This is a genomic window from Micromonospora peucetia (assembly GCF_900091625.1).
GTDB classification, from domain to species: domain Bacteria; phylum Actinomycetota; class Actinomycetes; order Mycobacteriales; family Micromonosporaceae; genus Micromonospora; species Micromonospora peucetia.
On record NZ_FMIC01000002.1, the window covers coordinates 4,620,343 to 4,735,685 of the forward strand.

General features: G+C 71.5%; 87 protein-coding genes and 1 pseudogene (2 of these 88 only partly in view). 55 read left to right on the plus strand and 33 right to left on the minus strand.

What is annotated here, in order from left to right:
• From GA0070608_RS21260 to GA0070608_RS21280, 5 genes are all read left to right on the plus strand, one after another.
• Positions 1-610, plus strand: partial view of an aliphatic sulfonate ABC transporter substrate-binding protein gene (locus GA0070608_RS21260; RefSeq protein WP_091630300.1) — the 3' portion only. The gene continues 395 nt to the left of window position 1, outside the view; only the last 610 of its 1,005 coding nucleotides appear in the window; the start codon falls outside the window, past its left edge; the stop codon is at positions 608-610.
• Positions 611-639: 29 nt separating this feature from the next.
• Positions 640-2,052 (plus strand): sulfatase family protein, encoded by a 1,413-nt coding sequence (locus GA0070608_RS21265; protein WP_218107546.1) that lies wholly within the window; start codon positions 640-642, stop codon positions 2,050-2,052.
• The gene (locus GA0070608_RS21270) at positions 2,022-2,447 is read left to right on the plus strand and encodes a YidH family protein (RefSeq protein ID WP_218107547.1); all 426 of its coding nucleotides are present in this window, start codon (positions 2,022-2,024) and stop codon (positions 2,445-2,447) included. The genes GA0070608_RS21265 and GA0070608_RS21270 overlap by 31 nt, the downstream gene beginning before the upstream one ends.
• Positions 2,447-2,764, plus strand: a complete 318-nt coding sequence (locus GA0070608_RS21275; RefSeq protein WP_091630301.1) for a DUF202 domain-containing protein — start codon at positions 2,447-2,449, stop codon at positions 2,762-2,764. Before GA0070608_RS21270 ends, GA0070608_RS21275 begins: the two co-directional genes overlap by 1 nt.
• 141 nt (positions 2,765-2,905) lie before the next feature.
• Positions 2,906-3,982, plus strand: a complete 1,077-nt coding sequence (locus GA0070608_RS21280) for a S66 peptidase family protein (RefSeq protein WP_091630302.1) — start codon at positions 2,906-2,908, stop codon at positions 3,980-3,982.
• A gap of 57 nt (positions 3,983-4,039) precedes the next feature.
• Here GA0070608_RS21280 and GA0070608_RS21285 read toward each other — a convergent pair whose 3' ends face one another.
• Positions 4,040-5,029, minus strand: a complete 990-nt coding sequence (locus GA0070608_RS21285) for a helix-turn-helix transcriptional regulator (protein WP_281186139.1) — start codon at positions 5,027-5,029, stop codon at positions 4,040-4,042.
• Positions 5,030-5,155: 126 nt separating this feature from the next.
• Between GA0070608_RS21285 and GA0070608_RS21290 the strand changes: the two genes are divergently transcribed.
• The 5 genes from GA0070608_RS21290 (at position 5,156) to GA0070608_RS21310 (ending at position 10,420) form a co-directional block, all read left to right on the plus strand.
• Positions 5,156-6,013 carry an aldo/keto reductase gene (locus GA0070608_RS21290; protein ID WP_245715867.1) on the plus strand — a complete coding sequence of 286 codons (858 nt, stop codon included), beginning with the start codon at positions 5,156-5,158 and terminating at the stop codon, positions 6,011-6,013.
• A gap of 124 nt (positions 6,014-6,137) precedes the next feature.
• Positions 6,138-6,830 (plus strand): flavodoxin, encoded by a 693-nt coding sequence (locus GA0070608_RS21295; protein ID WP_091630304.1) that lies wholly within the window; start codon positions 6,138-6,140, stop codon positions 6,828-6,830.
• 204 nt (positions 6,831-7,034) lie between these two features.
• A complete protein-coding gene (locus GA0070608_RS21300) occupies positions 7,035-8,321 on the plus strand; it encodes an MFS transporter (protein ID WP_091630305.1) in 1,287 nt (428 codons plus the stop codon).
• A 170-nt stretch (positions 8,322-8,491) separates the two neighbouring features.
• Positions 8,492-9,193: a DivIVA domain-containing protein gene (locus tag GA0070608_RS21305; protein WP_091630306.1), complete on the plus strand. Its 702-nt coding sequence runs from the start codon at positions 8,492-8,494 to the stop codon at positions 9,191-9,193.
• 468 nt (positions 9,194-9,661) lie between these two features.
• Complete coding sequence (locus GA0070608_RS21310) at positions 9,662-10,420, plus strand: DivIVA domain-containing protein (RefSeq protein ID WP_091630307.1); 759 nt, start codon at positions 9,662-9,664, stop codon at positions 10,418-10,420.
• An 84-nt stretch (positions 10,421-10,504) separates the two neighbouring features.
• Here GA0070608_RS21310 and GA0070608_RS33075 read toward each other — a convergent pair whose 3' ends face one another.
• Entirely contained in the window at positions 10,505-10,753 is a 249-nt protein-coding gene (locus GA0070608_RS33075) for a hypothetical protein (protein ID WP_091630308.1), read from the minus strand.
• A 227-nt stretch (positions 10,754-10,980) separates the two neighbouring features.
• Positions 10,981-11,835: a hypothetical protein gene (locus tag GA0070608_RS21320; protein WP_141719522.1), complete on the minus strand. Its 855-nt coding sequence runs from the start codon at positions 11,833-11,835 to the stop codon at positions 10,981-10,983.
• 192 nt (positions 11,836-12,027) lie between these two features.
• Here GA0070608_RS21320 and GA0070608_RS21325 point away from each other — a divergent pair, with 192 nt between their 5' ends.
• Positions 12,028-14,883: an AfsR/SARP family transcriptional regulator gene (locus tag GA0070608_RS21325; RefSeq protein WP_091630310.1), complete on the plus strand. Its 2,856-nt coding sequence runs from the start codon at positions 12,028-12,030 to the stop codon at positions 14,881-14,883.
• A 257-nt stretch (positions 14,884-15,140) separates the two neighbouring features.
• Positions 15,141-15,770: a hypothetical protein gene (locus tag GA0070608_RS21330; RefSeq protein ID WP_091630311.1), complete on the plus strand. Its 630-nt coding sequence runs from the start codon at positions 15,141-15,143 to the stop codon at positions 15,768-15,770.
• A gap of 90 nt (positions 15,771-15,860) precedes the next feature.
• Here the strand turns inward: GA0070608_RS21330 and GA0070608_RS21335 are convergent, their stop codons facing one another.
• The 3 genes from GA0070608_RS21335 to GA0070608_RS21345 all read right to left on the minus strand — a co-directional run bounded on the left by GA0070608_RS21335 (position 15,861) and on the right by GA0070608_RS21345 (position 22,018).
• Entirely contained in the window at positions 15,861-17,588 is a 1,728-nt protein-coding gene (locus GA0070608_RS21335) for a right-handed parallel beta-helix repeat-containing protein (RefSeq protein ID WP_091630312.1), read from the minus strand.
• Between the two features lie 24 nt (positions 17,589-17,612).
• Positions 17,613-18,167 (minus strand): peptide deformylase, encoded by a 555-nt coding sequence (gene def / locus GA0070608_RS21340; protein WP_091635708.1) that lies wholly within the window; start codon positions 18,165-18,167, stop codon positions 17,613-17,615.
• A gap of 299 nt (positions 18,168-18,466) precedes the next feature.
• A complete protein-coding gene (locus GA0070608_RS21345) occupies positions 18,467-22,018 on the minus strand; it encodes an NACHT N-terminal Helical domain 1-containing protein (RefSeq protein WP_091630313.1) in 3,552 nt (1,183 codons plus the stop codon).
• Positions 22,019-22,216: 198 nt separating this feature from the next.
• On the opposite strand from GA0070608_RS21345, the gene crcB reads away from it, so the two are divergent.
• The 7 genes from crcB (at position 22,217) to GA0070608_RS33565 (ending at position 36,350) form a co-directional block, all read left to right on the plus strand.
• The gene (gene crcB, locus GA0070608_RS21350) at positions 22,217-22,615 is read left to right on the plus strand and encodes a fluoride efflux transporter CrcB (protein WP_176733786.1); all 399 of its coding nucleotides are present in this window, start codon (positions 22,217-22,219) and stop codon (positions 22,613-22,615) included.
• Positions 22,616-22,620: 5 nt separating this feature from the next.
• On the plus strand, positions 22,621-23,010 hold the full coding sequence (locus GA0070608_RS21355) for a fluoride efflux transporter FluC (RefSeq protein WP_176733787.1): 390 nt from the start codon (positions 22,621-22,623) through the stop codon (positions 23,008-23,010).
• 529 nt (positions 23,011-23,539) lie between these two features.
• A complete protein-coding gene (locus GA0070608_RS21360; protein WP_091630316.1) occupies positions 23,540-24,397 on the plus strand; it encodes a DUF4132 domain-containing protein in 858 nt (285 codons plus the stop codon).
• On the plus strand, positions 24,394-29,469 hold the full coding sequence (locus GA0070608_RS21365; RefSeq protein WP_218107549.1) for a hypothetical protein: 5,076 nt from the start codon (positions 24,394-24,396) through the stop codon (positions 29,467-29,469). Before GA0070608_RS21360 ends, GA0070608_RS21365 begins: the two co-directional genes overlap by 4 nt.
• A 49-nt stretch (positions 29,470-29,518) precedes the next feature.
• A complete protein-coding gene (locus GA0070608_RS21370; protein WP_176733788.1) occupies positions 29,519-30,709 on the plus strand; it encodes an ATP-binding protein in 1,191 nt (396 codons plus the stop codon).
• Positions 30,706-34,428, plus strand: a complete 3,723-nt coding sequence (locus tag GA0070608_RS33560; protein WP_245715868.1) for a vWA domain-containing protein — start codon at positions 30,706-30,708, stop codon at positions 34,426-34,428. Before GA0070608_RS21370 ends, GA0070608_RS33560 begins: the two co-directional genes overlap by 4 nt.
• Complete coding sequence (locus GA0070608_RS33565; RefSeq protein WP_245715869.1) at positions 34,425-36,350, plus strand: hypothetical protein; 1,926 nt, start codon at positions 34,425-34,427, stop codon at positions 36,348-36,350. The genes GA0070608_RS33560 and GA0070608_RS33565 overlap by 4 nt, the downstream gene beginning before the upstream one ends.
• A gap of 257 nt (positions 36,351-36,607) precedes the next feature.
• Here the strand turns inward: GA0070608_RS33565 and GA0070608_RS33570 are convergent.
• Positions 36,608-37,807 (minus strand): annotated as a pseudogene (locus GA0070608_RS33570) (PEP/pyruvate-binding domain-containing protein); the annotation flags it as partial.
• A 170-nt stretch (positions 37,808-37,977) separates the two neighbouring features.
• Between GA0070608_RS33570 and GA0070608_RS21390 the strand changes: the two are divergent.
• Positions 37,978-38,640, plus strand: a complete 663-nt coding sequence (locus GA0070608_RS21390) for a transcriptional regulator (protein WP_245715870.1) — start codon at positions 37,978-37,980, stop codon at positions 38,638-38,640.
• Between the two features lie 425 nt (positions 38,641-39,065).
• Here GA0070608_RS21390 and GA0070608_RS21400 read toward each other — a convergent pair whose 3' ends face one another.
• Positions 39,066-41,294 carry a proprotein convertase P-domain-containing protein gene (locus tag GA0070608_RS21400; RefSeq protein WP_091630319.1) on the minus strand — a complete coding sequence of 743 codons (2,229 nt, stop codon included), beginning with the start codon at positions 41,292-41,294 and terminating at the stop codon, positions 39,066-39,068.
• A gap of 302 nt (positions 41,295-41,596) precedes the next feature.
• Positions 41,597-42,550, minus strand: a complete 954-nt coding sequence (locus GA0070608_RS21405) for a helix-turn-helix domain-containing protein (protein WP_091630320.1) — start codon at positions 42,548-42,550, stop codon at positions 41,597-41,599.
• A 351-nt stretch (positions 42,551-42,901) separates the two neighbouring features.
• On the opposite strand from GA0070608_RS21405, the gene GA0070608_RS21410 reads away from it, so the two are divergent.
• Positions 42,902-46,546: a S8 family serine peptidase gene (locus GA0070608_RS21410; protein WP_218107551.1), complete on the plus strand. Its 3,645-nt coding sequence runs from the start codon at positions 42,902-42,904 to the stop codon at positions 46,544-46,546.
• Positions 46,547-46,611: 65 nt separating this feature from the next.
• Here the strand turns inward: GA0070608_RS21410 and GA0070608_RS21415 are convergent, their stop codons facing one another.
• The 3 genes from GA0070608_RS21415 to GA0070608_RS21425 all read right to left on the minus strand — a co-directional run bounded on the left by GA0070608_RS21415 (position 46,612) and on the right by GA0070608_RS21425 (position 51,587).
• Positions 46,612-46,923, minus strand: coding sequence for a hypothetical protein (locus GA0070608_RS21415; RefSeq protein ID WP_091630322.1), 312 nt, complete (start codon positions 46,921-46,923; stop codon positions 46,612-46,614).
• Between the two features lie 464 nt (positions 46,924-47,387).
• Entirely contained in the window at positions 47,388-50,627 is a 3,240-nt protein-coding gene (locus tag GA0070608_RS21420) for a DUF4132 domain-containing protein (protein WP_141719523.1), read from the minus strand.
• Positions 50,628-50,789: 162 nt separating this feature from the next.
• Positions 50,790-51,587 carry a siderophore-interacting protein gene (locus tag GA0070608_RS21425; protein ID WP_091630324.1) on the minus strand — a complete coding sequence of 266 codons (798 nt, stop codon included), beginning with the start codon at positions 51,585-51,587 and terminating at the stop codon, positions 50,790-50,792.
• 193 nt (positions 51,588-51,780) lie between these two features.
• Between GA0070608_RS21425 and GA0070608_RS21430 the strand changes: the two genes are divergently transcribed.
• The 6 genes from GA0070608_RS21430 to GA0070608_RS21455 all read left to right on the plus strand — a co-directional run bounded on the left by GA0070608_RS21430 (position 51,781) and on the right by GA0070608_RS21455 (position 59,384).
• Positions 51,781-52,809: an iron-siderophore ABC transporter substrate-binding protein gene (locus GA0070608_RS21430; RefSeq protein WP_176733789.1), complete on the plus strand. Its 1,029-nt coding sequence runs from the start codon at positions 51,781-51,783 to the stop codon at positions 52,807-52,809.
• Complete coding sequence (locus GA0070608_RS21435; protein ID WP_091630326.1) at positions 52,806-53,849, plus strand: FecCD family ABC transporter permease; 1,044 nt, start codon at positions 52,806-52,808, stop codon at positions 53,847-53,849. The genes GA0070608_RS21430 and GA0070608_RS21435 overlap by 4 nt, the downstream gene beginning before the upstream one ends.
• The gene (locus GA0070608_RS21440; RefSeq protein ID WP_091630327.1) at positions 53,846-54,880 is read left to right on the plus strand and encodes a FecCD family ABC transporter permease; all 1,035 of its coding nucleotides are present in this window, start codon (positions 53,846-53,848) and stop codon (positions 54,878-54,880) included. The genes GA0070608_RS21435 and GA0070608_RS21440 overlap by 4 nt, the downstream gene beginning before the upstream one ends.
• Positions 54,877-55,710, plus strand: coding sequence for an ABC transporter ATP-binding protein (locus GA0070608_RS21445; protein WP_091630328.1), 834 nt, complete (start codon positions 54,877-54,879; stop codon positions 55,708-55,710). The genes GA0070608_RS21440 and GA0070608_RS21445 overlap by 4 nt, the downstream gene beginning before the upstream one ends.
• 138 nt (positions 55,711-55,848) lie before the next feature.
• The gene (locus GA0070608_RS21450; protein WP_091630329.1) at positions 55,849-57,555 is read left to right on the plus strand and encodes an ABC transporter transmembrane domain-containing protein; all 1,707 of its coding nucleotides are present in this window, start codon (positions 55,849-55,851) and stop codon (positions 57,553-57,555) included.
• A complete protein-coding gene (locus GA0070608_RS21455; RefSeq protein WP_245715871.1) occupies positions 57,552-59,384 on the plus strand; it encodes an ABC transporter ATP-binding protein in 1,833 nt (610 codons plus the stop codon). Before GA0070608_RS21450 ends, GA0070608_RS21455 begins: the two co-directional genes overlap by 4 nt.
• Before the next feature lie 81 nt (positions 59,385-59,465).
• Here GA0070608_RS21455 and GA0070608_RS21460 read toward each other — a convergent pair whose 3' ends face one another.
• Positions 59,466-61,022 carry an MFS transporter gene (locus GA0070608_RS21460; protein ID WP_091630330.1) on the minus strand — a complete coding sequence of 519 codons (1,557 nt, stop codon included), beginning with the start codon at positions 61,020-61,022 and terminating at the stop codon, positions 59,466-59,468.
• Between the two features lie 108 nt (positions 61,023-61,130).
• On the opposite strand from GA0070608_RS21460, the gene GA0070608_RS21465 reads away from it, so the two are divergent.
• Positions 61,131-61,703, plus strand: a complete 573-nt coding sequence (locus tag GA0070608_RS21465) for a TetR/AcrR family transcriptional regulator (RefSeq protein WP_176733790.1) — start codon at positions 61,131-61,133, stop codon at positions 61,701-61,703.
• Positions 61,704-61,731: 28 nt separating this feature from the next.
• Here GA0070608_RS21465 and GA0070608_RS21470 read toward each other — a convergent pair whose 3' ends face one another.
• The 3 genes from GA0070608_RS21470 to GA0070608_RS21480 are packed head-to-tail and all read right to left on the minus strand — an operon-like array spanning position 61,732 to position 64,495.
• On the minus strand, positions 61,732-62,337 hold the full coding sequence (locus GA0070608_RS21470; protein ID WP_091630332.1) for a hypothetical protein: 606 nt from the start codon (positions 62,335-62,337) through the stop codon (positions 61,732-61,734).
• Positions 62,334-63,695: a hypothetical protein gene (locus GA0070608_RS21475; RefSeq protein WP_091630333.1), complete on the minus strand. Its 1,362-nt coding sequence runs from the start codon at positions 63,693-63,695 to the stop codon at positions 62,334-62,336. Before GA0070608_RS21475 ends, GA0070608_RS21470 begins: the two co-directional genes overlap by 4 nt.
• A complete protein-coding gene (locus GA0070608_RS21480) occupies positions 63,692-64,495 on the minus strand; it encodes an ABC transporter ATP-binding protein (protein ID WP_091630334.1) in 804 nt (267 codons plus the stop codon). Before GA0070608_RS21480 ends, GA0070608_RS21475 begins: the two co-directional genes overlap by 4 nt.
• A gap of 273 nt (positions 64,496-64,768) precedes the next feature.
• On the opposite strand from GA0070608_RS21480, the gene GA0070608_RS21485 reads away from it, so the two are divergent.
• Together GA0070608_RS21485 and GA0070608_RS21490 are read left to right on the plus strand one after the other, a co-directional pair.
• Positions 64,769-65,296: an RNA polymerase sigma factor gene (locus GA0070608_RS21485; RefSeq protein ID WP_245715872.1), complete on the plus strand. Its 528-nt coding sequence runs from the start codon at positions 64,769-64,771 to the stop codon at positions 65,294-65,296.
• The gene (locus GA0070608_RS21490) at positions 65,293-66,093 is read left to right on the plus strand and encodes an anti-sigma factor (RefSeq protein WP_091630336.1); all 801 of its coding nucleotides are present in this window, start codon (positions 65,293-65,295) and stop codon (positions 66,091-66,093) included. Before GA0070608_RS21485 ends, GA0070608_RS21490 begins: the two co-directional genes overlap by 4 nt.
• Before the next feature lie 39 nt (positions 66,094-66,132).
• On the opposite strand, the gene GA0070608_RS21495 is transcribed toward GA0070608_RS21490, so the two are convergent.
• Positions 66,133-66,540 carry a RidA family protein gene (locus tag GA0070608_RS21495; RefSeq protein ID WP_091630337.1) on the minus strand — a complete coding sequence of 136 codons (408 nt, stop codon included), beginning with the start codon at positions 66,538-66,540 and terminating at the stop codon, positions 66,133-66,135.
• A 75-nt stretch (positions 66,541-66,615) separates the two neighbouring features.
• On the opposite strand from GA0070608_RS21495, the gene GA0070608_RS21500 reads away from it, so the two are divergent.
• From GA0070608_RS21500 to GA0070608_RS21515, 4 genes are all read left to right on the plus strand, one after another.
• On the plus strand, positions 66,616-67,239 hold the full coding sequence (locus GA0070608_RS21500) for a TetR/AcrR family transcriptional regulator (protein ID WP_091630338.1): 624 nt from the start codon (positions 66,616-66,618) through the stop codon (positions 67,237-67,239).
• Positions 67,240-67,332: 93 nt separating this feature from the next.
• Entirely contained in the window at positions 67,333-68,037 is a 705-nt protein-coding gene (locus tag GA0070608_RS21505) for a chalcone isomerase family protein (RefSeq protein ID WP_091630339.1), read from the plus strand.
• 100 nt (positions 68,038-68,137) lie between these two features.
• Positions 68,138-69,505, plus strand: coding sequence for an MFS transporter (locus GA0070608_RS21510; RefSeq protein WP_091635730.1), 1,368 nt, complete (start codon positions 68,138-68,140; stop codon positions 69,503-69,505).
• Positions 69,502-71,259, plus strand: coding sequence for a glycoside hydrolase family 2 protein (locus GA0070608_RS21515; RefSeq protein ID WP_091630340.1), 1,758 nt, complete (start codon positions 69,502-69,504; stop codon positions 71,257-71,259). Before GA0070608_RS21510 ends, GA0070608_RS21515 begins: the two co-directional genes overlap by 4 nt.
• 29 nt (positions 71,260-71,288) lie before the next feature.
• On the opposite strand, the gene GA0070608_RS21520 is transcribed toward GA0070608_RS21515, so the two are convergent.
• The gene (locus tag GA0070608_RS21520) at positions 71,289-72,275 is read right to left on the minus strand and encodes a DUF2804 domain-containing protein (protein ID WP_091630341.1); all 987 of its coding nucleotides are present in this window, start codon (positions 72,273-72,275) and stop codon (positions 71,289-71,291) included.
• Between the two features lie 264 nt (positions 72,276-72,539).
• On the opposite strand from GA0070608_RS21520, the gene GA0070608_RS21525 reads away from it, so the two are divergent.
• Complete coding sequence (locus tag GA0070608_RS21525) at positions 72,540-73,892, plus strand: phytase (protein ID WP_091630342.1); 1,353 nt, start codon at positions 72,540-72,542, stop codon at positions 73,890-73,892.
• Positions 73,893-73,950: 58 nt separating this feature from the next.
• On the opposite strand, the gene GA0070608_RS21530 is transcribed toward GA0070608_RS21525, so the two are convergent.
• Positions 73,951-74,691 carry a GntR family transcriptional regulator gene (locus GA0070608_RS21530; protein WP_091630343.1) on the minus strand — a complete coding sequence of 247 codons (741 nt, stop codon included), beginning with the start codon at positions 74,689-74,691 and terminating at the stop codon, positions 73,951-73,953.
• 171 nt (positions 74,692-74,862) lie between these two features.
• Between GA0070608_RS21530 and GA0070608_RS21535 the strand changes: the two genes are divergently transcribed.
• From GA0070608_RS21535 to GA0070608_RS21605, 15 genes are all read left to right on the plus strand, one after another.
• Complete coding sequence (locus GA0070608_RS21535; protein WP_091630344.1) at positions 74,863-75,906, plus strand: Gfo/Idh/MocA family protein; 1,044 nt, start codon at positions 74,863-74,865, stop codon at positions 75,904-75,906.
• Entirely contained in the window at positions 75,903-76,772 is an 870-nt protein-coding gene (locus tag GA0070608_RS21540) for a TIM barrel protein (protein WP_091630345.1), read from the plus strand. Before GA0070608_RS21535 ends, GA0070608_RS21540 begins: the two co-directional genes overlap by 4 nt.
• Positions 76,769-77,722: a 5-dehydro-2-deoxygluconokinase gene (iolC, locus tag GA0070608_RS21545; RefSeq protein ID WP_091630346.1), complete on the plus strand. Its 954-nt coding sequence runs from the start codon at positions 76,769-76,771 to the stop codon at positions 77,720-77,722. The genes GA0070608_RS21540 and iolC overlap by 4 nt, the downstream gene beginning before the upstream one ends.
• Positions 77,715-78,584: a Cgl0159 family (beta/alpha)8-fold protein gene (locus GA0070608_RS21550; RefSeq protein ID WP_091630347.1), complete on the plus strand. Its 870-nt coding sequence runs from the start codon at positions 77,715-77,717 to the stop codon at positions 78,582-78,584. The genes iolC and GA0070608_RS21550 overlap by 8 nt, the downstream gene beginning before the upstream one ends.
• Before the next feature lie 14 nt (positions 78,585-78,598).
• Positions 78,599-79,441: a 5-deoxy-glucuronate isomerase gene (gene iolB / locus GA0070608_RS21555; RefSeq protein WP_281186140.1), complete on the plus strand. Its 843-nt coding sequence runs from the start codon at positions 78,599-78,601 to the stop codon at positions 79,439-79,441.
• Complete coding sequence (gene iolD, locus GA0070608_RS21560; protein WP_091630348.1) at positions 79,438-81,315, plus strand: 3D-(3,5/4)-trihydroxycyclohexane-1,2-dione acylhydrolase (decyclizing); 1,878 nt, start codon at positions 79,438-79,440, stop codon at positions 81,313-81,315. Before iolB ends, iolD begins: the two co-directional genes overlap by 4 nt.
• Positions 81,312-82,271: an inorganic phosphate transporter gene (locus GA0070608_RS21565; RefSeq protein ID WP_218107552.1), complete on the plus strand. Its 960-nt coding sequence runs from the start codon at positions 81,312-81,314 to the stop codon at positions 82,269-82,271. Before iolD ends, GA0070608_RS21565 begins: the two co-directional genes overlap by 4 nt.
• Complete coding sequence (locus GA0070608_RS21570) at positions 82,268-82,921, plus strand: DUF47 domain-containing protein (protein ID WP_218107553.1); 654 nt, start codon at positions 82,268-82,270, stop codon at positions 82,919-82,921. The genes GA0070608_RS21565 and GA0070608_RS21570 overlap by 4 nt, the downstream gene beginning before the upstream one ends.
• A 139-nt stretch (positions 82,922-83,060) precedes the next feature.
• Positions 83,061-84,263 carry an ABC transporter substrate-binding protein gene (locus GA0070608_RS21575; protein WP_218107554.1) on the plus strand — a complete coding sequence of 401 codons (1,203 nt, stop codon included), beginning with the start codon at positions 83,061-83,063 and terminating at the stop codon, positions 84,261-84,263.
• Between the two features lie 83 nt (positions 84,264-84,346).
• The gene (locus GA0070608_RS21580; RefSeq protein WP_091630350.1) at positions 84,347-86,197 is read left to right on the plus strand and encodes an ABC transporter permease; all 1,851 of its coding nucleotides are present in this window, start codon (positions 84,347-84,349) and stop codon (positions 86,195-86,197) included.
• A gap of 2 nt (positions 86,198-86,199) precedes the next feature.
• Positions 86,200-87,375 (plus strand): ABC transporter ATP-binding protein, encoded by a 1,176-nt coding sequence (locus tag GA0070608_RS21585; protein ID WP_091630351.1) that lies wholly within the window; start codon positions 86,200-86,202, stop codon positions 87,373-87,375.
• Positions 87,372-88,160 (plus strand): HAD family hydrolase, encoded by a 789-nt coding sequence (locus tag GA0070608_RS21590; RefSeq protein ID WP_218107555.1) that lies wholly within the window; start codon positions 87,372-87,374, stop codon positions 88,158-88,160. The genes GA0070608_RS21585 and GA0070608_RS21590 overlap by 4 nt, the downstream gene beginning before the upstream one ends.
• On the plus strand, positions 88,157-89,002 hold the full coding sequence (locus GA0070608_RS21595; protein ID WP_218107556.1) for an inositol monophosphatase family protein: 846 nt from the start codon (positions 88,157-88,159) through the stop codon (positions 89,000-89,002). The genes GA0070608_RS21590 and GA0070608_RS21595 overlap by 4 nt, the downstream gene beginning before the upstream one ends.
• Positions 88,999-89,862 (plus strand): Cof-type HAD-IIB family hydrolase, encoded by an 864-nt coding sequence (locus GA0070608_RS21600; protein ID WP_091630352.1) that lies wholly within the window; start codon positions 88,999-89,001, stop codon positions 89,860-89,862. The genes GA0070608_RS21595 and GA0070608_RS21600 overlap by 4 nt, the downstream gene beginning before the upstream one ends.
• Before the next feature lie 56 nt (positions 89,863-89,918).
• On the plus strand, positions 89,919-91,403 hold the full coding sequence (locus GA0070608_RS21605) for a CoA-acylating methylmalonate-semialdehyde dehydrogenase (RefSeq protein ID WP_091630353.1): 1,485 nt from the start codon (positions 89,919-89,921) through the stop codon (positions 91,401-91,403).
• Between the two features lie 38 nt (positions 91,404-91,441).
• Here GA0070608_RS21605 and GA0070608_RS21610 read toward each other — a convergent pair whose 3' ends face one another.
• Entirely contained in the window at positions 91,442-92,680 is a 1,239-nt protein-coding gene (locus tag GA0070608_RS21610; protein ID WP_091630354.1) for an MFS transporter, read from the minus strand.
• Between the two features lie 64 nt (positions 92,681-92,744).
• Between GA0070608_RS21610 and GA0070608_RS21615 the strand changes: the two genes are divergently transcribed.
• Complete coding sequence (locus GA0070608_RS21615) at positions 92,745-93,737, plus strand: ArsR/SmtB family transcription factor (protein WP_091635751.1); 993 nt, start codon at positions 92,745-92,747, stop codon at positions 93,735-93,737.
• 74 nt (positions 93,738-93,811) lie between these two features.
• On the opposite strand, the gene GA0070608_RS21620 is transcribed toward GA0070608_RS21615, so the two are convergent.
• Together GA0070608_RS21620 and GA0070608_RS21625 are read right to left on the minus strand one after the other, a co-directional pair.
• Positions 93,812-94,177: an MmcQ/YjbR family DNA-binding protein gene (locus GA0070608_RS21620; protein WP_091630355.1), complete on the minus strand. Its 366-nt coding sequence runs from the start codon at positions 94,175-94,177 to the stop codon at positions 93,812-93,814.
• A gap of 308 nt (positions 94,178-94,485) precedes the next feature.
• Positions 94,486-95,538 carry a S1 family peptidase gene (locus GA0070608_RS21625; RefSeq protein WP_091630356.1) on the minus strand — a complete coding sequence of 351 codons (1,053 nt, stop codon included), beginning with the start codon at positions 95,536-95,538 and terminating at the stop codon, positions 94,486-94,488.
• Between the two features lie 430 nt (positions 95,539-95,968).
• On the opposite strand from GA0070608_RS21625, the gene GA0070608_RS21630 reads away from it, so the two are divergent.
• Together GA0070608_RS21630 and GA0070608_RS32750 are read left to right on the plus strand one after the other, a co-directional pair.
• Entirely contained in the window at positions 95,969-96,475 is a 507-nt protein-coding gene (locus GA0070608_RS21630) for a hypothetical protein (protein WP_091630357.1), read from the plus strand.
• Positions 96,476-96,499: 24 nt separating this feature from the next.
• Positions 96,500-96,676, plus strand: coding sequence for a hypothetical protein (locus GA0070608_RS32750; protein WP_176733791.1), 177 nt, complete (start codon positions 96,500-96,502; stop codon positions 96,674-96,676).
• Between the two features lie 124 nt (positions 96,677-96,800).
• Here GA0070608_RS32750 and GA0070608_RS21635 read toward each other — a convergent pair whose 3' ends face one another.
• Positions 96,801-98,048, minus strand: coding sequence for an MFS transporter (locus tag GA0070608_RS21635; protein ID WP_245715874.1), 1,248 nt, complete (start codon positions 98,046-98,048; stop codon positions 96,801-96,803).
• Between the two features lie 127 nt (positions 98,049-98,175).
• Between GA0070608_RS21635 and GA0070608_RS21640 the strand changes: the two genes are divergently transcribed.
• Entirely contained in the window at positions 98,176-99,117 is a 942-nt protein-coding gene (locus GA0070608_RS21640; RefSeq protein WP_091635755.1) for a LysR family transcriptional regulator, read from the plus strand.
• A gap of 72 nt (positions 99,118-99,189) precedes the next feature.
• Here the strand turns inward: GA0070608_RS21640 and GA0070608_RS21645 are convergent, their stop codons facing one another.
• The 6 genes from GA0070608_RS21645 to GA0070608_RS21670 all read right to left on the minus strand — a co-directional run bounded on the left by GA0070608_RS21645 (position 99,190) and on the right by GA0070608_RS21670 (position 104,286).
• Entirely contained in the window at positions 99,190-100,497 is a 1,308-nt protein-coding gene (locus GA0070608_RS21645) for an SDR family oxidoreductase (RefSeq protein WP_176733792.1), read from the minus strand.
• 61 nt (positions 100,498-100,558) lie between these two features.
• Positions 100,559-102,112, minus strand: coding sequence for a long-chain-fatty-acid--CoA ligase (locus GA0070608_RS21650; protein ID WP_091630360.1), 1,554 nt, complete (start codon positions 102,110-102,112; stop codon positions 100,559-100,561).
• Positions 102,109-102,360 (minus strand): acyl carrier protein, encoded by a 252-nt coding sequence (locus GA0070608_RS21655; RefSeq protein WP_091630361.1) that lies wholly within the window; start codon positions 102,358-102,360, stop codon positions 102,109-102,111. The genes GA0070608_RS21650 and GA0070608_RS21655 overlap by 4 nt, the downstream gene beginning before the upstream one ends.
• Before the next feature lie 2 nt (positions 102,361-102,362).
• The gene (locus GA0070608_RS21660) at positions 102,363-102,635 is read right to left on the minus strand and encodes an acyl carrier protein (RefSeq protein ID WP_091630362.1); all 273 of its coding nucleotides are present in this window, start codon (positions 102,633-102,635) and stop codon (positions 102,363-102,365) included.
• Complete coding sequence (locus tag GA0070608_RS21665) at positions 102,632-103,648, minus strand: hypothetical protein (protein ID WP_141719524.1); 1,017 nt, start codon at positions 103,646-103,648, stop codon at positions 102,632-102,634. The genes GA0070608_RS21660 and GA0070608_RS21665 overlap by 4 nt, the downstream gene beginning before the upstream one ends.
• Positions 103,645-104,286, minus strand: coding sequence for a hypothetical protein (locus GA0070608_RS21670; RefSeq protein WP_091630364.1), 642 nt, complete (start codon positions 104,284-104,286; stop codon positions 103,645-103,647). Before GA0070608_RS21670 ends, GA0070608_RS21665 begins: the two co-directional genes overlap by 4 nt.
• A 275-nt stretch (positions 104,287-104,561) precedes the next feature.
• Between GA0070608_RS21670 and GA0070608_RS21675 the strand changes: the two genes are divergently transcribed.
• Positions 104,562-105,617 (plus strand): FAD-dependent monooxygenase, encoded by a 1,056-nt coding sequence (locus tag GA0070608_RS21675; protein ID WP_176733793.1) that lies wholly within the window; start codon positions 104,562-104,564, stop codon positions 105,615-105,617.
• Between the two features lie 8 nt (positions 105,618-105,625).
• On the opposite strand, the gene GA0070608_RS21680 is transcribed toward GA0070608_RS21675, so the two are convergent.
• The 4 genes from GA0070608_RS21680 to GA0070608_RS21695 all read right to left on the minus strand — a co-directional run.
• Positions 105,626-106,501, minus strand: a complete 876-nt coding sequence (locus GA0070608_RS21680) for a TauD/TfdA dioxygenase family protein (protein ID WP_091630366.1) — start codon at positions 106,499-106,501, stop codon at positions 105,626-105,628.
• A gap of 23 nt (positions 106,502-106,524) precedes the next feature.
• The gene (locus GA0070608_RS21685; protein WP_176733794.1) at positions 106,525-107,220 is read right to left on the minus strand and encodes a hypothetical protein; all 696 of its coding nucleotides are present in this window, start codon (positions 107,218-107,220) and stop codon (positions 106,525-106,527) included.
• A complete protein-coding gene (locus GA0070608_RS21690) occupies positions 107,165-108,250 on the minus strand; it encodes a GSCFA domain-containing protein (RefSeq protein ID WP_091630367.1) in 1,086 nt (361 codons plus the stop codon). The genes GA0070608_RS21685 and GA0070608_RS21690 overlap by 56 nt, the downstream gene beginning before the upstream one ends.
• A gap of 70 nt (positions 108,251-108,320) precedes the next feature.
• A protein-coding gene (locus tag GA0070608_RS21695) for a non-ribosomal peptide synthetase (protein ID WP_091630368.1) crosses the window boundary here: on the minus strand, positions 108,321-115,343 show its 3' portion. Its footprint extends 2,196 nt past the window's final position; 7,023 of the gene's 9,219 nt are visible here — the last part of the coding sequence; the start codon falls outside the window, past its right edge — the gene reads right to left on this strand; its stop codon occupies positions 108,321-108,323.

Sequence of the window (115,343 nt, forward strand, 5' to 3'; positions counted from 1 at the left end):
CATCGCCGCGCTCAAGGGCAAGAAGATCGGCGTGCCGGAGGGTACCTCCGGCGACATGATCGTGCGGCTGGCGCTGCGGCGCGCCGGGCTCTCCATCGACGACGTCCAGAAGGTCGCGATGGACGCCAGTACGGTGGTCACCGCCTTCGGTTCCGGCCAGATCGACGCGGCCGGCATCTGGTACCCGCTGATCGGCACGATCAAGAAGCGGGTGCCGGACCTGACGGAGCTGGCCAAGAACGAGGACTTCTACCCGGACATCAGCTTCCCGTCCGCCTACGTCGGGCGCAACGACGTGGTGACCGGCAAGCCGGAACTGGTGAAGAAGGTGCTCGCGGTACTGCGTGCCGCCAACGACGAGCGGGCGGCCGACGTGGAGGGGGCGGTCGCGCTCACCGCGAAGTTCCTCAAGTCTGCACCGGTCGACCAGTTGCGCGCCGAAGCCACCAACGCCCGGTTCCTGCCGTCGGCCGAACTCGCCGCCAAGTCCACCGACGGCACCGTCGCGGGCTGGCTCAACGGCCTCAACGGCCTCTTCAAGGACCTCGGCAAGCTGCCGGACGTGGTCGACCCGAACACCTACTACGACGCCGCCGCGTACGCGTCCTGAGCACCAGTCGTTTCAGAAAGGATCAACCCGTGCGGCCCAACATCGTCTTCATCATGGCCGACGACCACGCCGCGCACGCGGTCGGCGCCTACGGAAGCAAGATCAACCAGACACCGCACATCGACCGCATCGCGACCGGCGGTGCGCTGCTGGAGAACTGTTTCTGCACCAACTCGCTCTGCGCGCCCAGTCGGGCCACCATCCTCACCGGCACCTACAACCACGTCAACGGCGTGCAGACGTTGTCGACCGAGTTCGACAACCGGCAGCTCGTCTTCCCGGAGCTGCTGCGCCGGGCCGGCTACCAGACGGCGTTGGTCGGCAAGTGGCACCTCGGGCACGGCCCGGAGCACGACCCCCGCGGCTTCGACTACTGGGAGGTCGTGCCGGGCCAGGGCCGCTACCGCGATCCGGTCTTCATCGGCATGGACGGCACCGAGCGGGTCCGCCCGGGCTACTGCACCAACATCATCACCGACCTGGCCGTCGACTGGCTCGACCAGCGCGACCCGCAGCGCCCCTTCTGCCTGCTGGTGCACCACAAGGCGCCGCACCGCAACTGGGAACCCGACGACAAGCACCGTGACCTGTACGTCGACGACGTGGCCGTGCCGGGCTCGTTCGACGACGACCACTCCGGGCACGCCGCCGCGGCCCGGGCCGCACGGATGCGGGTGGACCGGGACCTGACGGCTGACGACATCAAGGAGATGCTGCCGCCGCACCTGGATCCGGACGAGGCCGCGCTCTGGACCTATCAGCGGTACATCAAGGACTATCTACGCTGCGTCGCCGGGGTCGACGACAACGTCGGCCGCCTGCTCGACTACCTCGACGAACACGGGCTGACCGACGACACCATCGTCGTCTACACGTCGGACCAGGGTTTCTTCCTGGGTGACCACGGCTGGTACGACAAGCGGTTCATGTACGAGGAGTCGCTGCGGATGCCATTCCTGATCCGCTACCCGGCGGAGATCCCGGCCGGCTCCGCCAGCAACGCCCTCGCCATGAACGTCGACTTCGCCCAGACGTTCCTCGACTACGCCGACGTGCCGGCCGACCCCCGCATGCAGGGACGCTCACTGCGGTCGCTGCTGCGCGGCGAGGACGTCGGCGACTGGCGGCAGTCGGTGTACTACCGCTACTGGGAGCACGACGACGACGAACACCACGTGTGGGCGCACTACGGCGTACGTACCCACGACCACAAGCTGGTCTACTACTACGCCGACGGGCTCGGCCTGCCCGGCACCTCCGCCACGGCCCAGGAGCCGGAGTGGGAGCTGTTCGACCTGCGGGCCGACCCGTGGGAGATGCGCAGCGTCTACGACGACCCGGCGTACGCCCAGATCCGGGTGGCGCTAATCGAGGAGTTGGCCCGCGTCCAGCGGGAGTGTGGGGACACCCCGTGGCAGCCCTCGGTGCCGGTCGCCGGGTGACGGACGAGGCACCTTCCACGTCGGTCGGCCCGGGCGAGCGGCCGGGACCAGCCGATCCGCGCTGGCCGCGCCGGGTCTACGGGGTGGGCACGGAGCCGGACCCGCGGTTCACCCTCGCCAACGAACGCACGTTCCTCGCCTGGCTGCGGACCGCCCTGGGGCTGATGGTGGCCGCCGCGGCGGTCAGGGCCTTCGGCACGGACGGCTCGCGGTGGACGGCGGCCGTGCTGGCGGTGCTGGCCGTCGGGGTGGCTGCCGAGGCGTTCCCCCGGTGGAGCCGCAACGAGCGCGCACTGCGGCAGCAGTTGCCGTTGCCGTCCACCCCCGTCGCGGTCGTCTCGGCGGTGGGGGTGGTCGCGGCCGGCGTGACGATCGCCGTCGTCGTGTCGATCTGATGGAGCCGCAGCTCGCCGACCGGGGGGCACAGGCCGAACGCACCCTGCTCGCGTGGCTGCGTACCGCGATGGCGACGGCCACCGTGCTGGTCGCCGTCGGCCGTGAGCTGGTGCCGCGTCATCCGTTCGCCGGAGGGCTCGTGCTGGCCTGCGCTCCGGTCGCCGTCGCGATGGCCGTCCTGGCCAAACGCCGGTATCGCGCCGTCCGGCTGCCCACCCACCTCGGCCGCCCGGGAGGTGCCGTTCTGCTGGCCGCCGGCAGCGCACTGGTCGTGGCGGGCGGGTTAGCGGTCCTCGCCTACGTCGTCGCCCGATAGTCGCCGTGTTGTAGGGCCGTCGCAGCGGAGGTGTCCTCGTCCAGACACGCAGATCGCTTGCGGGCGATCGTTAGCATTGATGTCGCTGGATGGATTGCCCGGGTCGGAATGCCGGTCCCGGCACGACGGGGGAGGACGCCGATGCGAGATTCTGACGAGGGCGTGGCCACTACGGGTCCCGGCGCCGCGGCCCTGTCCCGGCGGCACGTGCTGCACGCCGGGGCAGCGGCGGCGGCCGGTGGTGCGCTGCTGATCGGCGCCGCCGGGGCGGTTCAGGCGGCGCCGCGCGGTGGGCGGCCTCCGGTCCGGGCCCGTGCCCTGGTCCCCGGTGACCGGGTTCGGGTGGTGTCGCCGGGCAGCACCCCGGACCCCGCCCTGATGGACCGTGGCATCGAGATCCTCCGTGGCTGGGGGCTGAAGGTGGAACTGGGCCAGCACGTCTTCACCCGGTACGGCTACCTGGCCGGCACCGACGCGCAGCGGCTGGCCGACGTGAACGCCGCGTTCGCCGACCCGGGTGTGCGGGCTGTCTTCGCCGCCCGTGGCGGCTACGGCACCCAGCGGATCGTGGACCGGATGAACGTGTCCGCCCTGCGTCGCGACCCGAAGGTGGTGGTCGGGTTCAGTGACATCACCAGCATCCACGGTCGACTGTGGCGCGAGGCCGGCCTGGTCAGCTTCTACGGCCCGATGGTCAACTGGACGGACAGCCGGACCGGTCCGGACTCGGCCGAGGCGCTGCGCCGGGCGGTCATGACCACCACGCCGATCACCATCAACCGGGATCCGGCCGAGACCGCCGCCTCGGTCATGGTGCCGGGTCGGGCGACCGGCCGGCTGCTCGGCGGGTGCCTGACCCTTATCTCGACCTCGCTGGGCGCCGGGGACGCACCGGACTTCGACGGCGCCATCCTGTTCTTCGAGGACGTGGACGAGGCTCCGTACAACTACGACAGCATGTTGACCGAACTGCGCCGGGTGGGCGTGCTTGGCCGGGTTGCCGGGGTGGTGGTCGGTCAGGTCACCAACAGCGTCGCCGAGCCCGGCGAGTGGGACGCCGTGGCCGTACTCAGGGATCGTCTCTGCGACCTCGGCGTCCCGGTGCTTGGCGGGCTCCGTCTCGGGCACGGCAACGGCCAGCTCACCATCCCGCTCGGCGCCCGGGCCGCAATCGACGCCGAGGCCGGGACGCTGACCGTGGAGGCCGGCGTCCGGTAGCCGGACCCGCTTACCGCCGGCCGTCAGGATGACGGGTCAGGTAGCCGCGTCCCGGTCTCACGGGGTGTCGACACCGGGGTCCTGCGGCAAGCGGCTACCGGGGTGTGCCGTGCCTCGGCCTGATCCTGTGGTTCGGCCGGAGGCTTCTGGGGTGCACCAGGTGGACAGGAAGGCGAGGGCTTGCGCGGTGGGGCCGGTGGGTTCGAAGGTGTAGGTGACGATGGTCAGGTCCGGATCGCCGGGTAGCTGGAGGGCTTCGCCGGTGAGTTCGAGGTCGCCCGCGATCGCGTGGTGCATCGTCTTGGTGGCGGTGTGGTGCAGCCTCACGTTGTGAGTGGCCCACCAGGTACGAAAGTGCGCGCTGCGGGTGCTGAGTTCGCCGATCAGATCGGTGAGGCCGCGGTCGTAGGGGGTGCGTCCGGCTTGGGTGCGTAAGGCGGCGACGCAGTCTGCGGCTACGGTCTCCCACTCGCGGTAGAAGTCCTGCGAGCGGAGGTCGAGGAAGAGGTGGCGGGCGAGGTTGAAGGTGGCACCCGTGCCCACGGCGTCCGCGTAAAGCGCGTGACCGAGTCGATTCATGGCCAAAACGTCGAGACATCCGTTGCGGGCGTACGCGGGGGCGTTGATGGTGTCGAGGATGCGCTGTACTCCCTGACGGACGATCGTCCGGCTTGTCGGGCGTCGGGGCGGGCGGCCTGTGACCGCACGTCCGATGGCGTTGGCGGTGTCGGCCAGGTTGAACAGGTGTGTGCGCTCGGCCTCGTCGAGCTGCAGAGCCCGGAACAGGGCTTCGAGCACCGAATGGGAGACGCCGGCCAGGTTGCCGCGTTCGAGACGGGTGTAGTAGTCGGTGCTGATTCCGGCGAGCATCGCGACCTCTTCGCGGCGCAGTCCCTTGACCCGTCGCTTGCCGCCGAAGAACGGCACCCCCGCCTGCTCGGGGGTCAGCCGCTCCCGGCGGGTGATGAGGAAGTCGCGAACCTCGTCCCGGTTGTCCACGTCCTCGACCGTACGACGCCCGTGCGGCAGGCAGGGAGGGTCTGGCATTACCGGGCAGGACCGTCACTGCCTGCCGCGCGGGAAATCAGGTTTCGTGGAGTCAGCGGAAGGAACTGACCGACTACCGGCCCACCCGGGCTGGCAGAGCCCACTGAACCTGCGGAGGAAGTCATCGTGGCACCACAGAACCGACTGATCACGCTCAACAACGGCGTCCAGATGCCGATTCTCGGCTTCGGCGTCTTCCAGGTCCCCGAAGACCAGACCGAGCAGGTTGTCACGGACGCTCTCGCCGCCGGCTACCGGTCCATCGACACCGCCGCCTCGTACGGCAACGAGGAAGCCGTTGGCCGCGCGATCAAGGGCAGCGGAATCCCGCGCGAGGAGTTGTTCATCACCACCAAGATGTGGATCCAACACACCGGCGAGGACACCGCCAAGCGCGAATTCGACAATTCTCTGCGGCGCCTGGGCCTGGACTACCTCGACCTGTACCTCATTCACCAGCCCCTCGGGGACTATTACAGTTCCTGGCGGGCTATGCAGAAGCTGTACGGCGAAAGTCTGATCAAAGCGATCGGGGTTTCCAACTTCTACCCCGACCGGCTCGTCGATTTGATCCAGCACAACGACGTTACCCCGGCCGTGAACCAGATCGAGACGCACCCGTTCTTCCAGCGCCAAGCCGACCAGCAGCTCATGCGCGAACACGGTGTACAGATCGAGTCCTGGGGTCCGTTCGCCGAGGGCAGGAACGACCTGTTCACCAACCCCGTCCTGGCCGAGATCGGCAGTGCGCACGGCAAGTCCGTCGCCCAGGTCGTCCTGCGGTGGCTCACCCAGCGTGATGTCGTGGTCATTCCGAAGTCCGTACGTCCCGACCGCATGGCCGAGAACCTCGACATCTTCGACTTCGACCTCACCGACGACGAGATGACCCGTGTCGCGGCCCTGGACACGGGCGCGACCGTCTTCTTCGATCACCACGACCCCGCGATGGTCGAGTGGCTCGGCGGGCGCCGCGTCGACTGACGCGCCAGCCCGTTGAGGGCACCGCCGTGGTGCGAAAGCGGTCGCCCGACGCCGCGCCTGGCTACTGGCCGAGGGCGACCCGCCCCCTTGATGAACACCGACGACCAACGTGGAAGTGGATGACATGCAGGACTCGCCACTGGCGACACGACGACGGTCGCTGCTGCAACTGGCCGGTCTGGTGACGGTGAGCGCCGTGGCCGGGAGCAACCTCGCCGGCTGCGTGGCCGGTACGTCCGGCCAAACGACCGCGAGCCCCGCGCCTCGCGGCTCGGCCACATCCAGCGGGCGTCCCAGAGTGCTGCTGGCGTACTTCTCCCGCGCCGGCTGGAACTATCACTACGGAGGCCGCACCCACCTGCGGACTGGAAACACCGAAGTGCTCGCCGTCATGATCAGCAGGCTCATCGAATGCGACGTCCACCGCATCGAAGCAGCCGAGCCCTACTCCGACGACTACCAGGACACCGTCGAGCGCAACGTGCGAGAGCAGAGCACCGACGCGCGTCCCGTGATCGCCGACCCACTTGCGTCCATCGACCAGTACGAGATCGTCCTGCTGGCCAGCGGGATCTGGAACGTCCGCGCACCCATGATCATGTCAAGGTTCGCCGACAGCTACGACTTCGCCGGCAAGACCGTCCACCCGGTTACCACCCACGCCATGAGCGGGCTGGGCACCACCGAACGCGACTACGCGGCCACCTGCCGCGGTGCTGTCATCGCCGACGGACTCGCCGTACGCGGCGAAGAAGTCAACGATGCCCGTCCCGCGGTGGAAACCTGGCTGCGGCAGAACGGCCTGCTCAACCCGTGACCACGCACCAGGGCATCCCGGCGCTCCTGGCGGCTGTCCGGGGTCGATGAGGTCGCGTTGAGCGGTGACGGGCTGTACCGCGAACATTGACGAAGCGATCCCATCTCCCTAAGTTGAGCCGGTAGCACTCAACTTTGAGTGATGGGGCGTTCGGTGTCCTGCGCGGAGGCCTCGCGCCAGCCGGACAACGCTGCTGGAGGTTCGATGAGTGGCAGCTCGCACGTCCTACGGGACCGCAACGGGGCCGCCTACCTGGGTGCGGTGGTCGTCTCCGGATTCGGTACCAGCGCGATGATGCTGGTCGCCGGGATCTGGGTGATGACACTGACGAAATCGACCAGCCTGGCCGCCCTGGTGACCTTCCTGGTGTGGGCGCCGACCCTGGTCGGGCCGGTGATCGGGGCCGTGGTCGACAAGGTTCGCCAGCGCCGCCTCGTCCTCATCGTGTCGAACCTGGTGATGGCCGTTCTGCTGCTTTCGCTGCTGCTGGTCCGCTCTGCCGACCAGGTCTGGCTCTTGTTCGTGGTCATGTTCCTCTACGGCATCAGCTTCGTCGCGTCGGACGCGGCCGAGACGGCGATTCTGCCGTCCGCCATCCCTGACAACCTGCTCGCCGATGTCAACGGACTCCGGATGTCGGCCTCCGAAGGCATGAAGCTCGTCGCGCCGCTGGCCGGAGCGGGACTGTTCAGCCTCCTGGGCGGCTCCGCAGTGGCGGCGCTCGATGCCGCCACGTTCGTGCTGGCCGCGTACCTGTGTGCGCTGATCCGACCCCGGCCCGGGCTCCCGGTGACCACCGGGGCGGAGTCCGACCACACTGAGGGTTGGCTGCGTGGGCTCGTCGAGAGCACCCGCCTGCTCTGGCACCATGCCGCGCTGCGCCGGCTGGTGCTGGTCGGCTCGGTGACGATGTTCGTCGCCGGTGTCGGCGGTGCCACGGTGTTCGCCATCGTCGACCAGGGCCTGCACCGGGCTCCGGCCCTCGTCGGCGTGCTCGCCGCGGTTCAGGGCGGTGGTGCCGTGGTAGGTGGCCTGCTTGCGGGGCCGCTGATGAAACGGCTGAGCGCGCGCCTCTTCGTGGCCATGGCGGTCGTGCTGTTCGCGGTCGGCGTGCTGATGCGGGCCACCCCGTCGCTGTCTCCGGTGGTGGTGGCGAGCTTTCTCGGCGGTCTCAGCCTGCCGTGGGTGCTCGTCGTCGTGGCCACCTCGGTGCAGCGCGACATCCCGTCGGCCTATCTCGGGCGGGTGGCGGCAACCGTCCACATGCTCACGTTCGCTCCGAACGCTCTCGGTCAGGCGCTCGGCGCCGGCCTGCTCGTCTTCGTCGGCTACCGGATGATCCTCCTCGTGGCCGGCGCCATTGCTCTGCTGGCCGTCCTCGGCTGTCTCTGGCGGTTCCCCGTCGACCGGAAGCAGGCCGGTGAAGAGGCCGGACGCGCGGACGAGCAGGTTCCGGCGCGCCCCACCGCAGAGAGTGTGGACGCGCCCTGACGGCCCGCAGTTTGCAGACGCGGGGGTGGACCATCGCTGCTATATGATGCGCGATGGCACTCGCGCTCGTTGCGCATCCGACGGTGACGGGGTTACTGCATCCGCAGCACGGTAGAGCGAACCCTGGCTCGACGGGCGATGTCGCTCAGCGACCGATCCAAGGAGTTCCTATGCCCCTGACGCCGGCCGACATTCACAACATGGCCTTCAAGAAGCCCTCGCTCGGCAAGCGGGGGTACGACGAGGAAGAGGTGGATGCCTTCCTCGACGAGGTCGAACGTGAGATCCAGCGGCTCGCGGACGACAACAGCGCTCTGCGGGCGCAGGTCGAGACCGGTGTCGGCGCGCACGACCGGCTCGGCCCGGAGTTGCAGGAACTGCGGGCGCAGTTGGACCGGTCGCAAAGAGAGCGGGCGGCCGCTGAGCAGGCCGCGCAGGACGCGCAGCGACAGTTGGAGTCGGCGCGCGCTCAGGCCAGGGAGGACGCACCCGATGAGGGAAGCAGGGGCCTGCCGGTACTCATGATGGCGCAACGCACCGCCGATGAGTATCTGAGCAAGGCGCGTCTGGAAGCCGATGAACTGCTGTCGGGAACCCGTGCGAAGATTGAAAGAATGGTTCAGGAGGCGCAGGCCAAGGCGCAGAAAACAGAGACGCAGGCCGTTGGTCGCCACAAGGAGGCGATCGAGGGCCTCGACGTCAGTCTGACGGAGGCACAGCGGCACATCATCACTCTCACTCATTTTGCGCAGGATTACCGCAGGCGCCTACAGGAGCATCTGTCGAGTCTGATGAACGACATGGATGGTGCCGGCATCAGGGACAAGCACATCCCCGACGAGCTGCCGGCCCAGCTCAGCTCCGAAAACTGAGGGTGCTCGCCGAGCCTGCGGGTGGTCGCTTCGGCCCGCCCGACAGTGGCGGATTCTGGCGTGCGAGCGGGTGACCTCGTAAAGCCGGTCCCGGCGGCGATCTTCTGTCACGTGCGAGGGCGTCCGCACCCCGGCGCGCCACCCGCTTCCGTCAGCCGTACGCCGCCTCCCGCGACACCCGAGGCCGCGCCGCGATCTCACACACCGACACCGACCCACCCTGCGGGAACCACCCGGTCGCCCGTCCCCACGTGGACAGCCCACCACCATCGGGATACCTCATGGCACCCATCCACCCGAAGCCACGCCAGCAAGCACATCCACATCGGACGAGCCTGACCTTTCATGATCTGTAATGAAGGCCACTCGTAACGGCGACATTGTTGATGCGCTGCGTCCATCCGCACCGGCTGAGGTACTCTGTCTCGCGCTACGCCGTGCACGCGGGGCGAACTTCAGGGAGCCAAGATGCCATTAACTCCGGCCGACATCCATAACGTCGCTTTCAAGAAGCCGCCGATCGGCAAAAGGGGCTACGACGAGGAGGAAGTCGACGCCTTCCTCGATGGGATCGAACATGAAATCATTCGATTGATCGAGGAAAATGAATCACTGCGTCGAAGGTCCGTGCATGGCCCATCCGCCCATGAGGGGGACAGCCTCAGCGCAGCCGGCTACGCCGAGCTATCGGAACTGCGGTCGAGGCTCCAGCGGGTGATGAGCGAGAAGGCGGACACCGAACGGGTTCGGGATCTGCTGCAGGATGATCTGGAGCGTGCCCGTGCGCAGGCTGCGTCTCGCACCGAGGGGGGCGCACAGGACGGTCAGGTGACCCGTGTGCTCGAGATGGCGCAGCAGACGGCGGACGGCCACATCGCGGACGCCCGCCGCGAGGCTGACAAGCTGGTCGGGAGCGCCCTGGGGCAGGCACAGTCGCTGGTGGACGAGGCGCAGGCGAACGCCGGGAAGACCGAGGATACGGCCCTCCAGCGCTACCGCGACGCGATCCGTACGTTGGAGAACGAGCGCGACGCTCTACAGCGGCGGGTGGAAGAACTCACCGGCTTCGGGCGCGACTACCAGGAGCGCCTGCGAGTCGAGGTGACGCACCGGATGCACAACATGAAGGACATCCCCAAGCTCGGCCCGGCCCCGGTGTTCGACGAGAGCGCCTGGCTTCGCCATCGGCGTCCGGGTCGGCAGAACGTGAGTGGTGACGCCCGCTGAGCAATACGTGTTGGGCGGGGGCGCGGTCTCGCTCACCCTGCGCTCTTCGCGCGTGATCACGCACGGCTCGTGTTGTTCGACTGGCTACACAACCCTCTCGCCGGCCTGCGTGACGGGTTCCTGCCCCCGCCCGACCTCGACCTCGTCGAACCGGTCGGATTCGATGATGGCCGCGGCGGCTGCCTTGCCGATGTCGTCGACTGCGAGGGAGCGCCGGGTCCCGGGCTTCAGCACAGTCACCAGGCCGCCCTCGGTGCTGTACGCCCGCGCCCGCGAACTGGCCGACGTAGCCGACTCTCGCGCCGCGCTGCCGAAGTGGCTGAGCTCCGTCACCGCGTACGCCGCAACTGTCCGAGGACTGGATCGCGCTGACCCGCGACAGAGTTGCCGCCCCCGACGTGGCGCTCGGTGAGCTGCGCCGAGGCGCAGCTCACCGAGGAGGGCGAACCACTGGTGCGCCGCGAATGACGGTGCGTTGGCACCGGGCGTGACCGGCACCGACCTGCTCACGCCCTTCGCCGCGCGGCGCCGACAGCTGTGGCAGACGCCGCGCGGCGCGGTCAGCTGCCGCAGACGCCGTACCCGCTCAGGCTCCACGTGCCGGCGAAGCCGTCGGCGTCCTCGTCCGCTCGTACGCGCAGGGTGGTGCCGGCGGTGATGTTGAGCGCGCTGAGCAGCACCTGCCCATTGCCGGCGTTGATGTCCGCTCCGATGCTGTAGAGCGCCTTGCCGGCCGGGCAGGTCTTCAGGTGGGTGGTGGCGGGGTCACTCGCGCTGGTTCCCGTAACCACGATCCGCTCCAACCCGGCGGGCGCGGTGGCGCAGACCGCGAACGAGGTGGCGCTCCAGCCGGTCGGTGCCGTGCCCTGGACCGCGACCGCCCGGACGGTCACCGACGTCAGGTCGAACGACGGCACCACCTGGTCGAGCACAACGTCACCCTGGCCGCCGTTGATCCGTCCGCCCATCCCGATGACCTTCTTCGTCCCGCAGCTCGCGGTGACGAACTCCGTGCCGGCGGCCCCGGTCGTCGCGACGACCTGGTAACCGGCCGGTGGGGTGGCGCACTGGCCGATGGCCTGGAGCCCCCACTCGCCGGTGAAGTTCGTCGGGCCGACCTCCCGCATGGTCGTGAAGAAGCCACTGCCGTTCGCCAGTGGTTCCAGGCGGTCCAGCCCGACCCTGCCCTGCGCACTCGACCCGGCGGTGAGGAACCCGCCTCCGCCGGTGACGACCTTGCCGGCTGGGCACGGCGCGAGCGCCGACTTGTCCTGGCTGCTGTCGGCGGCCGTCCCGACGACGGTCTCCAGCCCGGCGGGAGCTGCCGCTGCCGGGGTCGCCCAGCCCATCGCGGCCAGCACCGTAGCCGCTCCGAAGGCTGCCGTCAGCAGGCCGCTTCTCGTGTTCGCTCGCATGTCGATCTCCCTGTCCGCTGCTGGCCGGCGCTGGTGCCGGCCGTTGCTCCCACCGCAGGATCTTGGCCGGTCGGTCTGGAGAAGCCTGGGCGCCGAGCTTTGTCGTCCGCTATCCGACCGCTTGCCGTAAGCCGCCCCGTCCGATCCGTCCATAGAATTCGATCGTCAGGTCACGACCGGTAAGGGAACGTCATGCGGTGGTCCGTCCTCGGTCCGGTCCAGGTCGCTGTCCGGGATCGGGTCCTTCCCATCGGGCGGCCCCAGCAACGCGCGGTGCTCGCGCTGCTGCTGCTCGACGCCGACCGGCTGGTCTCCGTCGATCACCTCGTGGCGGCGCTCTGGGCGGACGACCCGCCCGCCAGCGCCCGGACCCAGGTGCAGGTGGGTGTCTGCCGCATCAGGACGGCACTACGGGCCGAGGGAGCGGCTGACCTGTTGGTCACGCAGGGCAGCGGATACCGGCTCGCGGTGCACGGATCGGCGCTGGACCTGACCGAGTTCGAGATGGCAGTCGAGAAGGCCCGCATCGAGGAGGCGGCCGGAAGGCCGGATGAGGCGGCGCGGCTGCTGCGCAGCGGCCTGACGTTGTGGCGTGGGCCGGCGCTGAGCGGCGCCGCCGGGGCATTCGTCGCCACCGCAGCGGCGGGCCTGGACGAGCGACGCCTGGCCGCCCACGAACGGCTGGCCGCTGTGGAGCTCGGCCTCGGCCGCTTCGCCGAGGTCGCGCAGACCCTGCGCCCGTTGGTGACCGACCATCCCCTGCGGGAGACGTTGGTGGCCGGTTACCTGCTCGCCCTCGCCGGTGGGGGCCAGCAGGCGGCCGCGCTGCGCCTCTTCGAGGCGACCCGGATCCGACTCGTCGAGGAGTTGGGAGTGGAACCGGGACCCGAGCTGGCCGCTGCCCACCTGCGGGTGCTACGTGGGACACCGCTGGCCCTGCCGGCCGCCCCGGCGGTCGTCACGTCGCCGCCCGCGCCCGCGCCGGTGGGACCGCCACCCGCGCAGCTCCCCGCTGATCCCGCCTGGTTCACGGGCCGGACGGCGGCGCTTCGCGAGCTGGACGCTCTGTTGCCCGCCGACCCCACCGGCGCCGGGACCGCCCAGGCGGTGGTCATCTCCGCCATCGCCGGTACGGCCGGGGTGGGCAAGACCACCCTGGCGGTGCACTGGGCGCGCCGAGTCGCAGCCCACTATCCGGACGGTCAGCTCTACGTCAACCTGCGCGGGTTCGACCTGGACGGCCGGGCCGTGACACCAGGAGAGGCACTCCGCGGTTTCCTGGACGCGCTGCACGTACCGCCCCAGCGGGTGCCCACTGACGTGGCCGGGCAGGCGGCCCTGCTCCGGACTCTGCTGGCCAACCGGCGGGTGCTGATGCTGCTCGACAACGCCCGCGACGACGCGCAGGTCCGGCCCCTGCTGCCGGGAGCGCCGGGCAGCCTGGTCGTGGTGACCAGTCGCAACCGGCTCACCGGGCTGGTCGTGAGCGACGGGGCCCATCCGGTGACTGTGGACCTGCTGTCTCCCCAGGAGTCCCGGGACCTGCTGACCCGCCGGCTCGGCCCGGTCCGTGCCGCTGTCGAGGCGGCGGCCGTCGACGAGGTTGTGCGCTGCTGCGCCGGCCTTCCCCTGGCGTTGGCCATTGTGGCGGCCCGAGCCGTGCACCACCGGGAGATGCCGCTGGCCGGCCTGGCCGCGGAACTGCGCCATACCCGCCCGGACCGTCTGGCGGCGCTGGAGACCGGCGACCCCGCGACGGACGTACGGGCGGTCTTCTCCTGGTCCTACCGAGTGTTGGACGCCGCATCCGCCCGACTCTTCCGGCTCCTCGGGCTGCACCCCGGTCCCGACGTCGCGCGGCCGGCGGTGGCCAGCCTGGCGGGCCTACCGCAGGCTCAGGTCGAGCCGCTACTGACCGGGCTGGTCCGGGCGCACCTGCTGACCGAGTGGAGCCCCGGGCGGTACGCCATGCACGACCTGCTCCGCTGCTATGCCTCTGAACTCTGTCAGCGGGGCGAACCAGACGCCGAGCGCGGGGCGGCCCGACGGCGGATGCTCGACCACTACCTGCATGCGACGTACGCGGCGGACCACCTCCTCGACCCGTACCGACTGGCCCGTCCGGCGGCGTTGCCGCAGCCGGAACCGGGGGTGACGGTGGGCGACCGTCCAGACCACGCCTGGGCGATCGACTGGTTCGCCGCCGAGCGCCACGTCCTGCTCGCCGCCGTGGAGCAGGCTGCGGGCACCGGTCTGGACCAGCATGCCTGGATGCTGGCAGCCGCCCTCACCACGTACCTCGACCGCAGTGGGCACTGGCTCGAACTGGCCGCCGCACACCGGACCGCGCTGGCGGCTGCGCGTCGTTGCGATGACCTGTCCGGGCAGGCCACGGCGCACCGAGGGCTGGCGATCACGTGTACCTGGCTCGGCGACCACCCGGCCGCCCGCGGGCACTACAAACGGGTGCTCGAGCTCTACCGCGAGATCGGTGACGACACCGGCCAGGCACACACTCACCTGGGGGTGAGCTGGGTGTTGGCCCGACAGGGCAGGCACCGGGCGGCGCTCGAAGAGACACGGCGGGCCCTCTGCCTCTACTGGGCCACCGGCGACCAGGTCGGGCAGGCCAAGGCCCTCAACAACCTTGGCTGGCTGCACGCCCGGGTCGGCGAGCACGGGCCGGCGCTGCGCTGCTGCCGGTCCGCACTGCGCCTGCACGAGCGGACCGGCGACCGGCACGGCGCGGCCCTGACCTGGGACAGTCTCGGCTACGTCCACCACGGGCGTGGCGAACACGCGCAGGCCGCGGACTGTTACCGCAGAGCCCTCGCGCTGCACCGGGAACTCGGCGACCGGTACGACGAGGCGGAGGTGCTGGACAACCTCGGCGACAGCCGACGCGCCGCCGGTGACCTCGCCGGCGCGCGCTCGGCGTGGCGCGAGGCGCTCGTGATCTTCGACGACCTACGTCATCCCGACGCCGACCGACCCAGGTCGAAACTGGCCACCACCGCGCGGCCGGAACGGCACGCCAAGGTGCGCTGACAGCCAACGGAATATCTCGGCTGGGCTGGGAGGACTTCTCGTGCACTCACCGGACCGGCGTTCGTGACTTCACAGGAGCCTGGCCAGAGGCCCGTCACTGTCTTGTCCATCCCGCCCGGCTGGTGCGCGCCGCCCTGTCTGATGAGGACGAGGACGGTCATCACCACCATTGCACAGGTTTACGTCTGTTGCTGGGCGCGCCTACCTTGGGTTCCAGCCGCCCCACACCCAGCCGGTGGCCCCCCGAAGGAGTGGTCATGTCCGTTCGAGCCCTGCGCCGCCCCGCCGCCGTCGCCCTGGTCGTCGTGCTCGCGGCCAGCGGCTGCACGTCCGCGACGAGTTCCACGGAGTCCACCGCGTCGACGACGGTGACCGAGGCTCCCGATGACGCGGCTTCGGCACCGGGCGCCGTCGCGACGACCAACGCTCGCGGTGGCTCCGGCACCGCGACGACCAGTGCCCCCGGTGGCTCCAACACCGGGCCGACTGGCGGTGGCTCGAAGGGCGGTGGCTCGACCGGCGGCGGCACCGGCAGCAGCGGCAGTCAGTCCGGGACGAAGTCGAGCGGTCCCACCATCGCCTACTTCCGGGTCGCCCACAAGCCGTCCTGCCCGGCCGGGACCAACATCAACCCGATCGCCGGGACCCCGGTCCTCGTCGAGTGGAAGGCCAGCAACGTCGACTCCGTCGCCCTTTCGATCGACGGCCCCGGCGTGTACGCCGACGACTACCCGGCGGCCGGCAGCGAGGCTTTCAACTTTCCCTGTTCCGGCGGCGGGGGCGACATCCAGAAGCACACGTACCTGCTGACGGTCCGCAACGCCCACGGCACGCAGACGAGGACCCTCGTGGTGAGCGCCCGGGTGCACGACATCCCGGTGGTGTGACCAGCACCTCCTGATCGGCTCCGAGGGTGGATCCGAGGTGGCCACTGGGGGAGAGAATGAGGCTGAGCGTCTGGTCGTAGGTCGCGAAGATCACCGGCGTGGGTGTAGCAGCCCTGCCCGGGCCTGGAGGGTTGCCGTTGCGGCCTCCAGTTCGTCCTCGTCGGTGAACGTGGTGTTGCCCTGGTACGTGACCCCTGGGGGTGGGTCCGCGGCGCCGATGGGGTCGGCGTCCCAGAAGTTGTTCCGATAGACCACGTTCTCCAGCGGCGGCGAGACGGTCAGGACGGAGGTGCTGTCCGCGCGGAGGACGATGTTCTCCTCGACGGTGACCCACGTCGCGCCGTAGTCGGTGTAGAGCCCGAAGTTGTACGGCGTGCGGGTGTCGGTGATGAGGTTGCCTCTGATCACCGCGCCGTTGTCGGATGAGCTGCCCTGGGGTCCGGACAGGTAGACGCCACCCCCGTCAGCCAGTACGCCCATGGTGCGGGCGGTGAGGTTGTGCAGGATGCGGGTCCGCTCGCCTGGCCCGGCGACAATGCCACAGTGCGGCACGTCGGTGACCTCGTTGTGCGCGACCGTGCAGCTACGGGTATCCGTGATCGCGATGCCGGGGGAGCCGGAGTACTCCAGTCCGATGTGGTGGACGCGGTTGTCCTCGATCAGGACCGCGGTGGCATCGGTGACCGTGATGGCCGAGGCCGACAGCGTGTCGAAGTCGCAGCCGCGTACCGTCAGGTTTGAGCCGCGCGAGAATCCGGCACCGGTCGCGCCCATCCGGGTGAAGCGGCACCCCTCGATCTCCACCCGGGCGCTGTCGTCGAACTGGACGCAGGCGGGAATTGTGGATGATTCAGCCGGGACCATGACCCAGGCCCCTTCGTCGAAGGCGACCTGGTCGATCGGACCCCCCTCGTAGAAGTCGTTCCCGTGGTAGTGCAGGAATCCCCGCTCGCGGCCGGGCCGCAGCCAGGTGGCGTCAGCGAAGACCAGGCCGCGGAAGCTGACATCACACGTACCCTCGGCGTGGAGCAGTGTCTCCAGGACCGGGGCGACCACCCTGGTTTGTTCCGGATGCTCGCCCTCGCGGGGCAGATAGCGCAGGACGTGCTTGCCGGGGCGTGAGCGGTCGAGGACGAAGGTGCCGGGCTCGGTGAGGAACGAGGCGTCGTTCTCCACGCGGGAAGGCAGGCCGGGGCCGTTGGTGGTCTGGCCCTCGTATGCGGAGTTGTACAGGTCGACGGCCCAGCCGAAGGCCGGTTGGACCATGGTGATCGTGACCGGGCCGTCGCCGGTCACCGTGGCGACGGCGCAGCGGGCCTCGGTCCAGGGGTAGACACCCCGATAGACGAACTCGACGTCGGCGGGGCTGTGCCAGCCCAGCGGACCGGCGCTGCCGAGGAGGTAACCGGTCGCGGTTGCCGTCGCTGAGCCCGGCAGGCCGTCGATGCCGGCGCGTTCGACCCTGCGGCCAGCCACGTGAAGTTGGCGGGTGTCCAGGTCGCCCACCTCGGCCAGCCATACGCCATCATCGACTCGCCAACCGGTGACCTCACGGCCGCCGCTGATGACTACCTCCTCCTGGGACTCGAGCCCATAGCCGTAAGCCTGGTACACGATCCGGTGCCCGTGCCGGCCGGAGTCGGCGCCGGTCAACTTGAAGGGCGCGGTCAGTGAGTGGGTGCCGGCTCTGAGATTGACCACGACATCGCCGTCCGCCGCCCTGGCCGCCTCGCGGGCCCGGGTGATCGTGGCGAACGGTCGCTCCGCCGTGCCAGGCCATGCGTCGTCGCCCGTGAGGGCGACGTAAAACTCAACCATGGCGTACCACCTCTCGGACAACCGTCACAGCTGGGTGTCCTGCTCGATCCCGGCGCCGACGCCGGGGTGTTCGGCGCTGGCGGCCAGGATCTGCTTGCGCTGCTTGACGGGAAGCCGGTCGACGTAGGCGAGGCCGTCGAGGTGGTCGACCTCGTGCTGGAAGCAGCGGGCGAGGGTGCCGGTGCCGTCCAGGCGGATCGGCTCGCCGTGCAGATCGACCCCGGTGACGGCGGCGGTGCCGGACCGGGCCAGGTCGGCGTGCTGCCCCGGCACGGACAGGCATCCCTCGGAGTCGATCACCAGTTCCCGCTGCTCAGGCAGGTGAAGCACCGGGTTGATCACGTGGGTGACGGTGTGGGCGCCGGTGGCATCGGGGCAGTCCACGACGAAGATCCGGGCATCGACACCGATCTGGTTGGCGGCCAGGCCCACCCCGTTGGCCGCGTACATGCTGGCGAACATGTCGTCGACGAGTGCGGCGAGCGCGTCGTCGAACACGGTCACCGGGGCGCACCGGCGGTGCAGGACCGGGGTGCCGTAACGGGTGATCGGCCTCGGGGTGCCGGCATGCCTATCCATAGTCGCCCATCCTAGGCAACTGCATGGTGGTGGCAGTACCAGAGGGAGCGCTGTCCCGCCGGTGACCTCGACCAAGCCCGGCCGGGCCACGGCGCGGGGCTGAGTGCCGCGCCGCGGCCCATCACCTCGTGGAATGAACTTCACCTCTGGGAGGGGCGCGCTCGGGCCGTCGAGCAGATGCCCCGCCGCCCCCGCAGGTGCAGATCGAAGAACGCGAGGGGGTACGCCTGCTGGATCCGCAGCGCCCGAGCGGGATGGGGAGGGTACCGATCCAGCCCTGAAGCTCCTCGTCACGGCCCCTACCCGGTGTCGAAATCTGACGGGTCGTACGGCTGGTCGTAGAGATCCGGGAACGGGTCGTGGTCGACCGACAGCGGTGCCGGGGTCGCCCGCAGCAACTGCGTGACCGCCTCGTCCGACACGCCGTGCACGCCGCCGGTCATGCTGACGTGCTCGAGCTTCGGCAGGCCGTAGAGCCCGGAGATGTCGGTGAGTGAGGTGCACCGGTCGAGCGTGACCCGGCGCAGGTTTCGTAACCCCTCAAGGAAGTCGAGGTTCCAGATTCCGGCGCCGCTCAGGTCCAGTTTCTCGATCGACCGGCACTCCCGCAGGGCGGCTGCCGTCCGCAGGTTGGTGGCACCGGTGACGCGCAGGTCGGCGAGGCGGGGCAGCGAGCCGATCAGCGCGATCGAGTCCAGCTCCGCCGCGCCATCGATGGCGAGCTGCCGCAGTTCGCGCAGCGAAGCCAGCCGGGTGAGGGCCGCTGAGGTCGTATGGCCCGACAAGCGCACCGACGTCAGGCCTGGCGGCAGCTCCGGGAGCGCCACGCCGTCGGCCAGACGCAGCTCGAGGCGCCGCAGCCCGCCGCAGGTGGCGATCCCGGCCGCGTCGGTGACACCCTTGACGGTCCGAGCCCGCAGGGTGCGCAGTTCCGGCAGGCCGGCGCAGATGTCGAGCGATCCGAGATTGCAGTCCGTGATCGACAGCGTGGTGAGCGTCGACAGCCCGGCGACCACGGAGAAGTCCGCCACCCCGATGGCGCCGTCGACGCAGAGGACCCGCAGCCCGGGAAGCCCGCCGACCGGCCGGAGGTCGACGATCTCCGGGCACTCGACGAGGTACAGCTCGCGCAGTGCCGGTAGATCGGCGATGGCGGAGATCTCGGCGAGGTGCGGGTTGCGGCTGAGATTGAGTCGCCGGAGTCGGGTCAGCGGCACGATGCCGGCCGCGGACCGCAGGCTCGGCAGTCGCTGGGCGTCGAGATCACGCAAACCGCGCAGCGGCAAGACGAACGACAGGTCGGGCCGGCCGAGGTCGGCCTCCACCCGGGCCGATTGCAGGGTGGGGATGGATGCGGCTGCGGTTACCTGTTCCGCCGTGCCCAGCGGCACCAGCCGTTGGGAAAGGTCGACGTTTCGCAGCACCTTGGCGGCGTAAGCGGACGGTTCGAAGTAGCCCCAGTTGTCCACGAACACCTGGGCGACCTCGCGACCTCGCGCCGACTGGCTGTGCCGCGCGATCGTGTTCAACGCCTCCGGTCCGCCGATCTGGGCCGCCGCGGAGACGCATGCCTCGACCACCGCCGCCGACATGTCGTCGCGGACGTCGAGCCACGGCAGCAACGCCTCACCGAGGCCGGGCAGCAGTTCGGCTTCCGCCACCGAGCGCGGTGGCAGTACCGCCGACACCGCCTGGCGGGCCGCGGCCGCGACCTCGGGGTCGACCTGCCCGGCGGCGGTGACGCACTCCGCGACCAGGAGAAGGATCTCGCGGTGCGGGGCGGCATCGGGCCTGGCCGCCGCCAGCAGCCGCCGGACGAGCCTCGTCGCGAAGTCCCGCTGCCCGGCGGTCCCCGCGGCGAAGGCCAGCACCCGGTGCCAGTCCTGGGACTCGACGTTGCGTAGCAGCCCCTCGACGTCGCCGCGGTAGCCGAACGCCCGGCCGGTCAGGAACTCCTGGATCGATCGGTGCACGAAGTGGCCCTGATTGTTGCCGACGCGTTGGAACACCACGCTGCGGTCGAGGAAGTGGTCGAGCACCTCACCGCCGGACATGCGGACGGCGACCATGCCCCTCAGTTCGGCGTCGAGCACCTCCAGCGCGGTCGGCTCGGTGATGTTGTCGGCGATTCGTGCGTCGAACCTGCCGCCGAACTCGATGAGCTGCGCCAACGGCCGGAGGCGAATCGTCGCCTTCGATCGGACGGTCATGAAGGCGGCGAGCGACTGCAACAGCAGCAGCTTCTCCCGGGACGCCAACTGGAAGTCGCCCTGCGGCACCTGTTTGCCCCGCTCGCGGAGGTCGACGAGGGTCGTGACCACCTGGTCGTACAGGTCGACACGGCTGTCAGGCGCCGCGCCGGAGAGCCGGTTGGCGTAGAGGGCGCTCAGCATCGCGCACAGCAGCGGGGTCTTGCCCAGGTCGATGACGTTGCGGTTGGTGCGCAGGTCAGCTAGCAGGTGGTCGCGCCGCTCGACGTACTTGGTCCGGTCCTCGGGTGAACTCGCGCTGATCAACGCCTTGAACCACCGGCGTACACACTCCTGAGCCTCGTCCGGCGTGGTCTCGAGCAGACCCAGCTGCTGGAACCCGTGCGCCGCGAACCGTGCGTAGTCGACGTTGTCGGGCCGGGACGTGACGACGTAGTGGGCGGCGGGATGGGCCTCGACGACCTTCTCCATCCACGCCATCGTCGAGGTGACGTCATGCGGCGCCAACTCGTCGAGCCCATCGAAGATGACGATGGCGCGGCCGGCATCGAGTTTCTTCTGGATCCAGCTGACCAACTCCGCTTTGCCCCGATGCGCCGAAGCCCGGACCATGCTCTCGTACGACGGCCGGGTGCCGCCGCTGTGCACGTGGCGCAGTTGGACGACGATCGGCACGCAGTCCTGCAGGTGCGAGAGCGTCACGGGGAGCCGCTGCTCGGCGAGCGTGATCGCGAGCCACTGGGTGATCGTCGTCTTGCCCGATCCCGCGATGCCGGTGAGCAGGATGCGGACGCCATCGGTGCCACGTGCCATGACTGCCTTGACCGCGCGGCCCAGTGTCGCATCGACCTTCAGGGGGTCACGGTCAGTGGCCTCGGCGCTCCTGTGGGTGTCCGACGGCGCGTGCGGCGGCGTCGAACGTAGCCGCATGTACGCGACGCGCACCGGCTGTCGACGCAGCTCGGCCGGGAGATTGAGGCCGATCAGCTCGGAGTACTTGTACTCCGTGACGATGTCCGTGCGGTATGCGGCCTCCAGCCGGCTCTCCTCCGGCAACGCGTCGGCACGGTACTGGGGCAGGACGATGTTGGCAATCGCCGCATCGAGCATGAAGTCGAGCTTGCGAGTGGTGATGTAGGTTTCCCAGACCACCTCGCTGTCGAAGCCGGGCAGGTCGCGGACCATGCCGACGACGTATGCGCACGCCTCGCGGAGAAAGATGTCGCCATACCGGATGGCGGCTTCGCCGAGATCTGCCTGCCGCCACGCGTGCCGTGCGGCTGGACGCAGCTGGTCGTACAAGACCTCCTCCGTGACAGCGCCCCGGACAAAGCCCTCCATCGTGGGATTGGCCTTCTTCAACGACGCGACGACGCCCTCCACCGCGAGGTCGCGCTCCGCTTCGTCGAGCGAGGGGAACTCGACCGCCTCGATTCGTTCGAGGCGCAGGGCGATGTGGTCGGCAGCCTCCTCCAGGCGCCGCGGCAGGGCTCGGGCCGCCCGGCTGTTCTGGTCGAGGCCCGAGATGGCGGAACTGATGTCGCGGATCGCGTCGATCCGATCGGCGGAGCTCGGGAACAGCAGCTTGAACGCGGAGAAGATGATCGAGTTCGCGAGACCGTCTTGACGCGGCTTGGTCACCAGCCCCCCTCGCCGGATAGCGACGTGGTTCGTTGTATCAACTGGCAGCCGAGCGGACAATCGGGCGATCGGATTCTCAGTGTCCACACCGCCACGCAGGCGCTGTTCGATGACCAAGCCCGGGTGGGGCCTCAGCCGTACGGGTGAGGCCTTCCCGACCTGCGCGGGTACGCAGGGCGCAGGTGGGCTAATAGGTGCGTGACAGTCCTAGCGATCATCGTCGGTGGCGGCATCGGTGCCACCCTGCGGTACGTCCTGGGGCTGAATCTCGCCCCGTCCACGCCGCCGGACTTCCCCTGGGTCACCTTCGTGATCAACTTGGTCGGCGCCTTCGCCCTCGGCGCCGTGATGACGCTGCTCGCGGCGCACCGGCTGCCGGGGCCGTGGGGCAAGCCGTTCCTCTCGACCGGTGTCATCGGCGGCTTCACGACCTGGTCGCACTTCATCGTCGAGGCCGATCAACTGATCGGAGCGCGGCGCAGTGGGGTGGGCATCGCCTACCTCGTCCTGAGCATCTTCGGGGGAGTGATCACCGCGGCACTCGGTGCCCGTCTCGCGGAACTCCGGGTGGGGCGTCCGACGGGCAGGCGAGCGTGATGTGGGTGGGAATCGGGGTGTTCCTGGCCGGCGGGCTCGGAGCGCTGAGCCGCGCCGGCGTTGACGCGCTGGTGAAGCCGTGGTGGAAGGCGCGGGTCACCGGATCCAGCAGAGCCTTCCCGGCGAGCACCTTCCTGATCAATGTCTCCGGTGCCTTTGTCCTCGGCATCGTCACCGGCTATGCCGCGAAGAACGCCGCTGGTGGGGCGCAGGACTTCGCCACGATCGCCGGGGTCGGCTTCCTCGGCGCCTACACCACCTTCTCCACCGAGGAGTGGCACACGCTGGGACTGCTGCGCAAGAACGCCGCCGTCGAGGCCTTCAACGTGCTCGGCAGCCTCGGCGCGAGCCTGGTGCTGGCCGCGTTCGGCCTGTGGCTCGGCGGTCTGATCTAGGGCCTCGTCATTGAACGTCGATCGGGTTGTCCACTGGTTCTGATGTTGAGTCAGCGGGGCAGAACATCGCTGCGCTGATGTCGCAGACGATTCACCGCCGTCTGGTGCCACAGCGGCCCAGAAACCGCTGATGTCACAGACGACTCAGCTCGACAGCGTCATACGGCCATCTCGCCCACGGACCGGCTCGGCGACCACCACCGCCCCACGCAGTGCGGATCACCCGCTCAAGGCTGTATGCATGGAATCAGGGCACCTGGCCTTCGACCGCCCAGGTGTGACCCAGGTCACGATCTTGCCTCCCTTCGGGCCTCGCCCGGTCATTCGCGGTGCACTCGGACTGGCCGGACCTGCGACTCCCGCAGGTCCGGTCCTTCTCGTCCCGCCAGCCCCGGCCCCGGTGCGCCCACCGCCGCCCGCCGACGGTGCCTGTCGTGTCGGTCGTTACTGTTAGCGTGCCCTGCGTTGGTCGATCGCGGCCGATTCCTCACGAAATCTGGCTGATTCGCCACTGCGGAGGGTGTTCTTGATGGGCTGGCTACCGGTGGGAGACTCGTACGAGATCTCTCTCGTGGACGGAAAGGTGGCGGCCCGGTCCACCGGCTCGCGGGCCACCGGCCGTCCACTGAAGACGTTGCCGAAGGCGCTGCGCGACGATCCCGAGGTGGACCGGTTGCGCCAACTCGCCCAGTGGCTGGACCGGCACACCGCTGAATGCCTGGCCCGGGTCGACGCCTGGGTGGTGTCCTCGCTGCCGGTGCCGACCGGGCTGCTGGCCCGGGTCTGGCCGGACCCGGCCTGGCAGGACGCGCTGCGCGACCTCGTGGTGCTCGGGGACGACCCGGCCGAACCGGGCTTCCTGCGGGACATCACCGACACCGGCGACCTGCGGGTGGTCAACCTGGAGGGGGACACCGTCCGGCTCTCGCCGGTCAGCGCCACGCTGCCCCACCCGGTGCGCCTGCCCGACCTGGCCGACCTGCGCGAGTTCGCCGACGAACTGGACGTCACCCAGCGGGTCGAGCAACTGCACCGGGGCACCTGGGGCAGGCCCGCCAACCTGAAGGACCGCGACACCACGATCACCGACTTCCGCGGCACCACGGTCCCCAACCGGCTGGCCGCCCGGGCCGGCACGCTCGGCTTCCGGGTCTCCGGCTCGCAGGTCAGGTGCCGGGTCTGGGAGGCCGGACGCACGATCGAGGCCGCCATGTGGTTCGACGAGGACTACTGGGACTCCGAGGCGACTCTGGGCACCCTCTCCTGGTCGGTCGTTGAGGGACCGACGCTGCGGTTGACCGAGGTCGGGCCGGTGGCCTGGTCGGAAGGAATGCGGATGGCGACGGCCCTGTCCGGCGCCGTGACCGGAACGGGGGAGAAGGCGTGACCGGGATGACGACCATGTCGGGCGAGGACTCGGCCGAGAGCCTGCTGGCCGCGGGCGCGGTGCTGCCGGCCGACACCGCCGGGGTCGGCGACCGGGCGGTACCCCTCACCGTCCGCGCCTACCGGCATCCGGCCCTCGACGACCGGCTGGTGGTCCGCCTGGTCGACGCCGCCCTGGGCGAGGGTGAGGACATCGCCGTCGGGTTCCTCGGCCTGACACCGGGAGCCGAGCCGGCTGTCGTCGGGCTGGGCCCGCGCCGCCCGTTGGCCTTCCCGGAGTGGGTGCTGGTGCACCATCCGGCGGACGGCCGGCACGCGTTGGCGGTGGTGCCGGAATTGCAGAAACTGGCCAAGCAGGTTCGGTCGCGGCCGAAGGCCGCCCTGGACGGGCACCAGGGTCTCGCCGACCGGTTCGCCCGTACGCTGCCGCACTTCCTGCCGACGTTCTTCGAGCAGGCGGCGCGGGTGTTCCTGGCCGCCGGGCAGGACGCCTATGCGACGCAGCTTTTCAACAAGGCGCGCAAGGCGGAGGCGCAGCACGGCCTGCCGGTCGACCTGAACCGGCTGGACGAGGTCTACGTGGAGTTCGCGGCGGCCAAGGTGGTCTCCGCGACCGCGTTGGCCGGCCACGCGAAAGAGCTGTCCGCCCAGTTGCCGGCCGACGAGGCGCTGGAGCGGTTCAGCCGGCTGGCGCTGCGGGCCGCGAACGCCGGAGTGGTTCCCTCCACACAGTCGGCCACCGCGGTGAACCGGTTGGTCCGGACCGCCACCAAGGCCGCTGGCAAGGCGGGCGCCGCCGCCGTCGCCGACCGTGAGGCGGCCTACCTTGCCGAGCTGCTCCGGCTGCCGCTGGCCGCCGAGGCACCGGCCGGCTGGTGGAAGGCGCACCTGCCAGCGGTGACGGCGCTGGCGGGCCGCGACCCGGCTATCCGCGGCAGCCTGCTCGACCTGATGCCCACCGACCGGGACAACCTGGTCACGTGGCTGGCCCTGTTGACCGACACCGGTGCCCTCGCCGGGCTTCACGACCCGGAGGTGCCGGACACGGCCCGCCCGCAGGACGGCTCCGTCGGGTGGCTGCGCCGCTTCGTGAGCCGGGCCAACTCCGGCCACCGCCGCAGGCCGCTGTCGCAGCTGTATCCGCTCGTCGAGCAGATGGCCGAACGGCTGCGCGCCGAACTGACCGACAGCGGCGAGATCCTCGCCGCCGCCGATGACCTGGACCTTCTCGACCTGCTGCTTGCCCTCGACCTGCCGGTGACCCCGCCGAAGAAGCTCGACATCCTGGACCTGGCGCACTGGGTCAGCGTTGGGGGAGCGCGGGAGTTGCTCGCCGTGGCCGGCGACGACCGGTTCACCGGGGCCCTGCGCCGGGGCCTCGACCAGCTCGACGACCAGCAGCAGGCCCTTCGCCGGCTGGCCGTGACGCCGGGCATCCGGCCGTTGCTGACCGACTGGCTGCGGGCCCGGATCCGCGACCGGTTCGCCACCGGGCTGCCGCACCTGCGGAAGTCGGCGGACTGGCTGGGCAGGCTCCCGGTCGAGGCGCTGCGCCTGGTCTCCGGCGACCTCGACGGGGCCGGTGATCCCGGTCAAGGCGATGAGCTCAGGCAGGTCTTCGAGATCGACCTCGCCGAGCGCGTCACCCGCAGCCTGCGTGGCGGAATCGTCGACGAGCTGGGCTGGCCGGACTGGGAACTGGCCTGGCAGGAGGTGACCGACGGCGACCACCGGGTCGAGCTGACCTGGCAGGAAGCCTGGCCGTACGTGATCCTGGGTGGGCCGACCACGGTGCGAGTGCTCGGCGCCGAGGGCATCGTGCTCCGTCACGACCTGCGCATCCCGGCCGGCGACATGTGGGGCCAGCCCGGCTACCACTACGTCGACGGCCAGCTGCTGGTCTACTGGCGTTCCAAGGCGTTCGGTTACGACCTGTGCGGCTACTGGCACACGTCGCCCGGCGAGCCGCAGGCCATCAACGGCCGTCGCCACGGCAGCCAGCCGCGCCGGAACGTGATCACCCTGCCGCTGGCCGGCGGCGGGCGGACCACCGGTGACGGCGTGCTGCACGCCGGTGACACCGCTGTCCCGGCGGAACTGCCGGTCATCACCGACGGCACCTCCCACTGGGTCTACCGCTCCGGCGAGGAGGGCGGCGACCACGGCTGGCGCGAGTACGACCCGGCCAGCAACACCCACGGCCGGCGCAGCCTGCCCCGGTTCCTGGCCGACCTCCCGGTGGGCGGAAGCCGCCTCCAGGAGTCGGCCAGCTGGCTGCGGCCGGCCCTGTCCGACCGGGCCACCCCGGCTGCCGCTCCGGTGGACGGTCTGCTCGGCTGGCGGGTGGTCACCCTGCCGGACGGTTCGGTACGCGGCGAGGACCTGGCCGGTCGTACCGTCACCGTGGCTCCGGGACAGGAACCGATCGCGGCGCTGGTGCTGCCCGGCGACGACCGGCCGCGGGCCGTGCTCAAGGGTTTCGTCCTGGTCGACCCGGACGGGGTGACATCGGCCGCCGGACCGTCCTCCAGCCGGGACGACACCTCCGCCACGATCCCGCTGCCGGGACAGAAGTTTCTCGGCAACATGCTGCCCCGGGACCCGGCCGGCTCCACGGCCCTGCGCCGGTTGGACCGGGACACCGCCGCCGTGCTGTTCAAGGGCGCCCTCGACGAACGCCGCGCCGTCCTGGCCGAAGCGGCCGCGCGGGCCGCAGCCCCAGCGGCGACCCGAACCCGGTTGACTGCGGCCACCCAGGCCATCACCGGCCTTCCCGTCGCGGTCCCGGCGTCCATGGTCGGCGCACCGGCTGGCACCTCCGGCTCCGGAGCAGCCACCACCGGCGCCACCGCCGACGAAGACGACAAGGACGCGTTGGTCGAGCTGGTCCGCTCGACGTTGCCGGTGGTCAGCCACGACGCGGTGCTGGCCGGGGTGGCCGGGGTGCTGCGTCTGGCCGCCCGGGTGCGCACCGACCTGGACGCGGTGGCCGAGCGGCTCACCAGGTCGTTGTCCGCCCCGGCGGCGGTGGCGCCGGCGGCCACCGCGACCGGACCCACCGACGAGCAGCTCAACCTGGCGCTGAACGGTCTGTACTCGGCCCGCAGGGCGGGCAACTCGCCCCACGCCTTCACCCAGTTGAAGGCGATCGCCGCCCAACGCTCCGCCACCACCCGCGGCGAACCCTCCGTACGGCTGCACCTCGACGGGCCGCCGCTGCCGGCCGCTCTGGACTGGTGGCACCTGCTCGGCGCTGTCGCGGCCGTCGCCTACCGGGCCGTCGTGGCGGTCACCCCGGACGAACACCGGGAGACGCTGTGCGACCTGCTCACCGAGCTGGATCGGCTCGGCCTGAGCGCGATGGCCGAACCGGCCCGGTGGCGCAGGCTCTCCCTGCACCTGCTGGACGACGACCTGTACAACCCCGACGGCACGCGCCGGTACCCCGGGCCGGGCATCCTGCCGTTGCCCGACGGGGCGTTCATCGCCGTCCTCAACCCCAGCGGCACGGGCACCGGCTACTTCTTCGACGCGCTGTACCACGACCCGGCCGGCGTGTTCGCCGTGCCCGAGCCGTACACGGTGCGGTCCTCGGCGCCGGTCGGTGACGAACGGCCGGTCGGCTGGCTGGCCGGTTTCCTCACCGAGCGGGCCGCGCGCGGCCCGCTCGCCTGGCGGCCGGAAGCGGCCGAGCGGTTCGCCGAGCTGACCGGCGTCACCCCCACCGCCGGGAAGCTGCTGCTGGCCGGCCTTCTGTACGGGAACTCGATGAAAGACGCGCCGACCGAATTGCGCAAGGCGCTCGGAATCAAGCAGGCCCGCGAGGTCAACCTGGCCTACGAAATACTGTACGAGGCCAGTCCGGCGGTCCGGCTGGCCGCGGTCTCGGCGCTGCTGCCGGACGACCCGGCCCGGTTGTGGACCGAAGGTCCGGACGTCGCCGCCGCGGCGGCGGTCTGGAATGCCGCGGTGGGACGCCGGGTGGTGGTGCCCGAACACTTGTTCGCCGACGCGGTGCGGGCGATCCGGACCGGCTGGGAACCCGCGAAGGCATTGCCGGCGCTGCTCGACCCCGCCCGTTCGGTCGCGCTGAGCACCGACCTGGCCTTTGAGATCAGAGGCGACCGGGCCCGGCAGGTCGACGGCCAGACGGCGGGGTTCACCGGTGAGGTGCTGCGCTCCACGGTCGCCCTGGCGGCCTGGGTCGCCCACCACACGCCAGCCGGCGACCCGTGCCGGGCCGTGCTGCCGGCCGCGCTGGCCGTGATCCGGGACCGGCTGGCCAACCCCGGCCTGCTGCTCGACCTCAACCAGTACGTCTCCCTGCCCGCGTTCCGCCAGGTGGCGGGCAACCCGTCGGAGACCGGCCCGGGCTGGGAACGGTACGGCGCCATCGTTCTGGCCACCCAGGACAGCCAGCCCTCGCCCGCGCTGCGGCCGGACCTGCTCGACGCCGACGGGACGGACCCGTACCTGCCGGCGCTGCGGTCAGACGCGGCCAAGCCGTACCCGATGGAGGTGGCGCTGCGCCTGGTCCGCGACCCACGGTTCGCGGCGCTGCTCGGCGATCCGGGGGAGCCGGGCGGCGGTGCACGGGCGACGGACGGGACCTGGTGGCCGCAGGACCCGACCCGGTCGGTGCCCGACCTGGTCGCCGAGATGGCCGGGGAGCACGGCCTGGGCGCCGACGCGGCGGCGGTGTACCTGATGCTGCTGGCGATGCCGGACCCGACCGACCGCAACACGGCGAAGTGGACCGGCTGGAAGCCGGCCCGGCTGAAGGCGGCCCGCGCCGAACTCGCCGGCACCGACCTGGTCGTCGAGGCCAGCCGGTCCCGGTCCGGCCGGTCGCTGTTCCTGCCCGGCCCCTGGCTGGAACGAGGCAGCGGGCAGGCACCGATCGAGGGCTGGAAGGTCACCCTGTTCGACCTCGCACCCGACGGTACGGCCGGGCTCGGCGTGACGGTGCCGTTCGAACCGCCCGCCGACCTCTACCGACGGGCCTGGCAACGCCTTCGCGACGGGGACCGGCCCCGGTTCGACAACCTGCCCACCCGTGGCACCCGCCGCTGACCTCTGTGCCGAACACCCATCCGAACCAGAGAGAGATCGAGGAATATCAGTGACCGTGACGGAACACGTCCGCCCCACCGCGGCATCGGAGACCGCCGCCCAGGTTCTCTCCGCCGAGCAGCGGTACGCCGACGAGCTGGCCTTCCTGGCCGGGTACGACGACGGGGCCCGGCCGCCGGGCTGGGCGCTGACCCCGCGCGCCGTGGTCACCTTCATCCAGGGCAGCGAGGGCGAGGCGTTGAAGCTGCCCGCCGACCGGCGTACCGGCCCGGACGGCACCGAACTGCCGGCCAGCATGACCATCCCGGCGAAGTTCGTCGGTGAGCGGAGCCTGGTCGAGCGGTGCGTGGTCACCCTGGCCGGTGAGCGGGGCCTGCTGCTGGTCGGCGAACCCGGCACCGCCAAGTCCATGCTGTCCGAGCTGCTGGCAGCCGCGGTCAGCGGCACCAGCGCGCTGACCGTGCAGGGCACCGCCGGCACCACCGAGGATGCCTTCCGGTACGGCTGGAACTACGCCCTGCTGCTCGCCCAGGGCCCGACCCCGCAGGCGCTGGTCGACTCGCCGGTGCTGACCGCGATGCGCACCGGCCGGGTGGTCCGGATCGAGGAGGTCACCCGCTGCCTGCCCGAGGTGCAGGACGCGCTGGTGTCCATCCTGTCCGACCGGCGGATGAACGTGCCGGAGCTGAGCGGCACCGAGGGTGGCCTGATCCGCGCGGTGCCCGGGTTCACCGTGATCGCCACCGCCAACCTGCGGGACCGGGGCGTTTCGGAGATGTCCTCGGCCCTCAAGCGCCGGTTCAACTTCGAGACCATCCACCCGATCTCGGACGTGGACACCGAGACCGACCTGGTCCGTCGGCAGGCCACCGCCGCCGTGCAGCGTGCCGGCGCGGCGTACACCGTGGACGACGCGGTGCTGGACGCCCTGGTCACCGTGTTCCGTGACCTGCGTTCCGGCCGGTCGGGCGAGGGTTGGGACGTGGAACGGCCCGGCACGGTCATGTCCACCGCCGAGGCGGTGCAGGTGGCGGCGTCGCTCGGCCTGGCCGCCGCGTACCTGCCCGGCGGGGACGCGCTCGACCTGGTGCCCGGGCACCTGCTCGGCGTGGTCCGCAAGGACGATCAGAACGACCACGCGCGGCTGCTCGGCTACTGGGACGGCCCGGTCCGCCGCCGCGCCGAGGACGGCTCGGCGATGTGGCGCCGGCTCTGGGACCTGCGGGAGAGCCTCCGGTGACGACCATCGCCAGCACGTCGACCGGTACGGCCGGTCCGGTGGGCGCCGGCCCGTCGACGGCTGATTCGACGCCGGTCGACCCGCGAGCCGTGGTCGACACGCTCGCCGGTGCGGTCCGGCCGTACCTGATCGGGGTGCGGCACCACAGCCCGGCCCTGGCGGCGGTGGTCCCGGCGCTGCTCGACGCCGCCGCGGCCGAGGTGGTCTGTATCGAGCTGCCGGCCGACTTCCAGCGCTGGCTGCCGTACCTGTCCGACCCGGCCGCCCGGGCCCCGCTGGCCCTGGTCGGCAGCCACGGCGCGGACGGGCCGATGGGCTTCTATCCGTTCGCCGACTTCTCCCCCGAACTGGCCGCGATCCGCTGGGCCCGGCAGCGCGGCGTCGAGGTGGTCTGCTGCGACCTGCCGCTGGCCGACTCCGGCTGGACCACCGACCCAGCCGCCGACTCCGACCCGGCTGCTGGTTCCGGGCCGACTGCCGACTCCGAGCCGACCGCCGGTTGCGCCCCGGACGCCGGTGAGCCGGTGCCCGGCCTGCGCCGGTCCGGCTACGCCGCAGCCCTGAGGGCCAGCGGCACCGGCCGGGACGGCGACGACCTGTGGGACCGGGTGGTCGAGGTACGCGCTCCGGGCAGCCCGCCCGAGGCGGTCCGTCGGGCCGCCCTCGGCGTCGGCTGGGCGATGCGTACCGACAGCGCCGGCGGTGACGGCATACCGGCCCGGGACCTGGCCCGCGAGCGGCACATGCGCCGGGTGCTGGCCGAGGCCGGCGCAGACGGCCGGCGGGTCGCCGCCGTCATCGGCGCCTTCCACGCCCCGGCCCTGCTCGCCGCCTCGTCGACCGTCGCCGGCCCCGCCCGGACGGTCAACGGGGCCGGCGACGCCACCCCGACGGGTCCGGTCCGGTCCGTGACGACCCACGGGCCGGCCACCAAGGGCGGCAGCACGGCGGTCACCTCGCTGGTGCCGTACGCGTTCGACCTGCTCGACTCCCGGTCCGGCTATCCGGCCGGGATCCGCGACCCGCGCTGGCAGCAGTCCGTCTTCACCGCTGCCGGCGACCCGGAACGGATCCGGGCCGCCGCCGCCCGGGCGGTCACCGACCTGTGCCGGGAACTCCGCTCGGCCGGGCACACCGCCGGCACCGGCGAGGCCGCCGAGACGGTACGGCTGGCCGGCGACCTGGCCCGGCTGCGGGACCTGCCCGCCCCCGGCCGGGGCGAGGTGCTGGAGGCGGTGACCACCGTGCTCGGCCAGGGTGAACTGCTCGGCCGTGGCCGTGCGCTGGCCAGGGCGCTGGAGACCGTGCTGGTGGGCGCCGAACGGGGCCGGATCGCCCCCGGCACGCCGCGGTCCGGCCTCGGTCCCGCGGTCGAGGCGGAACTCACCGCGCTGCGGCTGCCCAACCCGGACAGCCCGAAGTCCCGCGAGGTCCGGCTGGACCCACTGCGTACCGAGCTGGACGGGCGACGGGAGATCCTGCTGCAACGCCTGCAACTCTGCGGCGTCGGCTACGGCGAGTCGATCGCGGTCTCCGGCACCGGCGATGCTGCCGCCCTGACCGCCCGCTGGCAACTGGCCTGGACGCCGTCCGTGGCGGCCCGGCTGGACCTGGTCGGCGTACGCGGGGTGACTGCGGCGCTGGCCGCGGCCGGCACCCTGCGGGAGCGGTTCCGCCGGGAGGCCGCCGACGGTGGCCCCACCGCCGGGCAGCTGCTCACCGGGCTACGCGACGCTGCCCGTTGCGACCTGCCCGAGCTGGTCACCGACCGGCTCGAACTGGCCACCACGGTGCTGCCGGGCACCGGCACGCTGCCCGACCTGCTGGCCGCACTGGACCTGCTGGAGGCGCTGCGCCGGGAACACCTGCCCGGTACCACCGCCGATGGCCGGGCCCGTGCGGCCGAGCTGGCCGTCGTGCTGCTGGACGCGGCGGTCCGCGGGCTGCCCGGCCTGGCCGGCAGCGACGCCGCAGCCGACGCCGCCGCGCTGGTGGCCCTCGCGGTCCGGGCCGGCGAGGATCGGATCGGCCTGCGCCTGGACGAGGCGCTCGGCTACCTGGCCCGGGCCGGTTCGCCGCTGATCCAGGGCGCCGCTCTGGCCGCCCGGGTGCTGCTCGACCTGACTCCGACGGAGGTCCTGGGCACCCGGGTGGCCGGTTGGATCGACGCGGCGACCGGACCGGACACCCGGCGCCACCTGCACCGGCTGCTCGGAGGTCTGCTCACCGCGACGCACCCGCTGCTGCAGTCCGCCCCGGCCGCGCTGGACCCGCTGCTGGAGCGGATCGAGCGGCTCACCGACCCCGAGTTCCTGGACCGGCTGCCGGCGCTGCGTGGCGGGTTCGACGTGCTCACCCCGGCGGCCCGGGGTCGGCTGCTGGACACCGTTGCCGAGCGGCTGGGCGACCGGCTCGATCTGGCCCTGTCCGCCCCGCCCGAGCTGCTGGCCCGCTGGACCGCCGCCGACCTGGCCGGTCGGGCCGCCCTGATCGCCCGCGACATACCGATCCTCGGCACGCCGGACGGCTCCGCCGCGGGCGAGACCGGGCCGGACTCGCCGACCGGCTCCGCCGACGTCGAATCCGTGCCGGATACGCCGAGTGACCAGCTCACCCCCACCGACCGGTGGCGGCTGCTGCTCGGCCGCCAACCCGACCGGTTGCCGGCCGACGCCCGCCGCTACGCCCGCGCCTTGGACGAGCTGTACGGGGCGGGCCAGGGCGAGGGCGCCACCGACCTCGGCCAGGCGGCCGGCGGTGGCCAGGAAGTCTCCTTCCCGACCGCGCGCGAGTGGGCCGACGAACTCGAGGCGCTGTTCGGCACCGCGGTACGCGAGGAGGTCATCGCCCGGGCGGCCGAGAACGGCCGTACCGACGTGCTCACCGAACTCGACCCGGCCGCGGTACGCCCCTCGATGGAGCTGCTGACCTCGGTGTTGTCCCTGGCCGGTGGTCTGCCGGAGGGGCACCTGGCCAAGCTGCGGCCACTGGTCCGGCGGCTGGTCGAGGAACTGACAAAGCAGTTGGCCACCCAGGTGCGTCCGGCGCTGACCGGGCTGACCAACCCGCGTCCGACCCACCGTCCCGGCGGCCGGATCAACCTCGCCCGTACGCTGCGGGCGAACCTGCAGCACACCCGGCGGCTCGGCGACGGCCGGACGGTGGTGGTGCCGGAACGTCCGGTCTTCAACACCCGGACCCGCAAGGAGGCCGACTGGCGGCTGGTGCTGGTGGTCGACGTGTCCGGCTCGATGGAGGCGTCGGTGGTGTGGTCGGCGTTGACGGCCGCCGTGCTGGGCGGGGTACCGACCCTGTCGACCCACTTCCTCGCCTTCTCCACCGAGGTGGTCGACCTGACCGACCGGGTCGACGATCCGTTGTCGCTGCTGCTGGAGGTGCGTGTCGGCGGCGGTACGCACATCGCCGCCGGGCTGGCCCACGCCCGCTCGCTGGTGACCGTGCCGAGCCGCACCATCGTGGCGGTGGTCAGCGACTTCGAGGAGGGCTATCCGCTGGCCGGGCTGCTCGGCGAGGTCCGCACGCTGGCCAGCTCCGGTGTGCACCTGCTCGGCTGCGCCGCGCTGAACGACAGGGGAGCGCCCTGCTATTCGGTACCGGTCGCCGAGCAGCTCGTCGCGGCCGGGATGCCGGTCGCCGCTCTCAGCCCGCTCGAACTCGCCCGCTGGGTGGGCGACCGCATCCGCGGAGGATCACGTTGACGGACAGCACACCCACCGCCGTGCAGACCGACCGGTTGCCGCCGGTGCTGCCGGGGGTCGCCACCGCGGCGGTGGCGGCCCTGCCACCTCGGCTGCACAAGCGACTGGACGCCACCGTCGAACGGCTGGCCGGTGTACCCGTCGGTCGGGTCGACGGCGGCGTGTCGGTCGACTGCGGTGCCGAGGCCCTGGTCACCCTGAGCCCTGGACCGACCGGCGCGGTCACCGAACCGGACCAGGCGCGGTGCAGCTGCCTGCTGGCGCCCCGCTGCCTGCACCGGACCGCGGTCCTGGTTGCCTGCCCGGTCGCCGATCCGGCCACCCACCCCGATCCGGCGTCCACCGCCGCTTCGGCCACTACGGACCAAACCGGCGCGACCACCAGCCGGACCGGGGGAACCGGAAAGTCGGCTGGCGCGGACGCCGGTCGTGCCGGCCGGGGCACGGCACCGACGAAGGCGCAGCGGGCCGCCGCCGGCGCGCTGTGGCGGGCAGCCGCCGCGGTGCTCGCGGCCGGTGCGCCGGCCGCCGGCGCGGTTCCCCAGGCCGAACTGCTGCGGGCCGCCCACAGCGCCCGGCTGGCCGGTCTGCCGCGGGCCGAGAGCGCCGCGCTGCGCGCGGTGCGTGGCCTGCGCGCGCACCGGGGACGACAGGCCGGCCACCGGTTGGCCGAGCTGGTCGAGGTGCTGCACGACCTGCTGTACGTGGCCGGCCGGCTGGCCGCCGGCGATCCCGATCCGGCGCTGGTCGGCATCCTTCGCCGGGCCTACCAGCCGGACGGCACGCTGGAGGTCCACGGCGTCTGCCGGGAACCGGTGATCAGCGCGACCGGGTACGCCGGGGTGGTAACCCACCTGGTCGCCGCCGACGGGCGCCGGCTCTCCTTCAGTGACGTGAAGCCGGGCGGCCCGGACCGGGCACGGGACTGCGCCCGGGCGGTCACCGAGATGGGCGCGGTCGCGGTCAACCACGCGGTGCTGGCCCGCGGCGGCCTGCGGATCAGCGGCACCACCGTCTCCCCGGACGGCCGGCTCGGTGCCGGCAAGGGGGTCCGGGCCACCATGCTCGCCGGGATCGACTGGTCCAGCGGACCGCTGGCGGACCTGTTCGCCCGCCCGCTCGCCGAGGTGGTGACCGCCCAACTCGCCGCCGACGACCCGGAGGACCCGGTCCGGGCCGGGACCGCGCTGGTCGGTTGTGACCTGATGGTGGTGGGTGCCGTCGGTGACCAGGTGCTGGCCCGCGAGTTGGCCCCCGGCACCGACGCCGGGCCGGACCGGGCGCCGGTACCGGACGGGCCGGTGATCCGGCTGGTGCCGGTCAACTCCCATCCGATGCTGGCCCACCTGGCCAACCTGCGGCGGCTCGCCTCCCGGCCGGGCCTGCGGATCCGGGTGGTCGGCCGGCTCGATCCGGACCGCGCCAGCACGCTGCACCCGCTCGCGGTCGGCCCGGTGCCCGGCGCCGTCACGACGCTGCGGCTGCCGGCAGACTGGCACGGCCGGGCGGACCTCGGCTACGACGAGATCCAGGGCGGCCACCTACCACCGCGCGACCAGGCCACGATGACCGAACCGGTTCTCGCCGTCGGCGCCGACGCGGTTGCGGAGTCCCCGTTGTGGCGGGTTCGCCGGCTGGTGGAGCTGGCCGTCTCCGGCGGTCGCCGCGCCGTCGCCGAGGCGGCCCGCGGCGAGGGCACCGGGCTGGCCGGTCCGCTGCGCCGCGCCGGCTTCACGACCGCCGCCGCGGTGGCCACCACGCTCGCCGACGAGTCCGGCCGGCGCGGCCGGGACGTGTTCGGTCGGCTCACCGATCCCGATCCGGACCGGTACGCCTGGGCCTGGCTGGCCGTGACCGCCCACCTCGCCGCCACCGAGCGGGAGCTGATCCGGTTCTCCTGGACGGCCCCACCGGTCGGCTGACCTGCCGGAGTCCGGGGCGTCGAGCTCCGGGCCGCATGGATGGCAGGCCAGGTGATCGAGAACGTGACGCGGACCGCCTGCGCGACGGCGCCCGCCCGTGGTTCGGGCGGGCGCCGTCGCGCACTTTGGCGGCAGCCTCGGGGGTTGTGCGGATCGCCCTCCGGTCCGAAAAGATGCTCCTCAACCTCGTGGCGATGCGTCCGCCTCGGTCGGCACGTCTTACTGCCCCCGGTCAGCACGACCCGGCCGGTGCTCCCGTCCACCTCGACCGTCGCGCCGTCGGGCAGCGCCGTCATCGCGTCCGGGACCGCCAACACAGCGGGCAGGCCCAGTTCGCGTGCCACGATCGCGGCGTGCGAGAGCAGGCCGCCGGTCTCGGTGACCACTGCGGCCACCACACCGAACAGCGGGGTCCACGCTGGGTCCGTGGTCCGGCACACGAGCACGTCGCCGGGCCGTACCTCGGCGAAGTCGTCCGGGCCACGCACCACGCGCGCCGGTCCCGCGGCGAGTCCGGGGCTTCCGGGCGTACCGGTCAACGAGTTGTTGTCCGAAGCACGGCCGGACGGTGCGGCCCGCGCGGTCGGAAGGGCGGCCGTGACCGGGCGGGCCTGCAGGATCCAGACCCGACCGTCGGCGATAGCCCACTCGACGTCCTGTGGTCTGCCAAGCAGGTCCTCGATCTCGCGGCCCAGTCGCGCGAGGTGGAGTACGACGTCGTCGGCAAGGCAGAGACGCTCCCGGTCGGCGGTCGGCACCTCGCGCATGACAACCTGCGTGCCCACCCGGTCCATCCGGGTGTCCTTGGCGCCGATCGCCCGGCGGGCAACAGTGTTGTCGGACACCACCCAGGAATCCGGGGTGACCTGGCCGCCCACCACCCGCTCGCCGAGCCCCCACGACGCCTCGATCCGGATGGTCCTCCCGGTGAACAGCACACCCGCGACGTCGGCCTCCACCAGACGCTGCACCAGCACGGCGGTCGCAGGCGGGTCGGCGTGCACGTCTCCCGCCTGCCGTCGCCGGTACGCGACGGCGCGCTCAGACCACAGTGAGGCCCAGCACCCGCGTACCGCATCGGCCACCTGGTCGGGCCCGCGGACGCCCAGGAAGGTGTCATGCTGCCCCGCCGCCGCAACGTCAGCGTCGTCCTCATTGGTCGCCGAGGAACGTACGGCGACGTACCCGCCTGACGGGCCGGTGATCCGGGTGAGCGCACGGGAGATCTCGTCAACCAACGCGGGGGAGAGGGTTGCCCGCTCGACCAGCAGGCGCGCGGCGTCGGCCCCGTGACGGATGGCGCCGGTGAGGTCGAGGCCGGCCACCGCCTCCTGGTAGGCGCGGGTCGGCACCACGAACCCGGGCGGTACCGGCAGTCCGGACAGGAGGAGTCGGGCGAGCGGGGCGGCCTTGCCACCTGAGGTCGCGCGATCGGCGACAGCCAGGTCTGTCAGCACCGCTTCTCCAGCACCGGCTTCTCCCTACCCGCTGACTGCCGTCGCCCACGTGCTGCCGGGCATCCCTCCGACACGCTACTGGCTGCGGTTGCGCTACGGCCGGCTTGGTCATCTCTTCCCGCATCTGCCCGGCGTTGACGTCCGGAGCGTGAGCCTGGATGCTCAGGCCCATGTCGCACGCCTCATCGGCGCAATGGTGTTCGCCGCCGGGCCTGCTGGTCCTGCACGCCGTACGGGTGACCGGCTTAGCCGACGACGTCGCGGTCGCCCATCGCACCGGCGTCGACCAACACCAGGTCTCCGAGCTGCTCCAGGACAACGAGGCCTACGGGTGGGTGACACACGTCGGGTTCGCAGGCACCAGCGGATGGACGCTGACCGAGCGGGGCCGGGCCGAGGACGCCAGAAGGCTCGCCGAGGAACTGGACAAATCCGGGGCCCGGGCCACTGTTGAGGAGGCGCACCGGGGATTCCGGCCCCTGAACGCGCGGCTGGTGCGCGCGTGCACCGACTGGCAGTTGCGTCCCGACGCGGATGACCGGCTCGCGGTCAACGATCACAGTGACCCGGAGTGGGACGCCCGCGTGCTGGACGAACTCTCCGCGCTCGCCGGCGACCTGAGACAGTTGGTGGGCGGCCTCGCCAACGCCCTGGCACGGTTCGGCGGCTACGACGAGCGGTTTTCCGCAGCCCTGGCACGCGCCCGCGAGGGGCAGCAGCAGTGGGTGGCCGGCGTCGGCGTGGCTTCCTGCCACGCCGTCTGGATGGAGCTTCACGAGGACCTGCTCTCGACCCTGGGGATCGCGCGTGGCGCGGAGCCCGGATCCCAATAGGTTGCTCTCATACCAACCCGACATCTCTACGTGGCACGACACGGTGCGGCGGACGCGTTCGGTGAGCTCACCGACGTCGGGCGCCGGCAGGCGAGCCTGCTAACGGCTCGCCGGCGTGCCGGTCGACGCCGTGTGGCACTCGCCGCTGCCACGCGCCGCGGCGAGCGCGCGAGCTCGCCCGGCACCTGCCGAACGTGCCCTTGGCCGAGGCCGCCGAGCTCGTGGATCACGTGCCCTACGTTCCCGGTGCGGCTGGTATGCCCCGGTCCTGGGCCGGTTTCTTCGACGGGTACGACGGCAAGGGGCGCGTGCGCCCGGTGGCGGCGGATGCCTGGTTGTGTGTGGGTCGGCAATGGAAGGTCGGGGCCCCGACTGGAGTTCAGCCGGGGCCCCGGTGTGGGGGTGCGCTGGTGGTGCCGCTGCTGCTAGAGCGTCAGCGTCCAGGTGTTGAGGTAGCCGGTGTCGGCGGAGGCGGCGTCCTGGACCCGCAGCTTCCAGATGCCGTTGCGGGCCTCGGAGGAGAGGTTGACGGTGTAGGTCTGGTTGATGTTGTCGGTCGAGCCGCCGGTGCGGTTGTGCAGGACGTAGGCGGAGCCGTCGGGGGCGACGAGGCTGACGACCAGGTCACCGATGTAGGTGTGGACGACGTTCACGGCGACGGTGCTGGTGGCGGAGGCGTTGCCGGAGCAGCCGCTGATGGTGATCGGGCTCTCCACCGTGGTGTTGTCGGGGACGTTGACGTCGGTGCCGTTCGTGCCGGTGCAGCCCGGGGGCGTCCCGCCGACCAGGTTGAGCGTCCAGGTGTTGAGGTAGCCGGTGTCGCCGGAGGCGGCGTCCTGCACCCGCAGCTTCCAGGTGCCGTTGGCGGCCTCGCTGGCGAGGTTGACGGTGTAGGCCTGGTTGATGTTGTCCGTGGAGCCGCCGGTGCGGTTGTGCAGGACGTAGGCGGAGCCGTCGGGGGCGACGAGGCTGACGACCAGGTCACCGATGTAGGTGTGGACGATGTCCACGTTGACGGTGCTGGTGGCGGAGGCGTTGCCGGAGCAGCCGCTGATGGTGATCGAGCTTTCGACCGTGGTGTTGTCGCCGATGCTGGCATCGGTGCCGTTGGTCTGCGAGCAGCCGGGCGGTCCGTTCACCGTCAACGTGTACGACGCGGTCTGGGTGGTGACCGTGCCGGTGCCGGTGACGGTCACCTGGTAGGTGCCCGGCGCGGTGGCGCCGGTGGTGGAGAGGGTCATCGTGGCGGAGTTACCGGAGGTGACCGACGACGGGCTGAAGCTCGCTGTCGCCCCGGCGGGCAGGCCGTTGGCGGAGAACGTCACCGTCTGCGCGCTGCCGACCGTGGTGGTGGTGCCGACGGTCGCGGTGACCGAGCTGCCCGGGTTGACCGTTCCGGAGGTCGGCGACACCGACATGGCGAAGTCCTGCGTCGGCGTGCTGATGTTGCCGACGTAGAGCAGCTTGTTCGGTGAGCCGGTGCCCGGGTTGGTGACCTTGCCGTTGGTCGCGTCGTTGACGAGCTTGTCGCGGACCTGCTGCGGGGTGTACGACGGGTTGGCGGCGAGCACCAGCGCGGCGGCACCGGCCACGTGCGGGGCGGCCATCGACGTGCCGCTGATGTTGTTGGTGGCGCTGTCGCCGGTGTGCCACGCCGAGGTGATCGACGAGCCCGGGGCGAAGATGTCCAGACAGGTGCCGATGTTGGAGTAGTCGGCCCGGGCGTCGGTGCTGGTCGTCGCCCCCACGGTGATCGCGTTGGGGGTGCTGGCCGGCGAGACGTTACAGGCGTCGGCGGAGTACTCGTTGCCGGCCGCGATGGCGTAGCTGACGCCGTCGGCGATGGAGGCGGTGACCGCGTCGTTGACGGCCTGGTCCTTGCCGCCGCCGAGGCTCATGTTGGCCACCGCCAGCTCACCGGGGTCGTGGTCGCCGGTGACCCAGTCGATGCCCGCGATCACCCCGGCGTACGTGCCACTGCCCCCACAGTCGAGGACCCGGACGCCGACCAGGGTGGCGTTCTTAGCGATGCCGTACGCGGTGCCGCCCACGGTGCCCGCGACGTGGGTGCCGTGGCCGTTGCAGTCGTCGGCCGCGCCGCCGTCGACCGAGTCGAAGCCGGTGACCGCGCGGCCACCGAAGTCGCTGTGCGAGAACCGGATGCCGGTGTCGATGATGTACGCCCGGACGCCGGAGCCGTTGTTCGGGTAGGTGTAGGAGTTGTTCAGCGGCAGGTCGCGCTGGTCACTGCGGTCCAGTCCCCACGACGGGGTGGGGGTCTGCGTACCGGAGATCCGCATGACGTGGTTCTGCTCGACGTACTTCACCGACGGGTCGGCGGCCAGCCGCCGGGCCTGTGTGTCGGACATCCGGGCCTCGAACCCGCGTACCGTGTTCTGGAAGGTCCGGGCGACGGTGCCGCCGTGCCGACCGGCCAGGGTGCGGGCGTTGCCGGTGACCTCGGCCCGGGGCACCGCGGTGTCCTTGAACACCACGATGTACGAGCCGGAGACTGCGGTGGCGCCGCCGGCCTGGAGGATCTGCCCCTCGGCGGGAGCGGCTGTCGCTGGAGTGCCGAACGCCACCGCGGCGGTGGCCGCGGCCATTGCGACGCCCAGACGCCAGTGGCGCCTGGACAGGCGGGGGAGTGTCATCAGTCGTCCCTCTCCTGACACCCGGATCCGATGCGGGGTGGTGCAGAGATCCGGGAAGGTTGATCTGGTCGGAGGTGATGCTAGGCGGTGATGTATTCAGATGTATAGATGAAAGAATTTCCGCGTTTCCCGCTGATTCCACGCGGATGTGAAGGACTCGCCGGGCCGACACGCCCGTTTTTCTCGTCATCGGTGGAGGCTGGCGTCCCACTCACGGGATCCTGACCGCGCCTCCCTGCCGGCCGTGGCGGAGCACGCCTTGGCAGTGACTTCTCCCGATATTCGGGCCGGGTGGGTGGCGTTCAGGCCGGAATGAGGCCGGATCGGGCGGCGTACCAGCCGAGTTGCATCCGGCTGTTGGCTCCGGTCAACTCCATCAGGCGTCGGAGCCGGCGTTGCACCGTGCGTTCGCTGGTGCCGAGCCGGGCGGCGACGGTCTTGTCCGGCAGCCCGGACAGCAGCATCGTGAGCAGGAGGATGTCGACCTCGTCCATCGCCGGTACGCCGTCGGCAAGGCCGGCGGCGGTGACCCGGAGCGGTGTCGCCGCCGTCCACACCCGCTCGAACAGGTCGACCAGCATCCGGACCAGAGACTCGCCGCGGATCAGCAGGAAACCGGGGTGCATGCTCGTCTGGTCGAGCCGCATCGGCAGGAGGATGGCCTGCCGGTCGATGATTATCATCTTGTTCGGTAGGGCGTCCGCGATCCTGATCTCGTAGCCGCTCCGCAGGAATCCGCTGATCTCCTCGGGAACCCGGGAGTCGTCGAAGGCGCTGCGTTCGTAGACGTAGCGGTACGTCGGCGCGAACCTGCTGAAGGTCTCGAGATCGGGATTCAGGATGTACGGCGGTCGGAAGAACGCCAGGATCTCCGTCTGGGCCCCCCGTTCCATGGTGTCGATCCAGGTGGCGAGCTGCTCGGGCGTGGTGATCGTCTCCACCTGACCGGCCGGCCAGGACGAGCCGGTGCGGTACACCGCGACCAGCTCCGCCAGCCTGCCGTGGACCCGTTGCAGCTCGGCCTGACGTTGCACGATCAGTGCGCCGAGTCCGACGTCCGGGGCCACCGCCGTGTGCAGCCCGCTGTCGTGGCCGGTGACCAGACCGAGTGAGGCGAGCTTGGCGAGGCAGTCGCCGACGGTGGCGGGATCGATGCCGAGAGCGTCCGACACCTCGGTGACGGTTGTCTGGCGGCGGCGGAGGATCTCGGCATAGACCGCCTCCTCGCGCTCGTCAATGCCGAACCCACCTAGCATCTCGCCCCTCCCACGTGCCGCTGTGCGTCGCACCAGTCTCGGTTACGCCATCGGCCCGCTGACCAGGGACTCCGCATGTGCGATCAGGCAGCGGGGCGAACCCTTCCGTGACATCGACGCGTGGCGAAGACCCGACATGTCCGGTGCTCGCCAGGCTGGACCGTAGCGCCGCCGGCCAGACATTGACCAGGCTGTTTGATCACCAGGCACCAACGGTGGCCATAGATGGGAGTCAATGAGATGCGGGTATGGCGTAGACGGACGCTGCTCGGCGTAACCGTCGCTGCCGCGCTCGTCGCGACAGGCGGCGGTGCGGCAGCCCACGGGAAGCCGCCGACCACTGAAGGCGGTGTGACCACCGTCCCCCGATCGGCACAGACGACCAGCCAGGTCACTCTGCTCACCGGTGACGTCGTCACGGTGACGAGCGGCGCGAACCAGCCGACTGCGGTGGCAGTGAACGGGCAGGAGGGTTCGAACGGAAGAACCACCATCACCACCGTCGGCAAGGACATCTACGTCCTGCCCAGGGAGGCCCAGGCGCTGATCACCGCCGGGCGGTTGGACCGGCGGCTGTTCAACGTGACCGGTCTGATCGAGCAGGGGTACGACGACGCCCGTACCGGGTCGATCCCGCTGATCGTGCGTTACCGGGGCAACGGCGTCGCAACACGTGCGGCGGCCCCCTCCGGCGGCCAGGCGCTCCGGCCGCTGACCAGCATCAACGGCGCGGCGATGGCAGCGGACAAGAAGCAGGCGGAGTCGTTCTGGGAGGCCATCGACGACGACGGCCCGCAGGCGGGTACCGCGCGTACCCAGCTCGCCGGCGGCATCGACCGGGTCTGGTTGGACGGCAAGGCCAAGGCGCTGCTCGACGTGAGCGTGCCCCAGGTCGGCGCGCCTGGCGCCTGGGCGGCGGGTTTCGACGGCACCGGGGTGAAGGTCGCGGTGCTGGACACCGGCATCGACCCGAACCACCCGGACTTCACCGGGAAGATCGTCGACAGTCGGAGCTTCATCGCCGGCGAGGAGGTCAAGGACGGACACGGCCACGGCACCCACGTCGCCTCGACGATCGCCGGCTCCGGTTCGGCCTCGGGTGGGAAGCACAAGGGGGTGGCACCCGGCGCACAACTGCTGATCGGCAAGGTGCTCAGCGACGGCGGTACGGGCTCGGACTCCGAGATCATCGCCGGGATGGAATGGGCGGCCCGCTCCGGTGCCAAGATCATCTCGATGAGCCTCGGCGGCCAGGGGACCGACGGCACTGACCCGATGGCGCTGGCCGTCAACGAGCTGACCGCCGAGACCGGGGCCCTCTTCACCATCGCCGCCGGCAACGAGGGCCGCAGCGGAGCGAGCACCCTCGGCTCCCCGGGCACGGCCGACGCTGCGCTGACCGTGGGCGCGGTCGACGACGCGGACGACATCGCCGACTTCTCCAGCCGTGGCCCGCGGCTCGGCGACGGTGCGATCAAGCCCGAGATCACCGCACCCGGGGTGGCCATCGTCGCCGCCCGGGCCGCCGGCACCTCGATGGGCAAGCCGGTCGACCCGCACCACACCTCGGCCAGTGGCACGTCGATGGCCACCCCGCACGTCGCCGGCGCTGCCGCGATCCTCGCCCAGCAGCATCCGGACTGGACCGCCGAGCGGCTCAAGGCCCACCTGGTCAGCACCGCGAAGGCACACACCAGCGACCCGGCGTTCAGCCAGGGTGCGGGTCGGGTGGACGTGTCCCGCGCCGTCCAACAGAACGTGTTCGGCACCGGCGTGGTCAACTACGGCATCGTGCAGTGGGATGCCACCGCGCCGGTGGTCAAGCAGGTGACGTACACCAACGACGGCGACCAGCCGGTCACCCTGGCCCTGTCTCTGCGGGGCGCCGGACTGCCCGCCGGGCTGCTGAGCCTCGATGCCGAGACGGTTACCGTGCCGGCGAAGGGCACCGCCACCGTGCCGGTGACCATGACGCCCACCGGTGTCGCGACCGGCACCTACAGCGCCCACCTGGCCGGCGTCTCCGCCGACGGTACGACCGTCGTCTCCACCGCCGTCGGTCTGGTCAGGGACGTGGAGCGGTTCGCGGTAAAGATCAAGGTCATCGGCCGGGACGGCGCGGCGCCCGCGCTCGCCACGTCGGAGGTGCGACTCTTCGACCTCGGGCGACTCGCCCTGCCCGAAGTGTTGCACCCGGATGTGGACGGGACGATCGCACTGTCCCTGCCGGCTGGTGAGTACACCCTCCACGCGGGGATCTCCGACGTGAGCCCGGAGTACAACCGGCTCTGGGAGTACACCCAGGGCATCCTGCCGAACGTGTCGGTCAAGGGCGACCGGACGATCACCTTCGACGGGCGTAAGGCCAACTCGGTGAGCATGCGGACGCCGAAGCCCACGAAGACCGACCGTGCTCGGCTCGGTTTCAACAGCTTCAGCAGTGACCAGCAGAACCGGTACGGCCTCGAGATGTGGGCGGGTGGCGAGACCTCCCTCTACTCGATCCCCACGGAGCAGACCAACGACAACCTGGAGGCGTACGCCGGCTGGACGCTGACCGCGCCCGACCTGGCCGCGCGGGTCGTCGGCCGGAATGCGATGTCGCTGGACGACGCTGCCTACTTCGCCGGTAACGGCGGCTCGGTGCGGTTCGACGGCACCAGGCGCCTTCAGGTGGTGTCGGCCGGGACCGGCACCTCCCAGGAGTACGCCGGGCTCGCGGTGCGGGGCAAGACCGCGCTGGTCAAGCGTAGTGCCGCCATCTCTCCCGACCAGCAACTCGCCAACGCGGTCGCCGCGGGCGCGTCAGCCGTGATCGTCTACAACAACATTCCCGAGCGTTGGGGCATCGACTTCTGGACCCGCACACCCACCGCGATCCCGGCGATGACCCTCTCCGGCGAGCAGGGTGGGCAGCTGCTCGAGCTCCTGCGTCGTGACCGGGTCACGGTCGAGTTCAAGGGGGTGGCGGTCAGCCCGTACTCCTATGACCTGCTCCAGGTGGAGAAGGGCGGCCTGCCGGCGAACCAGCGGTACCGGGTCCGGGACAACGACCTGGCCACCCTGCGAACCTCCTACCACGCCTCGGCCAACGGCACCGAGGGCGGCCAGTTCCGGTTCATCTGGGCACCGCGACAGGCCACGGCGTACGGCGCCATCGACCGGCTGATCATGCCGTCGACCCGGACCGAGTATGTCAGCGCCGGTCTGCGGACCGGGCAGGTCACGAAGCTCGGTCCGGTGTGGGCGTTGGGTGGGTCGGAACTGATCGAGACGGTCAAGGTGCTGCGCCCGGGGCAGCGGCTTTCCCCGACCTGGAACAAGTCCGTGGCCCGTACGGCCCTGCCCGCGGACCTGACGGACGCGGCGTTCCGCGACAACGACCTGGTAGTGGTCCAGTCCTCGGCGATGCTCGACGTCGGAGCCGACCACAGGCAGCAGCCGCACGTCATCCAGACCGACAAGGTCCGCGCCACCGTCCACCGCAACGGTGAGCTTCTCGGAACTGCGAACTTCGCTACGTTCGCCTTCCCGGCCGTGCCGGAGCGGGCCGAGTACCGGGTGACGCTCGACGTGGCGAGGGAAGACTCCTGGTGGACGACCTCCACCAAGGTCAACACCGCCTGGACCTTCCACTCGCAGCGCGCGGACGCCCGGCAGATCATGCCGATGCTGTCGGTCGACTACGACGTGGATGTCGACCTCGACAACCGGGCCAGGGCCGGCTCCCGGTTCGACATCGACCTGACGGTCCGGCACCCGAAGGGGCTGTCCGGGCCGGCGATCCGGGACACGAAGCTGTGGGTCTCCTACGACGACGGCGCGACCTGGCAGTTCGCCGACGTCGACCGGAAGCGGACGGGACAGTACGAGGCCACCGTCCGGCACCCGAGGTTGGCCGCGACCAACGGGTTCGTGTCGCTGCGGGTGCAGGCCACCGACGCTGACGGCAACACCGTCGAGCAGATCGTGACCCGCGCCTACCAGCTCCGGTAACAGCCAGCGCTCACCCGGACGCTCCCACCCGGTTTGCCGGGTGGGAGCGTCCGCTGTTCCGATGATCAGGACAACTTCTCCGCCTCTTTCGTTGCCCTTTCGTATTCCTTGGTGGCCACAGTCAGTTTCTCCTGAAGCTTGAGCATGGCCTCTCGGCGCGTCTCGACAGTTTTGCCGGGCTTCACCTCATCCAGTAGAGCCCTCACTGGCGGTGTGTTCGTGGCTGGAGTGTATGGATTGTCGGGATTCAGGAGATGCGCAACATGGTCGAGCGCCATCGAGATCGTGCCCACCCTCTCGAAAGCTTGCAGGAGCCTGTTCTGCACTTCCTGTTGCTCGGGGCTGAGATTCTCGTCGTCGTCTGAATCCGGGTCCATGACCGCCCATCCTTACTGTGAGGACTATTCGCAGGTCAGTTTGGGATCTTGTCTCAATCCTAGAGCCTTTTCGTCGAGCCCATCTGACGATGGCGGCGTCAAGGGAACAGACGCAAACGCGCGGACCTGAGGCGCGCTGCCCGCCTGACCATGAAAGGATCAAGACAGTGTGTTGCTGACCGATGCCTGCCGCGCTACCCGCACCGACGCCGAGGGGTCTGATCCCGCTGGCCGAGCAGGACCGGAACCGGTGGGACAGCGACCTGATCGAGCCGATGGCCATGCTCAACCACGCGATCGCGGTGGCCATGACCGAAGGCCCGCAGGCCGGTCTGGCCAGGTCACCGAGGACCAGATCAGATATGCCTGGACGCCCTCGGCGGGGTCCACGGCCCGCCGCGTCACGTCAGCGTGATCCTGCGCCGGATCCGTTGTCTTCCGGTGCCAACCCGCTGCCGGGGCGGTCAGCGCACCAGGAAGCGCAGGTCGCGTACGACCTCCGAACTGGCGATCGGGTCGAGGTCGGTGAACCTGGCCGGATCCGCGGGCCGGGGCTGGTCGGACCAGGCTGATCCGGCCGGCGTGATGCTGGTCGTCCAGACCCGGATGCCGGTCAGTTTCTGGGCCGCGTCCCGGTCCTGCCAGTGGAAGCCGGGGGAGTACTCGATTTCGACGGTGCGGTCGCCGGGCCAGTCGCGCAGCACCGCGCTGTGGTGCGCCCCGTCGCAGCGCCGCCAGCCCTGAGCGGCCAGCGCGAACAGTTTCCGCCCCTCGACGGATCTGCCGACGAAGGACTCCAACCCGGCGTCCGCCTCGGCCTCGGACAGGCCGATCAATTCCCGGGTGAGCTGGGGGAACGGCTGGATGACGGCATTGTCGGCGAACACCGTCGTCCACGCCGCCCGGTCACCGGCGAAGTGCCACGGATGGGCCACTCCCACCGTCGCCGCCGCGTCGAGCGCGAAGGTCTTGTCGTCGAGGTCGGCGAGGGTGCGGTCCTCGGCCACGCGGAACGTCCCCGCGACCGCTCCCCGCTCGTCGAACGTCGCCCACAGCAGCCGATGCGCCAACTGCCACATCAGGGGGTGCCGCACGAACAGCCGCCGGAACTCCTCGCCGCTCCAGCGCCGACCCACCACCATCGCCTCTTCGAGGGCCCGGGTCCGCTCCGCGACGACGGTCTTCGCTTCCTTCTTCAGCTCGGTGAACCGCTGGTAGGCCGCCGTTGCCAAACCCTCGTCGTCGGCGGCCGTGGGTCGGGGCATCCGGGCGAGGCGCTTGCCGCGCTGGTCGATGACCTGCGGCTGGAGTTGCTCGTCGAGGCCGACGGTGAACTGCCGGGGGCCGTAGTCGAGGGTCATGCGACCGTCGGGGTCGAGGCCGAGGTCCGGCACGATCCGGTCGGCCAACTGCGTGGGCTGCATGCCTCGGGCCTCGGCGACGGCGTTGAGGCGCTGTTCGGCCAGCTGCCGGAAGCCCTTGGTCCTGGCCCTGCGGGACAGGCGGTGCAGATGCGTCAGGGCGACGTCGGATCCGATCGCGGCCAGCACGTCCATGCCGGTACGCACCCGCAGGCTGCTGCCGGTGGCCCAGGCCGGGAAGAGCGAGGTCAACGCCGGCACGGTGGTGTCGTCACCGAACAGCGCCACCGCCACCATCGCGAGTTTGCTCGCCGCCGGATACTGCGCGGCCTGCCACTGCTCGAAGATCGTCCAGGCGAGGGCGGCGAGGCTGCGCGGCTCACCCAGCGCGCGCACCTCGGCGACCCCGGGATGAGCGTCGGCGATCTTCGACACGGCGAGCAGGGCGCACAACTGACGCACCGCGTCCTGCGACAGGATCTGCCCGCCATCGCGCAGAGTCACCGGGGGAAGAGCCGCGACGACCAGCCACTCGGGCAGTTCGGGAACCCGCATCGGCTTTCCGTCCGACCGACGCGGAGGACCCGCCAGCACCGGCACCGTCACACCCGACGGGCCCGTGTCACCCGGCGCACTGCCGGCGCCCGGGGTGTCGCCCGCCGAGGATGTCGCCCCGACGATTGCCTCCACCTGGGCCCGCGCCGCCGCATCGAGGGCCGGCAACGTCTCCGCGACCGCCTTGGGATAGGCCAACACGTGGTTACGGAGCAACTCCGACACGGTCGTCACGGCGTCGGTGCCCACCGCGGCGGTGGACTTCGCCAGCAGCACCCGCAGCGCGAGAAGCGGGTCGCGCTTGGCCGCGACCAGCAAGGCCGGGCGGACGTACATGCGCTGGACCCGGTCCACCAGGTGGCCGAATGCCTCCTCGGTGGGTATCGCGGCCAACGCGGCGACCGCCCGCTTCTCGTCGTCGGCGCTGTCGAGGAGTTTCTCGTACCGCCGTTCATCGTGGCGGTCCAGCAGCGCTGTCCAGCCCGCGCCGATTCCCGCGCCGCCACTGGCCACGATCTCCTCCGCCCTGGCCCGCACCGCGGCCGGCAGCGACGCGGCCACGGCCGGCAGCAGCCGCGGCTCGGCCAGCAGCAGCGTGCCCAGCAGATCCGTGTACAGGGCAGCCTCGTGCGGATTTATCCACTCCGGGTCTCTGTAGCTGGACACCTGCACGTACCTCGGCTCCACCGTCTCGAGCTCGCTGAGGATTCGCAGCGCCCGCACCGGATATCGCGACAACACCCCGGATTTCAGGAGCGCACCCGGGCGTAGCCGTTGCGCACCGAGGGTCGCCCGGCACAGCATCCGAAACGCGTCGTCCGTCGGGATCAGCGAGAGCATCTGGATGCCGTCAGGTCCCCCTCGGCCCTCCGATCGGGGCCCGCGGTCATTCAGGAGCAGCCGATGGCTGTAGTGGGGCTCCATCAGGATCGGCGCGGCGGCCGGGCCGACCCCGTCCAGAACTGTGCCAATCTCCTTGCTCCCAAATACGTCTGACCTGAGGTCGCGGAGCTGTTCGAGGTGACGGACCGTACTGGCGGCAAAGAACAGCATCTGAGTCAGGCGGCTGGGACACTTCGTTCGGCTGAAGTGTTCGTCGGCCGACCAGCCGGCGATCGCGGCGCAGTCCTCGTCGACCCATGCCACCTGCGTCGGCGCCAGGTAGGACGTCACCACCCGGCCGATCGCCGCCGTTCGGTATCCGCCGAGGATCCCGCAGACCCGCTCGTATTCGGCATCGGTCGCCACTGCCAGGTGGGAGCGCACCTCGCGGGCCAGCACGTAGAGACTACCCAGGTCGTCTCCGCGCCATAGATCTTCGTGGGTCTTCACCACGGCGGCGGGGTCGACGGACCAGAGGGAGCACTCGTCGAGGACCCTGGAGAGTTCGCCGACGACCCGGGCGGCGAACTCCACCCCGAACCGGGACACCCACACGTCGACGGAACACGCCATGGCCTCGCGGTCCCAGCGGCGGATGAACAGGGTGGCCACCGCGGCCCCGAGCGGGTCAGCCTCGTCGCCGGGTTCATCGAGATCTCGCCAGTTGCGCAGATAGCGGTGGCCCTCGGCCAGCAGCACCGGATCGAACACCACGGCCCGCTCCGACACCCTCGCCATGTTCTTCGAGAAGTCGTCGGACCTCAGCCGGGCGCGCAGCCGTTCGGCCGCGTCGGGTGGGATGACCCGCGCCGGTGCGGGGTGCCCACCCCGGCGAGGATGCGTGTCCGGGCGCCAGGCCTTGGGCAACACCCAGGTGTCCTCGTCCGGCAGCACGAACTTGCCCATGCACATCTCCCCAGGTCGATCAACGGCGCTCGAAGGCTAGGCCACCCGTGCGACAGAGTTCCGCGTGGTGCTCCCAGCTTTTCCGCGTCGTCCTACCGGACGGCCTGGGACAGATTCCCGGCGACGCGCACAACCTTGGTGCGGCGGCATGGCGCCGCACACTCAGTGCGTGGCGACCTTCCAGTAGCCGCCGAAGTAGACGCGCTCCTTGGCGATGCCGCGTTCGGCGCACAGATGCCGACGGACGGTGGTGACCATGGCGGCCTCACCCGCGACGAAGGCGTACGGCGTGCCGGATGGCAGTGCCAGCTCCCGCAGCGTGCGGATCACCACGTCACTGCCGCCCGCCGGGGTGCCGCCGCGGTGCAGCCAGGTCAGCGTGACACCGGCTGGCGTGCGTACCTCGATCTCGTGTTCCGCGGAACCCACCTCGATCAGCGCGATTGCCCGCGCCTGCGGCGGCAGCGCCTCGACAGCCGCGGTGATCGCCGGCATGGCGGTCTCGTCGCCGACGAGCAGCTGCCACTCGGTGTCGGCGGGCGGGGCGTACGCGGCGCCGTCACTGAGCACGCCGATCCGGTCGCCGGGGGCGGCTTCGAGCGCCCAGGCGGAGGCCGGCCCGCCGTCGCCGTGGAGCACGAAGTCGATGTCCAGCTCGCGCCGTCCGGCGTCCAGGCGCCGGACCGTGTAGTTGCGGACCACCGGCCGCAGCTGTGCCGGCATGGCCTGCAGGGCGGGCCACCACTGCGCGGAGTCCGGCAGGTGCAGTTCGGCGCCGGGTGCGGGGGCGAGGAAGACCCGCGCCAGGTGGTCCGGCCCGTCGTAGCCGAAGCGGTCGATCTCCGTACCGGTCAGGGTGATGCGCCGCAGATGAGGGGTGAGTGGCCGGTTGGCGACGACCTCGGCGAGCATCGGGCGCCGGATCGTCCCGGCTTCGAGCACAGCGGTGCCGACGGTCATGGTGTCGCTCCTTCGTGGGCGGTGAGCCACTCCCGTGCTCAGTAAGTTAGGTTAGCCTGCCCTGGCCTCGGATTGATTTCCGCCCTCGTCATCCCAGGTGGGGCGGGGTTGCCGGCGGTGCTGCGGTAGATCAAGACCGCCTGAAACGTGTGTTAGGTTAGGCTCCCCTTACTCAGTGATGGAGTCCAGTTCTATGCGCTCAAACCGCTTCCTGACCGGGGTCGTCGCCCTGGCCGCGACGTTGGTGCTCGCTGCCTGCGGCGGGTCGTCGAAGGCCGAGGACACCTCCGCCAGCGGCAGCTCCGCCACGTTCCCGATCACGATCACGCACGCGCTCGGCAGCACGACGATCAAGGAGAAGCCGAAGCGGGTGGCAACCGTGGCCTGGGCGAACCACGAGGTTCCGCTGGCTCTCGGCATCGTCCCCGTGGGGATGGCGAAGGCCAACTTCGGCGACGACGACAACGACGGCCTCCTGCCATGGGTCGCCGAAAAACTCAGGTCGCTCGGTGGGACAGCGCCGGTGCTGTTCGACGAGAACGACGGCATCAACTTCGAGGCGGTCGCCGACACCAAGCCCGACGTCATCCTCGCCGCGTACTCGGGCCTGACCCAGCAGGACTACGACACCCTCAGCAAGATCGCCCCGGTGGTCGCCTACCCGAAGGCGCCCTGGGCCACGGCGTGGCGCGACACCATCAAGCTGGAGAGCCAGGCCCTCGGCCTGGCGAAGGAGGGCGACGCGCTGATCGCCGACTTCGAGAAGAAGATGACCGACGCCGCCGCGAAGCACCCGCAGTTGGCCGGCAAGTCGGCGATGTTCATGACGCACGTCGACCCGACCGACCTGAGCAAGGTCGGCTTCTACACGACGCACGACACCCGGGCCCAGTTCTTCGAAGACCTCGGGATGAAGGTCCCGGGCAGCATCGCCAAGCTCTCCGCCGGCACCGACAAGTTCACCCTCAACCAGAGCGCCGAACAGATCCAGGTCTTCGACGACGTGGACGTCATCGTCGCGTACGGCGACGACAAGCTGCTCGCCGCCGCGCAGGCCGACCCGCTGCTGTCGAAGATCCCCGCGATCAAGCGCGGCTCGGTGGTCATGCTCTCCGGCAGCACGCCGCTGGGCACCGCGGCGAACCCCACCCCGCTGGCCATCCCGTTCGTGCTGGACGACTACGTCGCGATGCTCGCCAAGGCTGCCGACCAGGTGTCATGACCGGGCTCGACTCGCGTGCCCTGCCGGACGTCGCCGTGGTGCGGCGTCCGGCACGGGTACGCCTGCTGTGGTTCCTCGTCGCGATCGCGGTGCTGCTGGCGCTCATGGCGGCGTCGGTCGCGCTGGGCTCCCGCAACGTCGGCTGGTCCGACATCCTCGCCGCCTTTCAGGGCGCGGACGAGACCATGGAACAGGCCGCCGTCACCAAACGGATCCCGCGGACCCTGCTCGCCGTGACCGTCGGCGCGGCGCTCGGCCTGGCCGGCGCGGTGATGCAGGGCGTGACCCGCAACCCGCTGGCCGACCCGGGCATCCTGGGCGTCAACATGGGGGCTTCGCTCGCCGTGGTCGTCGGAATGGTCACGTTCGGCCTCTCCTCGGCGACCAGCTACCTCTGGATGGCGATCCTCGGCGCCGGCCTCGCGGCCGTCTTCGTGTACGCCGTCGGCTCCCTGGGGCGGGGCGGCCCCACACCACTCAAGCTCGCGCTCGCCGGCGCCGCCACATCTGCCGCGCTCGCGTCGCTGATCAGCGCCTTCGTGCTGCCCCGCAACGACGTGGCCGGTGGCTTCCGGTCGTGGCAGATCGGCGGGGTCGGCGGCGCCACCTACGACAGCATCCGGCAGGCCCTGCCGTTCCTCGCGGTGGGCTTCGTGATCTGCGTCCTGTCGGCCCGGGCCCTGAACTCGCTCGCGCTCGGAGACGAACTCGCGGCGGGGCTCGGCGAACGGGTCACGGTGGTACGGGGCGTCGCGGCGCTCGGTTCCGTGCTGCTCTGCGGCGCCGCCACGGCGGTCGCCGGACCCATCGGGTTCGTCGGTCTGGTCGTCCCGCACGTGTGCCGGATGCTGGTCGGGCTCGACCACCGGTGGCTGCTGCCGTTCGCCGCGCTGCTCGGCGCGTCGCTGCTGACCGCCGCGGACGTCGTCGGCCGGGTGGTGGCCCGCCCCGCGGAGATCGACGTGGGCATCGTGACGGCGCTGATCGGCGCCCCGTTCTTCATCTACATCGTCCGCCGGCAGAAGGTACGCGAGCTGTGAGCACCACGACTCTCGAGGCCGTCACCCACGGCCGGGTCCGCCGTACGCGCCGGCGACTCATCGTGCTCATCGTGCTCGCCGCGCTCGTGGTCGCCGCGTTCGCCGTCTCGTTGATGGCGGGCCGCACCTTCTACCCGCCGGCCGACGTCCTGGCGGTGATCGCCGGCGAGGACGTCCCCGGGGCCTCGTTCACGGTGGGCACGCTCCGCCTGCCGCGGGCCGTCCTCGCGATCCTGGCCGGGGCCTGCTTCGGGATCGGCGGCGTCACCTTCCAGACGATGCTGCGCAACCCGCTCGCCAGCCCCGACCTCATCGGCATCAGCTCCGGCGCGAGCGCCGCGGCCGCCTTCGCGATCGTGACGCTGCACCTCGGCGAGGCGGGGGTGTCCGCCTTCGCGATCGTCGCCGGGCTGGCGGTGGCGCTGGTCATCTACCTCCTGTCGTTCAAGGACGGGGTCGCCGGTACCCGCCTCGTCCTGATCGGCATCGGCATGGCCGCCATGCTCGACAGCCTGACCGCGTACGTGCTGACCCAGGCCGCCGAATGGGACCTGCAGGAGGCCATGCGCTGGCTGACCGGCAGCCTCAACGGCGCCACCTGGGAGGAGACCGTTCCGGTGGCCGTCGCCGTGGCCGTCCTGGCGCCGGTGCTGCTGAGCCAGGCCCGCAACCTCGCCATGATGCAGTTGGGCGACGACACCGCTGCGGCACTCGGGGTCCGCCTCGAGCGCACCCGGATCCTGGTCATCGTCGCGGCCGTCGGTCTGATCGCCTTCGCCACCGCGGCAACCGGGCCGATCGCCTTCGTCGCCTTCCTCTCCGGACCGATCGCCGCCCGGATCATCGGCCCGGCCGGCTCGCTGCTGCTGCCTTCCGCGCTGGTCGGCGCCCTCCTGGTGCTCGTCGCGGACTTCGTCGGCCAGTACGCCTTCGACACGCGCTATCCCGTGGGTGTCGTCACCGGCGTGCTCGGCGCCCCCTACCTCATCTACCTGCTCATCCGTACGAACCGCGCGGGAGGCTCGCTGTGACCACCACCCACACGCTCGCGGTCGAGAGGCTGACGCTCGGCTACTCCGACCGCGTCGTCATCTCCTCGCTCGACCTCGTCGTGCCGCCCGGGAAGATCACGGCGATCGTCGGCGCCAACGCGTGCGGCAAGTCGACCCTGCTGCGATCGATGTCGCGACTGCTGGCACCCCGCGCCGGCCATGTCCTGCTCGACGGCAAGCAGGTGCACCGGCTGCCGGCCAAGCAACTGGCCCGTACCCTCGGCCTGCTTCCCCAGTCGCCGACGGCGCCCGAGGGGATCACCGTGGCCGACCTCGTCGGTCGTGGGCGCAATCCGCACCAGCGTTTGCTCTCCCGCTGGAGCAGGGAGGACGACGCCGCGGTGGCGGCGGCCCTGGACGCGACCCAGACGGCGGACCTCGCCGACCGCTCGGTCGACGAGCTCTCCGGCGGCCAGCGGCAACGGGTGTGGATCGCCATGGCGCTGGCCCAGCAGACGGACCTGTTGCTGCTGGACGAGCCGACGACGTTCCTCGACGTCAGCCATCAGGTCGAAGTCCTCGACCTGCTCACCGACCTCAACCTGACGCGCGGAACGACGATCGTCATGGTGCTGCACGACCTCAACCTCGCCGCCCGCTACGCGGACCACCTCATCGCGCTCGCCTCCGGGCGAGTGCACGCCGCGGGCGAGCCGGCACAGGTCCTGACGCAGGAGTGCGTCCGCGCCGTGTTCGGCCTCGAAAGCCAGGTCATCATCGATCCGACGTCGGAGAAGCCGCTGATGCTGCCGATCGGTCGCCATCACGTCACGACCCGTCCGGACCTCGGCCTCAGCATCGGCACCTGACGTGTCGGCAAGGTTCAGCCGTCGCAGTGCGGGGGCCGTCGGACCGGTCGACGAGCCCCCGACGCCGGCGAGCATTAGGTGAGGCTAACCTGGCCCATGATCGCTGGGAGGGCGCATCTCGTGTACACACCTTCGCTCATGGCAGGCGACGAGATCAACGGTACGGCGGTGCTGCGCCGCGCCCTGCGCCGCCAGCGCCGTCGGGTGGTGACCGGCATCGCGCTGCTCTGCGTCCACCAGGCCACCGAGGCACTCGTTCCGGTCGCCATCGGTGTGATCATCGACCGCGCGGTCGCCACCGGGGATGTACGCGCCCTGCTGCTCTCGCTCGCCGGTCTCGCCGTCCTCTTCACCGTTCTCGCCTTCGCCTACCGGACCGGCGCCCGTCAGGCGTTCGCCGCCGTGGAGCAGGAGGCACACAACGTGCGGGTCGAGATCGCCGAGAGCGCCCTCGATCCGCGCGGACGCCGCTCGGGTATGCGTGACGGCGAACTGCTCTCCGTCACCGCCTCCGACGCCGAGCTGTCCGCGCTCGTCGTGCGGGTCGCAGGGTTCTGCGCCGCTGCCGTCACCGCCCTCGTGGTCGCGGCCGTCGCGCTGCTCGTCGTCGACGTTCCGCTCGGGCTCGGGGTGCTCATCGGGGTGCCTCTGGTGGTCCTCGCCCTACAGCGGATGGCACCGCTGCTCACCCGGCGCAGCGCATCCCAGCAGGAGGCCCTCGCGACCACCACCGCGCTCGCCGTGGACCTCGTCACCGGCCTGCGCGTGTTGCGTGGCATCGGCGCTCAGGAACACGCCGCACGCCGGTACGCGGCCGCCAGCCGGCACGCCCTCGACGTCACCCTGCGCGCCGCCACCACCAAGGGTCTGCACCTCGGGCTCACCACCACTGTGAACGGCCTCTTCCTCGCGACGGTCGCCGGTGTCGCCGGCTGGCTCGCGCTGGAGGGCCGGCTCACCATCGGCGAACTCGTCGCCGTCGTCGGGCTGGCCCAGTTCATCGCCGAGCCGGTGCAGACGCTCGGGTACGGCGTACAGGTGTTCGCCATGGCCCGCGCCTCCGCGGGGCGGGTCGCCCGGGTGCTCGGTGCCCCGCCGCTCACCCGGCCGGGAACCGCCGGGCAGCCTGCCCCGGACCCGTCGCGCCTCGCCCTCGACACGGTCGGGTACGCCGGACTCGACGGAGTGTCCCTGCGGGTCGGCGCCGGCGAGGTCCTGGGCGTGCTCGCCTACGATCCGAGCGAGGCCGAGGCGCTGGTCGCGCTGCTGTCCGGCCGGGTGCCCCGGGAGGACTACCGGGGAACGGTGTACGTCGACGGCGTACCCGCCGAAGAGCTGCACATCGACGCCGTACGCAGCACCCTCCTGGTCGAGCAGCATGACGTGGCGTTGTTCGAGGGGACGCTGCGCGCCAACCTCGCCGCCGGCGCCAACCCCGACGAGGCGGTCCTGCGCGCCGCGGTGCGCGCCGCGGCGGCCGAGGACGTGCTCGCCGCGCACCCGCACGACATCGACCGCCTGCTCACCGAGCGGGGGGCGAACCTGTCCGGCGGACAGCGGCAGCGGATCGGGCTGGCCAGGGCACTCGTCGCCGACCCACCGGTGCTGGTGCTGCACAACCCCACCACCGCGGTCGACGCGGTCACCGAGGTGCTGCTCGCCGAAGGGCTGGCCTCAGCTCGCGCGGCGGCGCCCCGCGGCACGGTGCTGATCACCAACAGTCCGGCCCTGCTGGGGATCACGCACCGGGTGGCGGTGATCGACCGGGGGCGGGTCGTCGCCGACGGCCCGCACGAACAGCTGCTCGCCAGCGACGCCCGCTACCGGGAGGAGGTCCTGCGGTGACCGATGCATCGACCGGAGTCGGCGTGGAATCGAGGCAACTGCTGCCGACGGCCACCGCCCGCCAGACCTGGGCCGCGCTGCGCGCCGAGTTCGCCCGGCTGCCCGGGCTCAGCGCCGCCGCCGGTACGTTGCTGGTCGCCGCGGCAGCGACCGGGCTCGTCGCCCCATGGGTGCTCGGCCGGCTCGTCGATGACGTCATCGCCGGGTCCGACACGACACAGATCGTGGCCCGGGCGGGCGTGATCGCCGGCGCCGCGGTGCTCGCCGGTGTCCTAACCGCGATCGGAGCCGCGGTCGCCGCACGCCTCGGCGAGACCGTGCTGGCACGGCTGCGGGAGCGGGTCCTCGACCGCGCCCTGCACCTACCGTCAGCCACGCTGGAGCGAGCCGGGACCGGGGACCTGATAGCACGCGCCGGCGACGACGTGGCCGTGGCGACGAATGTGATCAGCACCAGCGGACCCGCCTTCCTCGGCGCGCTGCTGTCCATCGTGCTGACCGCGGCAGGTCTCTTCGCCCTCGACTGGCGGCTCGGCCTCGCCGGGCTGGCCGCGGCCCCCGCCTACGCGTTCGGGCTGTACTGGTACCTGAAGCGTTCGGTTCCGTACTACGCCCGCGAGCGGGTGGCGACGGGCGAGCGGGCACAGGCGATGGCGGGGGCACTTCGCGGCTCGGCCACCGTGCGCGCATACCGGATGGAAGACGCACACGTCGCTCGGATCGCCGATCGCTCCGCGGTGGCCCGCGACCTGTCGCTGGAGATCTTCAGCCTGCACACCCGATTCGGGCTGCGGGTCAACCGGGCGGAGTTCGTGGGGCTCGCCGCCGTACTGCTCGCCGGTTTTCTGCTGGTCCGCGACGACCTGGCCACCGTGGGAGCAGCGACCACCGCCGCGCTCTACTTCCACCGCCTCTTCAACCCGATCGGTCTGCTGCTGCTCCAGTCGGACTCCGTGCTGCAGGCCGGGGCAAGCCTCGCCCGGCTCGTCGGCGTCACCTCGATGCCGGGCTCCGCCTCGCCCGACAAATCCGGGCCTGCCCGCCAGGAACGCTCCGGGACGGCGGAGCCGGGCAGGTCTGGGCCCGCGGGGCTGGAGGTGTCCGTCGCCCGGCACTGCTACGACGACGGACCCGTGGTGCTGCGGGACATCGCCCTCCGGCTCACACCGGGAGAACGCGTCGCCCTCGTCGGAGCGAGCGGAGCGGGCAAGAGCACCCTCGCCGGCATCGCCGCCGGAATCATCGCGCCCACTGACGGCTCGGTGTCCCTGCGCGGTGTGCCGCTGGCGCAACTGGGCGACCACCGCGTCCGTCGCGAGATCGCCCTGATCAGCCAGGAGGTGCACGTCTTCGCCGGGACGCTCGGCGAAGACCTACGCCTCGCCGACCCGGACGCCACCGACGCCGAGCTGACCGCAGCCCTCGACCTCGTCGGCGTCACCGATTGGCTCCGTACCCTGCCGGACGGCCTCGACACGTGCGTGGGGGAGGGGGGACGGCAGCTCACCGCCGCCCAGGCCCAGCAGCTCGCCCTGGCTCGCCTCGTCCTCGCCGACCCCGCCGTCGCGGTCCTCGACGAGGCCACCGCGGAGGCTGGCAGCGCGGGGGCGCGTGACCTCGACCGAGCCGCCATGGCGGCCACCGAGGGCCGTACCACGCTGATCGTCGCCCACCGCCTCAGCCAGGCGGCCACCGCGGACCGCATCGTCGTCCTGGAACACGGGCGGGTCGCCGAGCACGGCACGCACGACCAACTGCTGGCGGCCGGGGGCCGGTACAGCCAGCTGTGGCGTTCCTGGAGCACGCCCGATCTCATGGTCCCGAAGTGAGGTTCCCCCGGTTACACCGGGTCTTCTGACCATGGTCTGACGGGCCGTGGGGAGGAGGGCCATCGCGCATCCATCACCGGCCTAGCGTCCCGGACGCCGGTCGGAGGGGACGATCTTCCACGCCACCAGTGCCGCCACCACCAGCAGGACCGCGGCGATGACCGAGGTGACCTGCATGCCGTGGGCGAAGGCGTCGCGGGCGGCGGTCAGGATCTGGGTGCCGTGCCCGTCGGTGCCGGCCAGAGCCTGGGTGCCGGCGGCCAGCGATTCGGTTACCGCTTCCCGGGTGGCGCCGGTCAGGCCGGACAGGTCGGGCAGGCCGGCGCGGTACAGCACGGCGTGCAGGGTTCCCAGCAGGGCGATGCCCAGTGCGACGCCCAGCTCGTAGGACATCTCGGAGATCGCGGAGGCGGCGCCGGCCCGTTCGCGGGGCACCGAGCTCAGGATCGCGTCGGTGGAGGCGGTGAACGCGATCCCGATCCCCAGCCCGATCAGGATCAGGCCTACGGCCATGCCGGTGTAGCCGGTGGCGCCTTCGGCCATCGCCAGCACACCGAGCCCCGCCGCGGCCACCAGCAGTGCGGCGGCGAGAGTGTGCCCCACGCCGAGCCGGACGATGATCCGGACGGCGACGACAGCCACGACGATGGAAGCCAGCGTGGCGGGCAACTCCCGCAGCCCTGCCTGCAGGGGCGAGTAGCCGCGGACCAGTTGCAGGTACTGGGAGAAGAAGAACAGCAGCCCGCTGAATGCGAAGATGGCGATCATCGAGGCCAGGACGGTGCCGGTGAACGCCGGCCGGGTGAAGAGCGTGATGTCCATCAGGGGCGCCCGCAGGTTGCGCTGGCGGCGTACGAACACCACCGCGGCACCCACGGCGAGCGCGGCGGCGAGCAGGCCGACCGGATCGACGCCGGCCTTGGCGGTGTGCTTGACCGCCCACACCAGCGGCACGATCGCGGCCACCGACAGCACGGCGCTGAGCAGGTCGAAGCGCCCGGGAGCGGGGTTGCGCGACTCGGGCACCAACAGCGCGACGGTGACCAGCACCAGCAGCATGATCGGCAGGTTGATCACGAAGACCGATCCCCACCAGTAGTGCTCCAGCAGGGCGCCGCCGACCAGTGGGCCCAGCGCCGCGCCGCCGGAGGCGCCGGCCGACCACACCGCGATGGCGCGGGTACGCTGCCCCGGGTCGGTGAACACGTTGCGCACGATCGACAGGGTCGAGGGCATCAACGTCGCCCCGGCCACGCCCAGCAGGATCCGGGCGGCGATCAGCCAGCCGGCGGTCGGTGCGAACGCGGCCAGCAGTGAGGCGGCACCGAAACTGGCGACGCCGATCAGCAGCAGCCGCTTGCGGCCGATGCGATCGGCCAGGGTGCCCATGCTGATCAACAGGCCAGCCAGGGCGAAGGAGTAGGCGTCACCGATCCACAGCACCTGGTTGGCGGTGGCTCCGAGGTCGGCGGTCAGGGCCGGCATCGCCAACGCCAGCACGGTGCCGTCGACAGCCAGCAGGGTCACCGCCAGGGTGAGCGCCGCCAACGCGGCCCACTGGCGGCCTCCGGCACGTGCCGGGCGAGGGGACGTGGTCGGCGTGGGGCCGGCCAGCGGGGAGGGCGTCGCGGACGTCATGCTCCCAAGCTATCGACCATATGGTCGGCTGTGCAAACCATTTGGTCGGCTCGTAGGATCGACGCAGCGGCGAACGGGTGCCGCCACGGGACGAGCCGGGAGGCTGCGGTGCAAGATCGGGAACGGGACACGGCCAGGACCCGCCGGGTCGTGCTGGACGCCGCCGCGAAGGTGGTCGGCACGCACGGGTCCGGTGCCAGCGTGGACGCGATCGCCCGGGCGGCCGGGGTTTCCAAGGGTGGGCTGCTGCACCACTTCCGCTCCCGCGACCAGCTGCTGCTCGCATTGGCCGAGGACCTGGCCGAACAGTTCGCCGCCGCGGTGTACGCGGCGGTCGACCCCCGCGACCACGCCCCCGGCCGCCTGGTGCGCGGCTACGTCAACGCCACCTTCGACGACCTGCTCGACGAGTCCAGGGTTCCCGAGCAGGCCGTGCTGGCCGCCACCCTCTCCAACGTCCCCGGCGTCGCGGAGGTGCTGCGACGCGACAAGCAGCGCTGGAAGGAGGCGTTCGACGCCGACAAGCTGCACCCCCAACGGGTCCTGCTCATCACCCGGGCCGCCGACGGCGCAGCCATCGCCGGCCTGTACGAGGGGGGCAGCGACCCGGGGGAGCTGGAACACGCCCGTCGACTGCTACTGGCCCTCAGCCGCCACGACGGGCCCCTGCTGGATCTCTGAGCTTCACGGAGGGTGCCCAGGGGGCGGCTCAGCCGTGGTGGTCCGGGCTCGCGCGGCGAGGGCAACCGAAGATCGCGTACGCGGCGAGCCCGGCTACGGCGAGGGCCGCCGCGACCGCCGTGCTCGTCGCACCGGCGGGCTGTCGCACCATCCAGCCGACCGCCTGCCGGGCCGGCTCGGTGCTCGGTTCGGCGACCGTCACCGCCGACAGTGTCCACACCAGAGGCGGGATCCAGGCCCGTCCGGCGCCGAACAGCACGGCGGCGAGGGCACAGAGTCCGAGCAGGCCGACGCCGTCGCGCGCGACCAGCCAGAGAGGCGCGAACCGTGCTCCGGTCGGCCAGGCGGCCAGCGGAACCGCGACGACCAGCGCGGCGGCGAGCAGGAGGTGGCCGGCGCGGCGCAGCGGCCACCGGACCGAGCCGGTCGCCTCCAGCCCTTCGTCGGGCGCGGCGAGGGTCGGGGTGAGCGCGGCGCCCATCAGCAGGGCGGTGAGCGCGGTGAGCTTGTCCGGGATGATCCGGTTCGACCCGAAGGCGAGGCACAGTGCCCACGTGATCGCGGGCACCGCGACGGTGACGGCGACCGCTGTCGGCAGCCGCCGGGAACGGGCGTACAGGTAGGCCCATCTCATGGCGTGGTCTCCCCGGCGAGGATCGGGTAGAGCGCGTTCCGGCAGTCCTGCGCGGCGCGGCGCAGCGCCCCCATGCGCCGGAGTTGCTCGTCCTGCGGCAGCGCGGTCAGGTCCCGGTAGAACCGCTGCTCCATCTCGTCGAACTCCGCCATGTTCGGCATGGTCGAGCGGGCGGGCGGGCGGCCGCGCAGCCAGGCGCTGGCCGCCGAGCGGGCGGCGCTTTCGGGCTGCCACCCGTCGTCGTCGGGGTGGGTGGGTGGGCACCATGGGATGCTGCCGCTGAGCATCTCGTCGCGCATTTCGTCGCCGGTCAGCTCGAGGCGACCGGACGGGTCGAAGTAGAGCGGGAACCACAGCGTGTCGGCGGGTTGTGGGGCCCTCGACAATTCATCGCCCGTTGCCCCCACCCGTTCGACCCGCTCGACCGCGCTGGTGGGGGCGTCGGGCAGCTTCGCCAGCGTCGCGAGGCTCGCCCGGGCCGGGCCGACGACCTCGGGCAGCGTCGCGGCGTGCACCCGGGTGACGCAGACCCGGGGCTCGCCGTCGGCGCAGACCAGGGCGGCGGCGCCGTGATCGAAGGCGTAGGCGGCCGTGGGTCCTCCCGCCGGCAGCAGCGGCACGGCGAGGGCACCACCCACCAGGGCCGGGACCAGCGCGAACGCGACCTGGCGTGGTCGCCCGGCGGACAGCAGGCCGGCGGCGGTCACGGCCAGACCGACCAGCCACAACGCCTGGCCGGCGTGGACGCGACTGAGAATGACGGAGAATTCGTCGCCGCCGTCCAGCAGCGGATCGAGCAGGGCGAAGCCGGGGATCTGGTCGTCGAGATCGCTGGTGAAGGAACTCTTCATTGCGATGATGGCCCCGGCGGCGACGACCGCGGCGGCCGGCGCGACCACGGGCTGGGGCAACACCCGCCCGAGGGACAGGCCCAGCCAGGCGGCGGCGACCAGGGCCACCGCGCCGACCGCGACCGTCTGCGGCAGCCCGGGCGGCAGGTAGGTGGCGTTCGGGGCGACCCGGACCGCGCCCACCGCGAAGGTCAGCAGGTGCGCGGCCAGCACCGTGACGGCCAGCGCGGCCGCCGCGACGAGCCTCCGCTGCGCCCCGGGACGGGGCGTGGTGGCCAGCAGCTCGTCCATCCGCTGGCGGCGTTCCCGCCGGCCGTACCAGGCGCCGCCGGCCAGCGCCAGCGGTATCAGCAGCAGCAGCCCGACCCGGTGCAGGGCCGCCAGGGTCGTCCAGCGGCCGGAGGCGTCGTTCCTCAGCACCAGGTGAGCCACCCCGATGGCCAGCAGCAGCAGCCCTATCCAGGGCGCGGCCGAGCGCCGCAGCTCGATGCGCAGGACGCGGGTCACCGCGCCACCTCCCCGCGGCGCCGACGCAGCAGCGCCGTGTATCCCCGTTCGGCGGGGCTGTCCCCGGCGTCGCCTGCGCCGCCCTCGGCGATCAGCTCCTGCGGGGTGCCCTGCCACAGCAGCCGCCCGTCGTGGATCAGCACGACCGCGCCGCAGGCGGCGACCACGTCCTCCACGAGGTGCGTGGAGACCAGCACGCAGGCGTCTGTGCCGAGGTCCCGCAGCAGCTCGCGGAAGTCGACCCGCTGCTCCGGGTCGAGGCCCACCGTCGGCTCGTCGAGCAGCAGCAGCTCCGGTGAGTTGACGATGGCCTGGGCGATGCCCGCCCGGCGCAGCATCCCGCCGGAGAGCGTCTTGAGTCGGGAGTCGGCCCGGTCGGTCAGGCCGACCCGGTCGATGGCGTGCTGCACCGCACCGGGGATCTCCCGGCGCGGCATCTCCTTCAGCCAGGCCATGTACTCCACGAACTCCCGCACCGTGAAGCGCGGGTAGTAGCCGAAGTGCTGCGGCAGGTAGCCCAGCGCCCGGCGCACCTCACGCAGCCCGCCCGGGCCGGCGGCCGAGCGGCCGAGCAGCCTCAGCTCCCCTGCGGCGGGCGACACGACCGTGGCGAGCGCCCGGATCAGCGTCGTCTTGCCTGCCCCGTTCGGCCCCAGCAGCCCGTGCACGCCGACGCCGAGCCTGAGATCGAGCCCCTGGACGGCCATCCGGCGTCCGGCCCGCACGCACAGCCCGTCGGCCGCGACCTGCCAGGCGTACGTCGTCGTCGCCACCTCGGCGGCGTCCACCGTGCGCGTCATCGTGGCACCACACGCCTCTCCCTACTGTCCGGTCGCGGCCGCACTCGACGCGGTACCGCTGACACCCACTAGACGATGTGCCACGCGGTTCGGTTCTCGGGTGTCGGGGCGACCGGGCCTCAGCCGGTCACCGGCCCCGTCACGGCGGCCCCGTATGCTCCGGCATTCGGCGCCGCGCGGTGTGGACGTGGGTGACCGACGCCACGGCGGATGCGAGCGGGGAGGAGAACCGGATGAGGGTGACGCGTCGTCCTTCTCCACGTGGACCCAGCCGTGGATGAAGAGCAACTGTTGCGCCGGGTGGCGCGCGGGGACCGGGCCGCCTTCGAGGAGCTGTACCGGCGTACCGCGCCGTGGCTGGCGGCCCGCCTGCGGCGCCGCTGCGCCGATCCGGACCTCGTCGCCGAGGTGATGCAGGACACCTACCTGGCGGTGTGGCGGGCCGCCGGCTCGTTCGCCGGCGCGGCCGGGGACGGCAGTGGTGCCGGCTGGCTGTGGAGCATCGCCGGGCGGCGGCTCATCGACGGGTTCCGCCGTCGGGCCCGGCAGCAGGCCGCCCCCGCAGCTCTTCCGTCGTCGCACGCACGCGCGGCGGAGGACGAGGCGCTCGACGGCGTCCTCGGCGACGAGATGAGCACCGCGCTGCGGGACCTGGCGCCCGAGCTGCGCGCGGTGCTGCAGGCGATGGTCCTCGACGGGTTCACCGTGCGGGAGACGTCGATCCTGCTCGGAGTGCCCGAGGGCACGGTGAAGACGCGGGCCCGCCGGGCCCGCCTCGTGCTGCGGGAGGCGCTGTCATGACCACCCACCCGTCGGCGGCTCTGCTGTCCCGCTACGTCGACCCCGACGCCGCGTTCGACGATCCGGCGCTGTGGGCGGTCGAATCCCACCTCGACACCTGCCCGACGTGCCGGGCCCGGCTCGGTGACCTGCTCACCGCACCCGCCAGGGAGCTGGTCAGCGTGGTGCACACGGCCGTCACCGGCGAGATCGCCCGCCACGGGCCACCCGCCCGGCACCGCCCCTGGCTCGCCACGACGCGCCGCTGGCTGATGTGGGCCTGGCTGCCCTGGCTGGGCATGGCGAGCGCCGCGCTGGTCACCGCGTTCCTCATGCAGTACCAGTTCCCGCAGGCGCCCTCTCTGGTGCTGCTGGTGGCGCCGGTCGCGCCCCTGGTGACGATGGCGGGCACCTGGCACCGCCGCAACGACCCCGCCTGGGAGATCGTCGCGACCACACCGAAGGCCGGGTTGCCGCTGCTGTTGCGGCGCGTCTTCGTCGTCCTGCTCTGCCTGGTTCCGGTGCTGGTCGTCGTCGGCGGGCTGGCCGGGCAGTCCCCGGCGCGGTGGCTGCTGCCGTGCCTCGGCTTCACCGCCCTGACGTTGCTGCTCGGTGCACGCATCGGCGTGACCCGCGCCGCCCTGGTGCTCGGCACCGGATGGCTGCTCGCCGTGCTGCTGCCAGCGCTCGTCACGGCGCGTCTTCCGGTGCTGCTCACACCCGCGGGCACGCCCGGTTGGCTGGCGGTGACCGGTGTCTGCGTGGTCGCGCTCGTGGTCGTCCGCGACCGGTACCGCAGGCTCGATGGTTGGCAGTGACCTCCCGCGCCGGACTGCCGTCCGGCCCGCCCTGCCTGATCAGTCGATGACCGCGATGGCCTCGATCTCGACCAGGAGATCGGGGCCGGCCAGCGCGCTGATGCCCAGCCCAGTGAGCGGCGGGGTCGGGGTGACGCCGAGCTTGGTGTTGGCCCGGTTGATCCCCTCGATCAGCGCGGGCATCTTGTCGGGCGTCAGGTCGACGACGTAGGCGGTCAGTTTCGCCACGTCGTCGAAGGAGGCGCCGACCGCGGCCAGGGCGGTGGCGATGTTGAGGCAGGCCTGCTCCGTCTGGGCGGCGTAGTCGCCCGCGCCGACCGTGGTGCCGTCGGCGTCGACGGCGACCTGGCCGGCGAGGAAGACCAGTTTCGAACCGGTGGCGACCGACACCTGCCGGTAGAGGTCGACCTTCGGCAGTCCTTCGGGGTTCACCAGGGTGATGGCCATGTTCGTTCCTTGTCGTCGAAGTCCGTGACTCGCTTGTCGGAAACATAGCACAGCTATGTTATGTATTCTGGGGGCATGGCGAGAACGAAGGATCCGGCGGTTCGCACCCTGCTCGTCGAGCGGGCCGCGCACATGCTCCGCACCCGCGAGCCCATCACCCTGCGCTCGCTGGTGGCCGGGACGGGCGTGTCGACGATGGCCGTCTACACCCACTTCGGCGGCATGGACGGCATGTGGAAGGCCCTGCGGCAAGAGGGCTTCACCCGCCTCGGCGCCCGGCTCACCACCGTGACGACGTCGGACGACCCGGTCCGGGACCTGACCGCCCTGGTTGCCGGCTACCTCCACAACGCCCTGGACCACCCCGACCTGTACCGGGTCATGTTCGACGCCAACTTCGACCTCGAAGACGCCCAGGCGGCGGACGACACCCTGGAGCACCTGGTCCAGGCGGCGGCACGGGGCCGGAAGGCCGGCCGTTTCCGCGCCGACACCGTGCCGTTGGAGCTGGCCACCCAGAGTTGGGTCATCGGCCACGGGCTGGTCTCCCTGGTCGCCACCGGGCCCCTGCCGCGCCAGACGCTCGACTACGGCACCGTTCTGCTGACCGCGCTGTTCACCAGCTCAGGAGACCAGCCCGACGCCTGTCGCCAGTCGGTCGAGGACGGCTGGCAGCAGTTGCTCCCCGCCGACGGATAGCCCCGCCACCCCGGCCGCTGCGGCCGTACGACTCCTGCACGAGGGTCGGTGACGCACTAGCGTGACTGAAGAAGATCACTTGAGGAGTTGGTCATGCCGAACCTGCCGTCCCGCCCCACGTCCGTTCTTCGCGTCGCTGCCGCGGCGGTGCTGAGTGTCGGCGTCGCCGCGTCCATGCAGGCCTGCGCCACGCCGACCCCCGAGGCCGGGGACTCCACCGCCTCGCCGACGGCATCGGCACCCGCCACCGGTAGCGGCGCGACCACAGACGCGCCTTCGCCCACCGCCTCGAAGTCGAAAGACGGAGCGCAGACGGGCAGCGCGGATCCGATCCTGCGGGGTGAACGGCAGATCGTGTTGCGGCCGGTCGCGTCGTTCGAGTCGATCCTGGCGGTCGACGACAAGGGGCGGCTGAACCTGACCGACGGCGACACGGACAAGAGCCTGTTCGTGCTGCTGCCCGCCGGTGGGAGCAAGTACCAGATCCGGACCGCGAAGGCGCAGAAGAGCGGCGAGCCCGACTGCATGGGCCTGCGCGACAACGGCAGTGCCCCGGCGACGGTCGTGGCGACCGCCTGCGACTCCAGCCGGGCCGGTCAGCTGTTCGTCATCGAGAAGACGGAGAAGAAGGACGAGGGCCGGCCGACGTACACCATCGGCGGCGAGGGCAAGGTCTACCTGCGCGCGACGGACGGGCAGGGCCTGACCGCCCAGCGGGTGGGCGAGGGCGACGCGGGCGAGGGCCTGACCTTCGACTTCGTCGACAACGGCGCGGCCCCCGCAGGACCGGGCGACTGACCATCGGGCACCGGGTGAGGACTGATCGTGACGGGGGCGGACCCCGTTCCCGCAGGCGGTGAGTGTGGTTCATCATGTGCTGACCCCCGAGGAGGTCGCCATGTCCGTCCCGCACCCGCTGCCGCCTCCGGCCCCGCCGAACGTCGACGTCCGCGGCGCCGCTGACGCGCCCACCGACGATCCCGCCCGGCTGCGGTCGCGCACCTGGGTCGCGGTGGTGCTGCTCGGGCTGGTCGGCCAGATGGCCTGGACGGTCGAGAACATCTACCTGAACCTCTTCGTCTACGACACGGTCACCGACGACCCGACCGTGATCGCCACGATGGTCGCTGCCAGCGCCGTCACCGCGACGGTCGCCACCCTGCTGCTGGGCGCGCTCTCCGACCGCACCGGGCGGCGTCGGGTGTTCGTCGCGGGCGGCTATCTGCTCTGGGGCGTCTGCACCGCCGCGTTCGGCTTCCTCACCGTGGGCGCGCTGGACGGCATCGCGCCGGTGGCGAACGTCGTCCTGCTCACCGTGCTCGCAGTGATCGCGCTGGACTGCCTGATGTCGTTCCTCGGCTCGGGCGCCAACGACGCGGCGTTCCAGGCGTGGGTGACCGACGTGACCCGGCCGGCCAACCGGGGCCGGGTCGAGGCGGTGCTGGCGATCATGCCGCTGCTCTCCATGCTGGTGATCTTCGGCGGCTTCGACGGGCTGGCCCGCGCCGGTGACTGGCGGACCTTCTTCCTGATCATCGGGGCGGTGATGGCCGTGGCCGGCGTCGCGGCCTGGTTCCTGGTCGAGGACAGCCCCACCCTGGTACGCAACGACGCAGGTTACCTGCGCTCGGTGGTTCACGGCCTGCGGCCGTCCGCGATGCGCGCCAACCCGGGCCTCTACCTGGCCCTGACCGCCTGGTCGGTCTGGGGCATCTCGACGCAGGTCTTCCTGCCGTACCTGGTCATCTACCTCCAGCGCTACCTGAAGGTCGACGGGTACGCCGTGGTGCTGGCCGTCGTGCTGGTGACCGCGTCCGTCCTCAGCGTGCTCTCCGGCCGGGTGATCGACCGGGTCGGCAAGATCCGGTTCGTGCTGCCGGCCGCGGCCGTCTACGGCACCGGGCTGCTGCTGATGTTCCTGGCCCGCGGCATGTTGCCGGTGATCGGCGCCGGGATCGTGATGATGTCCGGTTTCATGCTGGTGTTGGCGCCGCTGGGCGCGCTGGTGCGGGACTACTCGCCGCCGCAGCGGGCCGGTCACGTGCAGGGACTGCGGATGGTCTTCGCCATCCTGATCCCGATGCTGATCGGCCCGTACCTGGGCGCGGCGGTGATCAGCAACGCCGACGAGACGTACCAGGACCTGGGGGTGGTCAGGCAGGTGCCGACGCCGGGCATCTTCCTGATGGCGCTGGCCGTGCTGGCGCTCATCGTCGTGCCGGTGCTGGCACTGCGCCGCCACGGGGTCGGGAGGGAAGACGCGTGACGCTGACGACGCAGTGGGGCGAGGCGCTCGACCCCGAGCAGGTGCTGCCGGAATACCCGCGCCCGCAGCTGGTCCGGGACAGCCACCTCAACCTCAACGGCCGGTGGGCGTACGCCATCACCGACGACGCCCGGGAGCCGGCGCGCTACGACGGCGAGATCCTGGTGCCGTTCTCCCCGGAGGCGCCGCTGTCCGGGGTGGGGCGGCAACTGCGGCCCGGCCAGACCCTCTGGTACCGCCGCACGGTGCGGCTGCCCGACGGCTTCCACCGACCCGGCCACCGGGTGCTGCTGCACTTCGGGGCGGTGGACCAGAGTTGCTCCGTCCTGCTCAACGGGGTGCCCGTCGGCGGGCGCACCGGCGGCTACCTGCCGGTGCGCTGCGACCTCACCGACGCGCTGCGCGACGGCGAGAACGTGCTGGTCGTCGCGGTGCGCGACGACAGTGACACGAGCTGGCACGCGCGCGGCAAGCAGAAGCTGCGCCGGGGCGGCATCTGGTACACCGCCCAGTCCGGGATCTGGCAGACCGTCTGGGCCGAGTCCGTTCCCGCCGCCCACGTCGAGCGGCTCACCCTCACGCCCCACCTGGCGCAGGGCTGCGTCGAGGTGACCGTGCACGCCAGCGTTGCCGTGGGCGACGCGGAGATCCGGATCCTGGCCGGCGGCGTCGTGGTCGCCGAGGCCAGCGCCGCCGCCGGGACCGCCGTGCGCCTGCCGCTGCCCGAGGTGCGCCCCTGGACCCCCGAGGACCCGTTCCTGTACGACGTGACCGTCGGCTACGGCGACGACCAGGTACGCGGCTATCTGGGAATGCGCTCCTTCGGTGTCGGGCCGGACGCGGACGGGGTGCCTCGGCTGCTGCTCAACGGACAGCCGTACTTCCACGCCGGGGTGCTCGACCAGGGCTACTGGCCGGACGGCCTCTACACCGCGCCGTCGGACGAGGCGATGGTCGCCGACATCGCCGCGATGAAGCGGCTCGGCTTCACCATGCTGCGCAAACACATCAAGATCGAGCCGTTGCGCTGGTACCACCACTGCGACCGGCTCGGCATCCTGGTCTGGCAGGACATGGTCAACGGCGGCAGCGCGTACCGCCCGCTGGTGGTCACCGCGCCGGTGCTGACGCCGCTGCGGCTGCCCGACCGGGGCCGGTGGCGGCGCTGGTTCGGCCGCGCCGACGCGGCCGGACGCGACGAGTTCCGCGCCGAGACGCGCGAGACCGTCGAGCACCTGCGCAACGTGGTGAGCATCGCCGTCTGGGTGCCGTTCAACGAGGGCTGGGGGCAGTTCGACGCCACCGAGGTGGCCCGGGAGGTGGCCGCCCTCGACCCGACCCGTACCGTCGACCACGCCAGCGGTTGGCACGACCAGGGCGGCGGCGACCTGCGCAGCCTGCACGTCTACTTCCGCCGCTTCCGCGCGTCACGGCGTCGACCACCGGGCCGGGACCTGCGGGCCCTGGTGCTCTCCGAGTACGGCGGCTACACCCTGCGCGTCGACGGGCATGCCTTCGGGCCGGCCGAGTTCGGGTACAGGCGCTACCGCACCGGTGCCGAGTTGGCCGAGGCGTTCACCCGGCTGCACGACGAGCAGATCGTGCCCGCGATCCCGGCCGGTCTGGCGGCCACCGTCTACACCCAGCTCTCCGACGTGGAGGACGAACTCAACGGCCTGTTCAGCTATGACCGGCGGGTGCTCAAGCTGCCCGAGGAGGTCCTCCGGCAGGTCAACGACCGGCTGCGGCTCTGAGCCCGCGACCGCACAGCCTCCCGCCTGGGCTACCAGCGGTTGCGCGCTTCCTCGGCCCAGCCGACCAGGCCGTCCAGGTCGACCCGCTCGCCGTCGTCGGCCGTCGCCCAACCGGTGAAGTGCCCGAAGCACTGGTGCGTCTCGTTGGCGAGCACACCGAAGTTGGTCCGGGCGATCTTCTCGTGGAACGGGTGGAACTGCACCGCCACCCGCTCACCGCTGATCCGCCACGGCCGCAGCCAGTCGGCGCGGTCGTACTCCCAGCGCAGTTCGTCGCCGATCTTGTGCAGCCGGCCGTCGACGAAGAGGCCGTTCTCGGTCGAGCCGGTGCCGTCGGTCCATTTGCCGCCGAGCTGGATCGCCCGACCCGGGCCGCTGCCGGCGGCCCAGTTCCAGCGGATCGCGTACGGCCACCTGCCGCGACCGTGGTCGAGGACGGCGAAGGAGTCCGCCTCGGTGACCGGATGCTCCACCCCGTCCACCCGCAGGGTGCCGCGCACCGGGCGGCCGACGTCCTTGACGGTGTACTGGAACCGGCGGGTGCTCCAGGGCACCACCACGGCGAGTGACTCGTGACCCGCCGGCAGCGGCACCACGAGATCGACCTCCAGGCCGGGGGCGGTGGCGGTGGCGCGGATCGTGGTCTCCGACGCCGTCTGGTCGATGTCGATCGAGACTCCGCCGCCGCGGGCGCGCACGGCGCCTGCCCCGCTGACCGGTGGGAAGACCGTGCCCCGGGCGAAGGGGACCACCGCACCCCGGTCGATCTCGACCTTCGTCGCACGGTCGAGCACGTAGAGACCGTGCACGCCCGCGTAGTCCAGCGACGAGGCGACCAGGCCGATGATGTGGGTCGGGGTGACGATGCCCCAGTATTCCCAGCGCTTGTTGCGGCCCCAGCCGCGCAGGTTCGCCCGGTGCACCGGGTGGCGGCTCCAGCCCACCGCGGCGGGCCGGAGCCGTCCGCCCGGTAGACACAGGTCGACCGGCCCGGTGATCTCGTTCTCGTGCGTCACGACGGCGAGCGTATCCGGTCGGGTGGGACCGGGCCGGTGATGACCTGGCCGGTCCCGCTGCCCACCGGCTCGCACCCGCCGTGCCAGCCGGTGCGGTCGTCGTCGATCCATCATCGATCCACCAGCCTGCGGCGCAGGTGGACAAGCTGTCGCCGGCATCAGGCGCTGCCCATATGTTGTGACTATTGTTTGTAAGGACATACTGATGTAATGTCCGTGCTCGCAAGGTTCTCCCTCATCCCGTCCCACGTTCCGGGAGGCACAATGCGCTTCAAGCCCGGCCGCCGTCTGCTGACGGTGGCCTCGTTCTGCCTGACAGCGGTGGTTGTCGTGGCGTCGACCTCGACGCCGGCCGCCGCCATGGCCGTCCCGAGCATCGAGGCGGAACTCGAGACGCCCACGCTGTTCGACGACGCCGCAGGTGGCGACGCCAATGCCGACGATCCTGCGATCTGGGTGCATCCGACCAACTCGTCGAAGAGCCTGGTGTTGGCAACCGCCAAGGAAGGCGGCCTGCGGGTCTACAACCTGTCCGGTGGGCTGGTGCAGAGCATCGCGGCGCCGGCGGCGCCGGGACCGGACGACTCGCCCGGCCGGTTCAACAACGTCGACCTGCTCTACGGGGTCCGGGTCGGTGGCGCCACCGTCGACCTCGCCGTGACCACCGACCGTGGCCGTGACAAGCTGCGGATCCACCGGATCAACCCTGCCGGCGGCAGCACGCCGCTCACCGATGTGACGAGCGCGTCGGCTCCGCTGGTGTTCGCCGCGAACGCGGGAGAGGTCAACGACCAGCGCACGGCCTACGGGCTGGCGACGTGGAAGGACCGCGCGACCGGGCGGAACTACGCGCTGGTGAGCCAACGCCACGAGACCACCGTGACGCTTCTGGAGCTCACCGCCACCCCGACCGGGACCGTCACCTATCACAAGGTTCGCAGCCTCACCCTGCCGGCGAGCTTCGCGCTGCCCAACGGCAGCACCTGGACGCCGTGCGACGATCCCGGTGACCTGCCGCAGGTCGAGGGCATGGTGGTCGACGCCACCAGCGGTGTGCTCTACGCCGGTCAGGAAGACGTCGGCATCTGGAAGGTGTCGGCAACCCTGACCGGGACCCCGGTCCTGATGGACAAGGTGAAGGAGTTCGGCCTCCCGCTCGCCTACGACCCGGTGACCGAGGAATGCATCCAGGCCGGCCCCGATCCCGGCTACGGTGGCACGCACATCACGGCCGACGTCGAGGGCCTGACGATCTACTACCGGGCCAATGGCAAGGGCTACCTGTTGGCGTCGAGCCAGGGCGACAACACGTTCGTGGTGTACCAGCGCTCCGGCGCCAACGCCTTCGTCGGCTCGTTCCGGATCGGGCCGGACTCCGACCCTGACGACCCGGACGGCTCGGAGGAGTGCGACGGGGCGATGGTGATGAACGTGCCGCTCGGTGACAGGTTCGACAAGGGTCTGTTCGTCGTTCAGGACGGTTTCGACACCCCTGAGGTGCTCGACGGCGGCGGCGAGCCGCGCACCTCGACGAACTTCAAGTTCGTCGAGTGGGACGACATCGCCGACGATCTGGACCTGGCCGTCGACCCGACAGGCTGGGGTCCCCGACGCTGAACCAACCGTCGCCCGGCCCTGCGATGCGGGGCCGGGCGACCGTGCGTACGTGTCACGATCAGCGTTCGACGAGTGCGATCTCGAAGGTGTACAGCGTCGCCCGATAGACGTGCGAGCCGTATTCGACGGCACGGCCGTTGTCGTCGTACGTCGTGCGACTCATCGTCAGCAGTGGTGCGCCACGCCGCTCGTGCAGCAGCTTTGCCTCCGCGGCGGTCGCGGCGCGCGCGCCGATGCGCTGGTTGGCGACCCGCATGTGGACGCCGGCGGCGCGCAGCATCTCGTAGAGGCCACGCTGCTCCAGCCGTTCGACGGTGAGGTCGGTCAGCCCGTCCGGCAGCCAGTTGTGCATGATCGCCAGGGGTTCCCCCTGCGCGAACCGCAGCCGCTGCAGGTGCACCACCTCGGTGCCCGGGGGGACTCGCAGGGTGAAGGCGACGTCGTCCTCGGCCGGGACCCGAGCCATGTGGAGCACGGTGGTGGTGGGTCGCTTGCTGGCCAGCGTCAGGTCGTCGTAGAGACTGGACAACTCCACCGACCGTTTCACCATGCTGTGCACGACCTGCGTGCCCACCCCACGCTTGCGCACCAGCAGCCCCTTGTCGACGAGGTGCTGGATGGCCTGCCGCATGGTCGGACGGGACAGGCCCAACTGATCGGCGAGCTGGATCTCGTTGTCCAGTCGGTGGCCGGCGGGCAGGGTGTCGGCGTCGATCATCTCCTCGATCTGCTGGGCAACCTGAAAGTACAACGGGACCGGGCTCGTCCGGTCGAGCGTGATCGACAGGGGGATGGTCAATGGTTCCTCATGCTTCGTCGCAGGCCGCGATGCGGACGCCTCAATTTAGCAGACATTAGAATGTCCTGACAAAGTCTTGACTTGGGTGTGTGACGGGGACTACGAATCATGGCACGCATCGTGCTGGCGTCCGCCCGCCACCGATGTCCAACACGTGGGAGGTATCTGCTCATGCGCATCGGACTGCTCGGTGTCGGACGTATCGGTGCGACACACGCCCGCCTCCTCGCGAGTCACCCCGAGGTGACCGAGCTCGTGCTCGGCGATGTGATGCCCGAGCGCGCTCGGGACGTGGCCGAACACCTTGGCGTACGCGCTGCCGGTCCGATCGACGAGGTGTTCGCCACGCCGCTCGACGGGATCGTCATCGCCACGCCCACGGCCACGCACGCCGACCTGATCCAGCGCGGGGTCGACGCCGGGCTGGCCGTGTTCTGCGAGAAGCCGGTCGCGGCCGATCTGGCCCGCACGGTCGAGATCGCCCAGCGGGTGGCGGCGGCCGACGGCCGGGTGCAGGTGGGATTCCAGCGCCGTTTCGACGCGGGTTACCGAGCGGCCAGGGAAGCGCTGCGTAGCGGCGCGGTCGGCACCCTGCACCGGATGCATCTGCTCACCGCCGATCCGACGCCTCCGCCGGCCGAGTACATTCCCCTATCCGGCGGCATTTTCCGTGACTGCCACATCCATGATTTCGACATCGCCCTCTGGCTGACCGGCCAGGAGGTCGTCGAGGTCTACGCCGCCGGTGCGAACCGGGGTGCCAGCCTCTTCGCCGAGGCGAGCGACATCGACACCTCCGTAGCCATACTGACCTTCGCCGACGGCACCCTGGCGACCCTACAGGGTTCGCGGTACAACGGCGGCGGTTACGACGTGCGAACCGAGCTCGCCGGCACCGAGTCTACCTTCGTCGTCGGCCTTGACGACCGGGCGCCGCTACGTTCGGCTGAACCGGACGCCATCTATCCCAGTGGCGAGCCGTGGGCGGACTTCTGGCAGCGCTTCAGCGCGTCCTACACCGCGGAGATGAACGCGTTCCTCGACTTTGTGGCCGGTCGGCGTAGCAGCGCGTGCACGGTTTCCGAGGCACTCGAGGCGCTCTACATCGCCGAGGCCGCCGACCGCTCGCGGCGTGAGCGCCGGCCCGTGCGGGTCGAGGAGATCCGCGCCAGCAGCCCCGTGAAAGGGCTGAAGCACTCGGCGGTGCTGGCATGACGCGGCGGCTGGCGGGCGCGCCCATCTCCTGGGGCGTGTGTGAGGTGCCCGGCTGGGGCTACCAGCTGGACGTGGACCGGGTGTTGGCGGAGATGGCGGCACTCGGGTTGACGGCCAGCGAGTTCGGCCCGGACGGGTTTCTGCCCGCAGACGGCGCGGCCCGCCAGGAGACGCTGCGGCGGCACGGCCTGCGGGCGGTCGGCGGATTCCTGCCGGTGGTGCTGCATGGATCGACCCGGGACCCGGTGTCAGAGATCGCCGCCGCCCTGCGGCAGTTCCGGGCGGCGGAGGCCGGTGTCCTCGTCCTCGCCGCGGCGACCGGTCTCAACGGATACGACTCCCGCCCGGAGCTCGACGCCGACGACTGGCGGACCCTGCTGTCGAACCTTGACCTGCTGGATCGGGTGGCCGCCGACGCCGGCGTGACCGCGACGCTGCACCCGCACGTGGGCACCATGATCGAAGGACCGGAGGAGATCGACCGGCTGCTCGACGGCTCCAGCATCGGGATCTGCCTGGACACCGGCCATGTGCTGGCCGGCGGTGGGGATCCGGTGCGGCTGGCCGGCCAGGCCGCGGCGCGGGTGAGACACGTACATCTCAAAGACGTCGACGCGGGGCAGGCCCAGCGGGTCCGCGCCGGTGCGGTGAGCTACCGCGACGCGGTCGCGCAGGGCCTCTACCGCCCACTCGGCCAGGGTGCCGTGGACATCGCCGCCATCGTCGCCTCGCTGGAGGAAGCCGGTTACGCCGGCTGGTACGTACTGGAACAGGACCTCGTCCTGGACCGGGAACCGCCGGCCGGGGCCGGACCGGTCACCGAGGTCGCCGCCTGCCTGACCTATCTGCGGGGACTGTCGTCGTGACGGGCTTCGACCTCATCACCGTCGGTAGGTGCGGCGTCGACCTCTACCCGCTGCGTTCCGGTGTCTCGCTGGCCGAGGTGGACACCTTCGGCCGGTTCCTCGGCGGGTCGCCGACCAACGTCGCGGTCGCCGCCGCCCGACTGGGACGGCATGTCGCGGTGGTGACGCGCACCGGAGACGACCCGTTCGGTGACTTCGTGCGGACCGCGCTCAACGAATACGGGGTCGACGACCGGTTCGTCCGGCCGGTGCCGCTCCTCAAGACGCCGATCACCTTCTGTGAGATCTTCCCGCCGGACAACTTTCCGCTGTACTTCTACCGCGAGCCCAAGGCTCCTGATCTGGAGATCGCCGCGCAGGAGTTGGACCTGGACGCGCTCAGCGCGGCGCGGATCGTCTGGCTCACCGGCACCGGCCTGTGCGCCGAGCCCAGCCGCGCCGCGTTGCACGCGGTGCTCGCCCATCGCCGCGGACCGATCGTGCTGGATCTGGACTATCGGCCGATGTTCTGGTCCTCGGCCGCGGAGGCCACCGGGTACTACCGGGCCGCGCTCGCCACTGGCGCGGTGAGCGTAGCTGTCGGTAACCGTGAGGAGTGCGCCGTGGCCACCGGTGAAGATGATCCGGAGCGGGCCGGGCAGGCGCTGCTCGACTTCGGTGTCGCCCTGGCCGTGGTGAAGCTCGGACCCGAGGGAGTGCTCGGCTGCACGGCCGACGGCCAGCGGGTACGGGTGCCACCCACTCCGGTCGAGGTGGTCAACGGCCTGGGCGCTGGCGACGCTTTCGGCGGCGCGCTCTGCCACGGCATGCTCGCCGGCTGGCCGCTGAGTCACACCCTGCGGTACGCCAGCACGGCAGGCGCCATCGTCGCCTCTCGGCTGGCCTGCTCCGCTGCCATGCCCACCGCCGACGAGGTGTCGGCCCTGCTCGGGGAGAATCCGGATGTCTGATGCCCGTGCCCACATCGGTGACCTGGTCCAGCGCCGTGCCAGCCGGCCCGCGGTGATCGCGGAGTCCGCGCAGTCCCGGCGGAGGCTGTCTGACTGGGGTGACCAGCGGCTAATGATCATTGCCGCCGACCACCCGGCCCGCGGCACGATCGGTGTCCGGGACCGGGCCGACGCGATGGCCAGCCGGGTCGACCTGCTCGACCGGCTCTGCGTAGCGCTTGCCCGCCCCGGCGTGCACGGTGTGCTCGCCACCGCCGACATCGTCGAGGACCTCATGCTCCTCGGCGTCCTGCACGACAAGCTCGTCATCGGATCGATGAACCGTGGCGGCATCACCGGCTCGGTGTTCGAGCTGGACGACCGGTTCACCGGCTACGACGCCGAGACGATCGCCGCGATGAACTTCGACGGCGGCAAGATGTTGTGCCGCATCGACCTCGATGACCCCGGCACGGTCAACACCCTGGAGGCGTGCGGCCGTGCGGTGACGGCGCTGGCCGGGCGCGGCCTGATGGCGATGGTCGAGCCGCTGCCGGTGAGCCGGGTCGACCGCCGGACGCAGCTCGACCAGCGCCCCGAGGCGCTCATCCGGGCGATCGGCATCGGCCAGGCGCTCGGCGCGACCTCGGCGTACACCTGGTTGAAGATTCCGGTCGTCGAGGAGATGGACCGGGTCCTCGACGCCACCACGCTGCCCGTGCTGCTGCTCGGCGGTGAGGCGCCGCCCGAACAGGCCTACGCCGGTTGGCAGAAGGCGCTGCAACTGCCCGGCGTGCGCGGACTGGTGGCCGGACGCGCGCTGCTCTACCCGGCCGACGACGATGTGGCGGCCGCCGTCGACGCGGCCACCGCCCTGCTGTGAGGACGGTGACCGCGGTGCACATTCCTCGGGGTGCTACGACGACACCTGGGTGGACGGTTCAGGTGACACCAGAAGTGGCCGGTTGGACCTACTGCGGGCTGCGGGTGTTGGAACTGGAGCCCGGTCAGACACGCGTCTTCACCACTGGTGACGACGAGATGCTGGTGCTGCCGCTGACCGGTTCGGCGTTGGTCGACTGCGACGGGACGCGGTTCGAGCTCGTCGGCCGACGCGCCGTCTTCGACCGGGTCAGCGACTTCTGCTACCTGCCGATCGGGGCACGGGTGGAGGTGTCCAGCACGACCGGTGGGCGGTTCGCGCTGCCGTCGGCGCGGGCCGGACGCCGGCTGCCCCCGCGTTACGGCCCGGCCGAGCAGGTGCCGGTAGAAGTGCGTGGGGCAGGGACAGCGAGCCGCCAGGTGAACAACTTCTGCGCTCCGGACGCTTTCGACTGCGACAGGCTCGTCGCCGTCGAACTGCTCACCCCTGGCGGGAACTGGTCGTCGTACCCACCACACAAACACGACACCGAGACTCCCGGCGAGGCGGTACTCGAGGAGATCTACTACTTCGAGACGCGCGGCCTGGCCTACCAGCGGGTGTACGGCACCACCAACGTGCTGGCCGAGGTCAGTGCCGGCGACGTCGTCCTGGTGCCGAACGGCTACCACGGGCCGTCGATGGCCGCCCCCGGCTACGACCTCTACTACCTGAACGTCCTGGCCGGCCCGGCCACCGAGCGATCGATGGCCTGCGTCGACGACCCCACCCACGCGTGGATTCGCAGCTCCTGGTCCGGCCAGCCGGTCGACCCACGCGTACCGATGACGACCTATCTGGGGAGGACCGGCGCATGAAACTCACCGTGGCGCAGGCGACCATCCGCTTCCTTGCCAACCAGTACAGCGAGCGTGACGGGCGACGGCACAGGCTGATCGCCGGCTGTTTCGGAATCTTCGGCCACGGCAACGTCGCCGGGCTCGGCCAGGCGCTGCGGCAGGCCGAGCACGACGGCGACCCGGGGATGACCTACTACCAGTGTCGCAACGAGCAGGCGATGGTCCACACCGCGGTCGCCTACGCGCGGATGACCGCCCGGATGTCGACGTTCGCCTGCACCACCTCGATCGGGCCGGGCGCCACCAACCTCGTCACGGGCGCCGCCCTGGCCACCGTCAACCGGCTGCCGGTCCTGCTGCTGCCCGGGGACGTCTTCGCCACCCGGGTGGCCAATCCGGTCCTTCAGGAGTTGGAGGATTCCCGCTCCTACGACGTGTCGGTCAACGACACGCTGCGGCCGGTGTCGCGGTTCTGGGACCGCATCAACCGCCCCGAACAATTGCCGGCGGCGCTGCTCGCCGCGATGCGAGTGCTCACCGACCCGGCCGAAACCGGAGCGGTCACGCTGGCCATGCCGCAGGACGTGCAGGCCGAGGCGTACGACTGGCCGGACGAACTGTTCACCGAGCGGACCTGGCACGTGCCGCGCCCGGTACCTGAGCCGGCCGCACTGGCCCGAGCGGCGCAGGTCCTGCGCGCGGCACGCCGCCCGCTCATCGTTGCTGGCGGCGGTGTGACCCACAGCGAAGCCACTGACGAGCTCGCCTCCTTCGCCCGACGCACCGGCATCCCGGTGGCCGAGACCCAGGCCGGCCGCGGCGCGCTGCCCCACGACCATCCCTGCGCGGTCGGCCCGATCGGCGTGACCGGGTCCACGGCCGCCAACGCCCTCGCCGCCGAGGCCGACGTGGTGCTGGGCATCGGCACCCGCTACTCGGACTTCACCACCGCTTCGCGGTCGTTGTTCGCCGAGCCGTCGGTGCGGTTCGTCAATCTGAACGTGGCTGCCTTCGACGCGGCGAAGCTCGGCGCGGTCGGCGTGGTCGCGGACGCGCGGGAAGGGCTGCGGGCCCTCGACGCGGCACTGCCGCGCTGGCAGGTGAGCGAGGAGCGCAGGAAGCTGGCTGTGACCCTGACCCGCCGGTGGGACGACGCCGTCGACGAGGCCCGGCGCCCTGGGCCCGGCCCCCTCACCCAGAGCCAGCTCATCGGCGCGGTGAACGACGCGGCCCGCCCGGCCGACGTGGTCGTCTGCGCGGCCGGTTCAATGCCCGGCGACCTGCACAAGCTGTGGCGGCCGGCGAGCCCTCGACAATATCACGTCGAGTACGGGTACTCCTGCATGGGCTACGAGATCGCCGGTGGCCTGGGTGTGAAGCTGGCACAGCCGGACGCCGAGGTCTTCGTCCTCGTCGGGGACGGCTCCTACCTGATGATGGCGCAGGAGTTGGTCACCGCCGTGGCGGAAGGGCTCAAGCTGGTGGTGGTCCTGGTCGACAACCGCGGTTACGCCTCCATCGGGGCGCTGTCCGAGCAGGTGGGCGGTGCCCGATTCGGCACCGTCTACCGATATCGCAACCCTGCCTCCGGCCGCTTCGACGGACAGCCGCTGCCGGTCGACCTGGCGGCGAACGCGGCAAGTCTGGGCGCCGACGTCCTGACCGCGGACACTCTCGACGAGGTCCGCGCGGCGCTGGTGAAGGCGCGCGCCGCCGCCACCACCACGGTTGTGCACGTCCGCACCGAGCTCGGCGGACCGGGGAGCCCGGCCAACGACACGTGGTGGGACGTCCCGGTGGCCGCGGTGTCGACCACGCCGGACGGTCCGCCGGCCAGACAGCGGTACGTGGAGCGCAAAGCGACCCAGCGCGGTCACTGGTCAGGTCTGTGAGCGTCGTGCTGTCCGTGCTCGCCGCCGTGTTCGTCTTCGTCTGCGGCGCCAACGACGGCGGCGCGTTGCTCGCCCTCGCCCTACGCCACCGCGAGGTCGCCGGCATCGCCATGCTGGGACTCCTTCTCGCCGCCATCGTCGCCGGTCCCCGCCTCTTCGGACTGGGTGTGGCGCATGCGTTCACCGGCCGGCTGGTCGCCTCCGGCGATCGTGGTGGGCAGCCGATCGTCGTGATCGGCGTGGCGGCGGCGGTCGCACTGGTCCTGGTGCTGACGTGGCGAGGCGTACCGACGAGCGTGACTCTGGCGATCATCGGTGGGTTGGCGGGCGCCGGACTCGGGCTCGGGCTCATGCCGTCGTGGACCACTCTTGCGACGATGCTCGGCATCGGCGCGGCCGCGCCCCTCGTCGGTGGGCTGCTGGGCTATCTGCTCGGCGTCCTGGCCCAGCGGGTCCCGACCACCGGTCGGGCATCGGCCACGGTCCGGCTGGCGCACGTCGGCGCATTCGGTTGCCAGTGTCTGGCCTATGCGGCCAACGACGGGCAGAAGATGTTCGCGGTCGCCGCGGTCGCCGTCGCCGCCGTCCACGGCTCGGCCGAACTGTCGCTGCCAGTGTTGTCCGCCGTGGCGGCGCTGTTCGCCGCGGGGGCGCTGACGAGCCTGCGCCGGATGTCGCGTGGTGCCACGTTCAACCTGTCTCCGCCACGTCCGTGGCAGATCGTCTCGGCCGAGATCGCCTCGTCCGCGGCGGTGTTCGGCACCGCCGGGCTGGGTGTGCCGGTCAGCATGACCCAGTCCGTGGCGGCCGGCCTGGTCGGCGTCGGCGCCAGCCAGGGCGCACGCCGGGTGCGCTGGCAGTACGCCGTGCCGATCCTGGTCTCGTGGCTGGTGACCCTGCCGGCCAGCTTCGGCATGGCGGCGGTGGCCGGGCTGGCCGTGCGGGGGCTCCGGTGACCGGCCGTCGGCTGCGCCGGGTCTGGCGGATTTTGGATGACCTCGCTGGTCGCTCCCATCATCGGGTCGTCGGCATCCTGCTGCGCCAGCTCGAGCAGAACCAGGAGGCGGTGGACCTGGCCGTCGACGTGGTCACCAGGGCCGTGCCGTCGGCCACGGGGCGGGCCCGGATGGGCGACATCGAACACGCCGGCGACGACCACCGGCGGCAACTCGTCGTCGAGCTCGCCGCCTCGCTCACCACCCCGATCGACCGCGAGGACGTGTTCCGGCTTTCCCGGTCGATCGACGACGTGCTGGACAACCTACGGGACTTCGTACGGGAGAACGACCTCTTCGGTGCGCCCACCATGGACGCTGCCGTGCCGGCGCTCATCGCCGTTCGGGAAGGGCTCGCGCTGCTGCGCCGCGCCCTTCAGCAACTGGTCGACCATCCGACCGACGTCGCCGACCTCGTCCTGGCCGTACGGAAGCGTGCCGGCGTCGTGCGTCGCGTGTACCAGGAGGCGATCGGGCGGCTACTGGCCGGAGACGTGACCTCCGAGATGCTGCGGCAGCGTGAGCTGCTGCGTCGCATCGACGTTGTCGGCCTTCGGCTGGCCGAGTGCTGCGACGCGCTGGCCGACGCGATGCTGAAGCGAATCGTCTAAAGGGCTGATGTGCATATGTCTTGACAAAGATTGCCCCCGTATTACGCTCAGGACACTCCGCAGATGCGACGCGCCTTCCCCGCATCCGACGGACGAGAAGGCTCTCACCCGCATGCTCCGCCATCGAGGAGGTTCGCACGTGGACAGCCGCCATATGACGATCCCGATCCGCCCCACCCGTCGTCCCACCCGTCGCCTTGCCGCTGCCGCAGTCGGCATCGCCGCGCTCGTCGCAGCCGCCGCCTGCGCCCCGTCCAGCGGAAATGACCAGCCCGGCGCGCTCCCGTCCGCCTCCGTGGACGCCACCTTCGACCTCGACGCCCTCGTCGCGGCGGCGAAGGAGGAAGGCAGCGTCCTCGTCTACGACTCGACCGGCGACATCAAGAAGGTCGCCGAGGCGTTCACCGCCAAGTACGGCATCAAGGCTGAGGGGGTGAAGTCCGACACCCAGAAGACCGCCGAGAAACTCGTCCGGGAGAAGGAGGCCGGCAACGTCGCCGTCGACCTCACCCTCTTCTCCGACGGCCCGTTGCTGGCCGGCGAGCTGCTGCCCCGCCAGGTCGTCTACACGTGGTTGCCGCCGGATCTGCTCAAGGACATCCCGGAAACGAACCGCAACCCACTGTTGGTGCTGTCGAAGGCCAACGTCTGGGTGTACAACCCGAAGATCTACCCGAACGGCTGCCCGGTGAAGAACGTCTGGGAACTCACCGAAGACAGCTGGCGCGGCAAGGTGCTGCTACAGGATCCGCTGGGCAAGGCAACCATCGTGCAGTGGCTCAGCCAGACCGCCGGCCACGGCGCCGCACCGCTCGCCGACGCCTACCAGCGGCATACCGGCAAGGCCCTGCAGACGACCGAGAAGAACGCCGGCTGGGAATGGGTCAAGAAGCTGGCGAAGAACAAGCCGATCATCAACAGCGAGGACGAGAACATCGCCGCCGCCGTCGCCGCGCCGCAGCAGACCGAGGGCCGCATCGGCCTGCTGTCGATCGCGAAGTTCCGCGACGTCGAGGGCAAGGGCTACCACATGGCCGTCTGCGAGGGCTTGACCCCCTGGGTCGGGTTCTCCTACTCCAAGTACGTCGCGATCGCCACCGGGACGAAGCACCCCAATGCCGCCAAGCTGTTCGTCCACTTCGTCATGACGCAGGAAGGCATCAAGCACGAGATGGAGGAAGGCGGCGTCTCGGGCAGCACCGCCGTGCCGCCCAGCGACGGCAACCCGAAGGGCCTCACCGACTGGGGTACGCAGTTGTTCGCCATGGACCCCAAGGGCCTGCTCGACGACTACCAGAACACCCAACCCGTCCAGGACTTCTGGCGCGTGCAGCACAAGTGATCCGGTGGATGCTCACCGAGTCGTCACGCTCGGTGAGCATCAGGCCACGTCGTCGCTCTGCTTGAAGGGACAAGACACTCAAGATGGCAGTCATCGACCGTCCGGCACCGCCAGCGCAGCCGCCCACGCAGCCGCCAGCCAGCCGTTGGGGCCGGCTACGGTACCGGGCACGAGTCCTGCTCGCCGAGCCGACCACCCTCATCGGTCTCGCGCTCGTGCTCATCTTCGGCTACCTGGTCATCGCGCCGTTGGTGGCCATCGTGTCGGACGCGGCACGTGTGCAGTTCGGCGACGACGGTCGGGCCGGGGCGCCGACCGGGTCCTTCACGGGCTACTACCTGTGGCGGGTGTTCCGGTCACCGATCAGCGCAAGCCTCTTCTGGCAGCCGTTGTCACACACCGTGGTCGTCGGGCTCGGTGTGGTCGTGTTCGCCGTGGTGCTCGGCGGTTCGATGGCGTGGCTGGTGACCCGAACCAACGTACCCGGCCGCAAGTTCCTCGCCGGGGCCCTCGTCGTGCCGTACATGCTGCCGTCATGGACGTTCGCGTTGGCCTGGCTGACCCTGTTCAAGAACGGCCGGTCCGGTGGGACCCCGGGCTTCCTGGAGACCTGGGGTGTCCGGACCCCCGACTGGCTCGCGTACGGCGCCGTGCCGATCATCGTCACTCTCGGCCTGCACTACTACCCGTTCGTGTTCCTGCTGTTCGGCAACGCGCTGCGACGCATCGACTCGCAGTTGGAGGAGTCCGCGCGGGTGCTCGGCGCCAGCAGGGGCCAGGGGATGCGGCACGTGGTGCTGCCGCTGCTGCTGCCCTCGCTCTCGTCCGCCGTGCTCCTCGTCCTCGGCCGGGTGCTGGGCACCTTCGGCACCCCGTACATTCTCGGCCTACCCACCGACTACGCGATGCTGTCGACCAGCCTGTACCGCAGCATCCACACCCGGGCTCCCGGCGTGGCCGCCGTCATCGCCGCCGTCATCGTCCTGCTCGGGGTGCTCGTCGTGCTCGTCGACATGCGCCTGGTTCGTGAACAACGCCGGTTCGTCACCATCGGCGGCAAGGGCAGCATGGACCGGGCCACCGACCTGCGCCGCTGGCGGTGGCCCGCCTACGGCGTCGCCATCGCCGTCTTCGTCACCAGCGTCGTCGTGCCGCTCGTGACCCTCGCGTTGTCCACGGTGACCTATGCACCAGGCGTGTTCCGTGCCGACAACTTCACGCTGAAGTTCTGGACCGCCGAGTCGATCCCGGAGGCGGTCGGTTTCCCGCACGGCCTGTTGCGCAGCGACGACCTCTACGAGGCGATGTGGAACAGCCTGCGCATCGTCGGTATGGCGTCCCTGGTCTGCGGCCTTGTCGGGCTGATGGTCGGGTATGTGGTGGGCCGCTCGCCCAGCCGCAGGCTGTCCGCCACCCTGCGGCAGGTCTCGTTCCTGCCCTACCTGGTGCCGGGCATCGCCTTCGCCGCCGCATACCTGACCCTGTTCGCCGTCCCGCGCGGCCCGATCCCGGCGCTCTACGGCACGACCCTCCTGGTGGTCGTGGTGTTGGCGATCACCCACCTGCCGTACTCGTCGCGGTCCGGCATCGCCGCCATGATGCAGCTTGGCCGCGAACCGGAGGAGGCGGCACAGGTGGCCGGCGCCGGCTGGCTCACCCGGCTGCGCCGGATCGTGCTGCCCATCCAGAAGGGCGCGCTGACCACCGGCGTGTTACTGCCGTTCATCTCCGGGCTCAAAGAACTGTCGATCGTCATCATGCTCACGACCGCGAGCACACCCCTGTTGACCACCCTGTCGATCAACCTGATCGACTTCGGATATCGGCAGCAGGCCAACGCGGCCGTACTCGTCATCGCCGCGCTCTCGTTCACCGTCACCTACCTGGCCCAGCGGGCCACCAAGAGCAACCTCGCCACGGGCCTGGGAGGCTGAACATGCCGAACATCGATCTCATCGGCGTCGACAAGAGCTATGTCGCCGGCCAGTACGCGGTGCGCGACCTGCACCTGACCATCCCCGACGGTGGATTCATGTGCCTGCTCGGTCCGTCCGGCTGCGGCAAGACCACGACCCTGCGGATGATCGCCGGCTTGGAGCAGCCCACCAGGGGGGATATCCGGGTCGGCCCACGGCTGCTGGACTCCGTGGGGCAGGGCGTCTTCGTGCCACCCGAGAAGCGGGGCATGGGGCTGGTGTTCCAGAGCTACGCGCTGTGGCCGCACATGACGGTGACCCGCAACGTCGAGTTCGGGCTGATGATGCGGAAGACACCCACGGCGCAACGAGCACAGCGCGCCGCCGAGGCCATGGAGATGCTGCACATCGCCGACTACGCTGCCCGTTACCCTTCGCAGCTCTCCGGCGGCCAGCAGCAACGGGTCGCACTGGCCCGCATGCTCGCGGTCGACCCGGAGGTCATGCTGCTCGACGAGCCGCTGTCCAACCTGGACGCGAGGCTTCGCCTCGAGATGCGCGCCGAGATCAAGAGGATCCATCAGCGCTCGCACGCCACCGTCGTACTGGTCACCCACGACCAGCTCGAGGCGATGACGATGGCCACCCACGTCACCGTCATGAACGAGGGGGTCGTCGAGCAGACCGGCACGCCGATGGAGGTCTACGAACGGCCGGCAAGCGTGTTCGTGGCCCAGTTCGTCGGCAGCCCACCGATGAACACCATGCTGCTCGGGCCGGCCGACGCGGCCGGTCCCGGCACCACCGTGGCGGACTACGTGGCCGCCCGGGTCGGCCGCCCGCCCACCGACGGAACTGGCGGTGTCCGGCCCGAGGCACTCAACATCGCGTACGCCGACGCCGATGTTCCCGACGGCGTCTGGCGGGCGACGGCCGTGGTCGAAACGGTCCTGCCCACCGGTTCCGCCTGGACCGTGCAACTGCGGTGCCACGGCGAGCCGCTGTACGTCCAGTCCTACCGGAAGACCGAGACGACACCGGGCGCCGAGGTGACCCTCTGGGCCGCCGCGGCGGACCTGCACGTGTTCGATGCCGGCGGCCGCCGGATGACCGGCTGGGACCAGTTCCTGCGCGAGCAGCAGACCGGACAGCGTCCCGCCGCCGGGCCGGCCGTCGCCTCCGGATCCGGCCGGTGATCGCCGCACGGCTGCCTCGGCCTCGCGCGCTGCTGCTGGACTTCGGTGGCGTCGTCGTGCAGACCGAACGCCGGGTCACCTGGGTCACCGACCTCGCCACCGAGATCGTCGCGATGCTCGGCGCAGCCGGTTGCACCGAGCTGACCATCGACGACGTGGTCCGCGACGTCCGGGCCGCCGCCGCCGCCGAATCCGCGTGGAAGAACGCGATGTCGCGACTGTCCGCGCCGGCCGAGCTGACCTGGCGGGTGTTCTGGTCGGAGTTCGTCGCCGCCGACTGGCCCGAGCAGGCGCGTGCGTTGGTGACCAGCCAGGCGTGGCTCCTGTGCCGACGCCAGGGTGAGCTGCGCTCGACCCGGGTCGCGCGCAACGGCATCGAGGATCTGCTCCGGGGCGCACGGGAACGCGACATCCCGGTGGGGATCGTCAGCAACGCGATGTCGGGCATCGTGCACCGGGACTGGCTCGCCCGGGCCGGCCTTGACAAGGACCTGGTGGTGCAGCTGTACAGCGACGAGCTCGGCATCCGCAAACCCAACCCGGAGCTGATCCGTCTGGCGTGCCGCGCGCTCGCGGTCGCGCCGGCCGACGCGTGGTACGTCGGCGACAACTTCGACCGCGATGTCGTCTGCGGCCGTCGGGCCGGGGTCGGAGCGACCGTTCTGATGACTGCCCGCTCCACCCACGACCGGCCTTTCGTCGTCGCCCAGACGCCCGACGCGGTCGTCGACGATCCAGCCGAACTGCTGCGGCTGCTCACCCTCACCGACGAGAGGCACGCATGACCACGATCGACGCGACCCGATCCGTGCGACTGGCGGAGGTGGCCGCCGAAGCCGCCACCGCAGTCGGCGACATGCTCCGTGGGGCCTTCCGTTCCCGACCCGAGGTCGACTACAAACGTGATCGGCACGACCCTGTGACCGTGCACGACAAGGCGGCCGAGGCGCGTATCCGCGACGTGGTGCTCGCCGCCGAGCCGGACAGCCGGATCGTCGGCGAAGAAGGCGGCACGGTCGGCGAGGGGCATGTCGAGTGGCACGTCGACCCGATCGACGGCACGGCCAACTTCGCCCACGGGCTGCCCTTCTTCTGCACCTCGATCGGCGCTGTGATCGACGGTCGGGTCGTCGCCGGAGCGATCTACGACCCGCTACGCGACGACCTGTACACCGCCACGCTCTCCGGGGCCTGGCACAACGGACGGCTGCTGGCCAGCGTCGGCGCCGACAACGCGCAGCAGGCGCTGCTGCTGACCAGCTACCCGAGCGCACGCGAGATCAGAGCCGCCCCCGACCGGGCGGTGCGACGGCAGACCGACCTCATCATCGAGTACCAGACGCTGCGGCGCATCGGCAGCGCCGCGCTGAGCCTGGCGCACGTCGCGACCGGCTGGGCGGATGCGGCACTCGGTATCGGTGTCAACAGTTGGGATGTCGCGGCCGGCTCGCTGCTGGTGACCGCCGCTGGCGGCCACTATCTCGGCCTGCGCCCGAACGCTGTCGAGACGGACCGGGCGGCCTGGCGGGAGCCCGGCTACTTCGCCACCGTCGGCACGCTCGACCCGGCCGGCTCGTCCGTGATCGAGGCGTTCGCCGACACCCACCGGCCGGTGTCGCTGACATGACCGGCGCCGACACCCGCCTGGGCCCGGGTACCGCCCTGCGGTACCGCTGGATCGTCACCGACCTCGACGGCACACTGGTCGACCGCGACCTCGCGATGGTCCCGCGTAGCCGGGAAGCCCTGCGGACCTTCCGCAGCGTCGGCGGCCAGGTCGTGATCGCCACCGGCCGCAGCGCCGCCTCGTGCCGGCGCTACTACGACGAACTCGGCCTCACCGGAGCGGCGATCCTGCTCAACGGCGCGCTCATCGCCAACCTGCGCACCGGTGACGTGCTGCACGAGAGCCGCCTCGACGAGACGGCGTGGACGTCGGTCCGCGCCTTGGTCGAGACGCTGCCGCCCGACGTGGCCACCGTCGTGTTCGTCGGTGAACGGGCCCTCGCCACGTACCAGCCCGCCTGGGTCGATGCCTACGCCGCCCGCGACCGCATCACCATCGAGCGCATCGAAGACTGGGACGACATCGACGGCATCAGCAAGGTCATGCTGCTGGGCGCCGACACCGACGCCGCGCACCGGATCGCCGCGGTCGCGCGTCGATCCGCCACCGGCGTAACCGTCGTGATGTCCGAGGCCACCTACGTGGAACTGCTCCCCGCAGGCGTCGACAAGGGCGTCGCACTGCGCTGGCTCGCCGACCATGAGCAGGTGGCCCTGACCGAGATCGCGGCCGTCGGTGACAACCCCAACGACGTGCCCCTGCTGCGGGCCAGCGGATTCGGCGTGGCGGTCGGCGACGGACACCCGGAGGTCCGGGCCGCGGCCTCCGCGGTGGCTGGCACCTGCCTCGAAGGAGCCGTCGCCGACGTCGTCGCCATCGCCATCGGCGCTGCCCCGACCGCCGAACGAGGCTCACCGTGATCGGCTGTCCGGGATCCCGCCCGGCCCCGGTCAGCCGCCGTCAGGAAAGGAACACCATGCGCAACATCGAGCACTGGATCGACGGCAAGCCAGCACAAACCCTGTCGGACCGGACCGCCTCCGTCTGGAATCCCGCCACCGGCCAGCCACAGGCGAAGGTGCCGCTGGCCGGTTCCGCGGACGTCGACACGGCTGTCGCCGCCGCGACCCGGGCTTGGCATTCGTGGCGGGAGACCTCGCTGACCGCCCGGACGAAGGTCCTCTTCGCCTTCCGCGACCTGGTCGAGAGACACACCGACGACCTGGCCCGGATGATCACCGCCGAGCACGGCAAGGTCCTCGACGACGCTCGTGGGGAGGTGACCCGCGGCCGGGAGGTCATCGACTTCGCCTGTGGAATCCCACAACTACTCAAGGGCAGCTACTCCGACCAGGTGTCCACCGGCGTCGACTCGTACACGTTCCGACAGTCACTCGGTGTGTGCGTCGGGATCACGCCATTCAACTTCCCCGTCATGGTCCCGATGTGGATGCACCCGATCGCCATCGCCTGTGGCAACACCTTCGTCCTCAAACCCAGCGAGCGTGACCCGTCCCCGTCGAACCTGCTCGCTGAGCTGTACGCCGAGGCCGGGCTGCCGGCCGGTGTGTTCAACGTCGTTCACGGGGACAGAGACGCCGTCGATCGGCTGCTCGACCATCCCGACGTCGCCGCCGTGTCGTTCGTCGGTTCCACGCCGATCGCACGCCACGTCCACCAGCGGGCCAGCGCCGCCGGCAAACGGGTCCAGGCACTCGGTGGTGCCAAGAACCACGCCGTCGTGCTTCCCGACGCCGATCTCGCCGACGCGGCCAGGCAGATCACCGCCGCGGCGTACGGCTCGGCCGGGCAACGGTGCATGGCGATCTCCGCCGTGGTCGCGGTCGGCTCCGCCGCCGACGAACTCGTGCCCCTGCTCACCGAGCACGCACGTCGGGTACGCGTCGGGCCGGGGGACGCGCAGGCCAGTGAGATGGGACCGGTGGTAACCGCCGATGCCCGCGACAGGATCACCGGCTACATCACCCGGGCCGCCGAGGCGGGTGTCTCCCTCGTCGTCGACGGGCGTGAGGCAACCACCCGCGAGGGGTTCTTCATCGGCCCAACCCTCTTCGACACGGTCAGCACCGATGCCGAGGTGTACCGCGACGAGGTGTTCGGACCTGTGCTGGTCGTCGTCCGCGCCGCCGGTTTCGACGATGCCGTGCGCATCGTCAACGCGAGCGAGTACGGCAACGGCGTCGCGCTCTTCACCGGAAGTGGGGCGGCGGCCCGCCGATTCACCCGTGCGGTGACCGTCGGCATGGTGGGCGTCAACGTGCCCGTTCCGGTGCCGATGGCCTATCACTCATTCGGCGGCTGGAAGAACTCCCTGTTCGGTGACACCCACGTGCACGGCCCTGAGGGCGTCAGCTTCTATACCCGGGGAAAGGTCGTCACGACCCGTTGGCCCAGCGGATCCCCCTCGACGGTCAGCCTGAGCTTCCCGACCACAAGCTGACGGCCCCCGATGCACAGGTCGTCGGCCCGGTGACCTCGTCACGATGGCGAGGTTGTCCGGTCGGGCCCCGGTGTGAGGACGCGCCACAGTGCCAGGGTCGCCACGAGCGACGCCGCACCGGCCAGCGCCATCACCGTTCCCGGACCGAGCGCGTCACTCAGCGCGCCGCCGGCGGTGGCAGCCAGCCCCTGGATCGTCATCATGCCGGCGCTGAGCAGCCCGAAGGCCTGGCCGCGGCGGGTCTCCGGAACCGCGTCGAGGAACCGCCGGGCCAGCCCGAGTTGGTAGGCGAAGCCCGCGGTCGCCGCCGCGAAGAGGGCCGCCGCCAGCCACAGGCCCGGCCGGGCCACGAAGGCCAGCATGGGTACGCCGAGCAGCAGCGCGAGCCACGGCGTCCACGCCTCCCGGTGGGCCGGGCCGACGAACCGCCCCACCAGCAGGTTCCCGAGGAGCATCCCGAACGCGGCGGCCATCAGCAGCACCCCCGCACCGCCCCCCGGCCCGAGCTCGGCGGCGTACGGCACGGCGACCCCCTCGGCGCCGACGAACAGCGAGCCGGGCAGCCACTGCGCCAACAGCAGCCCGCGGATCCGCCGGTCGGCGAGCAACGCCCGGTTGATCTGCCAGGTCTCGCGGACCGCCCCGGAACCGTCCCGCCCCGTGCGAGGCGGTCGCGGCGCGAGCCCGGCGCGGACGAGCAGGGCGGAGAGGGCGCAGGTCGCGGCGGTCGCCCAGAGCGCGCCGTACGGGCCGATCCAACCGAGCAGCACACCGCCGAGGGCGAACCCGAGGACCTGGGTGCCGCCCGCCGCCACGGTGAGCAGGGACCGGCCGAGCACGTAGGCGTCGCCGGGCAGCACCTCCGGCAGCAGGGCAGCCCGGGCGGCGTTGCTGACCGGCGCGAACAGACCGACGGCCGCGGCCAGGACGAGCATTCCCGCCGGGGAGAGCACGCCGAGGGCGAGGGTCACCACCGCGGCGAGCCGGAGCAGGTCGTAGCCGACGAGCACCGTGCGCGGGGGCCACCGGTCGGCGAGCGCGAGCATGAACAGCCCGCCCAGCGCGTGCGGCAGGAAAGCGGTCACGTACGCCAGCGCGGCGAGCAGTCCCGAGCCGGTGCGCTCGTAGACGAGCACGGACAGGGCGATCATCTTCACCGTCTCGCCGACCATGAACACGCCGAAGCTGCCGAAGAGGACGCGGGCCTCGGCGACGGCGAAGACATCCCGGTAGGTGGCGGGCCGCGCGGCGCCGGCCGCGGTGGGGGTGACGTTCACCAGGCCAGCCTGCGGGCCGTACCGGCGGTGGCCTATCCTTTCGCTGTCCGGCGAAAGGTGCGGTGTGCGGATCGAGGTCACCCCGGCCGATGTCGCGGCGAGCCGGTACGCGATATCTCCGCTGGGCGAGGCGATGTCCGCCCTGCGGCTCTGCGCCGGCCAGAACACCGCCGCCGCGCTGACGCCATGGGTGACCCGGGCGCGACCGGCCTACCAGCGGCTGCGACGGGAGTCGCCCGCGGTGGGTGCCCTACTGGCGTTGCTGCGCCATGGCGGCTACAACGCGGACTTCACCCAGCCGCCACCGGACGTCGCCGGGCGGGAGTTCGCCGACGAACTGGCCGTGGTCCGGGCGACCCCACTCGCCCAGGCCCGCAGCGAACTGGCCCGCAACCTCGCCGGCCCGCGAAGCACCCCACCGGCGTACGCCCGCGCGATCTACCGCTCACCCGACGTGGTGGACCTGCTCGCGGACGCGATCGAGGCGGCCTGGGTGACGCTGGTCGAGCCGGACTGGCCCCGCCTGCGGGCGATCCTGGAACGGGACCTGCTGCATCGGGCCGGCCGACTCGTCGCGTACGGCTGGGGGGCGGCCGTCGCGGACCTGGACCCCCGGTTGCGATGGGCGCCCGGCGGGGCGGTCGGGGCGATCGAGGTCTCTCACGCCGACTCGCGCGTCTGCCGGCTCGACGGTCGGGGAATGCTCTTCGTCCCCACCGTCTTCGGCACCATGATCACCTATATCGACCCGCCCTGGCCGTTCGCCGTCGTCTACCGGGCCTCCGGGGTGGCGGAGCTGCTGGGTCCGCCCGATCCCACCCGGCCCGAGGACGCCCTGGACCGGCTGGTGGGGCGCGCTCGGGCGGCGGTGCTACGGGCATTGGCCGTGCCCGCCACCACCAGCCAGCTCGTCGCCCAGCTCGGGCTCAGCCTCGGTGGGGTCGGCGACCACCTGGCGGTGCTACGCGACGCGGGGCTCATCGCCAGGACCCGCACCGGACGGACGGTGCTCTACCGGCGCACCCCGCTCGGCGAGGCACTCACCGGTCTCGGCTGACCGGCCCGGTCTCGACGAGGACACCGCCCGCTGTCTCGATCCGTGGCGACGGGCTGTCGCCGGGGCACGGGCTGTCACCCCGTGGCGGGTCCGGGGCGCGCATCCGGGGCGCGCATCCGCCAGGCGTCGGTGACGAGTTCGTGCAGGCGATCGACGTTCACCTGCGCCAGCCGCAGCATGACCAGCGGCAGCCCGTGGTACGCGGGGGTGGTGAAGAAAACCTCGGGTTCGCCGAGGAGCAACGCCTGCTTCTCCGCTTCGTCGCCCACGTACAGCACCGCCACATCGGTCCGGATGAGCCGCGACGTACCGGGTCTGCGCTCGGGGTAGGACCAGATGAACCCCTTGTCGGCGACCCGGAAGTCGAAGCCCTCGCTGTCGATCTCGACCACCTGCGGCAGGGCCAGCGCCAGGCGACGGACGTCGTCGGCGTCAGCCATCGAGCCTGCTCCAGAACGTCTTCTCCCGCACCCGAGCAGACTAGTGCCTCGTCATGCAGCCTTGAACGGGTGATCCGTGCTGGGTGGGGCGGGTGGTGGTCGCCGAGCCGGTCCGTGGGCGAGATGGTCGTATGACGCTGTCGAGCTGAGTCGTTTATGACATCAGGTGGTGTCCGGGCCGATGTGGCACCAGACGGCGGTGAGTCGTCTGCGACATCAGCTCGACAGCGTCCCGCGTGTGGGTCCTCCGCCGACGTACACCAGCGGGGGCCGCCGGTGTCCCGACGGCCCCCGCTGGTGTATTTCGGTCAGACGATCTCCACCCCGTAGACGCTCAGCGCCTCGGTGACCGGCTGGAAGTAGGTGGTCCCGCCGGAGGAGCAGTTTCCGCTGCCACCCGAGGTCAGGCCGAGGGCGGTGCTCCCGCTGAAGAGCGCGCCACCGCTGTCGCCCGGCTCGGCGCAGACCGTGGTGCGGATCAGGCCGGTGACGCTGCCCTCGGCGTAGTTGACCGTGGCACCGGTCGCCTCGACCGTGCCGCCGTGCAGGCCGGTGGTGCTGCCGGAGCGCTGCACCGACTGCCCGACGAAGGCGTCGGCCGCGCCGGTGATGTCCCGGGTGGTGCCGTCGTAGAGGTAGACGCTGCCGTCGGCGGCACCCGCGTTGCTGTGCTGGACGATCCCGTAGTCGTTACCGGGGAAGCTGCCGGTGCCGCCGGAGCCGAGCTGGCTGCTCTGCCCGGCGTCGGCGTACCAGTTGGGGGTGATGTCGGTGCAGTGCCCGGCGGTGAGGAAGTAGTACGTGTCGCCGCTGCGGACGTTGAAGCCGAGCGAGCAGCGACCGCCCCCCTCGGCGTAGATGGCCTCGCCGCCGGCGGCCCGGGTGGCGAGCGTCCCGGCCTCCCGCTCGATGCGGACGGCGCCGCCGAGCCGCTCGGCGACGGCCTCGACGCGCTGGAGCTTCGCGCCGGTCACCGTGCTGTCGACGGAGACGACGACCTGGTTGGTCGCCGGGTCGGTCCACCACGCGGTGCCGGCGACCCGCGCCGAGCTGTCGAGGGCGGCGGTGGCACGGGCGAGTTCGTTCGCACCACGGGTGACGAGCTTCGGGGTCGCGCCGGCCGCGCGGACCTTTCGGGCGGCGGCATCGTCGGTCACGGTGACGACCATGGCGCCGTCGGCCCCGGCGTACGTCCCGGCGGAGCGGTCGCCGAGGGCGGCGGCGAGCGCGGTGGCCTGGTCGGGGGAGGCAGGCGTCGCGGGTGCGGCCTGAGCGGGAGCGCCGGTCAGTGTGCCGACGACCAGTGCGCCGGCCACGGAGAGAGCGGCGGCATGGCGCAACGAGGACCCGGATAGTCGCATGTGGTACCTCCATGGAACTGAGCGCGGGCTGCCTTTCGGGCGGCCCCGGGCATTCGATCAGGTGATGTGGATCACCCGATCGGAGGAGTCGAAGTATTCATAGGTCTCATATTGATTGCAAGAGTGCCGGTTGGTCGGACTAGGCCGCTTCTCACAGCTTGGGTCCGGACAGCCCGACGAGTGGCGAGTCAGGCGATTAGTGGTAGTTCGCCGCTGATTCGCAGGTCAGCGCGCCCGGTTGGGCGGCCCCGTCGGGCGGGGTCGGTCAGCTGCCCGACCGGATGGCGGGACAGCGTGGACGGCGGAAAATTGGTGCGGCAGCCGCCTCGGCGCCTCGGTCGGTTTGGTGACCGGACGCTTGCCGTGCGTGACCGGATCGCAGAGGGTCGAGCCGTACTCACATCCGCCGCACGTGCGTCCGAGGAGCCCCATGCAGCCGTTCGACCTGACCAGTGGCGACCAGATCCTCAACCAGAACGCGCTGGCGAACAACGCCAGCGGGATGAACCTCTCCGTCCGCACAGATCTCGGTACCCGGGTGGAGGCGTGGCGGCCGGGGCCCGGCGTGACCGGTGACGAGAGGTTCTTCTGCCACGGCTACGCGCTGGGCACCTTCGGCGCGCACATGTACACCGTGTGGGGCCGCTTTCTGCCTCAGGTGCTGGCCGAGGAGTACGAGGCGCTCGGGCGGGTCGACATCGCGCGGAACGTCGCGGCTCGGGACGTCCTGGTCTGGTGGCTGGGGGCCACGGACGCCTACCACTCCGCCGTGGTGGAGCAGCCGGTGACGCTGCCCACCGGCGCCCTGGACCTGGCGCAGACGAGGGTCAGCTCGAAGACCGGCACCGGCCCGCTCTGGGTCGGCCTCCTCGCCGACGACGTGAAGCAGCAGTACCGGTCCGCCGCGTACATCGAGGTGTACCGCCGCTACCCGTGAGCCGCGGCGCGGGGCGGTCGAACCATGGCCGCCCTGCGTAACGTCGACAAGGCCGGTGTCTGGACGTTCACCGGGGACACGATGCGCGCGACGCTGACCATCGACCCAGGCGGCCAGACAATGGCCGCGAAGTGGGAGCGCTCGCCCGACGGCGCAACCTGGGCGGACTGGATGGACATGGAGTTCGTCCGGGAAGCGTGAGCGCTGGCGCCGTTCGGAGCCAGCGCCCGGCGGCCCAGCCCAGGCATTGCCGCGCAAGCAGAGTGCGCCGAAGAAGTTCCACCGGGTGTGAATTCAGGCGGCCAAGGCCCTCGCGCGTGGCCCGTTACCGCAAAGCGGTCAGGGACGGCTCCCTAGGCCCGCCGGCCGGCGTCCGCGGGCCGGTGCGCGGGAGCGACAGCGGGGTGGCCAGGAGCAGCACGCCGGCGATGCCGATCGCGACCCGCACGTCGGTGGCCGCGGCCAGGACGCCCCACAGCGCGGTCAGCACCGCGATCGCCCCGACGCCCGTGACGTTCCAGGCGACCAGCACCCGGCCGACGCGGTCAGCCGGCACCCGTTCGAGTCGCTCGGTGGCGAACAGCGGGTTGAACACGCCCATGCAGGTGATCAGCGCCAGCTCGACGGCAATCACCAGGACCACGCCGGCGGTGCCGGGCAGCACGAAGAACAGGCCGACCGGCCACAGCGCGCGCAGCACGCCCGAGGCCAGCAGGACCCGGCGGCGCCCGTGCCGGGCTGCCAGCCGTGGGGCGAGCTGGGCGCCGACGAACCCGCCGACGCACGGCAGGCCGAATGCCAGGCCGTACTGCCAGGGTGCCCAGCCCAGGTCGCCCAGGAGCAGCACGGCCAGCAGTGGCTCGGCCGCCATGATCAGGGCATTGACGGTCACGGTGTTCACGAACAGCGGGCGCAGCTCACGGTCGGCGAGGATGAACCGCCACCCCTCCAGCAGGTCCGCGCCGCGCAGCCGGGGTCCGGTCTCCCGTGCCGGGCGCGGCTCGCGCTCCCGGATCATGCCGACCCCGAGCGCGGACAGCAGGAACCCGACCGCGTTGGCGATCACGGTGACGACGGGCCCCAGCAGACTGACGGCAGCCCCGCCCAGGGTCGGCCCCACCGCGGTGGCCGTCCAGGTGGTCGACTCGAACCGCCCGTTGGCGACCAGCAGCTGATCGGGGCGCACGATCGACTTGAGATAGGCGCCGCTCGCGGAGGTGAAGGCGATGTTTGCCGCGGCCCCGAGCACGGAGACGGCCAGCAGTTGGGTGTAGGTCAGCAGCCCGAACCCGAAGGTGACGGGGATGCTCAGCAGGGCCGCGAACCGGATGACGTCCGTGGCGATCATGACCGGCTTCTTGCGCTGCCGCTCGACCCACGGGCCAAGGGGAAGCGCCAGCATCGCACCCACCGCCAGTCCCGCCGCGGCCAGGGCGGAGACCGCGGCCGGACCGGCGTCGAGCACCTGGATCGCGATCAGCGGAAACGCCCCGAACCCCAACCAGGTGCCCACGGTGCTGGCCGCGAACGCCGACCACAACCACCCGAACGAGCGCCCCAAACGTTGCGCCACCATATCGATCCTTCCGTCACAACCGATCGTTGACGGCGAGGATTCGATCAAGGTGATGGGCCTGGAATCCAACAACGAACATGCCGGCGAGCCACAACCGATGTTTGTGCATCCGTACGATCCGGGCGTGGACCTCGACACCGTGCGCACCTTCGTCGCCGTCGCCGACGCGGGCCAGTTCCAGGAAGCCGCCATCGACCTGAGGATCACGCAGCAGGCCGTCTCCAAGCGGGTGGCCAACCTCGAACGCAGCCTCGGAGTCACCCTCTTCGCCCGTACCGCCCGCGGTGCCCGGCTGACCCTCGACGGGCAGGCGTTCCTGCCGCACTCCCGGGAACTGCTCCGGGCCGCCGAACGGGCCGCGGCCTCGGTCCGGCCGGGCGAACGCGCGCTGCGCGTGGACGTCCTGAACCGGCGTATCGCCCCGGCGGTGGCACTGCAGAACTTCTACCGCGCCCACCCGGGGGTCGAACTCGACGTGGTCACGCTCTCGGACGCCGACGCCGGGACGGCCATCGAGGCCGTCCGCACCGGAGAGATCGACGCGACCTTCCGGGCCGTGTCCGTACCCGCCCGCGAGCTACCCGACGGCATCCTCGTCGAACGGGCCCTGGACGACCCGCTGCAACTGCTCGCCGGCCCGTCCCACCCGCTCGCCGCCGCCCGGTCCTTGACCCCGGCCGACCTGACCGGGCACCGCGTCTGGATCCCCGGCATCAGGCGGGGCACCGAGTGGGCCGCCTACTACGACGAGCTCACCGGAGCCTTCGACCTGCGGATCGACGCGATCGGCCCGAACTTCGGCACCGAGGCGCTGCTCGACGCGATCGTCGACTCCGCCGACCTGGCAACTCTTGTGGGCGCCGGTGACCGGTACATCTGGCCGGCCACCCACGACCTGCGCCGCATCCCGATCCACGGCCCGACACCGGTCTATCCCCATGCGTTCGTACGCCGCGCGGACAACCCGCACCCCACCCTCACCGCGCTCCGCCGGCACCTGGCGGCATCACGGCCTCGCACCGCGACCGAGGTCTGGGCCCCGAGTTGGGCCAGCCTCCGCGCCTGAGGTGGTTCGTTCCGCCGCCGGCTGACCTGGTCAGGCACCAGGCCAGCCGGCCGCTGTCGGACTGTGCGGTGGTCAGACGGCCCCGACCGGCACCGGCTCGGGGACGGGAACCGGCGCGGGAACGGAGGCGTGAACGGGGACGGGAACGGGAACCAGCAGCGCCTCCTCGGGCAGGTACCTGCTGAGCTTGCGGATCCGCCTGGCGTTGTTCTCCATGACGTCGATCGACGGCAGGTCGGCGTCGACCCGCACGGTCGTGGGGTTGGCGGCAGCGGTGTGGATGTTGTTCAGCAGGGTGTGGAACGACGGTGGGAACAGCGAACTCACGAACCGGGACTGCTGCCGGCCGCGTCGGATGCTGGCGACCGGCTTCGACCAGTCGATCTGGCCCAACCGGAACCGGTGCTGGCGGATCAGCTCACGCCGGAACACCGGCCACGGCACCAGCTTCAGGTCGAACCGCTCGGCGATCTCCTGAGTGGTCACCGGGGTCACCGGGTAGCTGATCACCCGCGGCGCGTTCGACAGCGCGTTGGCGACCACCGACCGGGCCAGCACGTCGCCCGCCACGACCGGACTGGTGACCTCCGAGTTCCAGACCATCCCGAGTTGGAGGATGTGCGAGATCATGTTCCAGAACGAGTACTCCATTCCGGGGTCCTTGAACCCGGTGCTCGGGCCGCCCAGCGCGAACGGCGCCTGGTAGATGTGGATCGGCACGCCGTCGCGGTTCGCCCGCAGGGCGATGTGCTTGACGACCCACTTCATCCGGCTGTAGCCGGTGTAGAAGAAGCTGTTGCGGTAGAAGTCGCGCCACTGCTGGTAGACCTCGCTGCCGACCGAACCGATGACGTGCAGCGTCTTGAACCGCTTCCGCAGGCAGAACTCGGCGAGCCGGAGCGTCGGCAGGACCTTCTCCTGGCGGTATCGGGCGTAGGGGTAGTCGTGGGTCGTCGCGCCCGCGGCATCGATCACCACGTCGACGTCGGTCAGCAGTTTGTCGTAGTCGGCGGGGGCGAGCCCCATCGCCGGCTCCAGGTAGCTACCCTCCAGCACCGACAACTTGCCGGTGTCGGGCAACTCCATCTTGTACTTTCGCAGCTGCCGGGCGATGCGATCCTCGCCGGACTTGTCGCCCTTGCGGCGAACCAGGGCATAGACCGTCGCGACCCGGGTGTCGCCGAGGAGTTCACGCAGCATGTGCATGCCGACGAACCCGTTCGCGCCCAGCACGAGCACGTTCTTCGGCTCGTCGTCAGCGCGTCGGGGAAGTCTCTTCGCGACTGCGCGCGGATCCTCTGAATAGGCGAGCGAAATCCGGTTGGGGTTGCCCATCGAGAGCGCGACGCGGTCACTGTGGTGACGCAGGGAAATGTGCATGGGGGTCCGCCTTTGCATGGAGAGTGAGGGTCGTGGAGCCAGAACGGGACCGGGCCGGCCGTCAGGCCACGCGCCGGTCCAGGTGCTGCCAGAACCTTTCACGCAGCTCCCGCCGGAGAAGCTTTCCGCTGGGATTGCGGGGCAGCAGGTCGACGAACTCGAAGCTCGCCGGGATCTTGAAGTCGGCGATCCGCCCCCGGAGGAACGGGGTGAGATCGCGGGCGGTCGCGGGCTGGTCGGGGTGGGTCACCACGAAGCAGTGCACGACCTCGCCCCAGTGCTCGTGCGGCACGGCGACGGCGGCGGCCTCGACCACTCCCGGGTACGCGCAGACCGCGTTCTCGATCTCCGCCGGATAGACGTTCTCGCCGGCCACGATGATCGTGTCCTTGATCCGGTCGCGTACGAACAGGAAGCCCTCGTCGTCCAGGTAGCCGGCGTCGCCGGTGTGCAGCCAGCCATCGACCAGGGTCGCGGCGGTGGCGTCGGGCAGGCCCCGGTACTCGATCATCCGAGCGGGGGTACGCAGGCAGATCTCGCCGACCTCGTACGGCGGCAGGACGCCGCCCGCACCGTCGATGATCTTCACGCCGAAGCCCGGGTACGGCCGACCGGCAGCCTGCATCCGCGGCCCGCCGACGACGTGCTCGGACGGCGGCAGGCAGATCGCCGTGTTTCCGCTCTCGGACAGGCCGTAGATCTGCGCGAACTCGCAGCCGAACATCTCGATGCTGCGGCCCAGCAGCGCCTCGGAGATCGGCGACCCACCGTAGACGATCTTGCGCAGTGAGACGAAGTCCTCCCGCCGGGGCCGGGGCGGCGCGAGCATCATCTGCAACTGGGCCGGTACGACACACGCCGTGGTGACGCCGTGCTGCCGGATGAGGCGGACCGCCTCGTGCCCGGCGAACACCCGGACCGACACGTTGGTGATGCCGGCGCTGAACCCCTGGATCGACCACCACAGCCCACCGATGTGGAACCCGGGGATGCCGATCAGGCTCACGTCGTCCGGGTGCCAGTCGATCCAGTCGAGGCCCTCGGAGGCGAGCGCGTCGCGCACCGCGAAGAAGCTGCGGTGGGCCAGCACAACACCCTTGGGGTTGCCGGTCGTGCCGCTGGTGTACACCTGGGCCAGCGGCTGCTCGTCGGTCCAGGACGGGTCCAGGTCGCCGTCCTCGTCGGCCTGCCAGCCGGGGAAACCGGCCAGCGACACGACCTCGCGCAGCTCGGGCAGGTCCGGCCGCAGCTTGTCGACGGTGTCCAGGAGGTCCTCGTCGCAGAAGAGGACCGTGCTGCCGGAGTCGCGCATGATGTGGTGGATCTCGCCGGCACGCAGCCGCCAGTTGATCGGGACCAGGACGGTGCCGGTCTTGGCGCAGGCGAACAGGATGTCGTAGTAGTGCTCGGACTCTTTGCCGAGGTAGGCGACGCGGTGCCCGGGCGTGACCCCGGCGTGCCGCAGGGCGTGCGCCGTCCGGTTGCTCGACCGGTGCAGCCGCGCGTAGCTGACCGAACGGTCCTCGCAGCGCACCGCCGGGTGGTCGGGCCGCTGCTCGGCGTGGAAGGCGATGACGTCGTGCACCGTACGCAGGTGCGGGTGGTACGCCGTCATCGGCTCGTTCCGTCCGGGACCGCCAGCGTCTCCTCCAGGAACCGTACGATCGCCGGGCCGGAGGCGAGGGCCGGCAGCAGGTTCGGGTCGATCTCGATGCCGAAGGCGTTCTCGAGCGCCATCATGAGCTGGATCTGGCGCAGGGAGGTCCAGCCCGGCAGGGTGTCCGGGTCCAGTCGCTCGGGCAGCTCGTCCGGTGCGACACCGAACACCGAGGCGACCACCTCGCGGACGCGGGTTTCCAACATTGCTACTCCTTGGCTGTCGCGCCGAGGCCGTGCCCCGGGGTGAAGAAACGTCGCGTGATCCGGGAGACGGTGCGGAAGTCGTCCGTGCTCACCTCGTCGAGGGAGATCTCCGTGCCCAGCTCCGCCTCGATCAGGTAGAGCAGCTCGACGAAGTGCATCGAGTTCAGGACCCCGGTGTCCACGAGGTCGTCGTCGGGCCCGACCGAGTCGATGTCCGGGCATCTGGCGCGCAGGAACGCGGTGAGGAACTCGGGAACCGTCTTGGTCGTGCTCATGGCCTCTCCTGGGGGCGCGTCGGTGCGGGGAGGATCTTCGTGGTGACCCGGGCCGCCGCCGGTTCGCCGCCACAGCGGTGCTCGGCCACGGCTCGTCCGGTGGGCAGGCCGGTCGGAATGAGCCGGTTGGTGCGCAGCGCGACGGTCGGGTCGCGCAGCAGCGGGTTGGTGCCACGCACGGTGGCGGAGAACAGCGCGAAGACCGGGTCGATGACCTTGGTCGCTCCGTCGGTGTCCTCGACCTCGACCCAGGCGTGCACCAGGTCGAGCATGCCGACCACCCAGCCGATCCTGGTGACCGCCGGGATGCCGGCCCGGACGCAGAGCTGGGCCAGGTACCGGCTCGCCGAGTCGCAGCTCGCCACGCCGTGGCTGGTCACCAGGTCGACGTCGTCCTGTAGCGCCGCGGGCAGCTTGACCCAGCGCAGGTCCATGGCCGCGAACTCGGCGGCGATCGCGCGCAGCTCCGGGGAGCGCAGCTCGGCCCGCTCGCCACGGGTGTGCACGGTGGCGGTGACGGCGAGCTCCGACGCCGTACGCACGAGGGTGTCACCACCGTCGTGGGTCGGCCCGTTGGCGTCGGCGGGTTCGACCGTCAGGTCGTGCACCGCACCGCCGAAGCGTTCGGGGCGCGGCAGGGCCAGCCAGCTGGTCGGCTCCGGGCCGCACCGGTCGGCGGCACACGCGACCCGCAGCGCGAACCGGGAGGCGCGGGGTGCGAGCAGCTCCTCGGTCGACGAGCGCATCCACCGCAGCGAGTACGCGAAGGCCTGCTCGGGCACGGTCGTGCCGGTGCCGGAGTACAGCGCCAGGTTGAATAGGTCGCGCGAGTCGAAACGCTCCTCGCCCACCTCGCCGCTGGCCTGGAGCCCCCGGTCGAGCAACGTGGACAGGGTGTGGTCGTCACAGCCGAGGACCTGCCTCGCCGAGGCGCGGTCGACGTCGTCGAGCCGGTGCCCCGGCGGGACCGCGAAGAGCGTGTCGAGTCCACGGCACAGTCCGACCGCGGTCATGGCCGCGCCGCACTGTCGCGCCACATCGTCCTGATGACGCTTCCGGTGCTCAGCACGTACTCGTCCACCGAGGTCCAGCCGAGCATCTCGTTGATCTGCACCTGCTCCGGGCCGGCCGAGGTCTCCAGATAGCCCGGTAGGGCGAGGGCCTCGGCCCGGGCCTGGCCGGCGCGCATCAGGACGTAGCCGACGCCGACCGAGTCGACCCGCCGGCCGAGCACCGCGAACCACACGTGCGGGCGGCTGGGGCGCATCCGGTCCAGCGCGTTGGAGATCCGGACCGCGTGCGCCACGGCCCGCGGCCCCGCCAGCAGGCACGCCACCGAGCGCAGTGCCCACCCCCACCACGGCGTGGTGCGCTCGTCGCCGTAGAGGACCAGGATCCCGTCGAGCCGGTCGGCACGGTACGCGGCGAGGGTGATGCCCGAGCTCATCAGCTGGGCGATCACCAGTTCGGCCAGGTACAGCGCGGTCAGCGCCGACTTCTGCTGCCACCGGGGGAGCGAGCCGGCGGCGGCCCAGATGGCGCCGTCCTCGTACGCCTGGGCGAGCAGCCGCGCGCCCGCCCACAGCTGTCGCCACCCGAGGTCCCGGACCTCGAGTCTGGGCTCCGGCCGCGCGATTGTTTGTCTGTTCACATTGCACCCCACGTCCGGACGGAAGCCCGCTGACCTGGGTGAATTTATTGGTCTTGGGTAATCAGCCAGTAATAAATGACCCCTTCCGGCGGTCTCCACCCGTTGCGGCGGTCGCCGGGAATCCGTTGTGCGAATCCGACCTCGCCGTCCCCGGCGGCCGGGCCCCCGCCGGGCCGCTCCCTTCCCCGGGTCGGTCCCGGATGGGAGACTGAGTCGTGCCGCGTGACGACGTCGGGAGCTTGCCGGAGCGCCCATCGCGTCGATCCGGTGCCGGCGTGATCGCCGGCCACTGGGAGGTCGTCGTGGTCGGCGGCCGGATCGCCGGGGCGTCCACCGCCTGGGCCCTCGCGCCGTACGCGGAGCGGGTCCTCGTCCTGGACGCCTCGCGGGCCACCGCGTTCTGGCCGCAGCAGTCCACCTGGGACCGGTCCGGCAACCTCGCCTGGGCCGAGCTCGGCCTGCTGGAGACGGTCCTGGCCTGCGGCGCTCCACGCACCTACGGCGACACCCAGCGCATCGGCGAGGACATCACCGAGCGGGTCTACCCGCGTGAGGACGCGTACTCGTACCGGATGAGCGTGCCGCGTGAGGTGTTGGATCCGGCGCTGCTGGCTGCGGCGCACAGCCGGGGCAACGTCACCGTGCTGCGCCCGGCCCGGGTGCGGGACGTCACGATCGACGCCGGCCGGGCCCGCGGGGTGACCGTCCGGCATGACGCCGTCGACGGCGAGATCACCTGTGACCTGCTGGTGCTGGCGGACGGCCGGCTGTCGCGCAACGCGCAACGGGTGGGCGCGAGCGCCTACCGGGTCGTCGAGTCACCGTGGTTCGCGCTGCTGGCGTACTACGAGAACCTGCCGCTGCCCGCCGACCGCTCGTACTTCTCCTTGCAGGACCGCAGCGTCCTCATCTCGACGCCGTGCGGCGACAAGCAGTGGTGCGTCGCGCTGGACCTGCACCAGAGCCTGATCGACGAGACCGGTCGGCATCCGGCGCGCTCGTACGAGCGGATGGTGCGCGACGATCCGCACCTGGGCCCGGCGGTCGCCACCGGCCGCCGGACCACGCCGATCGGCGGCGCCGGCCGGATGCGGATGCTGCGCCGGCCGATGAGCGGGCCGGGCTGGTGCCTGGTCGGCGACGCCGGCTACCACCTGGACCCGGTCACCGCCCAGGGCACCCGGGCCGCCCTGGTCACGGCCCGGATCCTCCGGGACCGGGTCGCGGGCGCCGGCCGCGTCGCGGGCGCGGACCTGACCGGCCTGACCGACGAGCGGGACGCCGCCCTCGACGCGGACTGGGCCTACACCGAGCAGATCGTGCGCGCCTGACCGCCTGGTCACCCGACCGGTCGGCTGCCGTTGATGGTCACCCGTTGGCCGTAGCGGGAGTGCGGGTAGTAGTCCCACACGGCGTGGTGCTGGGTGCAACGGTTGTCCCAGAACACCAGCGTGTTCGGCGTCCAGCGGACCCGGCAGCTCAGGATCGGCTGCTGCGCGACCCAGCCGAAGAGCATGTCCAGCACCGCCCGACTCTCCGACCGGGAGAGCTGCGTGATGTGCGAGGTGAAACCGGCATTGACGAAGAGCAGCCGGCGGCCGGTCTCCGGGTGGCGTACGACGACCGGGTGTTCGCTCTTCGGCACGACGTACTCCGGCGGTGGGGTGTGACCCTGCCACGGGATCAGGCCGTCGTGGATCGCGGTCAGACCGTCGAGGAAGGCCCGCATCGGCGGGGAGAGCATCTCGTACGCCAGGTGCATGTTCGCCCAGAGAGTGTCGCCACCGACGCCGATCTCCGGCGTCCTGGTGACGTAGAGCATCGAGCCCAGCGAGGGCTCTGCCTCGGCGGTGCCGTCGGTGTGCCAGTCCTCGCCGGCCACGAACCGCGAGTCCCGGCCGGCGCTGATCTCGAGGATGGCGGGATCGCCGCCGTCCAGGTCGGCCAGGGGCTGGCGGCGCAACTCGCCGAAGTGGCCGGCGAAGCGCTTGTGGTCCTCGGCGGAGATCACCTGGTCGCGGAAGACCAGCACATGGTGGTCGAGAAAGGCCCGCCTGACCTCGGCCAGCTGCTTGTCGGACAGTTCCGTGGCGAGGTCGAGGCCGCAGACCTCCGCGCCGATGACCGGCGAGATCGGCCGGACGGTGATGGTGTGGTAGGGCTCCGGCTGGCGGGTCGTCACGCGCTCGACCGCGGCAAGGACGTGTTCTTCCATCTCGTTCCCTCCTGGGTTCGGTGTCACAGTCCCCGGGCCAGCAGGTCGGCCACGATCAGCCGGCCGAAGGCGAGGTTGCCGTGGATCGGGTCGTCCGGCTCGCAGAACGCGGCCCGCTGCCGGCCCGTCCCGTCGGTGACCCGGGCCCGCAGATCCACGATCTCCACGCCGAGCGCGACGAGCGCGCGGCGGATCGTCTCCTGGGCCGCCATGAAGACCAGCGGGTCGGACATCCCCGGCACCCGTTGCGGCGGCAGCACCGCGAGGACCCGCAGCCCCAGGCCGAGGGCGTGGCGGTGGAAGGCCAGGGCGTCGCGGGCCATGGCGCGCACGATGTCGTCGAAGAGCCCGCCGGAGAGGAAACCCGCCGGGAAGGCGCCGTCGCCGTCCCGGTAGATCCGCCAGTTCCCGGTGGTGGCGAAGAAGTGGGCGCTGAGGCCGAACGTCGAGACCAGCGGGATGGTGAGCCGGCCGATGTCCGGCACGGCCAGGTCGGCCAGGAAGCCGCGGTGGCGTTCCTCCACCGCGGCGTCCCGGAACACCAGGCCGTCGTCGTGTACGTCGAAGAAGCCGACGTTGAAGTCGCGCCCCGAGCCGACCGGCCCACCGACGAAGGGCAGCCCGGCCGCCGTCGCCGCGCGGGCGATCGGTCCGGCGTGCGAGTCACCCAGCAGCAGGAATCTGGCCGGGGCGGTAGTGGTCGAGGATGGCGTCGTCACAGTAGAGGTCACCTCCGTCAGCGGCGTCGGCGCGACGGTCGGACGCCGTCGCGGTGGGATCCGTGGGGCGGGTCCCGGCGGGTCCCCGTTCGAGGGCGTCGAAGAAGTGCCGCATGACGAAGGCGACCCCCGCCGGCGTCACGGCACGCAGGTTCGGCGCGAAGAAGACCCCCCGGAACGGGAAACCGGTGATCAGCTCGTACGAGGGGAAGTAGTCGACGTGGTCGTGTTCCTGGGCGAGTTGGCCCGCCGCGGCCCGCAGCACGGACTTCGAGTACGTGGTGGCGGTCAGCGCGTGCGCCCCGGTCGCCGTCGCGGTGAGCGGCACCGGTGACACGGTCAACAGGACGTTCAGCCGGGGATTGGCGGCGCGCAGCAGCGCGACGGCGGCGCAGAGGTCATCGTGCACCTCGGCGACGGTGAAGTTGTGGAAGGCGTGCCGCCCGGGGTCGAAGACGCCCCGGACGGTGCCCGGGCAGACCGGGTGGACGGTGCCGGTGGCCCGGTCCCGCCAGGCCTCGGTGAGCCCGAGGGTGAAGATGAGGCAACCCGCCTCGGCGATCGCCCCCCGGATCGCCGCCAGGGTGGACCGGCGGGCGGCCAGGGTGGCCTCGGCCGAGGCGTACCCGTCGGGTTCGACCGACGGGCGGTACGGGTCGAAGAACCGGTCACCCTCGCACCAGACCTCGCCGGGCCCGGTGTCGTCCGCCAGCGCCCAGGCCAGCCACTGCCGCAGGGTCGCGGCGGTGTAGATGGTGCCGGTGCGGAAGGAGAACGCGCCGTAGTGCCGGGCCCGGCGCTCGGCCTCGGTCAGCCCGGGCGGGGGCAGCTCGACCTCACGCCAGTTCATCCCCTCGTCGAGCAGGGCGGGACCGAGATGACGGGCGAAGCAGGAACCGGCGGTGAGGACCGGGTCGTCCGGGGCGATGGCGAACTTCGGTGTCCACACCTCACCGATGGCCAGCATCTCCGGCTCGGCCACCGCGCTGCGCCAGAACGACCGCGACGGCAGCGACTGGTAGGGGTTCATCGTGCCGCCGTCGGGTCGGTGGCCGGCGCGGCAGCCACCTCGCGGGCCCGGCAGGTCCAGCGTCGCACGGTCAGCTCACCGCCTTGTTGATGGCCTCGGCCACGGCCCGGGCGTGTGGCGCCCCGACGATGCCGTAGTGGGTGGTGTCGACGAGTTGCCACGCGAGCCCGGCCAGGTGCGTCCGCCACTGCCGGGCCTGCTCCTGCGGCGCACCGAGCGCCGGCAGACCGGCCGTCGGGCGGCCCGCCAGCCAGAGCCGGCCCGGCGTCCCGGCCAGCCGGGGCAGGGTGTGCCGCGCCATGCTCGCCAGGTTGGCCCGGCAGCAGCGCGCCAGCGCGTCCGCGTACGCCGACGCCGGGGTGTCCGTGCCGGTCGCCGCCCCCAACTCGTGGGCGAAGAGCGCGGCGAGCCGCTCCTCGTCGTACGCCTGGAAGGCCGGCGCGGCGTCCGGCGGTGGCGGGTCGAGCAGGTAGAGCTCGTCCGCCGGCTGGCCGGCCGCCTCGGCCTCCGCCGCCATCCCGAGCGCCACCCAGGCGCCGAACGACCACCCGACGAGCCGCCAGCGCCACTCGTCCCGGGGGAAACGGTCCCGCAGCGCGGCGTGGTACCGCGCGGCCCGCTCCGCGAGCGACCAGGCCGGCTGCTCGGGGCGTGCCAGCGCGGGATCGGCGATGACGCAGACCGTGAGTTCCGGGTCGAGCGCCGACACCAGTGACCGGTACGCCTGGACGTCGCCGCCGACCGGATGGACCAGGCAGAGCACCGAGGGCCCCCGGCCGGACTGCCAGACCTGCACCGTCACGGTGGACCCGTCAGGCTCGTCGGTGCGGACCGGCTCGCCGAGCAGCCCCAGCACCTCGGTCAGGCTCACCCGGTGGCTCAGCTGCGACAGGCCTAGGTTGACGCCGAAGTGTTCCTTGGCCTGGTCGATCAGGTCCAGCAGCAGCAGCGAGTCGGCGCCCAGGTCGTACAGGGACGCGGCCGGGTCGATCCGCTCGACGCCCAGCCAGTCACAGAGCCATCCGCTGACCTGGTCGGCGGCCGACCGGGCCAGCACGGCGGGGACCGGGACCTGCGGGCCGGCCGGGGGTGCGTAGAACTCCCGCGCCCGGTCCAGCCCGGTGGTGCAGACCAGCAGGTGCGGCAGTCGCAGCCGCAGGGCCTGCGCGAAGAGTCGCCGCCCCTCGTCCACGCGGAGGCCGACCGCCAGGTGTGCCCGGTGCCGGGCGTCGGTGGGCAGGGCGTCCAGGGCCAGACCCACCTCGTTCCAGACGTCCCAGTCGAGGCAGATCCGCAGCGTGCTGTCGGTTTCGGCCGCCCGGTGCCGGGCGAAGCCGTCCAGCAGCCCGTTGCTGGCGGCGTAGTCGAGTTGGCCGACGCCGCCGAGCTGCGCCGACATCGACGAGCAGTAGACGACGAAGGCCGGCCGGTGGTGCGTGACCAGCCGTTCCACGAGTAGCGCGCCATGGGTGCGGCCCGCCGTGGCCCGGCGCATCGCGGTGGCGTCCCGTCGGCTGATCAACCCGCCGGCCGCGACCCCCGCGGCGTGCACCACCCCGTCGACCTGTCGGGTCCGGGCGTCGAGCCGTGCCATCACCTCGTCGGGACCAATCTCGCCCAGGTCCACCTCGACGAGGTCGACGCGATCGGCCCACGGCGTCAGCCCGGCCGGCAGCAGCCCGCGCCGCGCTACCAGGATCACCCGGCAGTCGCCCTGTTCCAGCAGCCAGGCCGCGATGCTCGCGCCGATGCCGCCGGTGCCCCCCAGGACCACGTACACGGCCGGGCCGGGCGGCAACGGACACGCGGTCGGCGGGGCCGGCGGGCGTACCGGCAGCAGCGCCTGCTCCCACCAGTAGCCCCCGCGCAGCGCGAGTCGCCGGGGCGGCGGTGTCTCCTCCGTCAGCAGCGCCGCGAGCGCCGACGCCCAGCCGACCGGATCGGGGCCCGGCAGGTCCAGCCAGTGGCTCTCGACGTCGCCCTCCTGGGGTGCGACCTCGCACACCCCGGCGAGCAGGCCCAACTCCGGCCGGTGTACGTCGCCGGCCACGGGTTGCGCCTGGTGCGACAGCCACCAGGCGCGCAGCCGGGGCCGGCGGGGCAGCCCGGCGACGGCCGCCAGCAGCGCCGCCGGGGTGTCGACGCAGGCCCGATACGAGTGGGCCAGCGTGTCCGCGCCGACCGGTCCGTCGACGGCCAGCGGCAGCGCGTGCAGCCAGTCGACACCGTGCTGCCCGGCGCCGACCGGCGAGGTGGCGTCGGTGCCGGTCAGCGCGTCGAGCAGCCGGCCCAGCGAGTCGGGGTCGGCGGGGTCCACCCGGTAGCTGTCCGGCCCGAGCCGGGCGAAGCCGTCGGCGGCGGTGACGGTCACCACCCGGGCGTGGGACGCCGCGAACGCGCGGAGCGCGACCGGCGACGGTGGCGCCGCCGCCATGACCACGAGCGTCTCTGGGCGGCGGCAGCCGGGGTCGGTTCCCGCGTGCCGCCAGCGCACCCAGTGCGGCTGGTGTAACCACTCGGCCTCGGGCAGCCGTGCCGGCCACCGCTGATCGACCGGCGCAGTCCCCGCCGTCGCCCCGGCTGCCGATGTCGCCCCGGCCGGCGATGGCATCGTCCCTGCCGGCGATGTCGCCCCGGGGGGCGGGGCGGCGCGGGCGAAGTCGTGGTCGACCAGCGCGAACGCCGGCGGGGGGAAGTCCCAGGGCGGCTGCGCCGGCCCGGCCGGCCACCGGATCGGGCGTCCGGCCAGCCAGGCGGCGACGAGCTCGGCAGCCGGCGGCGTACCGGCCGGGGCGGTGCCCGCGACGGGCGTCGCCTCGACGGGGGCGACCTCGACGGCGGACGCGGTGCGCAGCCAGGCCACCGCGGCGGCCACGTCGGCGCAGCCGGCGGCTGCCCGCCAGCGACCCGGCGACCGGCCGGCCTGCAGGTGGCGCAGCACCTGGCGGTAGGCCTCGGGCCGGGCCGTGAGGTAGTCGGCGATCCGGTCGGCGTCGGCGCGCAGGCCTGCGGCGCTGCCGCTGGCGAGCACCACCACCGGCAGGTCGGGGCCTGCCGGTGGCACCGACCCGGTGCCGGCCGGGTCGGCCGCCTCGCAGACCAGATGAGCGTTGGTGCCGCCGATGCCGAAGCTGCTCACCGCCGCCACGCGCGGCCGGTCCACCGGCCAGGGCCGGGCCTTCGTGGGGACGTAGAACGGGGCCGGATCAGGGCCCAGCCGTGGATTGAGCCGGCGGAAGTCGACGTTCGGCGGGATCAGCCCGTGGTGCACGGCCAGCACGGCGCGTACCAGGCCGACCACCCCGGCCGCCGCGCCGAGGTGACCGACCTGGCTCTTCACCGAGGCGAGCGCGGTGCGGCCGGAGTCGGCCAGGTCGAACGCCTGACGCAGCGCCGTCACCTCCACCGGGTCGCCCAGCTCCGTCGCGGTGCCGTGCGCCTCGACGTAGCCCAGGTCGCCGCTGACCCGGCCGCTGCGGCGCAGCGCGGCGCGGATCACCTCACGCTGACCGGTGACCGACGGTGCGGCGTAGCCGAGCTTCTCCGCGCCGTCGTTGTTGACGGCCGAGCCGGTGATCACCGCGTAGACGGTGTCGCCGTCGCGCCGGGCCAGCCGCAGGGGCTTGAGCACCACCACGCCCACCCCGCTGGCGCCGACGGTGCCGCCGGCGTCGTCGCTGAACGGCCGGCAGTGCCCGTCCGGGGAGAAGATGTGCTGCGGCTGGTAGCGGTACCCGGCGGTGAGCAGCGGGTCCACCAGCACGCCGCCGACCAGCATCACGTCGCTGTCGCCCTGACGCAGCAGCCCGGCCGCGACGTGCACCGCCACCAGCGAGCTCGCGCAGGCCGCCTGCACGGTGAAGGCCGGCCCGGTCAGGCGCAGGTGGTAGGCGACCTTCGTGGCGAGGAAGTCCTTCTCGTGGTGCAACGCCAACTGGAACGAGTCCGGCAGCCGCGCCGGATCGGCCTCGCGCAGCATCGCCTGGAAGTAGGTGTTCTCGCCGCAACTGGCGAGCAGGCCGACCCGTCGCCCGGCGGGGTCGCCGATGCCGGCGTGTGCCAACGCCTCGACACAGCTCATCAGCAGGTGCCGCTGCTGCGGATCCATCAGCCGCGCCTCCTGCCGGCTGATGCCGAAGTGCCCGGGGTCGAAGCCGAGCAGCCCAGCCAGCTGGCTGCGCGCGCCGACCAGGCCGTCGGCGGCGTCGAAGTGCTCGATGCCACGGTCGCCGGCCTCCACCATCGCCCAGAAGGCGGCCAGGTCGTTCGCGCCGGGCAGCCGGACGGCCATCCCGACCACGGCGACCGGCTCGTCCGCCCGCCGCGCGGTCCCAGCCGCCGGTTCGGCGGCTGGGGGTGCCACCTTCGCCGACCGGTACGGCGTCGGCCGGTCGGCGGCGGCCTGTCGTTCGGTGATGAACCGGGCCAGGCGGCGGATGGTGACGTGCTCGAAGAGGTCGGGGATGGTCAGCGGCAGCCCTTCGGCGGCGCAGCGCAGGTGCAAGCGCATCAGGTCCAGGCTGCCCGCGCCGTGGTCGAAAAAGCGTCGATCCGGTTCGATCGAGGTCCCGACGACCTCCTCGAAGAGCCCGGCCAACCGCGCCTCCAACTCCGACATGACCGGTGCCGGCGCGGCGGCGCGCGACCGTAACTCCTCGCCCGGCGCGCTCGACGCGCGGCGGCGGTCCAGCTTCCCGCTGGCGGTACGCGGCAGCTCCGCCAGCCACCGGAACCGGTCCACCCGCACGTACCCGGGCAGGAGTCGCGCGAGATGGCCGGTCAGTTCCTCCGGGGCCGGCGGGTCGGCCCGGAACTCCAGGCAGGCGACCAGGTGCGGGCGGTCATGGACCACCACGGCGTTGACGACAGCCGGATGCGTCAGCAGCGCCGCCTCGACCTGGCCCAGCTCCAGCCGGTGTCCGCTCACCTTCACCTGCTGGTCGTCGCGGCCCAGGTGGTGCAGCAGGCCGTCCCGGTCGAACCGGGCCTGGTCGCCGCTGCGGAAGAACCAGCCGAGACCGGGCAGCTCGACGAAGCGGGCCCGGTCGAGCGCCGGATCGTCCAGATAGCAGGGCTCGATCAGCTCCCCGCCGATCAGCAGTTGCCCGGGGCAGTCCGGCGGCACGACCTCGTCGGCGGAGTCCACCACCCGCAGCAGCGTGTTGGCGACGGGCCGGCCGATGGCCGGGCGGGTCGGCCAGGTGGCCGGGTCACCGTCGAGGCAGAGGCCGCTGACCACGTGGGTCTCGGTCGGGCCGTAGTGGTTGAACAGGCGCGCCCCGGGCAACCCGGCGAACCAGCGGCGGATGCTGTCGGTGCAGATCAACTGCTCGCCGGCGGTGACCACGTCCCGCAGCCGTGACGGGTACCGGCCGAGACGTACGCCGTGTTCGGCGAGGAGTTGCAGGGCGACGTACGGCAGGAAGATCCGCTCGATGCCGGCGGCGTCGAGATGCTCCAGCAGCGCCGGCATGTCCTGGCGCCACCCGCGCCGGGGCAGGTGCAGGGTGCCGCCGCCGCAGAGCGTGCCGAAGATCTCCTGGAAGGAGACGTCGAAGGAGAGCATGGAGAACTGCAGGGTCGCCGCCCGGCCCGCCAGGCCACCGGCCTCGCTCTGCCACCGCAACAGGTTGACCAGCAGGGCGTCGCCGACCTGGACCCCCTTGGGCGTACCGGTCGAGCCCGAGGTGAAGAGCGTGTACAGCGGGCGGCCGGCGTACGACGGCGCGACGGGCGCCGCCGACCGGGACAGGACCACCGGATGGCGGGGGAGACGGCCCTCGTCGACCACGGCGAGGGCGGGCTCGTCACCGGGTGCCAGCAGCACGCAGCGCGGCTCGACCTGGCCCAGCACCTGGCGCAGCAGCGCGGGCGGGTAGGCCCGGTCGAGCGGCACGACGGTGAGGTTGAGCCGGGCTGCCGCCAGCAGCGCCACCACGTGCTCCACCGACGGCTCGAAGAACAGGGCGACGCTGTGCCGGCCGCCGCCCGACGCCGGCTGGTGCCGCACCAGTTCGGCGGCGAGCGCCGAGGCGTACCCGTCGAGGTCGGCGTAGCTGAGGCGGCAGTCACCGGCGACCAGCGCGGTCGCGGTCGGCTCCGCCCGTACCCGCGCGGCGAAGGACTCGGCCACGGTCGGGAAGGCCAACGGGGTACGCCGACCCCGGCCGGCCTCGGGCAGGCCGCTGCGGTAGGGCCGCACCAGCTCGGCGAGCGTGCCGGTGCCGTTGCCGGTCAACGCGTCCAGGCCCCGCCGGAACAGGTCGGCCACGGCGGCCACCTCGGCGGCCTCGAAGTGGTCGTCGGCGTACTCCCAGAGGCAGTCGAAGCCGGACTCGTGCTCGACGACCGACAGGGCGAGCGGGCACTTGGCCTCGGTCGGGGCCAGCCAGACCGGGCGGGACACGCAGCCGGGCAGCGCCAGCGCGGAGAAGTCGGTGTTGTCGAGGACGAAGAGGAAGTCGAACAACGGCGCGTCGGTGCCGAAGTCGTGGTCGGCGACGGCATGCGCGAGGGCCACGTCCTGGGCGTCGAGCACGACGCGTACGGCGTCGGCCTGCCGCCGTAGCTGCGCCCGCAGCTCCTCGTGGGGGGCCAGCACCAGCGGCAGCAGCACCGTGTTGGCGAACATGCCGACGCTGGCCGCGAAGTCCCGCACCGGCCGGTTCGCCACCGGGCTGGCGACGCGCGGGTGGGTGCGGCCGGTCACCCCGTGCACGGCCCAGCCGAAGAGCGTCAGCAGCAGCGGGAAGCGGGTCAGTCCCAGCTCGGCGCCGAGCCGGTCGAGGGCGCTGCGGCGCGCCGCGTCGATCGAGGTCCGCAGCAGGTGGTCCCCGGTGCCGCTCCGTTCCCGGATCGGCCGCAGCGGCGCGGCGATCTCGTCCACGGCGGCGTAGTGGCCGCGCAGGGCGGCGCGCTGCGCCTGATAGGCCGGTCGGGCGAACCAGTCGGCCTGCCACCGGGCGTAGTCCAGCGGGGTCGCCACGGGCTCGTCCCCGTCCACCGTCGCACCGTCCAGCGCCGCCGCGTACCCGGCCGACAGCTCGCGGAACACGACGTCGAGCGACCAGCCGTCGACCGCGATGTGGTGCAG

Bases quoted from the DNA above. Each gene is read 5' to 3' on its own strand.
- GA0070608_RS21330 (WP_091630311.1), top strand. From the start codon at position 15,141: ATGTCCGTTCGAGCCCTGCGCCGCCCCGCCGCCGTCGCCCTGGTCGTC.
- GA0070608_RS21360 (WP_091630316.1), top strand. From the start codon at position 23,540: ATGGGCTGGCTACCGGTGGGAGACTCGTACGAGATCTCTCTCGTGGAC.
- GA0070608_RS21645 (WP_176733792.1), bottom strand. From the start codon at position 100,497: ATGCACATTTCCCTGCGTCACCACAGTGACCGCGTCGCGCTCTCGATG.
- GA0070608_RS21505 (WP_091630339.1), top strand. From the start codon at position 67,333: ATGCCGAACCTGCCGTCCCGCCCCACGTCCGTTCTTCGCGTCGCTGCC.
- GA0070608_RS21625 (WP_091630356.1), bottom strand. From the start codon at position 95,538: ATGCGACTATCCGGGTCCTCGTTGCGCCATGCCGCCGCTCTCTCCGTG.
- GA0070608_RS21495 (WP_091630337.1), bottom strand. From the start codon at position 66,540: ATGGCCATCACCCTGGTGAACCCCGAAGGACTGCCGAAGGTCGACCTC.
- GA0070608_RS21620 (WP_091630355.1), bottom strand. From the start codon at position 94,177: ATGGCTGACGCCGACGACGTCCGTCGCCTGGCGCTGGCCCTGCCGCAG.
- GA0070608_RS21580 (WP_091630350.1), top strand. From the start codon at position 84,347: ATGGCAGTCATCGACCGTCCGGCACCGCCAGCGCAGCCGCCCACGCAG.
- GA0070608_RS21535 (WP_091630344.1), top strand. From the start codon at position 74,863: ATGCGCATCGGACTGCTCGGTGTCGGACGTATCGGTGCGACACACGCC.
- GA0070608_RS21420 (WP_141719523.1), bottom strand. From the start codon at position 50,627: ATGGGCAAGTTCGTGCTGCCGGACGAGGACACCTGGGTGTTGCCCAAG.
- GA0070608_RS21650 (WP_091630360.1), bottom strand. From the start codon at position 102,112: ATGACGGCGTACCACCCGCACCTGCGTACGGTGCACGACGTCATCGCC.
- GA0070608_RS21660 (WP_091630362.1), bottom strand. From the start codon at position 102,635: ATGAGCACGACCAAGACGGTTCCCGAGTTCCTCACCGCGTTCCTGCGC.
- GA0070608_RS21690 (WP_091630367.1), bottom strand. From the start codon at position 108,250: ATGAACCCCTACCAGTCGCTGCCGTCGCGGTCGTTCTGGCGCAGCGCG.
- GA0070608_RS21550 (WP_091630347.1), top strand. From the start codon at position 77,715: ATGTCTGATGCCCGTGCCCACATCGGTGACCTGGTCCAGCGCCGTGCC.
- GA0070608_RS21275 (WP_091630301.1), top strand. From the start codon at position 2,447: ATGGAGCCGCAGCTCGCCGACCGGGGGGCACAGGCCGAACGCACCCTG.
- GA0070608_RS21585 (WP_091630351.1), top strand. From the start codon at position 86,200: ATGCCGAACATCGATCTCATCGGCGTCGACAAGAGCTATGTCGCCGGC.
- GA0070608_RS21310 (WP_091630307.1), top strand. From the start codon at position 9,662: ATGCCATTAACTCCGGCCGACATCCATAACGTCGCTTTCAAGAAGCCG.
- GA0070608_RS21280 (WP_091630302.1), top strand. From the start codon at position 2,906: ATGCGAGATTCTGACGAGGGCGTGGCCACTACGGGTCCCGGCGCCGCG.
- GA0070608_RS21425 (WP_091630324.1), bottom strand. From the start codon at position 51,587: ATGACCGTCGGCACCGCTGTGCTCGAAGCCGGGACGATCCGGCGCCCG.
- GA0070608_RS21470 (WP_091630332.1), bottom strand. From the start codon at position 62,337: ATGAGATGGGCCTACCTGTACGCCCGTTCCCGGCGGCTGCCGACAGCG.
- GA0070608_RS21435 (WP_091630326.1), top strand. From the start codon at position 52,806: ATGACCGGGCTCGACTCGCGTGCCCTGCCGGACGTCGCCGTGGTGCGG.
- GA0070608_RS21295 (WP_091630304.1), top strand. From the start codon at position 6,138: ATGCAGGACTCGCCACTGGCGACACGACGACGGTCGCTGCTGCAACTG.
- GA0070608_RS21335 (WP_091630312.1), bottom strand. From the start codon at position 17,588: ATGGTTGAGTTTTACGTCGCCCTCACGGGCGACGACGCATGGCCTGGC.
- GA0070608_RS21490 (WP_091630336.1), top strand. From the start codon at position 65,293: ATGACCACCCACCCGTCGGCGGCTCTGCTGTCCCGCTACGTCGACCCC.
- GA0070608_RS21500 (WP_091630338.1), top strand. From the start codon at position 66,616: ATGGCGAGAACGAAGGATCCGGCGGTTCGCACCCTGCTCGTCGAGCGG.
- GA0070608_RS21525 (WP_091630342.1), top strand. From the start codon at position 72,540: ATGCGCTTCAAGCCCGGCCGCCGTCTGCTGACGGTGGCCTCGTTCTGC.
- GA0070608_RS21630 (WP_091630357.1), top strand. From the start codon at position 95,969: ATGCAGCCGTTCGACCTGACCAGTGGCGACCAGATCCTCAACCAGAAC.
- GA0070608_RS21300 (WP_091630305.1), top strand. From the start codon at position 7,035: ATGAGTGGCAGCTCGCACGTCCTACGGGACCGCAACGGGGCCGCCTAC.
- GA0070608_RS21305 (WP_091630306.1), top strand. From the start codon at position 8,492: ATGCCCCTGACGCCGGCCGACATTCACAACATGGCCTTCAAGAAGCCC.
- GA0070608_RS21415 (WP_091630322.1), bottom strand. From the start codon at position 46,923: ATGGACCCGGATTCAGACGACGACGAGAATCTCAGCCCCGAGCAACAG.
- GA0070608_RS21320 (WP_141719522.1), bottom strand. From the start codon at position 11,835: ATGCGAGCGAACACGAGAAGCGGCCTGCTGACGGCAGCCTTCGGAGCG.
- GA0070608_RS21655 (WP_091630361.1), bottom strand. From the start codon at position 102,360: ATGTTGGAAACCCGCGTCCGCGAGGTGGTCGCCTCGGTGTTCGGTGTC.
- GA0070608_RS21450 (WP_091630329.1), top strand. From the start codon at position 55,849: ATGGCAGGCGACGAGATCAACGGTACGGCGGTGCTGCGCCGCGCCCTG.
- GA0070608_RS21285 (WP_281186139.1), bottom strand. From the start codon at position 5,029: ATGCCAGACCCTCCCTGCCTGCCGCACGGGCGTCGTACGGTCGAGGAC.
- GA0070608_RS21605 (WP_091630353.1), top strand. From the start codon at position 89,919: ATGCGCAACATCGAGCACTGGATCGACGGCAAGCCAGCACAAACCCTG.
- GA0070608_RS21540 (WP_091630345.1), top strand. From the start codon at position 75,903: ATGACGCGGCGGCTGGCGGGCGCGCCCATCTCCTGGGGCGTGTGTGAG.
- GA0070608_RS21665 (WP_141719524.1), bottom strand. From the start codon at position 103,648: ATGACCGCGGTCGGACTGTGCCGTGGACTCGACACGCTCTTCGCGGTC.
- GA0070608_RS32750 (WP_176733791.1), top strand. From the start codon at position 96,500: ATGGCCGCCCTGCGTAACGTCGACAAGGCCGGTGTCTGGACGTTCACC.
- GA0070608_RS21405 (WP_091630320.1), bottom strand. From the start codon at position 42,550: ATGCTAGGTGGGTTCGGCATTGACGAGCGCGAGGAGGCGGTCTATGCC.
- def (WP_091635708.1), bottom strand. From the start codon at position 18,167: ATGGATAGGCATGCCGGCACCCCGAGGCCGATCACCCGTTACGGCACC.
- GA0070608_RS21595 (WP_218107556.1), top strand. From the start codon at position 88,157: ATGACCACGATCGACGCGACCCGATCCGTGCGACTGGCGGAGGTGGCC.
- GA0070608_RS21510 (WP_091635730.1), top strand. From the start codon at position 68,138: ATGTCCGTCCCGCACCCGCTGCCGCCTCCGGCCCCGCCGAACGTCGAC.
- GA0070608_RS21600 (WP_091630352.1), top strand. From the start codon at position 88,999: ATGACCGGCGCCGACACCCGCCTGGGCCCGGGTACCGCCCTGCGGTAC.
- GA0070608_RS21325 (WP_091630310.1), top strand. From the start codon at position 12,028: ATGCGGTGGTCCGTCCTCGGTCCGGTCCAGGTCGCTGTCCGGGATCGG.
- GA0070608_RS21390 (WP_245715870.1), top strand. From the start codon at position 37,978: ATGTCGCACGCCTCATCGGCGCAATGGTGTTCGCCGCCGGGCCTGCTG.
- iolD (WP_091630348.1), top strand. From the start codon at position 79,438: ATGAAACTCACCGTGGCGCAGGCGACCATCCGCTTCCTTGCCAACCAG.
- GA0070608_RS21480 (WP_091630334.1), bottom strand. From the start codon at position 64,495: ATGACGCGCACGGTGGACGCCGCCGAGGTGGCGACGACGACGTACGCC.
- GA0070608_RS21430 (WP_176733789.1), top strand. From the start codon at position 51,781: ATGCGCTCAAACCGCTTCCTGACCGGGGTCGTCGCCCTGGCCGCGACG.
- GA0070608_RS21400 (WP_091630319.1), bottom strand. From the start codon at position 41,294: ATGACACTCCCCCGCCTGTCCAGGCGCCACTGGCGTCTGGGCGTCGCA.
- GA0070608_RS21680 (WP_091630366.1), bottom strand. From the start codon at position 106,501: ATGGAAGAACACGTCCTTGCCGCGGTCGAGCGCGTGACGACCCGCCAG.
- GA0070608_RS21460 (WP_091630330.1), bottom strand. From the start codon at position 61,022: ATGACGTCCGCGACGCCCTCCCCGCTGGCCGGCCCCACGCCGACCACG.